The organism is Haemophilus sp. CCUG 66565 (assembly GCF_001679495.1).
Classification (GTDB): domain Bacteria; phylum Pseudomonadota; class Gammaproteobacteria; order Enterobacterales; family Pasteurellaceae; genus Haemophilus; species Haemophilus haemolyticus_K.
Window position 1 is genome coordinate 1 of sequence record NZ_LZOX01000002.1, and the last position, 115,343, is coordinate 115,343.

A 115,343-nucleotide genomic window follows, 5' to 3' on the forward strand; every position below is an offset into this window, starting at 1 on the left:
CTTTGTCAGTTGCAGTTTGTGCTGAACCTGCTGCTTCAGCCGCTTTATCAGATGCAGTCTTAGCTGAGCCCGCTGCCGCTGTTGCTGAGGTTGCCGCTTCGCCCGCCTTCGTATTAGCAATATCACGAGCCGCTTCTGCCGCCACTTTCGCTTTGTCTGCTTCTGTCGCTGAGTTCGCTGCATTACCCGCAGCTGCTTCTGCACGTGCAACAGATTGATTGATCTCGTTAAGTTTAGTAGTTACAGTTTTTGCTGCGTTTTTAGCCTCTATAATTGAGTTCTTAGAATCAGCATTTAATTTGTAAGTTACTGCATTATTTTCATATGCAACATCTAATCCATCGCCAGCTTTGAAATCAAGCGTATTATTAACATTATTAACTGCTGATGTGCCTTTGTTACTCATTGTTTTAATGTCATTGCCATTTACTTTGAACTTATATTCCGTTTTAGCAATTTCATCAGCTGCTTTAATTACATGATAAAGTTGTGAACCAGTAATTACATCACTCGATGTATCAGAGATCTCACCAGCCCCAACATTTTGGATCTGGCGTTTAATAGTGTTATTACCAAAACTTACAGTGCCATTATCGGTTGCGGCAACGCCTGTAGATAAGGTTGCGTCACCAATTTTGAGGCCACTTACTGTATGTTTAGCCGATGTACTTGAAGATTCACCAATAGCAATATCGCCAGATTTATTAGCAACTGCACTTTTACCTAAGGCAATACCAGAATTTGCACCAGAGGCAACATTAGCACGGTCACCAATGCTAATCCCTGTAACAGCCTCTGTTTTAGCACTATTACCTAAAGTAATAGAATAACTTGCAGCTGCTTTCGCTTGTGCACCATTACCAATTACAATAGCTTGAGTTGCACCACTTTCCGATTTTGCTTGATTATCTTTTGCATCATCGCCCAAGCCACCAATTACAATAGATCTTGAGGCACCGGCTGTCGCTTCCGGGCCAATTGCAACTGTTCTATCCCCATCTGCTTTTGCGTAAGCACCAATGGCGACAACCCTTTCCATCGTTGCGCTTGCATTTTGACCAATAACAACAGAATTTTCTTTTGCTGCAGTAACATTTGTACCAATAGCAACGGTATTTTCTTTTGTTGCAGTAACACTTGTACCAATAGCAACTGTATTTGTACCGCTTACCTTTGTTGCGTTACCTAAAGCAATTGAACTTTCAGCGCTCGCTTTCGTACCCTGACCTAAAGCAATGGAATTTCTGCGTTCAACTGTTGCACCATTACCAATAGCAATTGCATTCACTGCGCCATTACCAACACCTGTATCTATTGCAGTAATATTGGTGTCGTTACCAATCGCAATTGCACCGCTTGCAGCTGTAATTTTGCTATTATTACCAATCGCAATAGCATTTGCAGAACCCACATTGTATGACAGATTACGAAGAATAGTACTGCCTGCACCAAAAGCAATTGCGCCAGCTGAACCCTCAACTTGAGCAAGCTTACCAATGGCAATTCCATTAATTGATTCACTAAATTGGCTTCCCCAATAGTTATTAACGTTTGCTCCAGTACCAATCGCAATAGAATCTTTAGCAAAAGCATTTGCATAGACACCCGAAGCTATAGAGCGATCTGCTTGTGCCCCACTTGCTTCGGCATATTTACCATTATTGTCTTTTGTTTGACCATCCGATGCATTGGTGATGCTACTATTATTTCGTCCTTCATAATTGAATGTTGCTTTAGTACCATCAGCTTTTAATAACGCTTCATCTCTAGTATTTCCATTGGAATTAACATGCGAATATCCCATGATATCTACTTTATCAGCTTTAACTTCATTGAATGTCTCTAATGCTGTTTTTACACTTGTAGCTGTTGCAACTGTATTTGTTGCAACTGTATTTGTTGGATTATTGGCTGCTACAGCTGTAATGCGTTCGTTATTTTTAGTTACACTAATATCACTGGTATTTACGCCAATGTTAACGGTACTTTTATTCGTGGAGTCTAAAGTCGTTGATACGTTTACATAATTACCGTTTGCTTTAAAAATAACCGTGTGATCGTTATTCACGCGACCTGTTACTGTATCTTTATTGTCTGAGTTGTGACCAATATTCCAACCGGTATAATTTCTTACATAGTAAAGTTGTGATCCATTTACAGCATCGAAACTATCGGCTGACATACGGCCTGCAGCCACGTTTTGGATTTGGCGATACATTTTGTTATCGCCATTTTTTCCTCCTATAGAGAGGATGGAAACTGTTGTTTTATCTTTTGATTCATTAAGAGGAGTTATAGTGCTTTCTGTTACATTAAATTTATTATTTGTATTAGAATTAGATTTTATAGTCATTGCATCTACTTTATTTAATGCAACATTGTTGATTGCTCTACCTGCGTTAATAATAGCATTGAGATTTGTTTCATTGTTTTGTCGATTATAATTTGTTACAGCGGTAGTATATGTATTTTCAAGAGCTGACGTATTTATATTGTCAGCTTGACCTTGCCCCTTCGGGTTAATTCGTGAATATGATCCAAGATAAACGGCATCATCATAGCCATTGTACTTTCCACCACTTCCCGAGTCAGTACCGATGGAAACAACATTACGACCAATTGCTTGCATTCCTGCACCAATAGCTATTGTTCCCATACCTTGTGAACCACCTTTTCTGTTACTATTGGAGCCTATAGCGATAGAATTCCAACCAGATGCGGTAAGGTTATCATTACCGATAGCAAGTTGCTTACCTCCTACTGAGGCTGGTTCGTTGCCCTCTTCATCTTTTCGTCCCGCTTGTGCATAGCCAAAAGCGAATGAGGCTGATGCTTTATCATAAACTCCAACAGCATATTTACCATTTCCGTTTTGTCTAAGCACTTCGCCTTTACCAGCGTGAAAAGTTGTGTTTCCATCAATATTTGCTAAAGCCATCGCTTCGTTTGTGAATCCCAAGCAAAGGGATAGTAATGATAGTTTTAATGTCGATTTAATTGTTATAGATTTAGATTGATGACTAGTAGAAGTAGAAGATGCTTTTACAGCACCTTTTGCCAATTCTGATACAACTTCTAAACGTTGAGTGGTTTTGTTCCAAATAATTTTAAAAATGTTGTTCATGGGGTAGTCTTAAGTTATTAAAATTTATAGAAATTTCTTTTGTGGGTTACTGAATTATTTTTATTTTGTTTTAATAAGGCTAAATTTAAAACAAAATTGGCGCATTCTGTCATAAAAGTAAGAATAAGAATATTGTTTTTTTGTAAAGAATTGTAAAGGATTACATGATGAATAAAGGGAAGATGTTGTGAGTGTTTATCATTAAAATGATTTGATGTATTACGTGCTAAAAAATATAGATTTTTTCTTGACAAGGTATTGTAAGCTCATTAAAATTCGCGCCCTATTCCTTGTGATACAAAGTTTATTCCTCCTTAGTTCAGTCGGTAGAACGGTGGACTGTTAATCCATATGTCGCTGGTTCAAGTCCAGCAGGAGGAGCCAATTTTTCTTTTGGTTTAGAGTTTGTTTGTCTCCTTTTACAAATTCTAAATTAGCAACCAAAAGATTTTGAGCCCATCATGTTGATGGGCTTTATTTTTAACTTCAAAATAGGATTTTGCTTCCGCCAGTTGAGATGGTTGTGCCGTATAACAAACTCAAGGCAAAAAATAGCATTATTCCACCTGCGATTAATTTCACGATACTTTCGCTTTTTCCTTTCGTATGTTCTGAACTATACCAACGCCCTAAGTGAATCGCGGTATTTCGCGCATAACGTACAATTCCTGCGAAGGCTGACAGCATAAGTCCTGTGCCGAAAGACATGGCCAATACAGCTAAAATTCCCCAGCCATAAAGATCAAGCATATAAGCTAAAAATAAAACGAAAATTGCACCGCTACATGGTCGCATGCCAATTGTTAGAATCACGAGAAATTGTGATTTTAGATTAGTTGCTTGTGCAGTTTGCGTAGGGCTTGGCAAATGTTGGTGTCCACAGCTACAAGTGTTTGGTTGAAAAGTGCGGTTATTTTTCACCGCACTTTTTTCGTATAGGGGGAGGGGATTTAGGGATTTAATGGCTAATTTAGATTTTTTACGATAGGCACGTAAGCCTTGCCAAATCCAATAACAGCCGAGAAATATCAATAATAGCAAGGCAGATCGTTCTAACCAAAGCTGACTTAATTTGAAATAACGTGATGATAGATTAAGTACCACAACGAGCAATGTGGTTGCTGTAATCGCGACAATGCCTTGCATTAAGGAAGAAAGTAAACTCAAGATAGTGCTTTGTTTTAATTGACTTTCATGAGTAGAAAGATAGCTGGCGATAATAAATTTGCCGTGTCCTGGCCCTAGGGCATGGAGTACGCCGTAAACAAAGCTGGCCAAAATAAGCGTGACGCCTGCCTTGATGCTATTATTTTGAATTTGATGTAAATTTTCCGAAATAAGTTGATTAAAATCTTTTTGCCATGCAGCAATATGTAAGAAAAACCAAGGGGAAAAATAGCCAAGTAAGGCAAGTGCAATCACTAATAACACGAGCCCAGTTTTATTTTTTTTCATTTCTACTCACATTGAATTATTATTTTTTGCGCGAACATTACGCCTAAGGAATCATCTTCGTTCTTTTGGGATTTATCAAGTGAAGATGCGTAGGCTTGGATTTTTTCATCCACATTAGGTTCAATTAATTTTCCTTGGCAATTTTTCGGAAGTGCGGAAAAATCTACCGCACTTTTTGAGGCGTAAGTCATCGCCACATAATAAGTGGGATCGTAAGTTTGTAAGCTAAATGCGTTTTTTTCTAACTTTTGAGAATGTGCGAGAGGAACATCAAAATAATATTGTAGCTGTAATCCTTGGATTTTTACCCCGTAATTTTTGGGGTGTGAAGAATATTTGATTTTGTTGTTTTGAGCGTCATATAGATAGCTAAAATAATGTTCACTCACAATATTTCCCATGACATCATCGATGAGTTTTTGCTGATCATTTTTTGTTTTAGCCTGTTTCATATCATAAATAACTGCGGACGAACTTGGTTCATCCAGAGTCCATTTCATTGATAAGCCGGTGAGTTGATTATTTTCTATGATAGGCGTGGTTTGCATATCTATAAATGCATGGGGGTGAGCTAAAACACTGCAACTAAAGAATAGACCGAGTAATAATGAATACGTTTTCACAAAAAATCCTAATTATTTTGAACGCTAGCATTAGAAGTTGTTTATTCTACACGCAAAAACGAATTTTTCTGTCAAAAATGTTGATGTAAATCAAAAAAACTCTCAATAGCATTTCCCTCGTCTCTGAATATTCAGTAACATAGCTCCCGTCAAGTGATTGCTTGATATTCATAAAGTTCCTAAATAAAATAATCATAAATATAGCTAAACTACTTTCCTGCCACCCGTTTCGGGTGGTTTTTTTTATCTATTATTTGCCTATTGTTAGGCAAATAAAGAAACTTCAAGTAAAATGACAGCACTTTTTTATTAGATAAAGGATAAATATGTCAACTCAATTTGTATATACGATGCATCGTGTCGGTAAAGTAGTGCCGCCGAAGCGTCATATTTTGAAAGATATTTCTTTAAGCTTTTTCCCTGGCGCTAAGATCGGGGTTTTAGGTTTAAATGGTGCGGGTAAATCAACCCTTTTACGCATCATGGCGGGCGTAGATAAAGAATTTGAAGGGGAAGCTCGTCCACAGCCAGGAATCAAAATCGGTTATCTTCCGCAAGAACCAAAATTAGAACCGCAACAAACTGTTCGTGAAGCAGTGGAAGAAGCGGTTTCTGACGTGAAAAATGCACTGACTCGTTTAGATGAAGTGTATGCGCTTTATGCGGATCCAGATGCGGATTTTGATAAATTAGCGGCAGAACAAGCCAATCTTGAAGCCATTATTCAAGCGCATGATGGGCATAATTTAGATAACCAATTAGAGCGCGCCGCTGATGCGTTACGTTTACCTGATTGGGATGCCAAAATCGAACATTTATCTGGTGGTGAGCGTCGCCGTGTAGCACTTTGTCGCTTATTACTCGAAAAACCAGACATGCTCTTATTAGACGAGCCAACCAACCACTTGGATGCGGAATCTGTGGCATGGTTAGAGCGATTCTTACATGATTATGAAGGCACTGTTGTGGCAATTACCCACGACCGTTATTTCTTAGATAACGTAGCGGGCTGGATCTTAGAGCTTGACCGTGGCGAGGGTATTCCTTGGGAAGGCAACTATTCTTCTTGGTTAGAGCAAAAAGAGAAACGCTTAGAGCAAGAACAAGCAGCTGAAAATGCGCGTCAAAAATCCATTGCGAAAGAGTTGGAATGGGTGCGTCAAAATCCAAAAGGCCGTCAAGCGAAAAGCAAAGCACGTATGGCGCGCTTTGATGAGTTGAACTCTGGCGAATATCAAAAACGAAATGAGACTAACGAACTCTTTATTCCACCTGGTCCACGCTTAGGTGATAAAGTGATTGAAGTGCAAAACTTAACCAAATCTTATGGCGACCGCACTTTAATTGATGATTTATCTTTTAGTATTCCAAAAGGTGCAATCGTAGGGATTATCGGGGCAAATGGTGCAGGTAAATCAACCTTATTCCGTATGCTTTCTGGACAGGAACAGCCAGATAACGGCACAATTACGATGGGTGAAACCGTGGTGTTAGCCTCTGTTGATCAGTTCCGTGACTCAATGGATGATAAGAAAACCGTGTGGGAAGAGGTCTCTAACGGCCAAGATATTCTGACTATCGGCAACTTTGAAATTCCAAGCCGCGCTTATGTAGGGCGTTTCAACTTTAAAGGTGTAGATCAACAAAAACGAGTGGGCGAATTATCGGGTGGTGAACGTGGTCGTTTACACTTAGCTAAACTTCTACAACGTGGTGGAAACGTGCTGTTATTGGACGAACCAACCAATGATTTAGACGTTGAAACCTTGCGTGCCTTAGAAAATGCAATTTTAGAATTCCCAGGCTGTGCAATGGTGATTTCCCATGACCGTTGGTTCTTAGACCGTATCGCAACGCATATTTTAGATTACGGTGATGAAGGCAAAGTGACATTCTACGAAGGTAACTTCTCAGACTACGAAGAGTGGAAAAAGAAAACCTTAGGCGATGCAGCGACTCAGCCGCATCGTATTAAATATAAACGTATTGCGAAGTAATTTATATTGAGAAAGTGCGGTTGATGTTGACCGCACTTTTCTTACTTTTTTGGGAGTGATTATGCTAGTTTATTTACATATTTTTTTCGCCTTTTTAAGTTTTGCCTTGTTGGTGATTCGTGGAGCAATGCAGCTTACTGGCAAAAACTGGCGTTCGATAAAATTATTAAAAATTTTACCGCACTTATCAGATACCTTGTTGATTGTTTCTGGTGTCGTCATTTTATATCTCTTTGCTTTTGGTATTGAATGGTGGTTGATAGCTAAATTCGCATTACTGATTTTGTATATCGTGTTTGCTGCAAAATTTTTCAGTAAAAAAGTTTCTCAACCCAAAAGTATTTTCTTTTGGCTTGCTTGCGTAAGTTTTATTGGTGCGATCTTAATTGCCTATTTAAAATAAAAGATGCCATTTCGCCAGCTTCAAATTTTAATCAGAAAAACTTTGCCGCTTGTGCCTGATAACGTATTCATTATTGGTGAAAGCGGCGTTGCTTTTTCTAAAGCAACGAATTTGCTCGGACAAGAATTTGAACATATTTTATTTGATGGACGAAATGGCATTCATCTTGAAGCGCTAGCTATTGCCGCTGGAACACTGAAAATAGGCGGTACACTTTGTTTAGTGTTATCTGATTGGGAAAATTTATCTTTGCAACTTGATCAAGATAGTTTACGTTGGAATGGAAATCAGTCAACAATCGCCACGCCTAATTTTATTGATCATTTCAAACAGTGCATTGAACGCTATCATTTCCCCATTTTGAGAGAGGAAAGTGCGGTTGAATTTCCTACGGTTTTTTATTCTAACGAACTTCATAAAAATGCTACGTTAGCGCAACAACAAATTATCGAGAATATTTTACAGGCCGATCAGGATATTTATTTTCTAACCGCCAAGCGGGGAAGAGGAAAATCCGCATTATTGGGGATGCTCGCTAATCAAATTCAAGCGCCAGTTTATCTCACCGCACCGAATAAAAGTGCGGTGTATTCGGTTATTGAATTTTCAGAACGAGAGATAGAATTTATCGCCCCAGATGAACTGACTATTCGGTTACAAAATGAACCAGATTTTAGTCAATCCGCTTGGTTGCTCGTAGATGAAGCAGCGATGATCCCATTGCCGTTATTGCAAGAATATTCTCAATATTTTCAACATATTGTCTTCAGCACAACAATTCATAGCTACGAAGGAACGGGACGTGGTTTCGAATTAAAATTTAAACGAAAAATTCACCGTACTTTTCAGCATTTTGAGCTTAAACAGCCTCTACGTTGGCAAGAAAATGATCCGTTAGAACATTTTATTGATGATCTTTTGTTACTAAATGCTGAAGATGAGTTTCAGCAATTTCCTTTTCGACCTCATCTCCCTTATCAAATTCGAGAAGTGCAAAAACCTCATCATATTGCAGATTTTTATGGCTTAATGACATTGGCGCATTATCGAACGTCGCCACTTGATCTTCGCCGTTTACTTGATGGGGAAAATCAACGTTTTTATTTTGCCGAATATCAACAGAATTTGCTCGGTGCCATTTGGGCATTAGAAGAAGGAAATATGACAGATGATGAGTTGATTATTCAAATTCAACAAGGCAAACGCCGCCCGAAGGGGAATCTTGTTCCACAGGCATTATGTTTCCATGAAAATTTATCCTACGCCTGTAAATTACGATCTTTACGTATTTCTCGTATCGCGGTTCAGCCAAATTGGCAAAAACAGGGTATTGGTCAAAATCTAATGAAATTTATGGAAAATTCAGAAGTTGATTTTCTTTCGGTGAGTTTTGGCTACACCGACGAACTGGCAAAATTTTGGCAAAAGTGCGGTTTTGTTTTGGTACATTTAGGTGAGCACCAAGAAGCGAGTAGTGGTTGTTATTCAGCGATTGCCCTTAAAGGTATTTCTAAAGATGGATTGGCTTTAGTTGAGACTGCGTACAAACAATTTCAGCGTAATATCCCTTTATCTTTTCATCCGCTATCCATAAATTTTCAGCAAAATCAGCTTGATTGGCAGCTTGATGAGTTAGATTGGGTGAGCTTAAAAAACTTCGCTAATTTCCACCGCACTTTATTTTCGAGCATTCCTGTGATAAGGCGTTTATTAAAATTAGCGGGCAAAGAAAATTTTCCATTAATTTCTGCTTATTTAACAAAAAAACAACTTCCTATTAACAAGAGAAAAGGCGTAGAATGCCTACGTTTAGAAATTAAACAATATTTAGAACGAGGAACTTTATGACAGAACAAATTGAGAAACCAAAAGGCTGGTTTAAACGTGCACTTGAAAAATATGATAATTTCATTAAAGAATGGGGATTAGATCAACCTAATTGTAGCTGCGTGCCTATGTCAGCGAAAGAAAATGAAAATGGTAATTTGAAGAAAACAGAAGATAAATTTAATCAGTAAATACCTTTTTATATACGGCGAACCACCTGAAATGATTAGTTATTTTTTATATGTGCTACTTTCTTTATATATTAAAATTGATATATAATAAATTATATATCGATAATCATAGGAGATGATTCATGAAAAAATTAACTAAAATTTCAACCGCACTTTTAATCGCTGGATTAGGCTTTTCTTTTGCAGCATCTGCTAAAGTGACTGTATTTGCAGCGGCTTCAATGACAGATGCTTTACAACAAGTCGCAAAAGATTACGCAAAACAAAACCCGAAAAATGAAGTAGTGTTTTCTTTCGCTTCTTCTTCAACTTTAGCAAAACAAGTTGAAGAAGGCGCGCCAGCAGATATTTTTGTCTCTGCAAGCAATAAATGGATGAAATATCTTTCTGAAAAAGATTTAACCGTGAAAGAAACTGAAAAAGTGTTAGTGGGCAATGATTTAGTCTTAATCGCACCAGCAAAAAGTGCGGTAAATTCTGTGGATATTGCAAAAGGCGAATGGATTAATACATTAAAAGATAGTTATTTATCTGTTGGCGATCCTGCGCACGTACCAGCGGGTCAATACGCAGAAGAAGCATTAACTAAATTAAATTTATGGGATAAAGTGCAAGATCGTTTAGCGCGTGCAAAAGATGTGCGTGGTGCATTAGCTTTAGTGGAACGTGCAGAAGCACCTTACGGTATTGTATACAGCACTGATGCAAAAATTAGCCAACAAGTTAAAACGGTTGCAGTGTTCCCTGCGGATAGCCATAAACCAGTTGTTTACCCCGTTTCTATTTTGAAAGATCATGATAATACGGATGCTCGTGACTTCTTAAAATATTTAGAATCAGATGCTGCGAAGAAAGTGCTTGTAGGGTATGGTTTCTCTGCAAAATAAGATAGAATCTTAATAGTCATGAAGGGCGGATATTTCTGCCCTTTTGTTATTATAGAGCACCTTACCTCTCATCAATATGGGATATTCCCATAAACAAGGGATTTAAAGAGAGGCTATTCAGATAAGGATTCATTTTGCTTACCCAATTTTTTTCATTTTTCAATCTGACTCCAATAGAAATCTCAGCGATTAATTTAAGCCTGAGTGTCGCCGTCAGTTCTATGCTTTGGAGTTTGCCTTTAGCCATTTTTGTTGCGTGGCTTTTAGCGCGCAAAAACTTCTATGGCAAATCCCTGATTACTGGCGTAATTCATTTGCCTTTAGTGTTGCCTCCTGTAGTTATCGGTTATCTATTGCTTGTGGCAATGGGACGAAATGGTTTCATTGGCAAGTATTTATATCAATGGTTTGGCTTATCTTTTGGTTTTAGTTGGAAGGGGGCGGTGCTTTCCTCAGCAGTGGTTGCCTTTCCATTGGTTGTTCGTGCGATTCGACTTTCTTTAGAAAATATTGATATTAAATTGGAGCAAGCGGCGCAAACACTCGGTGCTTCCGCTTGGCGTGTATTTTTTACAATAACCTTGCCACTTTCTTTACCTGGGGTTTTAGCTGGACTCGTTCTTGGTTTTGCACGATCATTAGGAGAATTTGGCGCGACCATTACGTTTGTATCGAATATTGCAGGCGAAACTCAAACGATTCCACTTGCGATGTATTCTTTTATTCAAACACCGGGAGCGGAAGAACAAACTGCTCGCTTATGTTTATTTGCTATCATTCTTTCATTGATTTCTTTGCTATTGTCAGAGTGGTTGAGCAAGCGAATGCAGAAAAAATTAGGACAAGGAAATGTTGCAGATTAATGTGAAAAAACAGCTCGGGCAACTTGCCTTGCAAGCGAATATACAAGTGCCAGATCAAGGCGTAACCGCAATTTTCGGTTTGTCTGGTTCAGGCAAAACATCGCTAATTAATCTCGTGAGTGGTTTGATACAACCAGACGAAGGATTCATCCGTTTAAATGACCGCACTTTAGTGGATATGGAAACCCAAGAATCATTGCCGACTCATTTGCGTAAAATTGGCTATGTGTTCCAAGATGCGCGTTTATTTCCTCACTACACCGTGAAAGGTAATTTGCGCTATGGCATGAAAAATGTCTCGCAAGATGATTTTAATTATATTGTCGATCTTCTCGGGATTACTCACTTATTAAAGCGTTATCCGCTTACGCTTTCTGGCGGAGAGAAACAACGTGTGGCAATCGGGCGGGCGCTGCTGACTGATCCTGATATTTTACTGATGGACGAACCACTTTCTGCCCTTGATGTTCCCCGTAAACGCGAGCTAATGCAATATTTGGAATGTCTTTCTAAAGAAATTAATATCCCGATTTTATATGTTACACATAGCTTAGACGAACTGTTACGTTTAGCTGATCGGGTCGTACTGATGGAAAACGGCATCGTGAAAGCCTATGACAGCGTAGAAAAAATCTGGAATAGTGCTATTTTTGCCCCTTGGAAAGGAGAAAGCGAACAGAGTAGTGTACTTGCCTTGCCCGTTCATTTGCATAATCCTCCTTATAAAATGACCGCACTTTTCTTAGGCGAACAAGCACTTTGGATTCATCTAGTGCCCGCGAATGTAGGCGAGCGAGTGCGAGTTTGTATTTATAGTTCAGATGTTTCTATCACTCTGCAAAAGCCAGAACAAACAAGTATTCGTAATATTTTACGTGGCCAAGTTGCACAAATTGAGATACAAGATTCTCGAGTGGATATTGCGGTGCTGGTGGATGGACATAAGATTTGGGCAAGTATCAGTAAATGGGCGCAAAATGAACTGCGTTTTGCTGTTGGGCAAGATGTTTATGTTCAAATTAAAGCGGTGTCAGTGATGTGAATATTGCGTTTTATTGATTGTTAAATGTTATTGATAACGGTGAATAATCGATATATTCACCGTTTTTCAAATTAATACGCTCCTCGGTATTCTTGGATAACCGCACTTTTTAAAAGTGCGGTTATTTTCATGCCTATTTTATTTAACCTGATTAATCAAAAATTGGGTTAATAAAGAAACAGGACGGCCAGTTGCGCCTTTATTTGCTCCTTGTAGCCAAGCTGTACCGGCGATGTCCAAATGTGCCCAGCGATATTTTTTCGTGAAGTTAGACAAAAATGCACCCGCTGTAATTGCGCCACCCCAGCGACCGCCAATATTGGCAAGATCGGCGAAAGGTGATTTCAGTTGCTCTTGATATTCTTCGCTTAATGGTAAACGCCACGCTTTGTCAGCGGTTTCTGTTGCCGCTTGGAGTAATGCATTGGCAAGATCGTTATCTGTAGAAACTAAGCCACTATTGTGTTGGCCAAGGGCAACCACACAAGCCCCGGTCAAGGTTGCAACATCAATAACAAGCTCAGGTTCAAAACGCTCAACATAAGTAAGGGCATCACAAAGGACTAAGCGGCCTTCTGCATCGGTGTTGAGCACTTCTACGGTTAAACCGTTCATGGTAGTGAGAATATCGCCTGGGCGATAAGCATTGCCATCAGGCAAATTTTCACAACCGGCTAAAACACCAATAACGTTTAATGGCAAGTTCAACTCTGCAATGGCTTTCATTGTGCCGAAGATAGAGGCTGCACCACACATGTCATATTTCATTTCATCCATGTCAGCGGCCGGTTTAAGTGAAATACCGCCTGCATCAAAGGTTAATCCTTTGCCTACAAGTACAATGGGTTTGGCATTTTTATCTGGTGCATTATTGAATGTCAAAATAGACATATAAGCACGGTTTTCAGAGCCTTTTGAGACGGCAAGATAAGCGTTCATTCCAAGTTTTGACATTTCTTCTTCATCCACAACTTTCAATGAAAGTGCGGTAGAATTTTCTGCTAAATTTTTTGCTTGTTCAGCAAGATAAGCGGGGTTACAGATATTTGGTGGCATATTTGCGATGTCGCGAGCTTCTTTTATACCTGAGCTAATCGCACTGGCATGAGCAATGGCTTGTTGTGCTTGATCACAATCCGTATTAAAGATGAAAGATTCAAAAACAGAGGCTTCTGCTTTTTGAGATTTGAAATGATCAAATTGATAATTGGTGTGTTCAATCGTTTCAATGGCAAAGCGGATATTCCAATAAAGATCGCGATCTTTTAATTCAATTTCAGTTAAATAAGAAACGATTTCATGCGCGTTGGTTTCTTTTAAGGTTTTTAATACAGCTTGGATGATTTGTTTATATTGACGCTCGGAGAGTTCTCCTTTTTTGCCACAGCCAACGATTAACACGCGTTTGGCAGCAAGACCTTGAAGATCTCGAAGTAAAATAGTTTGGGCTAATTTGCCAGTTAGCTCACCTGATTTTACTAAGTCGTTTAAATAGCCTTGGGTTAATTGATTGATTTCATGGAAACTTTTTGAAAATTCATTGTTCTCATATACGCCTAAAACAATGCAATCACTGGCTTGAGAAAGTGCGGTGTTTTTTGCTTGATATTTCATTTGATGTCCTTAAATTTCTGTTTAATTCAGCGAAAATAAGGTATCATACGCGACCGATTTTATCCAGTTTTCCCCCATTCTAGATTTAGAAAAACAAACGAAATAAGATGATTTTAATTCGATATTTAACGAAAGAAGTATTTAAGAGCCAAGTCGCCATTTTGTTCATTTTATTGCTGATATTTTTCTCTCAGCAGTTAGTGCGCGTACTGGGATCTGCGGCTAATGGTAAAGTACCAGCTGATTTGGTATTTTCCTTGCTTGGGCTTGGTATGCCTGCTATGGCGCAATTAATGTTGCCATTATGTTTGTTTATTGCGATTTTACTCACTTTTGGTCGTCTCTACGCTGAAAGTGAAATAACGGTGATGCGTGCTTGTGGTGTCGGACAGCGTGTTTTAGTGCGTGTGGCATTAATGCTTTCATTGATTACTGCGGGACTTGCTGCTTATAACGTCTTGTGGCTTTCGCCTTGGTCAATTCAAAAACAAGCGGCAATCGTAGAAGATGCTAAGGCGAATCCAACAATGGGTGCGCTTTCTTCTGGTCAGTTCATGTCAACAAATAACAATAATTTTGTTTTATTTATTGATAGTATCAAGGGAAATCAAATTAATGACGTGTATTTGTTCCAAACTGCGCCAAAAGGGCAAACGAAACCATCTGTCGTGACTGCTGAAAAAGGCGAATTAAAATCACTGCCAAATGGCGATCAAATTCTGAATTTACAAAATACGCAACGAGTTGAAGGCACATCTGTTTTGCCTGATTTCCGCATTACGCATTTTGATGAATATCAAGCCTATTTAGGTCATCAGGAAACAGAAAATACGAATGATGAAGTCGCAGAATTAACATTGTCTCAACTTGTCGGTTTAGATTCTCCTTCGGCGAAATCTGAATTGCATTGGCGTATTACATTAATCTTGGCGGTTCCACTCATGGCGTTAATTGCTGTGCCATTAAGTCGTGTAAATCCTCGACAAGGTCGATTTGCCAAAATTTTACCCGCACTTTTACTTTATTTAATTTATTTCTTATTACAAAGTTCCTTTAAATCTGCGGGGGCAGCAGGAAAATTAGATGCTGCTATTTTTATGCCTCTTGTGAATATTGGCTTTTTGTTGCTTGGTATCGTGTTAAATGGTTGGGATAGCGCTGTGATGTATAAATTCCGCCATTTATTCAGTAGAAAAGGATAAGCAAAATGATGAATACCCTCGATCGTTATATTGGAAAAAGTATTCTTGGATCAATTTTTGCCACTTTGCTTACATTGGTTGGGCTCTCTGCCATTATCAAATTTGTGGAACAATTTCGTAGCGTGGGTAAAGGTACTTATGATATTTGGCAAGCAGTAGCTTTTACTGGCTTAACTATTCCAAAAGATATTGAAACTTTCTTTCCTATGGCAGCATTGCTTGGTGCGCTAATGGCTTTAGGTAATCTTGCGAGTCGAAGTGAACTCGTTGTGATGCAAGCCGCTGGATTTTCTCGTTTTAAAATTGGTATGGCAGTGATGAAAACCGCATTACCATTAGTGTTGTTAACCATGGTGATTGGTGAGTGGGGAATTCCGCAAACAGAACAGTTCGCACGTGATATGCGTGCTCGAGCGCTTTCTGGTGGTTCAATGCTTTCCATGAAAAATGGGGTTTGGGCAAAAGATGGTAATAATTTTGTATTTGTTCGACGTGTGACGGATGACGCAAAATTAAACGATATTTATATTTATACTTTTGATCAGGATCGTAATTTGACGGAGTTGAAACATGCTAACCAAGCAAGTTATTCGGAAGATGAAAGTAAATGGACTTTACGTCAAGTGAATCATTCTATGATTAGCAAAGATGAAATCACGACAAGTAATCGCTTATCGGAAAAATGGGAAACAAATTTAACGCCAGATAAATTAGGCGCTGTTTCTTTACGTCCTACATCACTGTCTATTTCAGGTTTGTATAATTACATTTCATTTTTACGTGAAACAGGCCAAGATGTGAGTCGCTTTGAACTCACATTCTGGCGGAAAATTTTTCAACCTGTGTCTGTTGGTGTGATGATGTTATTGGCATTATCTTTTATTTTTGGATCACTACGCAGTGTGACGGCGGGGGCAAGGATTGTAACGGGCATCTGTTTTGGCTTTTTGTTCTATGTTGTAAATGAAATTTTTGGGCAAATGAGCGTTGTTTATAACATGCCTGCTGTTTTTGGTGCGCTAATGCCAAGTTTACTATTTATCGTGATGATTTGGTGGTTGCTGAGTCGGAAACGGGATTAATCCAGATTATTCAAATAATTGCGTGTTCAGTAATGGCACGCAATATTTTTATGTGTTGTTTTCAAATGGAAGAAGTTAAAAAATCAATGAAAATTGGCTTAGTATTAGAAGGTGGGGCGATGCGAGGCATGTACACCGCGGGTGTACTAGATACCTTCTTAGATAAAGATTTTGGGGTTGATGGTATCATTTCTGTTTCTGCAGGTGCATTGTTTGGGGTTAATTATCCTTCTCGGCAAAAAGGGCGGGCAATTCGTTACAACAAGAAATTTATATCAGATAAGCGTTATATCAGTTTTAAAAGTTTGGTGAGCACAGGCAATATCGTGAATAAAGATTTTGCTTTTTATGAAGTACCTTTCAAATATGATGTGTTTGATAATAAAACCTTTAAAGAATCAGATATAGATTTTTATGTGGCTGTAACTAATTTACAAACTGCACAAGCAGAATATGTCAAATTAATAGATCCTTTGGCTCAAATGGAGGTGTTGCGTGCTACCTCCGCTATGCCTTATGTTTCTCGTCCTGTTGAGATAGACGGGATTCCTTATTTGGATGGTGCTATTGCGGATTCTATTCCTGTTGAACAAATGCAGAAGTTAGGATACGATAAAATCATTGTCATTCTTACCCGTACTTTAGAGTATAGAAAATCTAAGCCAATGGCTTGGATTGCCAAATGGTTTTATCGACGTTATCCACATTTTGCAGATGCCGTAAATCAGCGTTATGCCATGTATAATCAACAAGTTGAAAATGTGATTAAGCTAGCAGAAAAAGGCGATATTTTTGTTATTCGACCTTCTGTTGATTTGAAGATTAAGCGTATTGAAAAAGATCCCAATAAATTGCAGGCAATGTATGAGTTGGGTATAAAAGATATGCAATTACAGTGGAAAAATTTATTGGACTATTTAAATCGATAATAAAAAATGGATTAAACCTTTTACCGTTTAATCCATTTTTTATTTATTGCGGTAACGCGCCACTTCCCCAAGTTTGTACTTCTTCTGGACGTTTTATCTGGAGCAAGAAACGTTTGTTTGGTTGTGCCTGTGGCTGAATTTCTTTTTCTGCTGGTGTAGAGAAAGAAATACCACCTTTTAGCAACTGTTGAACACTTCCTGTGTTAAATGCCGCACCTTTCCAGCCTAAGGTGAAGTCATAACCTGATGCAATCCAAAACTCTGTATTTTGTCGAACAAGATGACTATATTTCGGTATGATTGCAATATGCACTAAGACGCGATCACCAAGGCTGTTAAGCTCAAATTTTTTCACGGTACCCACTTCTACGCCTCGATAAAGAATTGGTGAACCTTCACTTAAATTCATTGCATCACGTGTTTCTAAAATAAATGGCGTACCATTACTAAATTTATTACGTTGTGGAGCTGTTTGAGCTAAATTGAATTGTGTTTTTGGTTTACCATTCCCAATTTCAATATCGATATAAGGTTGTAATAAGCTATCAAGGTTATCAATTCCACCTGCTGAAATTTGTGGTGAGATAATCGTAAAGTTAGAACCTTCTTTTGCAATCATATTCATATAATTTGGGTTTATTAACGCTTTTGCAGTGATGCGTTTAGATTTTGCATCAAGCTGAATACTGTCAATTTGCCCCACATCTAAACCCAAATAGCGCAGACTCATCCCTTTACTCAGATTGGTTGCATCATCTGCTGTTAAGGTGATGGCAAGCCCGATGGATTTTGCATAACTTTCATTCGCGTAAAGTGTTCGATTATTGCCCGAACCACTATTATCAAAGCTAATCGCACCTTTTAATGAACGAGCAAGTGGTGTCGCTTGAATGCTAATTCCTTTAGGTGTGATATCAATTTTTGCCGCACTTTCTACCCAAAATCGGCTTTTATCTGTCAACAAATGTTGATAGGCGGGATAAATATAAACCTCTACATCAAAGCTATTAGTTTTAGGTTTAATATTTAAAATTTTCCCCACTTCAAATTGACGATATAGTACGAGAGATCCTTTATCAATGCTTGGTAATGTTTGGGTGTGTAAGGTTATCGTTGGCGTAAGAATATTTCCTATAATCCCATGTTCAGCATTACTAATATTTTGATAAAGCGGATAGCTATTTTTAGCTTTTCCCAGACCTTGTTTTGTTAGTACTCGTACGCCACCTTGTAACCATTTTTCTGGTGTAGCGGACTCAAAACGCAATCCGTCTAATCCAAGGCTGATATCAAAGTTAGTTGCTGCGACAAATTGTGTGTTTTCGTGAATTAAATTACGATATTCGGATGCAATTGCTGCCTTAAATTGCACACCATTTACATCCACTTTTTGTGAAACAATTTGTCCGATTGGCATGTTGTTATAAAACACATTTTGCCCTTCACTTACACCATAATTTTCTGGTGCAGTGAGTGTTAAAACTAATGTATTAGGTGTATTGAGTAATAACTCATTTTCTTTAATGACATCAAATTGATGCTTAGTTTCACCATCTCCAGCAATGACATCAAAATATTCGCCACGAAAGAATTTTTTTGGATCTGCTAAATTACCAAGATCCGTTTTTTTATTACGAAGTACGATTTTGCTATTCGCTTTAAATAAGGAGGCTTGGTTTGGATCTATCAATAAACTGCCTTCTAAAATTTCATCGTTATTTTCAACCGCACTTATTTTAGAAAGAATCCCGATAGGATTGTCTTGAGAATAAACTTCGGTCTGTCCTGCAACTAGACCCGCAGATGCAGGGATATTTACGTTGACTTCAATCCCACGTTTTGCTGCTTTTAAATTGGTATAGAGCGTGAAATGGCTATTTTCATCTGCTTTTGGGCTGTCAGCTGGAGAGTCAAAAGAAACGGCACCTTGTACAACCGAATTTAAACTTTCTACATTTAGATTTAAGCCTGACGGGCTAATGTTAGCGTTAATGCCACTGATGTTCCAAAAACGTGAATCTTTTTTCACAAACTGTGCATAGGCTTTATCAATCACCACATCTATTTGCACTTTATTGTCTTTATTAATGCGGTAATCGTAAATTTTTCCTACAGGTAATTTTTTAAAATAGACAGATGCACCGATAGAAATTGAGCCTAAATCATCAGAAATTAAGTGAATCAATAAATCTCCAGGCGAAACTTGGGCAATTGGGCCCTGTTCTTCCGCAATAAATTCGTTTTCGTGATCGCCATCACCTGGTTGAAGAGTGATGTAATTGCCTGATACGAGAGAATCTAAACCTGAAATTCCTGCAAGTGAAACATTTGGTTGAACAAGCCAGAATTTTGTATTTTTACGCAAAATACTTGACGCTTCAGGATTGATATTGGCAACAACTTCCACTTTTTGCATGTTATCTGTGAAATTTACTTTTTTCACCACACCAATTTGCAAACCTTGGTAGCGAACTTGTGTTTTATCCGCAACGATACCAGAACCATTGGTGAAGGTAATCGTGATGCTTGTGCCACGCTCCTTAACAATTTGGAAGAATAAAATTGCCCCAATACATAATGCAATAAAGGGAAGTAACCAAAATGGAGAAATACGACGAGTTTTTCGTACTGCCGCTGTCATTTCTGTATGTTGATCTTTCATTGAAGAACTATTTTTCTCTGTCATAAATTTTCCAAATTAATCGACTATCAAATTGTGAGGTTGAAATCATGCTGCAAAATACGGCAGCGCCGAAGTAAAATGCGCCAGGACCAACGGTAAAATTAATAATTTCACCGCGTGTTACTAGAGACATCATTAAGGCTAATACAAATAAATCGAGCATAGACCAGCGCCCAACGAAATGCACAATATGCAATAAACGTATTTGCCATTTAATAGAGTGTCGCCATTTAAAATGAACACAACTTAGTAAATAAAGTAAAATTGCAGCTTTACTGATTGGGACAAAAATACTCGCAAAGAATACCACGAAAGCAACAAAATAACTGCCCATATTCACAAAAGAAATAACTCCGGATATTAATGTATCTTCAGAGAGCGAACCTGTTAAATAAATGCCTGATATGGGTAATAAATTTGCAGGGAAAAGCATAATAATCCCAGCAATTAAACTTGCCCAAGTGCGTTGTAACTTAATATTATCTGAAATATGAACAGGCGATAAACAGCGCGGACATCGTGGGTTGTTCTTTTTATCGTAATGAATCCCATTTTTTGAAAATGTATAGTTACAAGCATCACATAATTCAATGTTGTTTGCATCATAAGCTGGTTCATTTTCTGGATAAAACTCTTTCCATAATGCTTTAAGGTTTAATTTGATAAAAAGTAAGGTTGTCAAAAGTGCGGTGAAAATAAAGGGAATTAAATAAACATTAATTTCCAGTGTTGCATATTCACGTACTTTGAACATCGTTACGCCTAGCGCAACTAAATAAACATCAAACATAACCCAAGGTTTTATATAACCTAAAAAAAGCAAAACACTACGTGGTTTAATATGCAAAATTTTTGCAATCCAGAGCATGATGACTAAAATTGCAAAGGTAATTGGCATCACAACGGCACAGATAAACACCATAAAGGCAGTGTATTCATAGCCTGCCACTGACATTTTCCAAATACCTTCCCAAATAGATGCATCAATTTTGACACCTAATAAATGAAGACTTAATAGGGGATAACTCAAGGCAAATGGCATCAAAATAAGGATCGATAAAGCAACCATAGCGCAACGATGAACAGACCAACGCCCACCTGTCGCTAAATGATGATGGCAACGTGGACATTCAGCTTGTTCATCTTTATTTAATATTAAAGGTGTTTCTACGCTAGCATCACATTCTTCGCATTTTATAATTTGAAATGATTTTTGTGTTAGGTTTGATTCTTGCACGAAAGATTATCTTTTATTCGGTTGTTAAAAACGGAGCATTTTAGCCTTGTTTAAGTATATATGGGAAGTGATCTTGACTATTTTTGCGCGAAATTTATTCACAATGTTTTGATTTATTGTAAATTTTGTAAAAAGTGCGATAAACTAAGTCGGTTTATATTTACCCTAGGATAACTAACATGACTGATTCTCAATCTGGCGTTCAGACCACTGATTCGCAAGTAAATTCACAAAAATTAGCCAATACCAAAGATATTATTGCGTATTTAGCTGAAAAATTCCCTCTTTGCTTTATTTTAGAAGGCGAAGCAAAACCATTAAAAATTGGTTTGTTCCAAGATTTAGCGGAAGCATTAGAAGATGATGAGCGTGTAAGCAAAACTCAGTTGCGTCAGGCTCTTCGTCAATACACATCAAATTGGCGTTATTTGCATGGCTGTCGCGAAGGTGCTGTGCGCGTAGATTTACAAGGTAATCCAGCCGGAGTATTAGAAGCGGAACATGTAGCCCATGCAGCTCAACAGCTTGCAGATGCTAAAGCTCGTGTTGCTGAAAAACGTAAAGCAGAGGCTGCAGCGAAAAAAGCCCAACAAAAACAACGCCCACGTAAACCTGCAAATAAAAATGCTAAACACTTCAATAAGCCGTCATTAAGTGCGGTTGATTTTTCACAAATTTCTGTTGGTTCTGTGGTGAAAGTGAAAGCTGGCGATCATGCGAAAAAAGCAACAGTAGTGGAAGTGCTAAAAGATTCAGCACGTGTTGAGCTTGAAAACGGTTTGGTTATGAGCGTAGCTGCAGATCGTTTATTTGCATAATGATTTAATTCTACTCGGGAAAGGTTATGAGATCTAATATTTCAAAAAATGTGATTACTAGCGCATTGTTATCGGCATTGTTAATCGGCTCTGTGCCTGCTTTGGCTGTGCAGCCTAAATTAAAACTGAGCGATATTACTATTCCAACAGCAAGCGAAGAGAATCAGTTGGCGACTAAGCGTGCAACGACTCGATTAACCCAATCGCATTATCGAAAGATCTCATTGGATGATGCTTTTTCTGAGAAGATTTTTGATCGTTATATTAAAAATATTGATTTTAGCCATAACACCTTTTTGCAATCTGATGTAGATGAACTTCGTCAAAAATATGATGATAAGTTAGATGATCAGTTGAATCAAGGTGATCTTTCTGCTGCTTTTGATATTTATAATGTAATGATGAAGCGTCGTTATGAACGTTATGCTTATGCGTTGTCTTTATTAGATAAAGAGCCTAATTTGAATGGCCAGGATCAAATTGAAATTGATCGTGAAAAAGCAGCATTTCCAAAAAACGAAGAGGAAGCCAATAAACTTTGGGAAGAACGAGTAAAAAATGACGTTATCAATCTTAAATTAAAAGATAAAAAATGGCCAGAAATTAAGTCAAAACTCACCAAACGTTATAATTTGGCCATTCGACGTTTAACTCAAACTAAGGCAGATGACATTCTTCAAACTTATTTAAATGCATTTGCTCGCGAAATTGATCCGCATACAAGTTATCTTGCACCAAGAACAGCGAAAAGTTTTAATGAAAGCATGAATCTTTCTCTTGAGGGGATTGGGGCAACTTTACAATCAGAAGATGATGAAACAAGCATCAAATCGCTTGTTCCTGGCGCACCAGCTGAAAAAAGCAAAAAATTACATCCTGGAGATAAAATTATTGGTGTGGGGCAAGCAACAGGTGAGATTGAAGATATCGTTGGCTGGCGTTTAGAAGATATTGTTGAGAAAATTAAGGGTAAAAAAGGCACAAAAGTGCGTTTGGAAATTGAACCGTCTAAAGGTGGAAAATCCCGTATTATTACTTTAGTACGTGATAAAGTTCGTATTGAAGATCAAGCTGCAAAATTAACCATGAATAAAATTGATGGTAAAAATATTGCAGTGATTAAAATTCCTGGTTTTTATATCGGTTTAACAAGTGATGTAAAAAAATTACTTACTAATATAGAAAATCAGAAGGCGGATGCTTTAATTGTTGATTTGCGTGAGAACGGTGGTGGTGCATTAACAGAGGCTGTTGCATTAAGTGGTCTGTTTATTACAGATGGACCTGTAGTTCAGGTAAGAGATGCTTATCAGCGTATTCGGGTACATGAAGATGATGATTCAGCACAGCAATATAAAGGGCCTTTATTGGTGATGATTAATCGTTATAGTGCATCAGCATCTGAGATTTTTGCTGCCGCAATGCAAGATTACAATCGTGGTATTATCATTGGTCAGAATACTTTTGGTAAAGGTACGGTTCAGCAAAGTCGCTCATTAAATTTTACCTATGATTTAGATCAAACACCATTAGGTTTATTACAGTATACGATTCAAAAGTTCTATCGTATTAATGGTGGTTCAACTCAGTTAAAAGGCGTTGCTGCAGATATTAATTTCCCTGAAATTATCGATGCCAAAGAGTACGGCGAAGATAAGGAAGATAATGCATTGCCATGGGATAAAATTCCATCTGCAACTTATACTGAAGTTGGCAATGCTCGCAAAGATGTTGATGTATTAAATAAAAAGCATCTTGAGCGTATTGCTAAAGATCCTGAATTTATTGCATTGAATGAAGATTTAAAAATTCGTAATGAGCGCCGTGATCGCAAATTCTTATCATTGAATTATCAAACGCGTAAAGCTGAAAATGATAAGGATGATGCAAGACGTTTAAAAGATATTAATGAGCGTTTTAAACGAGAAGGTAAAAAAGCATTAAATGATATTGATGATTTACCGAAAGATTATGAAGCGCCAGATTTCTTCTTAAAAGAAGCAGAAAAAATGGCTGCGGATTTTGTTATGTTGAATTCAACTGAGCAAGATGTTAGCAAAGAAACTCAGAAACCAACAGAAACAGTAGATGAGAAAAAATAAAATTATTTTAACCGCACTTTGTTTTAGAACTTAAATAAAGTGCGGTTGTTTTAGGGAATGTTTAAGGAATGGCTATGTTTAAAAGCACTGCAAAGCTCTCAGTATTTGCGTTGTCATTGTCAATGATGACTTCAGGATGCGCTTTAGCAGATTTTGTAAAAAATGGACAATCGGCGCAACTTCATGGCGTTGATGTTTCGCATTTATCTCCAGAAGAAAAACAAAAGCTTGAAGAGGAAATTAAATTAGATCAAGCTCGCTTAGCCCAGGAAAAGCAAGCGATTTTAGAAATGTCGCTAACCCATGAAATAGGAGAGCATGCTTTACAGTTTAAGCCTTTGTTAGCTCGTTTATATGCAGAACGTAAATATACACCATTATGGAAAGATAATGCTGCGGCTCGCCAATTATTACAGGGTTATGCCGCGATGGTGGCTAGCGGTATTTCTAAACGTTCAGCAAAATCCTTAGAATCCTTTGAGTTGATCGAACAACAAGGCGGGTTAGCTTATGATGTTTTATTGAGCGATATATTGCTAGATTATTTGTATTATACTCAAAATGTAGGCGCGCAAGCTCAACGTTGGTTGTATTCATCTAGTGCTTATCAAGTTCAACAACCTTCAGATGAGCATATTCAGCGTTGGTTAAGTGCGGTAGAAAATGGTCAACTTTTAGGTTTTGTACAAAGTTTATCGGGTGATAATCACTTATATCATCAAACTGTTAAAGCGTTATCATCAATGGTATCTGCATCAGGCTTATCAGAGGTTGGGCAGAAACTTGCAATTAATGCACAGCGTTTGCGAGTAATTCCTGATTTTCATAATGGCATCTTTGTAAATATTCCAAGTTATAAATTGCAGTATTATCGCGATGGTAATTTAACTTTGGAATCTCGTGTTATTGTTGGTAAGGATGAACGCCGTACACCGGTGATGTATAGTAAATTAAGTAGTGTTGTTGTGAATCCACCTTGGAATGCGCCCGTTCGCTTAATTAATGAAGATTTATTGCCAAAAATGAAAGCAGATCCAAGTTATATTGCAGCTCATAATTATTCTATTTTGGATAGTGCCGGAAATGTGGTTGATCCTTATTCGATAAATTGGGCATCTATTGGTAATAAATTCCCTTATCGAGTTCGACAAGCCGCTGGCGATAGTGCACTGGGTAATTATAAATTTAATATGCCAAGCTCAGATGCCATTTATTTGCATGACACGCCAAATCATGGACTGTTTAGCCGTAAAGATCGCGCATTAAGTTCTGGTTGTGTGCGTGTTGAAAAATCAGATCAACTTGCTAGCATTTTATTGAAGGAAGCAGGCTGGTCTGATGAACGTAAAAAGAATGTTTTAGAGAGTAAAAAAACGGTTTCTGCCCCAATTCGTTCAGAAAACCCAGTATTTATATACTATGTGACGTCTTGGGTTGAGAATGGAAAAATCCAGGCATTACCAGATATTTATAAATATGATGGATTGATGAATTTCAGTGGAATTAACTGGAATGTCGTCAAAAAATATCTCTGATAATCCATCAAAAAATAGAAAGGAGAGAGGATGAACAAGATTGATAAACAGAAACGTAAATGGCTCTCGCTCGGTGGTATTGTTTTAGGCGCATCAGTTTTACCAAATTCTGTATTAGCAATGGTTTCAACACCTAAGCCTCGTATTTTGACGTTCCGTAACATTAATACGGGAGAGCGATTAAGTGGAGAGTTTTCTGCTCAAAAAGGTTTCGCTAGTGCCACATTAAAAAAATTAGATCATTTTATGCGCGATAAACGAACAAACCAAGTTTGTAAAATGGATCCAAATCTGTTCCACAAGTTTTATAACATTCAAAGTAATTTAGGGTTACGTAATGCTGAAATTGAAGTAATTTGTGGGTATCGTTCTGCTGCAACTAATGCAATGCGTCATCGTCAAAGTAGCGGAGTAGCAAGTAATAGTTATCATATTAAAGGTAAGGCCATTGATTTTCGTATTGCAGGTGTGCCTTTGGCTAAAGTAAAAGCTGCTGCAGAAAATCTGAGTAATGGTGGAGTAGGATATTATCCGACAAGTAATTTTATTCATGTGGATACTGGCCCAGTTAGAATCTGGAAAGGGGTATAAAATAAATTTAAAATTGACCGCACTTTTGTGCGGTTTTTCATTGGAAAATACTATGCTATTTGACAGTCATCTTCATTTGGATCAACTCTCTGATGATAATATTCAGAAAACACTTGGTGATTCAAAAATTACAGGTATGCTTGCAGTAAGTACGAATCTAAAAAGTGCTAAAAAACTATTGAATTTAAAACAGGATTATCCCGAGAAACTTTATATTGCAGCTGGTTTTCATCCTGAGCAGCTATTGCTGAATTTAGAAGAGCAAGAAGAATTATTTCAATGGATTGATGAACATCATTCTTTAATTTCTGCGATTGGCGAGGTGGGGTTGCCACATTATTCTAAACGTGAAAATTCAAATTTGGATTACGCATCTTATATTGAATTACTAGAGCGATTTATTCTTATAGCGAAAAAATGGGATTTGCCGTTAAATTTACATATTGTGCATAATGATGTGGATATTGCGCTTGAATTACTGCAAAAACATAATATCCAACGAGCCCATTTTCATTGGTTTAAGACAGATGAAAAATCTTTTCAGAAATTTTTATCTACACCATATTTTGCGAGTCTAACACCTGATATTTTATGGAATCATAAAACGCAATATGTTGCTCAATATTTGTCGTTAAACCGTTTGATGATTGAAACGGATAGTCCCTGGCCACACGAAGGATTTGAAAGTGCGGTAATTTCTGAGCAATTATTTGCCGTAGTAAAGAAAGTAGCTGAATTAAAATCTTTGCCGTTAGATTATGTTCAAGAGCAAATGCTTTTGAACACTCAACAATTTTATCGATTATAAGGAGCAAACATGAATATCGAAATTATCCCAGTCACCGCATTTCAACAAAACTGTTCTTTGATTTGGGATGACGAGAAAAATGCAGCAATTATTGACCCAGGTGGCGAAGCCGAACGCCTAATTCAACGTATTGAAGAACTGGATTTAAATCTCAAAGTGATTTTACTTACCCATGGTCATTTAGATCATGTTGGCGCAGCCATGCAGTTGAAACAACATTTTGGCGTCAAAATTTGGGGCTCTCATGAAGAAGATAAATTTTTATTTGAGAGTTTGCCAGAACAAGCGCAACGCTTTGGTTTACCAAATATTGAAGCCTTTTTACCTGATCGTTGGTTTAATCAAGAAGGTGAAATTTTAAAATTAGATGGCTTTAATTTTGAGATTTTACATTTACCAGGGCACACACCTGGACATATCGGTTTTATTGAACATGAGAAAAAGGTGGCATTTACAGGCGATGTATTATTTCAAGGTGGAATTGGTCGTACCGATTTCCCTCGTGGCGATTATGAAACATTGATTTCTTCAATTCGAACAAAACTATTACCGTTGAATGATGATCTGATTATTATTGCTGGGCATGGGCCTTATACAACTATTGGCCGAGAAAAACAGACAAACCCATTTTTAAATCGTTAAAAGTGCGGTGAATTTTTTATGGTATTTTGAACTAATTGCCAGAGAGGGAGTCTTAAGCGTGCCTTTGGCAAATTTTATAATAGGAGTTTATATGAAATCTTTAAAATCTCTTTTAAGTGTTACCGCACTTACCCTTGCTATTTCAGGTTCTGCATTAGCAAATGAAAATCCATTGGCTACATTAAAAGATGTGGCTAAAGATAATGTTAAAACAACCGTTTCAGAAAATGTGAAATCAGTAAAAGATTCTGCGTCAGCTGCGAAAGGAAATGTTTTAGAAAAAGTTTCTTCAACAAAAGAAAAAGCAACTGAAGGCGTTTCTTCTGTGAAAGAAAAAATGGCTGCTGCGAAAGAAAAAGTTGATTCAGTAAAAGAGAAAGTAAAATCATTAAAAGATTCTTCATCAGAAGATAGTCACAAAGCTTTAAAACACAAAGCAGCGGAGAAAGTGAAAGAAACGAAAGAAAAAGCCGCAGAAAAAATGAATAGTGCAAAAGATCAAGTTAAGTCTATTGCTGATTCAGCTAAGATCGATATTAACAAAGCGGATGCTAAAACATTACAACAGCTTTCTGGTATCGGTGAGAAAAAAGCGCAAGCAATCATCGATTATCGTAATAAGGTTGGCAAAATTAAAGATATGGCAGAATTGTCAAAAATTGATGGTTTAGGTTCAACCACCATTGAAAAAATAGCACCATTCTTAAGTTTTTAAGCAGATATTACTAGACTAAATTATAAAAGGCGGATTTTCCGCCTTTTTCGTTATATGAGTATTTTATAGAAATCTACTAGACTAAATATTTGAATTGGCTAATAAATCTATAACAATTTCGATTTTGGGGATTATTTCTAATGAAATCCTATGTATAATGAAAAAACAAGTGAGACATTACTGATAATTAAGAGGTAATTATGCAGCAAAACAAGGCATTTGATGATTGGTTAGCTAGCACAGCATTAGGCGGTGCAAATCAATCTTATATAGAAGAACTTTATGAAAGCTATTTGAGTGATCCGCAGTCGGTGGAGGAAAGTTGGCGAACCACTTTTGATTCTTTACCAAAAATAACCGCACTTGAACAGCCTCATACACCAGTACGAGATTATTTTCGTCGTTTGGCGCGAGAAAATCATAATGAAGCAGTGACAGTGATAGATCCTGCTGCTGGTGCAAAATTGGTGAAAGTTCTACAATTTATCAATGCCTATCGTTTTCGTGGCCATTTAGAGGCTAATCTCGATCCCCTCAATTATTATCGTTGGAAAGTATCTTCCGTCCCTGAATTAGATTATCGTCATCATGGTTTTACTGAACAAGATCTCAACGAAACCTTCAATATTAATCATTACGTTTACAAACGCGATACCATTAAGCTTGGTGAGTTAGCTCAAATGTTGAAAGAGACTTATTGCGGCTCAATTGGCTTAGAGTTTATGCATGTGCAAGATATGGCACAGAAAACTTGGCTCCAGAGCAAAATGGAATGCGTGTTAGATAAACCGCTTTTTACATCTGAAGAACGTGTTAATTTTCTTCGTGAACTGACGGCTGCAGATGGTTTAGAACGTTATCTCGGTGCAAAATTCCCGGGGGCGAAACGCTTTTCCTTAGAAGGAAGTGATGCGTTTATTCCATTGATGAAAGAAATTATCCGTCATGCTAGTCGTCAAGGGGTAAATGATGTGGTAATGGGAATGGCACACCGTGGGCGTTTGAATATGCTCGTGAATGTATTAGGTAAAAAACCTGAGGATTTATTTGATGAATTTGCGGGTAAACATTCGAGTGAACGTACGGGAGATGTGAAATACCATCAAGGTTTTTCTTCTGATTTCGCAGTGGATGATAATCGAGTTCACTTAACTTTGGCATTTAACCCATCTCATTTGGAAATTGTAAGCCCAGTAGTGGTGGGCTCTGTACGTTCAAGACAGACTCGCATTAATGATACAACGCGTAGTCAAGTTTTAGCGATTACAGTACATGGTGATTCCGCTGTAGCAGGGCAGGGCGTTGTTCAAGAAACATTGAATATGTCAAATGCTCGGGGTTACAGTGTGGGCGGCACGATTCGTATTGTGATTAATAACCAAATTGGTTTTACGACATCTAATCCGAATGACACGCGTTCTACAGAGTATTGCACCGATATTGCGAAAATGATTCAAGCGCCGATTATTCACGTTAATGGTGATGATCCTGAAGCGGTTGCTTTTGCTGCGCGTATGGCGGTGGAATATCGTAATTTATTCAAACGAGATATTTTTATTGATTTGATTTCTTATCGACGTCATGGTCATAACGAAGCTGATGAGCCATTAGCTACTCAGCCAATGATGTATAGCATCATCAAAAAACATCCTACACCTCGTAAAGTTTATGCAGATCGCTTAGTTGCAGAAGGCGTGATGACTGAAGAACAAGTCACCGAGATGGCGAATGATTATCGCGATGCGCTAGATAATGGTGATCGAGTCGTATCAGAATGGCGAGAAATGGATACGGCAAAAATGGATTGGTTGCAATATCTCAACTATGATTGGACTGCTCCGTATGAAAGCAAGTTTTCACAGGAACGTTTTTTAACACTTGCTAAACGTGTGTGTGAATATCCAGAAAGTTTACGTGCGCATCCTCGTGTAGAAAAAATCTATAATGATCGTAAAGCTATGTATCAAGGCGAAAAATTGCTAGACTGGGGTATGGCTGAAACCATGGCTTATGCAACCTTACTTGACGAAGGTGTTAATGTCCGTTTATCAGGTGAAGATGCGGGGCGGGGAACCTTTTTCCATCGTCATGCCGTTGTGCATAATCAAAATGATGGTACGGGGTATGTACCATTAACACATTTGCATGCTAATCAAGGTCGTTTTGAAGTATGGGATTCTGTACTTTCAGAAGAGTCCGTACTTGCTTTTGAATATGGTTATGCAACAACAGATCCAAAAACGTTAACCATTTGGGAAGCGCAATTTGGCGATTTTGCTAATGGTGCACAAATTGTTATCGACCAATTTATTAGCTCCGGTGAACAAAAATGGGGCAGAATGTGTGGTTTAGTTATGTTATTGCCTCATGGCTATGAGGGACAAGGGCCAGAACATTCTTCTGCTCGTCTTGAACGTTATTTACAACTTTGTGCTGAACAAAATATGCAAGTCTGTGTGCCATCAACGCCAGCACAGGTGTACCATATGTTGCGCCGTCAATCTTTACGTAAAATGCGCCGTCCATTGATTGCCATTTCTCCAAAATCTTTGTTACGCCATCCATTGGCTGTATCCAGTTTAGATGAGTTGATTAATGGAGCTTTCCAAACGGTAATTGGAGAAATTGACGAGCTTGATCCTAAAGATGTAAAACGTGTAGTAATGTGTTCAGGTAAAGTTTATTACGATTTACTTGAACAACGTCGCGCCAATAATCAGAAAAATGTGGCGATTATTCGTATTGAGCAGCTTTATCCATTCCCACATGAGGATGTGAAGAAAGCACTTGCACCTTATGGGCATGTCACGGATTATGTATGGTGCCAAGAAGAACCTCTTAACCAAGGGGCTTGGTATTGCAGCAAACATAATTTTGAATCAGCAATTCCAGAATCCGTTAAACTCAAATATGCAGGGCGTCCAGCTTCGGCTTCACCTGCTGTGGGTTATATGTCGCTTCACACTAAACAGCAAAAGCAGTTAGTGGAAGATGCGTTAACCCTATAAAGTGCGGTTAAAAATTAAGATATTTTTATAAATTTACAGGTGTACTTGTTGCATCGTGGATAAAAAGTAAAAGAGTAATTCTGTGCAATAAGTTGCACTTTAAGAGATAAGGAAAATAAAATGACTATTGAAATTCTTGTTCCAGACCTACCTGAATCAGTTGCGGATGCAACCGTTGCTACTTGGCATAAAAAAGTAGGCGATACTGTGAAACGTGATGAAGTTATTGTAGAAATTGAAACGGATAAAGTCGTGCTAGAAGTACCCGCACTTTCTGATGGTGTACTGGCAGAAGTTGTTCAAGCTGAGGGCGAAACTGTGGTGAGTAAACAGCTGCTAGGAAAAATTTCTACGGCTCAAGAAGGGGATGTCAGTTCCGCGACGTTAAAAGCAACGAATGAACCTACACCATCTGATCGTCAACATGCAGCGATTGAAAATAGTCATAATCATAATGCGGATCAAGGCCCTGCGATTCGCCGTTTATTGGCAGAACATGATTTACAAGCAGATCAAATTCAAGGTTCGGGTGTTGGCGCTCGTTTAACACGTGAAGATATTGAACGTGAAATCGCAAAACGACAAGCACTGCAAGCGAAACAAGAAGTTGCCACTGAGCAAAATACAATTAGTACGGTAGCTTATAGTGCACGTTCTGAAAAACGTGTGCCAATGACCCGTTTGCGTAAACGTATTGCTGAACGTTTACTTGAAGCCAAAAATAGTACAGCAATGCTTACTACTTTCAATGAAGTGGATATGCAGCCGATAATGACTTTGCGTAAAACCTACGGCGAAAAATTTGAAAAACAGCATGGTGTTCGTTTAGGATTTATGTCTTTTTATATCAAAGCGGTTGTGGAAGCATTAAAACGTTATCCTGAGGTTAATGCTTCTATTGATGGTGATGATGTTGTTTACCATAACTATTTTGATATTAGTATTGCGGTTTCCACTCCACGTGGATTAGTCACCCCAGTGCTTCGCGATTGCGATAAGCTCAGTATGGCAGAGATCGAAAAACAAATTAAAGCATTAGCTGAAAAAGGTCGTGATGGCAAATTGACTGTAGAAGATCTTACTGGGGGTAATTTTACTATCACAAATGGCGGTGTATTTGGTTCTCTTATGTCCACTCCAATTATTAATCCACCACAAAGTGCGATTTTAGGAATGCATGCAATTAAAGAACGTCCTATTGCGCTTAATGGTCAAGTTGTGATTCGTCCGATGATGTACCTTGCTTTATCTTACGATCATCGCTTAATTGATGGCCGTGAATCTGTTGGTTTCTTGGTAACGATTAAAGAATTATTGGAAGACCCAACAAGATTATTATTGGAAATTTAGTTTTTATAAAAACGTTAAATACAGATATGCGTTATACTTTATTTAAATTCAACTTTGGTTGTATGAAATTTTGGTGTGACGCATATTTTTTGCGTTTTTATGATAGAATGCCTATCCAAAAATATTTATTTTCTTAACCGCACTTTGTGAGCAATATTTATGACTACACAACTTGATTTAATAAAATCTTCTATCAAATCAATTCCTAACTATCCAAAAGAAGGGATTATCTTTCGTGACATTACCAGCCTTTTAGAAGTTCCAGCAGCTTTTAAAGCAACGGTTGATCTTATTGTGGAACAATATCGCGACAAAGGAATCACCAAAGTGCTTGGAACTGAATCTCGTGGTTTTATTTTTGGCGCACCCGTTGCCTTAGCACTAGGTTTACCTTTCGAATTAGTACGTAAACCTAAAAAATTACCACGTGAAACCATTTCTCAATCTTATCAATTAGAATATGGTCAAGATACTTTGGAAATGCACGTTGATGCAATTTCAGAAGGTGATAATGTTTTAATCATTGATGATTTATTAGCAACAGGTGGCACCGTTGAAGCAACGGTAAAATTAGTGCAACGTTTAGGTGGAGTGGTAAAACACGCTGCATTTGTGATTAATTTACCTGAATTAGGTGGCGAAAAACGCTTAAATAATTTGGGTATTGATTGCTATACACTCGTCAATTTTGAAGGTCATTAATTAAGGATTCGATGAGCTATCAAGTCTTAGCCAGAAAGTGGCGACCAAAAACATTTGCTGATGTCGTTGGGCAAGAACACATTATCACGGCATTAGCAAATGGATTAAAAGATAATCGACTACATCACGCTTACCTCTTTTCAGGCACCCGTGGTGTAGGGAAAACCTCTATTGCCCGATTATTTGCAAAAGGATTAAATTGCGTACATGGTGTAACCGCAACACCCTGCGGTGAATGTGAAAATTGTAAAGCGATTGAGCAAGGCAATTTCATTGATTTAATCGAAATTGATGCGGCATCACGCACAAAAGTTGAAGACACGCGCGAATTATTGGATAACGTGCAATATAAACCTGTTGTCGGAAGATTTAAGGTTTACTTAATCGATGAAGTCCATATGCTATCTCGTCATTCATTTAATGCATTGCTCAAGACGTTGGAAGAACCACCAGAATATGTAAAATTCTTACTTGCGACAACGGATCCACAAAAATTACCTGTAACTATTCTTTCTCGATGTTTACAATTTCATCTCAAAGCATTAGATGAAACCCAAATCTCCCAGCATCTTGCCCATATTCTGACGCAAGAAAATATTCCTTTTGAAGAGCCTGCATTAATTAAACTTGCAAAAGCGGCGCAAGGAAGTATTCGTGATAGCTTAAGTTTAACCGATCAAGCCATTGCTATGGGTGACCGACAAGTTACGAATAATGTTGTAAGCAATATGTTAGGGTTGCTTGATGATAACTGTTCTATTGACATTTTGTACGCTTTACACCAGGGTAATGGTGAACTATTAATGCGAACACTGCAAAAAGTTGCAGATGCGGCAGGTGATTGGGATAAATTACTTGGTGAATGTGCAGAAAAATTACATCAAATTGCACTCATGCAACTTCTTCCACAAAAATCTTCAGATGACAATGAACATTTTTCATTTTTAGCCAAACATATCTCTCCAGAAGATGTTCAGTTTTTTTATCAAGTGATTGTTTCTGGTAGAAAAGACTTATCAAATGCGCCAAACCGTCGAATTGGCACAGAAATGACATTATTGAGGGCATTGGCATTCCACCCAAAGTTCCTTACGGCAGTACAAAAGGCTAACACTACAATTATTCCACCGCCATCAACTCCAAGTGCGGTTGAAAATGCAGGTAATTATGTCAATGTGCCAGTACTGTCGCAAAGTATCAAATCAGCTTATTCTCAAGCAAAATCAAATAAAACAGGCATTCCAAATTTGGCAAGTTTTTCAGCTTTAGATGAGCTTGAACATTTAACACAACTCGAAAACCAAGAACGTCAAGAACACAAAGCCGAATCATTAGCTGCAGTAAGTGAGACTTTACATCACATCCAAGAACTAGACGAAGAAAAATCGAATAAAAAAATGACCGCACTTCCTGTGCGCGAAATGTCTGCACCAAAATTAAAAAATGAAAAACTTTCCTCTTTTTCTCCTCAAATAGCTAGTATGGCTAAAGACGTAGCTATTGTTGAAAATTCTATGGAGGATAATGCCGAAATAATGCAGGAAGAACGGGAGATTTTAGATGCAGAGACTTATCGTTGGGAATGGAGTAATCCAGAGCTTGCTAAAGCCGATACAGGCGTTCGTCCTTCCGATATAAAACAGGCTATTTTGAAAGATATTACGCCTGAATTACGTTTAAAAATCATTACCCAAACTCAACAACAAGATGAGTGGGCTGATATAGTGGAACGTTCAGGGGTAACCGGATTTAGCAAAGAATTAGCGTTAAATTGTTTCTTGCAAAGTAAAACTGATGATGAAATCAATCTTGGATTACATTCAGAAAAATCCCATCTACGCCAAGAGAGAAGTATCAAGCATTTAACTGAAGCATTGAGTAAACTTCAAGGCAAGGCTATTCATGTAAAAATTAACATTGATGACAGCTCTGTCACCACGCCGATGGAATATCGCCGTAATATTTATCAAACCTTACGGGAGCAAGCGAGAGCCGCACTTCAACAAGACAATAAAATTCTACTTTTACAGAAAGAGTTTGATGCTAAACTAGACGTAGAGAGTATTCGTCCAGTTTAGCTATAGCTTGATCTTTATTTATTCAGAACGCATTATCCACGTACAGTATAGTCCCCCTCACAAACCCATTTATAACTTGTTAATGCTTCTAATCCCATTGGGCCACGAGCGTGAAGTTTTTGGGTACTCACGGCAACTTCTGCACCTAATCCAAATTGTCCGCCATCAGTAAATCGTGTGCTTGCATTCACATAAACGGCAGCAGCATCGACCCGATTGATAAATTGACGTGCGAGGTTTTGTGAGGAAGTTAAAATACTTTCAGAATGTTGTGTACCATATTGGCGAATATGCTCAATAGCGGCATGAATATCTTCTACAACAACGACATTCAAATCCAATGATCCCCATTCTTCGCGTAATTCTTTTTCAGTCACTTCGCGGACATTCGCACCCGCTTGTTTCAATATATTAAGTGCGGTGGATTTTGCATGATATTTTACATTTTTGGATGCGAGGTGAGAGACGAGTTTGGGTAAAAATTCTTCAGCAATAGAATGTTGAACTAACAATGTCTCTAATGTGTTACAGGTGCTTGGGCGTTGTGTTTTGGCGTTATCAATAACAAAAATCGCTTTATTTTGATCCGCACTTTCTTCAACGAAAGTATGGCAAACACCCACGCCACCTACAATAACAGGAATAGTCGAATGTTGTTTACACAATTCATGTAAACCCGCACCACCACGAGGAATAATCATATCCACATAGCGATCTAGTTTTAATAATTGCATAACGAGTTCACGATTTGGATCGGTAATGGCTTGCACTGCAAATTTTGGTAAGCCAGCTTGCTCCAAAGCATTTTGTACAACTTTAATTAAAATCTTGTTAGAAAACTGTGTTTCTTTACCGCCGCGTAAAATCACTGCATTACCCGTTTTAAGGCAAAGACTTGCCACATCAATGGTCACATTTGGGCGAGCTTCATAAATTGTGCCAATAACACCGAGCGGAGTGCGTACGCGTTCGATTTTAAGTCCGCTATCCAATGTACCGCCGTCTATGATTTTTCCCACAGGATCTGCAAGAGAAATAACGTGGCGTACATCATTAGCAATGCCTTGCAAACGTTCTTGCGTGAGCAGTAGGCGATCAATCAAAGAATCTGATAATCCATTTTGTTTAGCAAGTTCAATATCTTTTGCGTTTTCAGCTAAGATAAGCGGTGCTTGTTGTTCGAGTTGTTCTGCAATAATGGATAATGCACGATTTTTTTCAGCAGTGGTGAGTTGAGCCAAGATAAATGCCGCATCTTTGGCTTGTTTACCCATTTGTTCTAACATAGTTATTTCCTTTATTGTATTTATTTCTTTTTATTTGGCAGCTTATCTTGTTCTTCCGATGTGAGTTCTTGGTAATTAAACACTGGTAACCCACATTCGAAATGAATAGCTAAAAGGCGTAAAGTAAAGCTGCTAATAAGTGTGAGTAACACGGCAAGTGTATGTTCTACTTGAAGTGTGCTTAATGCGTAATAAGTCAGTGTGGCAAATAGCGCAATGCTGGCGTAAAGTTCTTTTTGGAACACGAGAGGAATTCGATTGCATAGCATATCGCGTAGAACCCCGCCAAAGGCACCTGTAATACAGCCTGCAATACTTACAATGGTGAGGCTATGTCCCATATCCATTGCAATTTGTGCACCAATAATGGAATACACCACTAAACCCATCGCATCGAGCACCAAGAAAATAGTGCGGAAATAGCGCATAAAATGATTGATGAATGGCGCGACATATACGGTAATCACCGCTGCACTTGCCACCATTAAAAAATATTCTGGATGCTTAACCCAGCCGAGAGGGTAATGTCCGAGTAGTACATCACGCACAGAGCCGCCACCAATGGCAGTAACGGATGCGATAATTATCACGCCAAAAATATCCATTTTTTCACGACCAGCCGCAAGTGCACCAGTCATTCCTTCAGCGGTGATACCGATGATATATAAAATACTAAGTAACATTCATGTACCTAAGTGCGGTTATAATTGGTTTCATTCTACTTTAAAATTTAATGAATTTTTAGCATAATGGCGCATTATTTTTTCAGACGTCAAAATTATGTCAGAACAATCTTCTAAATATATCGCGGCATTGCTTGCGGTATTATCGATCTCAATGGTGCTTGGCATCGATCTATTTATTTTTTCTTTGCAACCTGAAAAGCAAACAATGCCTCATTTAGGTGTAGGCGTGTTGGTTGCGCAGCTAATTTCGTTGTTGGTGTTTTATCGCGGCGAAATTTGCCCAGGACAACGTGGTCGTTTAATCAAAGTGAATCTGACTTTTGCTATTTATTGGGCGGTGTGGTTGCTGATAAGCCTATTACAGAATAATCACACGCTTACTAACGTGATGAGCGTATGTGGTCTTTCTGTCGTGTATTTTATTTGGAAACAACCAAAAACTGAAAAAATCCGTAACAGTTTTTTATTGATGGCTGCATTAATTGCGGGTTTAGGTTGCTTGAGTTATTTAATGATTTTTACCGTGCTTCCTGCAAGCGATTTTGCGGAATATAACCCGTTTGCGCAGATTTTATCTGGCGTGATTTTGGCAAATCTTGCGCTTGTTATTGCACGAAATCGTTTACAAGGTTTTATTGCATTGTTGCCCTTATCCATGATTATATTGCTGGCCTTAAATGCTTTAGCAATGTTCTTATTTTTACTTTTAAATGGCATGGAAAGTGCGGTTAATTCTGACAGTATTTTCGCTTACATCATTTATTTTATTTGCCATTTTGTGATTGCGGCTATTCTGATTCTGCATAGTTTCCAAAAGTGGAAATTATCTGCCAATAGTTTATTTATCCTATTATTTATTGCGGTTTGCTTGCCGTTATGGATGGTCTTCGCTTAATGGAAAAGCAAAATAATATTGCCTCTTTGATGTTGGTGGTAGGCTGTATTTTATTTGGCTTAGGTAGCTTGATTGTTAAGTTTGTGCCTGTCGGTGCTTATGCAATTGCTTTTTGGCGATTATTAATTGCATCGGGCATTTTCTATTTTTTAATGAAACTAAAACGCCAACCTTTTCCCAAAAGTAAAAAAGCCTTATTTTTCGCCGCACTTTCCGGGGTATTCTTAGCGTTTGATCTTGCCTTTTGGCATGAAAGTATTTATGCCGTAGGTCCAGGCATTTCAACCTTATTAAATAGCTTGCAAATTTTTTGTTTAGCTGCCATTGGTTTTGTCTTTTTTGCCGAACGTCAAAGCAAACTACAAATACTCAGCTTGTTTTTAGCCGTGCTTGGCGTAGCGTTAATTTCTGTCGAAGAATTACAGCATAATATTAACGGAATTTATGGCATTGTGATTGGTTTAATTTCAGCGGTAATGTTGGCTGGTTCTATGGTGATGGTGAAAAAAGTTCATCAAGAAGAGCCAATGGCATTATTTCCGTTGATGTTAATGATCAGTTTGAGTGGTGCCTTAGCGCTATTTATCCCCTCTTTAATTTTCAATTCAAACAATCTTTATCCAACAACATGGCAGGATTGGGGATTAGTCGTCATTTACGGTGTAGTAATGCAGTGCATTGCTTGGGGCATGATTGCTTATTCAATCCCTTTGCTTTCGCTAAGTGTTACAGGATTATTGTTACTCACGGAGCCAGTAGCTGCATTGTTGATTGATTATTTCTATTTGGATAAAGTGATTAATCTTTGTCAATGGCTTGGTGCATTGCTCACTTTATTTGCGATTTATTTAGGCTCAAAACGTTAGAAATTAATGTTCCCTCACTAACATTGAGGGAACTATGATGAATTGTGAGCTATTTACCCACAGATTTTTTAAGATTTCGGCTGGTTAGAAAGTAATACGCCAATACGGAAATCGCAACACATGCCCCCATAGTAAAGAGCATTGGTGCGGCAGTATCCATTTTCATTGACGCGACTAAACTTCCCATAATTGCGCCCACTGCAAAACGTACGCTGCCAATCAAAGAATTTGCAGTTCCCGCCATTTGAGGACATCTTTCTAAAGCTGATGCCATTGCATTTGAGGAAATCACAGGGTTTGGACCGACGAAAAAGGCAACGCCAATTGCCATTGGCCAAAATCCGAGATCTAAAAGTGCGGTTAAAATTAGCCACATTCCAGAAAGAAATTGAATTGTGAGGGCTATCCGTAACATTGTTTCTGCGCCCACTTTAGTGACAAATCGGCTATTCAAAAAGGAGGCAAAGATCATCGTAACGATATTCATCATGAAGAAGTAACCGAACTGATCAACGGGAACTCCATAAATGCCGATATAGACAATTGATCCTGCAGTAACAAAAGCAAACAACCCACCAAATCCAAAAGAGGCGGCAAACATGTAGCCGAGCACTTCTTTTTGCTTCCAAAGTAGAAGGAAATTGCGAGCAATAATATTTAAGCGCAGAGGAATACGATTTTCTTTTTTATGGGTTTCTGGAATGATGAAAAAGACTAATGCTGCGGCTAATAATCCCACAAGCGAAATAACGTAAAAAATCGCGTGCCAGTGGAAAAATTTAACGATATAACCACCAATGATTGGCGCAACTAAAGGTGCAAGCATAAATACTAACGTGATGGTGGACATCACTTTGGATAGTTGATCTTTACTAAATAAATCACGCAATAATGCGCCAGAAAGTACAACAGGTGCGGCACCAAAGAAACCTTGCACAAAACGAAGTGCGGTGAAATTTCCGACTGAATTTATTTCGGTGAGTACTAAAGCTGTGAGCGCGCCTACAATGACACCGAGCAAAATGATCGGTTTTCGTCCAAAACTATCACCAAAAGGCCCCCAGAAAAGCTGACCAAACGCCATGCCATAAGCAAAAGAGGTGAGCGTGTGTTGTACTTGTTCTGGACTCACGCCGAGATCTTTCGCAATTTCTAAGAAAGACGGCAAATACATATCTACGCCAAAAGGCGGTAGCATGGAGAGAATACCGAGTGTAAGAATAAAGATAAAAGTAGATTTTTGTTGACTCATCTTATTTCACCAAACTTTCGATTTCACTTTGAGTCAATGGGCGGTATTCGCCTTCTTCTAAGGATTCATCCAACACGACATCACCAATTTTCCAGCGATGTAATCCAACGACTTTATTCCCAAGTGCGGCAAACATACGTTTTACTTGATGATAGCGACCTTCGGAAATCGTCAGATTCACATTGTAATCATCTAAGATTTCTAATTTTGCTGGTTTAGTGGGTTCTTTTTCTCCACGTAATAAAATACCTTCCGCACAAGCCGCTGCATAATTTTCTTCTACAGGATCAGCTAAAGTTACCAAATAGGTTTTTTCACAATGATGCTTTGGCGAAGTAATACGATGTGACCATTGTCCGTCATCGGTAAGCAATACGAGACCTGTTGTATCTACATCTAAGCGACCCGCGCTATGTAATTTGCCCGCTAAAGGGTAATCAAAAAATTGATAAATTGTTGGATAGTCGCCGTCATCATTAGAACAAACACGGCATTGTGGTTTATTCAACATAAAATACTGACCTTCTTCAACCCAAGTTAATAATTGATCTTCAAAATAAATTTTGTCTTCTTGTGAAATTTGTACTGAACCACTTTTGACAATTTCGTCATTAATTTTTACCGCACTTTGGCGGATTGCTTTTGTTGCCTGAGAACGAGTTAATCCCGTATTTTCAGCAATAAATTTATCTAATCTCATTATGTTTTCTCTTGTTAAAATTCGCTAGGCATTGTACAGTTTTTTGCTTTTAGAACGAAACAAAAAAGGCTGCAATGCAGCCTTTATCTATTAAGCTTGGTTAAACCACTTCACGTAATCGAATTGATCGTAATATTTTTTCCCATTCCAGCCAGAAAACTCAAAAATATCGCCCACCTGATTTTGCTTCTCGAATCCTTTTATATAATAAGCCGATTTAAAAGCTGGATAGGGGTTGTGAGTAAAAATCACTTTATTTTTGAAAGGGAGTTGATCAAAAAGTTGAATCTCTTTTTCGGTCATCCCGTCTCGATCTGTCATCATAATAAAAAGATTGTCTAAACTCATTCGTGACGTGCGAAGTTGCCATTTTTCACTGGCTTCTTGCTCACTGTGATAGTGCATAAAATGAATTTCAAGATCGGCAAGTTTTCCCAATGGATAACTTTTTTCTGTTTGTACAAATGTAAGAGGTTGAGTGAGGTAGAAATCCATATTTTGTAAATAACGCAAAAAATCCTGTGGCGAGAGATAGAGGTTCACAAATGGCGAATTAAACGGCTGGTGCAAATCATGTAAGATAAAAGCCCCCACGCAATTGGCAGAAATGACAGTCATGCCTTGGTTAGTCAATTTACGTTGTAATGAACGATTGATAAAAAATCTTTGACATTTATTCACCGCACTTTTAAGTTTTTGAAATGGATTCATTTTATTATCCTCTATGATTCTCTTGTGAAAATCCTACCTTTTTTGCTGAAAAATGAAAAGTCTAGCTAATGTCTCGCATCAAAAAATTTTGTAATGATTTTGTGAAAATTTGCAGTCTGTCACAATTTTTTGAATAAAAAACCGCTATAATCGACGTAATATTTCAATCCTGTTTCAATAAAATGGAGCATTTATTATGAGTGAACAATTACGTCAAGCAGCCTTGGATTTCCACGAGTTTCCAATTCCTGGAAAAATCGAAGTTACCCCAACAAAATCATTAGCAACACAACGCGATCTGGCTTTAGCTTATTCACCGGGTGTGGCTGAGCCTTGTTTAGAAATTGAAAAAGATCCTGCAGCCTCTTACAAATATACGGCGCGTGGAAATTTGGTCGCTGTTATTTCTAATGGTACAGCGGTACTTGGTCTTGGTAATATTGGCGCGCTTGCGGGCAAACCTGTAATGGAAGGGAAGGGCGTATTGTTCAAAAAATTCGCTGGTATCAACGTATTTGATATTGAAGTGAATGAACATGATCCCGATAAACTTGTCGATATTATTGCCTCGTTAGAGCCGACTTTCGGTGGGATCAATTTAGAAGATATTAAAGCACCAGAATGTTTCTATATTGAACAAAAATTGCGTGAGAGAATGAATATTCCTGTATTCCATGATGACCAACATGGTACGGCGATCATCAGTGCTGCCGCGATCATCAATTCTCTTCGTATTGTAGGTAAAAAAATTGAAGATGTTCGACTTGTTGCGTCTGGTGCGGGAGCTGCATCTATCGCGTGCTTGAACTTATTGCTTTCTTTAGGTATGAAACGTGAAAATATCACGGTTTGCGACTCGAAAGGCGTGGTATATAAAGGTCGTGATGACAAAATGGATCAAACCAAAAAAGATTATGCAATTGAAGATAATGGCTGGCGTAAACTTGGCGATGCGATTCCAAATGCAGATATTTTCTTAGGTTGTTCCGCAGCTGGTGCGCTTACACAAGATATGGTGAAAACCATGGCTGCGCATCCAATTATTCTTGCTTTAGCTAACCCAAATCCTGAAATTACCCCGCCAGAAGCGAAAGCGGTTCGTCCTGATGCGATTGTATGTACAGGCCGATCTGATTATCCAAACCAAGTAAATAACGTGCTTTGTTTCCCATTCATTTTCCGTGGCGCATTAGATGTGGGAGCAACCACTATTAATGAAGAAATGAAACGTGCGGCAGTTTATGCCATCGCCGACCTTGCATTAGAAGAGCAAAATGAAGTTGTAACTTCTGCTTACGGTGGTGAAGGCGCGACATTTGGTGCAGATTATGTGATTCCTCGTCCATTCGATCCTCGCTTAATTGTGCGTATCGCACCCGCGGTAGCAAAAGCCGCAATGGAATCTGGTGTGGCAACTCGTCCAATTCAAAATTGGGATGCTTATGTTGAAAAACTAACTCAGTTTGTTTACAAAACGAGCTTGTTTATGCGTCCTATTTTCAGCCAAGCAAAAGCGGAAAAACAACGCATTATTTTAGCAGAAGGGGAAGAAAATAAAGCATTACATGCCACCCAAGAAGTGATTTCAATGGGCTTGGCAAATCCAATTTTAATTGGTCGCCGCAGTGTGATTGAAGAAAAAATTAAAAAACTTGGTTTACGTTTAACCGCTGGTGTAGATTTTGAAATTGTAGATAACGAAGATAATCCTCGCTATGAAGAATGTTGGAAACATTACTACGAGCTTACGAAACGTAAAGGCATTACACCTGCAATCGCAAAACGTGTCGTGCGTTCTAATACAACTGTACTTGCATCTACTTTAGTGAGTCTGGGCTATGCTGATGGCTTGGTATGTGGTTTATTTGGTTCTTATGGTAAACATTTAGCATCTATTAAGGATATTATTGGGTTAAAAGATGGAGTTAAAGTTGCGGCTGCGTTAAATAGTCTTGTATTACCAACAGGAAATGTATTTTTAACCGATACTCATGTAAATACTAACCCAACAGCGGAAGAACTTGCAGAGATTACGTTAATGGCAGCAGAAGAAATTCATCGTTTTGGTATTGAACCTGCTATTGCATTACTTTCTCATTCTAACTTTGGCTCATCGAATTCATTGGGGGCGCCAAAAATGCGCGAAGTATTGTATATGGTCAATGAGCGCAATCCACACTTAATGATTGATGGTGAAATGCGTGGCGATTTAGCAATGAATGAAGCACACAGAAGAGAAGTCATGCCTGATAGTCCATTAAAAGGAAGTGCAAATTTATTGGTGTTCCCTGATTTGAGCTCATCACGTATTAGTTATAGCTTATTACGCGGCACCACTACGGCAATTACCGTTGGCCCAATCTTAATGGGTATGAATAAATCTGCGCATATTCTTAATCCGAGTGCATCCGTTCGCCGAATTATTAATATGGTAGCGTATGCGGCAGTAAAGGCTCAGCAAGAGTAATGGATAAATGAAATATAAATTAGGCCCCGTTATTAATTGCGGGGCCTTTTATATGAAGTGATTCTAGATTCCAAATATTTTATAAATCAAAATCGCCAAAATCCTTGGTATCTACTTTGGAATCAATTTGACCAACAAGGTAAGAACTTACTTCCACTTCTTGTGGCGCCACTTGCACATTGTCAGAAACCAACCATGCGTTAATCCATGGAATTGGGTTAGAACGCGCACCAAATGGTAATGGAAGACCAACAGCTTGCATACGGATATTCGTGATGTATTCCACGTATTGCACCAAAATATCTTTGTTCAAACCAATCATTGATCCGTCTTTGAACAAATAATCAGCCCAGTCTTTTTCTTGTTCCGCAGCGGCTAAGAATAAATCATAGGCTTCTTGTTTGCATTCTTCTGCAATTTCTGCCATTTCAGGATCGTCTTGGCCTGCAGCCATGATATTTAAAATGTGCTGTGTACCAGTTAAATGTAGGGCTTCATCACGTGCGATAAATTTAATGATTTTCGCATTACCTTCCATTAATTGACGTTCTGCAAAGGCAAAGGAGCACGCGAAAGACACATAGAAACGAATGGCTTCAAGCGCGTTCACGCTCATCAAGCAAAGGTAAAGTTGTTTTTTCAAATTACGCAATGTGACGACACATTCTTTGCCATCTACGGTGTAAGTGCCTTCGCCGTACAGGCTATAAAGTTGGCTATCACGGATTAAATCGTCGTAGTAAGAAGAAATATCACGTGCACGTTTGATGATTTCTTCGTTGGTTACGATATCATCGAACACAATAGAGGGATCGTTCACAATGTTACGAATAATGTGTGTGTAAGAGCGAGAGTGGATGGTTTCAGAGAAGGTCCAAGTCTCGATCCAAGTTTCTAATTCAGGAATCGACACCAACGGCAACAACGCCACGTTCGGGCTGCGGCCTTGAATAGAATCTAACAAGGTTTGATATTTTAAGTTGCTGATGAAAATGTGTTTTTCATGCTCAGGCAACGCCGCATAGTCGATACGGTCTTGCGACACATCCACTTCTTCCGGACGCCAGAAGAAAGAAAGTTGTTTTTCAATGAGTTTTTCAAACGTCTCATATTTTTGTTGATCGTAACGCGCAACGTTAACGTTTTGACCAAAGAACATCGGTTCTTTTAATTGGTCGTTTTTGTTTTGTGAGAAAGTGGTGTATGCCATTTTTTGTCTCCATATCGTAGGGTGGGCTTTAGCCCACCATTTTAATAAGAAAGTTTTGGTGGGCTAAAGCCCACCCTACAAGAATAGAAAGCAATGTCTAATTTAAATCTTACACGCCCCACCAGCACAGCCATCATCAAGATCTTCTTGAGCATCTTCAGCGCCATCTCGAGTGTTTTGATAGTAAAGAGTTTTTAGACCATATTTATAAGCGGTTAAAAGATCTTTTAACAACACTTTCATTGGTACTTTACCGTCTTCAAAACGTTTTGGATCGTAGTTGGTGTTGGCGGAGATCGCTTGGTCTACGAATTTTTGCATAATACCGACTAAATGTAAGTAGCCGTCATTGCTTGGGATATCCCAAAGTAATTCGTAGTTGTCGCTTAAGTTTTCGTACTCAGGTACAACTTGTTTTAGGATGCCATCTTTTGAGGCTTTAATACTTACATGACCACGCGGTGGCTCAATACCATTAGTCGCATTTGAAATTTGTGATGAGGTTTCTGATGGCATTAAGGCGGTTAATGTTGAGTTACGTAAACCAAATTCTTGAATATCTTTACGCAAACTTTCCCAATCATAATGTAATGGCTCTTGTGTTAAGGCATCTAAATCTTTCTTATAGGTATCAATAGGTAAAATACCTTTTGCATAAGTGGTTTCATTGAAGTATTCGCAAGCACCTTGCTCTTTTGCTAAGTTCATAGAGGCTTTCAATAAATAATATTGAATGGCTTCAAAAGTGCGGTGAGTTAAATTGTTAGCTGAACCATCAGAATAACGAACACCATTTTTCGCAAGGTAATAAGCATAGTTAATGACACCGATACCTAATGCTCGACGAGCAAGTGAACTACGTTTTGCCGCCACAACAGGGTAATCTTGATAATCTAATAATGCATCAAGTGAACGCACAGCAAGATCGGCAAGTTCTTCTAATTCATCTAAGCTTTCAATTTTACCTAAGTTAAATGCAGAAAGTGTACAAAGTGCGATTTCTCCATTTTCATCATTAATGTGCTGAAGTGGCTTCGTTGGTAACGCGATTTCTAAACATAAGTTAGATTGGCGAACTGGTGCCACTTGCGGATCAAACGGCGAGTGAGTATTACAGTGGTCTACGTTTTGAATATAGATACGGCCTGTTGATGCACGTTCTTGCATTAATAAAGAGAAAATCTCAACGGCTTTGACAGTACGTTTGCGGATAGTTGGATCTTGTTCGTATTTTACGTAAAGTTCTTCAAATTTGTCTTGATCCGCAAAGAATGCTTCATAAAGTCCAGGTACATCTGATGGACTGAATAAAGTAATCTCGCCGCCTTTAATTAAGCGTTGATACATTAATTTGTTTAATTGGACGCCATAATCCATATGACGAACACGGTTGTCTTCTACACCACGGTTATTTTTTAACACAAGTAAGCTTTCTGCTTCTAAGTGCCAAATTGGGTAATAAAGTGTCGCAGCACCGCCACGAACGCCACCCTGTGAGCAAGATTTCACTGCAGTTTGGAAATATTTATAGAATGGAATACAACCCGTATGGAATGCTTCACCGCCACGAATCTCACTGCCTAGTGCACGAATTGCACCTGCATTAATACCAATCCCCGCACGTTGTGAAACATATTTCACAATAGCTGATGCCGTTGCATTGATTGAATCTAAGCTGTCATCACATTCAATTAATACGCAAGAGCTGAATTGACGAGTTGGTGTACGCACTCCCGCCATAATTGGCGTTGGTAATGAGATTTTGAAGGTGGATGTTGCATCGTAGAAACGTTTTACATAATCCAAACGCGTTTCTTTTGGATATTTAGAGAATAAACTAGCTGCAACGAGTAAATAGAGGAATTGTGCTGATTCGTAGATTTCACCCGTCACACGGTTTTGAACTAAATACTTACCTTCTAATTGTTTTACGGCAGCATAAGAGAACGTCATATCACGCCAATGGTCGATGAAATTGTCCATTTCATCCCATTCTTCTCGGGTATAATCATCCAATAAGGCATGATCGTATTTTCCCATGCGCACTAATTTTTTGACCTGATCGTATAAACGAGGGGGATCAAAATGACCGTAGGCTTTTTTACGTAAATGGAAAATCGCTAAGCGAGCAGCTAAAAATTGATAATCAGGCGTATCTTTGCTGATTAAATCTGCGGCTGCTTTAATAATGGTTTCGTGAATGTCTGAAGTACGAATGCCTTCATAAAATTGAATGTGTGAGCGAAGCTCAACTTGGGAAACAGATACATTGTCTAGACCTTCTGCTGCCCATGTAATAACACGGTGGATTTTATCAAGGTTGATTTGTTCCTGCGTGCCATCACGCTTGGTTACCATTAAGCTTTTATTCATTGTACGACCCTTGTTATTATGCGATGTTAAACACAAGATATAGTGTTTTTAATAAAAACACGCACAAGGTAATGTGTTTTTTGATTGAGATCAAGCAATAAATTTTTTGCTTGAATTATTGACAATAGGTAACTATTTAAAAATAAATGTTTTTTTCGAAAGAGCAAAAATTAAATTTTTTACTTGTAAAAATGAGAAAAGTGCGATTGAAATTCGTTGAATTTTTACCGCACTTTGACGATTAGTTGAGATATTTGAAAACTTTAATTACTTTTTGCACGCCACTGATTTTACTTGCAATATCTGCGGCAGCATCAGCTTGGGCATGAGTCACTGTACCGAGTAGGAAAACTTCGCCATTTTCGCTAATAACTTTAACATCGGTTGCTTTAACTCGACCATCGACTAACATTTTTGATTTAACTTGAGTAGTAATCCAACTGTCTTTGCTGATTTGTGCAAAAGAGATTTTCGGGCCAACAGTCAGCTCGTTATAAATGTCATTGACACCTTCAACGCCTTTTGCAAGATCTGCGGCTGTTTCTTTTACACCACTATTGGGAACTTGACCGATTAAAAGTACTCGACCATTGTAAGACACTGCATTTACACGACCTTCAGTTTTGATTTGAGCATCTTTTTCAACGGCATTTTCTACTTTGAATTCGAGTGTTTCGTCATCTACTTGTGTGCCAGCTGTTCTAGGATCTGTACCTACTTTAGCTGCTGCTGCGCCACCACCTAGAGCGGCAACGATACAGCCTTGTAAAAGGAATGTTGTGCTAAGCACGATAGCCAGTTTTTTTAACGGGGATAATGTCATAATTAACTCCTTTTGAGATTAAATTACTGCTAGTTTGAAATTGATTTATTGTGCTGTCAAGCACCTGGGAACAACGTATGGTCAACTAATTCACAAAGGGCATTGATAACAAAAAGATGGTTTTCTAAGACCCGACTTTCTTTGGTTGCTGGAATCGATATTTCTAAATCACTATCAGCTAAAATTCCTTGAATTGCATCGTTATTAGAGCCAGTGAGTGCAATGACATTAATTTCTTTATTTACTGCATGAGAAATAGTGTTTAGCACAATTTTCTCTGTTCCTAAAGGTGCAAAAGCGATAAGTAAGTCACCCGGTTTGGCAACGGCATTAAATTGGTGACAATACAATTCTTCAGGAGAGTGTTCAAAAACAAGAGAAGAACCCACCGCACTTTCTAAACTCAAGAGCACAGAGGGAAAACTTGGTCTTGCCAAATCGTATCGATTAAGTAAGTTAGATACGAGAAACTGTGCATTGGCATAAGAGCGTGACACACCACAAGCGATCACTTTATTGCCACCTAGCAAACATTGCATCACCATTTGGGTAGCGTTAGCAATATTTTCTGAAAGCATACTAGACGTAGCAATTTGAATTTGAATACTTTCGCTATAAATATCTTTTACTTTTTGTAACATTATAAAAAGCCATTAATCGAGAAAATTAGGAATCCATTGAATATCTTGGGGCGTTTTGCCAAAGGCGATTAAATCAAAACGACAATCGGCATCTTCTAAGCTCATATTTTGTTTTGCAAGCCATAAGTTTGCCGCATCTAACCATTTTTGTTGTTTTTGCCAATCTACGCTTTCTATTGCCGAGCCAAAGGCATGATTAGAACGCTGGCGAACTTCAACAAAAACGATGGTTCCTTTGTCATTCATAATAAGATCAAGTTCACCACATTTGAAATTTTGATTAGCCGCAATAAATTTTAAGCCTTTTGATTCTAAAAAAAGGCGAGCTTGATGCTCAAAGCTCGCCCCTTGTTGACGTTTTAAAGAAAACATTAGTTTGCGACCGGTACAATTGCACCATTTTGATATTGATACCAAGTCATATCGCGTTCAACATTACAATTTGTATCCGCACTTAAAATACCAGTTAAACCACTTAAGCGATATCCTGGTACTTGGCGCAATTCATTAAATTGATTGATGAGTAACCAAGCATCTGCACCCATTGCATATAAACGCATTAATTGATATTCACCGCCAGTTGTTTTAGCGAGTTTTTGATATTGTGGTGAATTGGTTTCTTTAAAAAATGGAATATCACTAAATTGAACACCATTCATTTGAGCGACAAACTCAGGATTGCTGCTTGTGGTATTGGAGCTTGAGCGTGAGCTCGCATAAATACGTAAATTTGGTGCACTATTCGTTAAATAGCCTTTCATTTCGACCAGTTCATCTGGATTGGCGACCACATAAAGTGCGGTTGTATTTTCACCATTTTGTTGTAAAAAGTAGGTAACATCAGCAGGTAGATTATAATAACGAACATTCGCATCGACACCAGCAAGTTGTTGCCAACGTACGTTAAAGGCATTGCCTACGCGTTGCCCTAAATCATTTTGAGGCATGGCGACGAGTGGACTACGAATTCCATCATTCCACATTTTATTTGCCGCTGATTCTGCTTCATCTTCTGGTGAAAGTCCATAATAGCAAAGTTGAGCAATTGCACGAGAATTTGGTGTAGCATTTAATGCAAGCACATCCATACCTTGAATTTGTGCTGGATCCGCTAAAATCACATCAAGATTTTGTTTTAGTAATGGACCCACTAACGTTTTAATACCTGCTTGTTTTGCCTGCGCAATGATATCTTGTACAGAATTCATTGAGGTATCAAATACTTGCACTGGAATGGTTGAGTTACCTTTCGCATCGTTGAAACCCGATTGAATGGTGGTACCAAGAATTTGTCCGTCTCCACTTAATGGCAATAATAAACCAATTTGTGACACATTCGTTTGTTGGAAATTCAGCAATGTAAGCAATTCTTTAGGGAACAACGTTGCGGCTGCATGATTTGGATAAGCATTTTTCCAACTTTGTAATGCTTGGCTTAATTGAACGGGTTGACGAATATAATCATTGTAGGTTTTAATTAAGGTTAACCAACCACCTAAAGCTGCGTTGCCTTCATCTGAAGCATTATTGATTACGCCAGTATTTGCTGAACGTAACAATGCCCAAGTTTTATCAACATTATCTTGACGACGTTGTACATCTGTTAAATTTTCATCAATTTTTATCCGCGCTTTGACGGCCTCAATGATATCTTTTTGGTTCTCTGCAACAACCGCTAAGGTCTCGTAATAACGAGATTTTTGTGACGGGCTTAATTTATTTAAATCCAATGCACGTAATTGATTTTGCGCGACTTCATTGGCATTTTTTGCAGCAGAAATTCTCGCTTCAATTAATGCACGATCTAATTTTTGCGCGTCATTTAATTCACCTAACTCACTTAATAAAGCTTCAGATTGTTCAACTTTATTTTCACTGATTAATACGCGAGCCGCGAGCAATTTATAGGTTTGTTGATCTTCAAGTTCTTGTGCTTGTCCTAATTTATTCATATAAAATTCAGAACTTGCATTCGCATCTTGTTGTAAAGTTTGCGTAAAACTGCTGCCAAGTAGATTTGAACAGCCAGCTAAGGCCATTGACAATAAAATTGGCATTAAACGTTTTTTAAAACGTCCGCCTTGTAATAGAATAGACATTCTTGCTCCATCATGAACAGACAATAGTTGTGGCAGATCTTACTTATCTCATAACTTAAAAGCAAACAAAAATGACTGATTTAACCGGAATTTTATACATTGTTGCCACTCCGATTGGCAATTTACAGGATATTACCCAGCGTGCTTTAGATACTTTTGCTCAAGTGGATTTAATTGCAGCAGAAGATACTCGTCATAGTGGCCTTTTATTAAGCCATTATGGTATCAAAAAGCCCTTTTTTGCTTTGCATGATCACAATGAACAAGAAAAAGCACATATTTTGGTGGAGAAACTCAAGCAAGGTAGCCATATTGCTTTGATTTCTGATGCAGGAACGCCATTAATTAGTGATCCTGGTTTTCATTTAGTTCGTCAATGCCGTGAAGCAGGCATTCGTGTTGTTCCTTTGCCGGGAGCCTGTGCGGCAATTACCGCACTTTGCGCATCGGGGATTGCTTCTGATAGATTTTGTTTTGAAGGTTTTTTACCTGCTAAAAGTAAAGCCCGCAAAGATAAATTAGAAAATATCGCAGAAGAAGACCGCACTTTGATTTTTTATGAATCCACTCACCGTATTTTAGATACGCTAGAAGATATGCAATCGGTGCTAGGGGAAGAACGATATATTGTGTTAGCTCGTGAAATTACTAAAACTTGGGAAACGATTACGGGTAATACGATTAAAAATTTACGAGAATGGCTTTTAGAAGATCCCAATCGTACAAAAGGCGAGATGGTTTTGATTGTGGAAGGCAAACCAAAGTCTGACAATAACGATGAAATCTCTCCACAAGCGGTGAAGGCGCTTGAATTAATTGCAGAGGAATTACCGCTAAAAAAAGCGGCTGCTATTGTTGCTGAGTTGTATGGTTATAAGAAGAATGCTTTGTATCAATTTGGATTAGCGCATTTGGAAAAATAACCTCAAAATCAACCGCACTTTATTCATCCAATTTTAATCTGTGCTATTGCACTAAACGGACACAAGCTCTTACAAGATATTTACTTTTAGACTGGAAAATATATGTTAAACCAAGTTTCAAATACATTACTGACACCAAGTAATCTTTCAACTAAAGCATTGCTCAATATTTTCGATGTGATGTCGCATCGCAATATTGATTATGCTGATCTGTATTTTCAACTTAGCCAAGATGAAAGTTGGGTATTGGAAGATGGCATTATAAAAGAAGGCGGTTTTCATATTGATCGTGGTGTTGGCGTGCGGGCAGTTTCTGGTGAGAAAACAGGCTTTGCTTATGCCGATCAAATTAATCTTGCTTCTTTGCAGCAATGTGCGGAGGCGGTAAAGGGAATTGCGCAAGTCAAACAGGGGAATTTGATTTCCCCATCCGCTTTTAATGTTGTAAATCCTATTGCTCGTTATGCGGCGATTAATCCTTTGGAAAGTCTGACTAAAGAGAAAAAAATTGAGCTATTACATTTGGTTGATCGTACAGCACGCGCAGAAGATCATCGCGTAACCCGCGTATCAGCAAGTCTTAGTTCCGTTTATGAAGAAGTATTAGTCATGGCGACGGATGGTACGCTAGCTGCAGATATTCGTCCTTTAGTTCGCTTATCTATTTCTGTGTTAGTAGAGGAAAATGGCAAACGTGAACGAGGCAGTTGTGGTTCTGGTGGGCGTTTTGGTTTAGATTGGTTCTTTGAAGTGATTGATGGCGATATTAGAGCAGTGCGATTTGCGAAAGAAGCGGTTCGTCAAGCTTTAGTAAATCTTAGCGCAGTTGCAGCACCAGCTGGATTAATGCCAGTTGTATTAGGTGCTGGTTGGCCTGGCGTGTTGTTACACGAGGCGGTAGGGCACGGTTTAGAAGGGGATTTTAACCGTAAAGAAAGTTCACTTTTCACAGGCAAGATTGGTGAACAAGTGACTTCACCGTTATGTACAATTGTAGATGATGGCACGATTGAAAATCGTCGAGGTTCATTAACTATTGATGATGAAGGTGTACCAAGTCAATGCAATGTACTCATCAAAGATGGGATCTTGCAAGGTTATATGCAAGATAAAATGAATGCCCGTTTGATGGGCGTGGCGCCAACGGGGAATGGCCGTCGCGAGTCTTATGCCCATTTACCGATGCCTAGAATGACTAACACCTATATGCTTGCAGGCCAAAGTCAGTTTGATGATTTGATTGCTTCTGTAGAACAGGGAATTTATGCACCGCACTTCGGTGGGGGACAGGTGGATATTACGTCTGGTAAATTTGTATTTTCCACTTCAGAAGCTTATTTAATTGAAAAAGGAAAAATCACCAAACCAGTGAAGGGCGCAACTTTAATTGGCAGCGGCATTGAAGTGATGCAAAAGATTTCTATGGTTGCAGATAAATCAGAACTTGATTTAGGTATCGGGGTTTGTGGTAAAGAAGGGCAAAGTGTGCCAGTCGGTGTTGGACAGCCCGCACTAAAAATTGATGAAATTACCGTTGGTGGTACAAATTAAACCAAAATTGCGCAAAAGATCACAAAAATCCCATTAAAATTGGATTTTTACTGGCAATTTTATTCAAATTTTGATAGTCTCGGGCAGAATTATATTTTTATATCTTTTAATTATTTTAAATTATGTTGAAAAGAATTTTAGTTATTATCGGTTTAGCGACCCTCGCAACCGCCTGTTCTAATGGGCCTCGAACGGCAAATCACCAAGTTATTTCAGAAAGTGATGATGCTCAATTAACCGGTTTGATTAGTAATTTAGAAAAAGGTAATCGTTCAGGGATTTTCCACAAAGTGAGAACAAACCGTTCATCAGCTTTAATGGGGGATAAGGCTTTAGCTGGTGTGTATAATGAATGGGTGGGAACCGCTTATCGTATGGGCGGTACAACCAAACGTGGTATTGATTGTTCTGCATTTATGCAAACAACTTTTTCTGAAGCATTTGGCATTGAGTTGCCTCGTTCGACAGCTGAACAACGTTATTTAGGTAAACAAATTAGTAAATCAGAGTTGAAAAAAGGCGATTTAGTATTCTTCCGTAAAAATAACCATGTCGGTGTTTATATTGGTAATAACCACTTTATGCATGCAAGTACAAGTCAGGGAGTGACTATTAGTTCTCTTGATGAAGATTATTGGGCGAGAGTTTATACACAATCTCGTCGTATTATGTAGTATAGAAAGAAATGAATATTTAGTTCATTTTTTACATAATAGTATTTATATTTAATAAAATAATAAAGGCGAATGTAAATAAAGTATTTACATTCGCCATTTTCATTATTCTGCAAATGGATCACGTAAAATCATGGTTTCTACACGATCAGGACCTGTTGAAAGAATATCAATTGGTACGCCAGTTACTTCTTCAATACGTTTAATATAGTTAATGCAGTTTTGTGGCAATTTATTTACATCTGTGATGCGGAAAGTATTTTCTTTCCAACCTGGTAATGTTTCATAAATAGGTTCTACACCTTCCCAATCTTTCGCTGCTAATGGCGCATATTCAACGATTTCACCATTTGGCATTTTGTATGCAACACAGATTTTTATTTCATCAAAACCATCTAATACGTCAAGTTTGGTCATACAGAAGCCAGAAATAGAGTTAAGTTGAATTGCACGGCGAATGGCGACGGCATCGAACCAACCGCAACGACGTGGACGGCCTGTTACCGCGCCAAATTCATTACCTTTACGCGCAATTTCAGCACCCACATCATCAAATAATTCAGTTGTGAATGGGCCACCCCCTACACGAGTACAGTAAGCTTTGATGATACCAAGTACATAGTCTAAGTTACGCGGGCCAAAACCAGAACCTGTTGCAACACCACCAGCTGTTGTATTTGAACTGGTTACATACGGATAAGTACCGTGGTCGATATCCAACATAGTACCTTGTGCACCTTCAAATAAAATGTGCTCACCATTTTTGCGTGCAGTATCAAGAATTGTAGTGATGTCTGCCACCATACCAGTGATTACATCGGCAATTGCCATTACATCATCTAAGGTTTTTTGATAATCGACAGGCTCAACTTTGTAATAGTTCACCAATTGGAAATTATAGTATTCAAGGATATTTTTGAGTTTTTCGGCAAAGGCTTCTTTATCAAATAAATCGCCTACGCGTAAACCACGACGAGCCACTTTATCTTCATAAGCTGGCCCAATACCACGACCAGTTGTACCGATAGCTTTTTTGCCAAGTGCAGCTTCACGGGCGTGATCCATAGCCACATGATAAGGCAAGATTAAAGGACAAGCTTCAGAAATTAATAAACGTTCACGAACTTTAATACCACGGCTTTCAAGTTCGCCCATTTCTTTCATTAATGCTTCAGGTGAAACCACAACGCCATTACCAATTAAGCAAGTTACGTTTGGATGTAACATACCAGATGGAATTAAACGCAACACAGTTTTTTCTCCATTAATGATAAGTGTGTGCCCTGCGTTGTGACCGCCTTGGTAACGAACTACGTATTTTACGCGATCCGTCAGAAGATCGACGATTTTCCCTTTACCTTCATCGCCCCATTGAGCGCCTAAGATAACAACACTTTTTCCCATAATTTCCGCCTTTTATTCGGTTAAATTAGTCAAATGAACAGCTGTTTACTTTACTCTTTTTCTGCTTTAATCTCAATGATATAAAAGAAAAAGTGCGGTGATTTTTCACCGCACTTTGGGGTTAGACTTTATTCAAATAAGGATTTGTGTAATGAACGAACGACTTCGTCAGCATGTTCACTTTGCACGAGCATACAAATATTATTGGTGCTTGCACCATAGCTAATCATTCTTACATTATAAGGCTCAAGAGTATCAAAAATTCCTTTTGCTACACCTGTTGCAGTATGTAAATTATTGCCGATTAATGCAACTAATGATAATCCAGTATCGACTTTCACTGAACAATATTGACGAAGTTCATCTAACAATTCGGTTGAAAGTAATTCTGCCCCTGAAGATGCGGAGCCTGTTTTATCCAATGTCAATGCAACGCTCACTTCTGATGTGGTGATAGTATCCACAGAAATTTTGTGTTTAGCCAAAATGTTAAATACATTCGCTAAGAAACCTTGTGCATGCAGCATACTTAAGCTGGAAAGCGTAAGTAAGGTTTGATCTCGGCGTAGCGCAATTGCACGGAAAGTTGGACGTGGTTGAGGATCGCGAGTGACCCAAGTTCCGCCCGCTTCAGGGGCTTTGCTTGAACCTACATAAACGGGGATATTGCTGCGTACTGCAGGGAGTAATGTGGCTGGATGTAGCACTTTTGCGCCAAAGGTTGCCATTTCAGCTGCTTCAGCAAAGCTCATTGTGTCGATACGTTGTGCAGCTGGAACAATGCGTGGATCGGTTGTGTAAATACCAGCAACATCAGTCCAAATTAAAACGTCTTTTGCATTTAATACTTCGGCTAACAAGGCAGCAGAGTAGTCGCTACCGCCACGGCCTAATGTGGTTGTTTTACCGCTTGGTTCACGTCCGATAAAACCTTGGGTGATGACTAATTCGCCGCGGTCTATTAATGGTTTTAAAATGCTATCACTGTTTGATTGAGTTTGTTCATCATTTGGTGCAGCTTTACCAAAATGGTTATTGGTTGCAACAATCGTACGGACATCAACCCAAGTGCCCGATGCGTTTTGTTCACGTAAAATCTCAATAAAGATTTGAGTTGACATCATTTCTCCGTGACTGATGAGTTCATCAGTTAATGCGGGAGAGGTTGCAAGGCTAGCTGCTTCGGAAAGTGCGGTAATATTTTCAAGATATTTTTCAATAATCGGACGAACTCGGCTGTCGTCTTTTAATTCATTCAAAATATTCTCTTGAATTTGACGGATTTCACCAATTAATTTTTCACGTTCTGTCGCTTCTACACCATTTGCTAAAGCGACTAATAAATTCGTCACGCCAGCTGATGCAGAAAGCACGATTACGCGTGTATTTGGATCAGCGATGACAATTTTGGCGCAAGCTGTCATTGCGGCGTGGTTGGCTACAGATGTTCCGCCAAATTTGGCGACTGAGAGATGGGACATAAGATGCTCCTGAGATGTTGTGATTTTTTAGAATAGTTGGTATAGAAATAACGATTTAGGCATTTTTTGTCAAATAGATTTTATTGACAAATGAAAAAATGCCATTTTTTTAATCATAATATAAATAAAATTTATATATGAATGTGAAAAATAAAAAATTGGAGACACAGAATAGGAATGCTTACAATGCAAACTGCAAACGTGTAAAAAACAAGTAAAGTGTTTTTTTAATAATCAAATAAACATATAAACACAAATTTTTTCAAAAAAGTATTTGACGAGGTCTCTTAAAATCAGCATAATACGCCCCGCAAAGCCGATATGGTTAGGCAAATTAAGGTAATGGCTACATAGCTCAGTTGGTTAGAGCACAACACTCATAATGTTGGGGTCGCAAGTTCGAATCTCGCTGTAGCCACCAGATTTGCGGGACTGGCGAAATTGGTAGACGCACCAGATTTAGGTTCTGGCGCCGAGAGGTGTGTGGGTTCAAGTCCCTCGTCCCGCACCATTTATCGCTTTGTAAGTCAAATAGTAGTTGGGGTATCGCCAAGCGGTAAGGCACCGGGTTTTGATCTCGGCATCCCTAGGTTCGAATCCTAGTACCCCAGCCATGCTATCAAATAAATCTTCTTTATATCTAATCAAAGATTTCTCTGTTGGGGTATCGCCAAGCGGTAAGGCACCGGGTTTTGATCTCGGCATCCCTAGGTTCGAATCCTAGTACCCCAGCCATATTTCCTGTATTATTACTATTTGATATTGTTTACTAAGCTAAACAAATAATTTATTTTTAGAAATTTAGTAAGTAAGATAGTCATAAAATAGATTATATTGTTATCTAGATCAGTTGTATTCAAGCTCATCTGATGTTGAAAATAATATGGGAGGATGTCCTCCCCCCATTTATATTAAGATTAAGAAATAAAAAGGATTTGATGAAAGATCTCTTAATTTTCTTTAAATTCTTCCATCATTTCTTGCGCTTTTTTCACCATTTTCTCTGAACCGACAAATAATGGGATTCGTTCATGAAGTGCAGTTGGTTTTATATCTAAAATTCTACGATAACCATCACTCGCAATTCCTCCTGCTTGTTCGGCTAAGAAGGCTATAGGATTACCTTCATAAAGTAGGCGTAACTTACCATTCGGGTAATTAGTTGCACTTGGGTAAATATAAATTCCACCTTTAAGTAAGTTGCGATGGAAATCAGCAACAAGCGATCCAATGTAGCGAGATGCATAAGGACGGTTAGTGGTTCTGTCTTCTTCTTGACAATATTTGATATATTTTTTTACACCTTGAGGAAATTTCAAATATTGTCCCTCATTAATAGAATAAATACGTCCATCTTTTGGCATTTGCATATTTTCGTGAGAAAGACAAAATGTGCCGATTGATGGATCATAGGTAAATCCGTTAACTCCGTTACCAGTGGTATATACTAACATTGTTGATGAACCATAAACAATATAACCAGCAGCAACTTGTTTATTTCCAGGTTGCAAGAAATCTTCTAATGTTACTGGTGTACCAATTGGTGAAACTCTACGATAAATAGAGAAAATTGTTCCGACAGATACATTTACATCAATATTAGATGAACCATCAAGAGGATCTGTCAATATAATATATTTTGCATTGCGACCACGTTCTGTATCGAAAGCGATAAAGCTTTCTTCTTCCTCTGATGCAAATCCCGCGACTTCTTCTCGTGCCATTAAGGCTGCTCTCATTGTATTGTGTGCAAATAAATCTAGCTTCATTTGGCTTTCACCTTGCACATTTTCTATACCTGATTGTCCAAGGATATTAGTTAGGCCCGCTTTATTGATATCACGATGGATAATTTTAGCAAGTAATCGTATTGACGATAAAATTCCACTTAACTCCCCTTTTGCATTAGGGTATTCAGCTTGCCGTTCTACAATAAATTCACTTAATGTTTTCATAATTTTCCTTTAGTCTTTAATTATGACTTAATTATAGAAAAATAGTGAAAATAATGCTAATGAAAGAGTGTAAAAATGTGATCAAGATCACATATTAGTAACATTTAATCAAACAGGCTATAATGGTCAATCAATCATTATAGATATATTTAATCTACAATTAGTCAATTTTTCAATAATAAAATTTATTACTATAATGGGTACTGCATTTTTATAGTCTATGAATTTTTATTTATTTCATCTTAAGATTTCAATAGAATGGTAAAAATATAACGAGAACATAATATTGATTAATGTAAGAAGGATATATATGTCAGAAGAAATTCTACCTAGTGTTAATCGTTTAGAACAAGAAATCTCAGCTAAAAATTATGAACTAGCTTGTTTAGAACTTATAAAAATTTTAACTAAACTTGATTGTAATTTTGGTGGAATTGAAGGAATACAATTCGATTATCCAAAACAGCTTTCTGATTTATCGGAAAAACATTTGACGTATTTTTGTACACGCGTTGCAAATGCAGTAACTAATTTATTTATAGATCCTGATTTACATATTTCAGAAAGTGGAGCACTGCGTTTTATTACTTTACAACGTTGGTTGACAATGATTTTTTCAACCTCCCCTTATGTTAATGCAGATCATATTTTAAGAACTTATAATATTAATCCTGATCCTAAAGGTGATATGTGTTTAAAGACTGATTTTTCGTCATTCGCAAAATTCTGTATTTTATATTTGCCAGAATCAAATATTAATGTAGATTTAAATGCACTCTGGGAAATTAACAAAGCGCTTTGTGCTTCACTTTGTTTTGCATTGCAATCACCTCGTTTTATTGGAACAAGTACGGCATTTAATAAGAGAGCTGCTATTTTACAGTGGTTTCCTGAAAAATTAGCAGAGTTTGAGAATTTAGATGAATTACCTTCGGGTATTTCTCATGATGTTTATATGCATTGTAGTTATGATTTTGCAAGTAATAAACACTATGTAAAGCGAGCTTTAAATAAAGTGATTCGGGGACATTTATTAGCTCAGGGGTGGGAAGATCGTAAGATAATTTCTTTGGGGCGTTATAATGATAAGCCAGTAATGATTGTATTACTAGAGCATTTTAATTCAGCTCATTCAATTTACCGTACTCATTCAACTTCAATGATTGCCGCTCGTGAACGATTTTATTTAATTGGCATCGGGAGAAAAGAGGTTGATAAAGCTGGGCGTGATGTATTTGATGAGTTTTTTCAACTTGAAGGGAATAGTATTCTAAAGAATCTTGAGTTTATTAGTCGGACATGTGAAGAATATGGTGCGGCAGTGTTTTATATGCCAAGTATTGGGATGGATTTAATCACCATTTTTGCAAGTAATACACGTCTTGCTCCAATTCAAGCGATTGCGCTAGGGCACCCTGCAACTACATATTCTGATTTTATTGAATATGTAATTGTAGAGGATGATTATGTGGGATCGGAAGATTGTTTTAGTGAAACCTTAATACGTTTACCAAAAGATTCATTACCTTATGTACCATCAGCATTAGCGCCAGAAAAAGTAGACTATTTACTTAGAGAAGATCCAGAGATTGTCAATATTGGTATTGCTGCAACGACAATGAAAATGAACCCTAAATTTCTTGAGACTCTACGAGAGATTCGGGATAGAGCTAAAGTAAAAATACATTTTCACTTTGCTTTAGGTCAATCTTTAGGTATCACCCATCCCTATGTTAAGTGGTTTATTGAGAGCTATTTAGGGGATAGTGCAACAGCTTATGCTCATGCGCCTTATCATCAATATCTCAATATTTTAGGTCAATGCGATATGATGTTAAATCCATTTCCATTTGGCAATACCAATGGCATCATTGATATGGTTACTTTGGGCTTAGTAGGCGTTTGTAAAACTGGTATAGAAGTACATGAGCATATTGATGAAGGTTTATTTAAACGTTTAGGTTTATCTGAATGGCTTATAGCTAAAACTATAGATGAATACATTGATTGTGCTGTTAGTCTTGCAGAAAATCATAGAGAACGACTTAAATTACGTCAACACATTATCGAAAATAATAGATTGAATACACTTTTTATAGGCGATCCAAGTCCTTTGGGGAGAGTACTATTAGAGAGAGTAAATGAATTAAAATTGTAATTATTAATCTGCACTTTAAAAATCTGATTATCTATCAGTAATTAGAGTGCAGATTATTTATATATTAAAAAACTAACGCCATGCTTTAAATTGATTAATTAACCCATTGGTTGAACTGTCATGACTTGCTACTTTTTCAGAATTTGTTAATTCAGGAAGAATTCTGTTTGCAAGTTGTTTGCCTAATTCTACACCCCATTGATCGAAGCTAAAGATATTAAAAATCACACCTTGTACGAAGATTTTGTGTTCATACATAGCAATTAATGCCCCCAAGGTAAATGGTGTGATTTTTTGAACGAGAATCGAATTAGTTGGCTTATTACCCGTGAATACTTTAAATGGAACAATATTTTTTACATCGTCTAAAGATTTACCCGCTTTTACAAATTCAGCCTCGACTTCCTCTTTTGTTTTTCCGAATGCTAATGCTTCTGTTTGTGCGAAGAAGTTAGAAAGCAATTTATTGTGATGATCTGCCAATGGGTTATGGCTTTGAGCCGGTGCGATAAAATCACAAGGAATTAAAGTGGTGCCTTGGTGAATTAATTGATAGAACGCATGTTGTCCGTTTGTACCTGGTTCTCCCCAAATAATCGGACCCGTTTGGTAATTATTAATAACATTGCCATCACGATCCACATATTTACCATTTGATTCCATATTACCTTGTTGGAAATAAGCCGCAAAGCGATGTAAATATTGATCATAAGGCAAGATCGCTTCTGTTTGTGCACCAAGGAAATTGGTATTCCATAAACCAACTAATGCTAAAGTGGTTGGAATATTTTTTTCAATTGGAGTAGAGCGGAAATGTTTATCCATTTCATGCGCGCCATTCAATAACTCTTCAAAGTTTTCAAAGCCAATTGATAGTGCAATTGAAAGACCAATAGCCGACCATAAAGAGTAACGACCGCCAACCCAATCCCAAAATTCAAACATGTTATTGGTATCAATACCAAATTTTTCTACATCTTTAGCATTGGTTGATAATGCTGCAAAATGTTTTGCAACCGCACTTTCATCTTTCGCTGCTTTCAGTAACCAATCACGTGCACTTTGCGCATTTGTCATGGTTTCTTGAGTGGTAAAAGTTTTCGATGCCACTAAGAAAAGCGTTGTTTCTGGATTGACTTTTTTTAAGGTCTCTGCAATGTGTGTGCCATCGACATTTGAAACAAAGTGCATATTTAGGTGATTTTTATATGGGCGAAGCGCTTCGGTTACCATATAAGGGCCTAAGTCAGAGCCACCAATACCAATATTCACTACATCAGTAATCGCTTTGCCTGTATAGCCTTTCCATTCGCCAGAAATAATACGCTGACAGAAATCTTTCATTTTAGCTAACACTGCATTGACTTCAGGCATAACATCTTTACCATCAACAAGCACTGGAGTATTAGGGCGATTGCGAAGTGCGGTATGTAGTACAGCCCGATTTTCAGTACGATTGATTTTTTCACCAGTAAACATGGCTTCTTTTGCGCTATCAAGAGCGCATTCTTGAGCAAGTTGGCGAAGAAGTGAAAGGGTGGTTTGGTTGATGTTATTTTTGGAAAAATCTACAAGAATTTGGTTATTGAATGTTAAAGAATAATCGTCAAAACGATTTTTTTCTTGTTTAAATAAATCTTGGATGGAGGTGTTTGACAATTCAGCTTTATGTGCTTCGAGAGATTTCCACGTATGGGTGTTAGTCGGGTTAATGTTTTTCATGGTATTTCCTTTCATTAAAAATAATCAAAATTTTAACTGCACTTTCTGGGATTTTTATTAGAGAGGGAGTGAATCCCTCTTTTCAGAAAATGCAGTGATTAACAGATTAATCAACATATTCAGTTATAACACGCGGCGTTAATTTTGTAATTAACTCATAGCTTAAAATTCCTGTGAATTTAGCTACGGTTTCAATAGGTAATTCCTTACCCCATAGAATTACTTCGTCACCTACCTGATCTTGGCTATCAGGTCCTAAATCAACGGTTAACATATCCATTGAAACCCTTCCAACGATAGGCACGATACGACCATTCAAATAAACAGGCGTGCCTTCAGGCACATCTCGAGGATATCCATCGCCATAGCCAATAGCCACAACGCCGATTTTTGTATCATGTGAACTAGTCCAAATGCCACCATATCCAACTGGCTCACCTTGTTTATGGTTGCGAACAGCAATCAATGATGAAGTTAAATTCATCACTGGCGTTAAACCAAACTCAGCACCGACGGTATCAGTTGGTGAAATGCCATACATAATAATACCAGGGCGGATACATTCCAGATGAGATTCAGGCCAGAAAAGAATGCCGCCTGACGCAGCAATAGTACGTTCACCTTGTTTATCTTTTGTGGCGGATAAAAAGCGCTTGATTTGAAGTTGCGTATAATTGGATTCTAATTCATCAGCGCGGCTAAAATGGCTGACAAAGCCTAAGTGCGGTTGAATATATGGAAGTTTTTTAAGTTCATTATAGAAAAAATCCACTTCATCTAATGCAACACCTAAACGATGCATGCCTGTGTCTATTTTTAACCAAACTTTAATTGGGCTTGGTAAATTCGCACGTTTTAGTGCTTCCAATTGTTCACGATTATGTACGATAGTTTCGATATTATTGACCGCTAAGACGGGCAAATCTTGTTCATTAAAAAAGCCTTCAAGCAATAAAATTGGTTTAGTAATGCCGTTGGAGCGTAATGCCAAAGCCTCTTCTAAACGAGCCACGCCAAAGCAATCTACATTTTGTTCTAAAGTTGATGCGACAAACACAACACCGTGACCATAGGCGTTTGCTTTAACCACAGCGATGATTTTACTATTTGGTGCTTTTTGTTTAATTATTTTTAAATTTTGTTTTAAGGCGTGCGAGCTAATTTTCGCTGTCGCCGGTTTTACATTCATTGTTATTCCTTAATAATCATCATGATATTCACGTTGTTCGGCGAGATTGTCGAAGCGTGAGAATTGTCCATTAAATTTTAACCGCACTCGACCAATCGGGCCGTTACGCTGTTTACCGATAATAATTTCTGCAACACCTTTATCTTCCGAGTTATCGTTATAGACTTCATCTCGGTAAATAAACATAATCAAGTCAGCATCTTGTTCTATGGAGCCTGATTCACGTAAATCTGAGTTTACAGGGCGTTTATCCGCACGTTGTTCTAAAGTACGATTTAACTGAGAAAGGGCGACCACTGGCACTTGTAATTCTTTGGCTAGCGCCTTGAGGGAGCGAGAAATTTCTGCGATTTCTAGTGTTCGGTTATCTGAAAATGCGGGTGCGCGCATTAATTGCAAATAATCCACCATAATCATACTTAATCCACCATTTTCACGATAAACTCGGCGTGCGCGAGAACGAACATCGGTAGGCGTTAGGCCTGAAGAGTCATCGATATAAAGATTATTTTTTTGCTTGAACATCCCAACTACGCTGGCAATTTTGTTCCACTCGATCTCATCTAAATTTTGACCTGTTCGAATTTTAGTTTGATCAACGCGAGCAAGCGATGCGATCATACGCATCATAATTTGTTCTGCTGGCATTTCCAAACTAAATACTAAAACAGGTTTTTCACTTGCCATTGCGGCATTTTCGCAAAGGTTCATAGCGAAAGTAGTTTTACCCATTGACGGACGTGCCGCAACGATAATTAAGTCAGAAGGCTGTAAACCTGCCGTTTTTTTATCAAGATCGGTGAAACCAGTCGTAATGCCTGTTACGCCTGAATGATTTTCAAGTTTGCTCAAAATATCGATTTTTTCAATAGTACTTTCCAGCACATTGATCACATTTTGTGGGCCCTCGCTAGAAGTTGTCCGTTTTTCTGCAATCGCAAAGACTTCACGCTCAGCCTCATCAAGAATTAACTTGATGTCTTGTCCTTTGGGAGAATAGCTATTTTCAGCAATTCGATTTCCTACCGAAATAAGTTCTCGTAATATGGCTTTTTCTCTCACAATATCCGCATAAGCCAAAATATTAATGGCATTCGGCGTATTATTGGAAAGCTCTGCTAGATAGGCAAATCCCCCCACTTCATCGCTTACACCACGGCTTCTTAAGGCTTGATCTAGCGTAATTAAATCAATAGGCGATTGATTACGCATGAGATGTTCCATTTCTGTAAAAATTAGACGATGCTGAAAAGTATAAAAATCGTCAGCAATCACACGTTCAGCAATGCCGTCCCAATGTTGATTGCTCAGCATGATGCCACCCAATACGGCTTGTTCAGCCTCAAGTGAGTGTGGTGGAATACTTATTTGTGCCGTTTTTTTGTCAGAAGATTTGATTTGAGGTTGTGATGCCATAGGACTTATTTCGATACTAGAATGTCATCTATGATACCGCAAATATCTATTAGGTTTAAGTGAAAAGTGCGGTAGAAAAAGGAAATAAAAAACGGTGGAAAAATCCACCGCTCTTTCATTTTAATGTATCTAGATTGTTGATTATTCAACAATTAATGTACGACATACGTTGGTTTGTGTCGCACCTTGACCACCGTGAGTAACAAGCACTAAATCACCAGTAGATAAGTAACCTTTTTCTTTTAATGATTGAAGTGCTACTTTTGCACTGGTTTCTGTGCGGCTATCTTCACCATGGTAAACTGGAGTTACGCCACGGTATAGTGCACAAAGGTTTAAAGTTTCTTGATTACGAGATAAAGCAAAGATCGGTAAGCCAGAGCTAATGCGTGACATTAATAATGGAGTACGGCCTGTGCTAGTTAAAGTGACAATTGCTGCAACACCTTTCATGTGGTTTGCTGCATACATTGCAGACATTGCAACAGATTCTTCAATGGTTTCGAACTCTTTATCCATACGGTGACGAGAAACGTTAATGCTTGGCATTTTTTCTGCACCTAAACATACGCCGGCCATTGCTGCTACTGTTTCAGAAGGGTATTGACCAGCCGCTGTTTCTGCAGAAAGCATAACTGCATCAGTACCATCTAATACTGCGTTTGCAACATCCATCACTTCAGCACGAGTTGGCATTGGATTGCTAATCATTGACTCCATCATTTGAGTCGCTGTAATTACCGCACGGTTTAATTGACGTGAACGACGGATTAATTTTTTCTGTACGCCGACTAATTCAGGATCGCCGATTTCTACACCTAAGTCACCACGAGCAACCATGATTACATCAGATGCTAAAATGATATCGTCCATCGCTTCATCAGTAGATACTGTCTCTGCACGTTCAACTTTAGCAACGATTTTTGCATTTAAACCAGCTTGTTGTGCAAGTTCACGCGCATAATTTAGGTCAGCACTTGAACGAGGGAAAGAAACAGCTAAGAAATCAACGCCAATGCGTGCAGCGGTAATAATGTCTGCTTTATCTTTTTCTGTTAATGCATCAGCAGATAAGCCACCGCCTAATTTGTTGATACCTTTATTATTTGATAATGGACCACCAACAGTAACTTCAGTAAAAACTTTTGCCCCATCAGTTGATAATACTTTTAATTGAACACGGCCGTCATCTAATAAAAGAATGTCGCCAGGAACAACATCTTGTGGAAGGGTTTTATAGTCTAGACCAACAGATTCTTGTGTGCCTTCACCTTTTGGTAACTCTGCATCAAGAATGAATTTATCACCAATGTTTAAGAAAATTTTACCGTCTTTAAAGGTAGAAACACGAATTTTAGGACCTTGTAAATCACCTAAGATTGCCACAGTTTTACCTAATTTTTTCGCAATAGAACGTACACGCTCAGCACGTTCAATATGGTCATCAGGTGTACCGTGAGAGAAGTTCATACGAACTACGTTTGCACCCGCTGCGATAATTTTTTCAAGATTGTTATCACGGTCAGTTGATGGGCCCATAGTACATACAATCTTCGTTCTTCTTAGTCTTCTAGACATTATTTACTCCGTCAATAATTACAAAATTTTAAAGATACTATTTTTACTTGGCTATATATTAGCCAGATGAAAAAATTGGTGCGCATTATACGCTTAAAAATTAGGGAAATCAAAAACGGCTCGGTTATTTAAGGCAATACTGTTTATTTTTTTGTCAGTTATATCGGATTTTAAGAAAAATACTTGTTTTCAGATTAAAAATATTTATAATTCCTAGCACTTTATGCAGTGCGACTATAGCTCAGTTGGTTAGAGCACCACCTTGACATGGTGGGGGTCACTGGTTCGAGTCCAGCTAGTCGCACCATCTAACCCTTTCATAACCCCGCGAAACTAATCGCGGGGTTTTGTTTTATTCAGGTTTTACAAGGGTTTATAGCACTTTCACCCCTCATATCTAATCGTCTTTAATTGTTTTTAATCGCTGTTTTTAGTAACAAGTTTAGTAACAAGATGCTAAACTTTAAAAAGCTTGTTACTAAAACTAAGGAAAAATGATGCCTCGTGTTACTAAACCCCTTACAAATACTGAAGTTGATAAGGCTAAACCAAAGGCTAAGGAATACAATTTAACTGATGGTAAAGGTCTTTTTTTACGCATAAAACCAACAGGAGCTAAGGCGTGGATTTTTAACTATTACCACCCAATCACGAACAAGAGAACATCTTTTACTATTGGTACTTATCCTTCTATAAGTCTTTCATTGGCTCGTCAAAAGCGTGAAGAATGGCTTTCTCTGATAGCTCAAAAAATCGATCCTCAAGAACATGAAAAAGAACAAGAGAGAATCGCTAGAGGAGAGAATGAAAATACCTTCTTTAAAGTCGCGTTGCTTTGGAAGGAAAAGAGAAGTAGGGAAGTTGAGCCTTTAACTATGGAAAAGAATTGGGCCAGGCTAGAAAAATATATCTTTAATCAGATTGGTAACTATTCTATTGATGATATTACCTCTCCTTTACTGATTAAAACGGTTAAACCTCTATATGAAAAAGGGTTTAATGATACGTTGCATCGACTGTTGAATTTATCTAATCAAATTTTGAATTATGCAGTAACGCTAGGATTAATGCCTTTTAATTCTTGTATAAAAGCTGCAGATGCTTATCACAAAGAGCCGCAAAAGAATCATCCCGCAATTAAACCAGAGGAATTGCCGAAACTATTACATGATTTTAGAAACTCAAATAGGGATTATTTAACTAAGATGCTATTCCTTTGGCAATTGCTTTCAATGGTGCGTCCAGCAGAGGCTGTTTCTGTTGAATGGTCTGAAATTGATTTTGATAAGAAGTTATGGACTATTCCAGCAATCAAAATGAAAAAAACAAGACAGGGGCAATTTCCTCATGTTGTTCCGCTTTCTTCTTTAATGTTAAAAATTTTGGAAGAGTTAAAGCCTATTACTGGAGATAATAAATTTGTTTTTTCTCATTATAGCAAGCCAAATCATTCCGCTAGTAAAGAACTAATAGCTAATGCATTGAGAAAGATAGGTTATAAAGGGATTCAAGATGCTCACGGATTGAGATCGATAGCTAGAACATTTTTGGAGAATCAGGCTGTTGATTTTCGTCTTGCCGAAAGTTGTCTCGCTCATCGTGTCGGAGATAAAACAAGCCAAGCATATAATCGTTATGATTATGTAGAACTCCGCCGCCCAGTGATGCAATTATGGAGTAATTTTGTAGAGTGTTGTCAAAAAAATAAAAAAAAGTTTTATTTTTTGATTTTTTGCCTCCACTATCCATTTTTTTAAATTTTATTGTTTTAAATCATATAGTTGGGTGAGTGGATACTTGAAAATCAGTGTGTCTCCACGTGTCCATCTCTCCACTATTTCCCCTCTTTAATTAACCAAAAAGAGGGCTTTCGCCCTCAATTTTATTATTTTTGTAAATATTCATTAAAAAACTCATCAAAGTTTTTGAAGTGAACATTTGTTTTAAATACTCCACCTGTGGACTTTTTACTCTTGAAATCAATCGGGTTTCTATTTTGAATCAACCCTTGTTTGATTGCACTCGTAAAGTTGTTATAACTTATCGGGTATTCATGGTTTATCGCATCGACAAATTCTAAATAAGCAGGATAAAGGTGAGTTCTAAAACGACTGCGCATCTTTGCGTTACCGATCCCAAGCCCATTTTCTTCTTCTGTAGTGTAGAGATGACTGCAAAATAAAGTGATATGGTCGGAATTGATTTTAATCTTTAACGCCTCATCACTTTTTTGTTGCTGCTCTAGAAGTTGCTTTGCCTCTAATGGATGCTTAAAGGAGTGGATTATCTTGTAAATGATAGCACTGATTTCACTTGCTATTTTGTCCATCAAATCAGGATCTCTATCTTTTTCTGGGATGATTTTATCAAAAGAAAAAATAACTCTCCGTCTCTCTATCGCACCAGTTCTATCAGTAAATTTTGTTGGCTCATTGTTCACTACCAAGATAACCGCGGGAATGACGGTGGTAAATCTAGATATATATTTTTTATCTATTCGAACATCATCGCCACCTGTTACTCGTTTTAATCCAGAACCTTTTCCGCCATATGCTTGTTGTTCAGAACAAATTAATAATAGTTTATCCTCGAATCCATCCATTTCTTTAGGGTCTTCAAAATCTTCTAAAGATGCAGCACTAATATTTTGTTCACCAACTAACATTTTAGCTAATTTAGCAAATACTGATTTCCCACTTCCGCCATGCCCTGTAACTTCTAAATACATTTGCCAGTTATAACGATTGGTGAGAATCATATAGAACGCGGCCAAAATTGCATTTTGTTTTGATTGGTTACCATCGCTTACCCAGTCAAGCCACTTATCAAAATTGGGCGTTGGTTGTCTCTTATTAATATAATCATGAGGAATATGCGATAAAAGCCAGTTTTCTTTAGAATGCTCTGAAAACTCTAACGTTTTTCTATCAAGAACCCCATTCTTAAAGGCTAATAAACCTTGTTTTGGTGAACCTAGTATCGTAGATTGAATCTTCAACGTCTTTACTGTTAATTCAATTGAATTAGCGTTATATCTAAGATTGTTTTCTTCAAAAAAACGAACTGCACCACTGATTAAATTTCCCTCATCGTATCGATCCCAACTTATGCCATTATAAGTTAGCGTTTCTTTTGTGAGCGGTATATACCCAAAATCAAAGCCTAGATATTTAGAAAGTGCGCGTGCTTTTTTATCTGCCCAATCGCTATCTTTCACTTTCTCTGGCGGTACTAATTTCTCTGCGAGATCTGCAGTATCTTTATCATTGCGTAAGCGTTGAATATAACCACTTAAATCTTCTTTAGTCTGCGCTGCAGCATCAAGAAGTTTGACTTCTATCGCATCAGAGTTTTTAGCTAAGTTTTGACAAATAGCCGTTATTTCAGCTTGTGCTAGTTCACCATATTGAACAAGTTTTACTGATCGTTGATCTTCTTTTACTATGCGGATAGAAGAAATATTCTCTAATTGTTTTTCAGCAAGAATAACTGGTTTTATATTTCTATCTAATCCGTGAATTAAAGAACATAACAAGAGCCATTCTTCACCCTTTCCGTTATCCCATGCTTGCCAGGCTTTACGCCCAGCAAGAATAAAAATATCGGAGTAAGGTTCATGAACTTGATCCGCAAGGTGCGGTGCATTAATTAATCGTGCCATGATTTATTCCTGTAATTTTTGTTTTTCCATGTTTTCAACTTGTAACTGCTCAATCTGTTTTATCACTTCACCGAACTTATGGATTAAGTAGTCATTAGCTTGATTAAAGTTTCTGATTGTTTCTTGGTTATTTGAGCTAAGTTTTGCACCTTGCGTCTTAACCATTTCATTAAATAACTTTCCGCCTGTTTTTAATCTCACCACTAAATCAGTAAGTTCATCTCTAAACTTTATTTTGTGATGGAAGTCATCAGGATAGACTTCTAAACATTTACGGTTGCTATCTAAAATAAACTTGAATTGGCGTGTGAGCTGGGCGAATTTAAAGGCTAATGGATTAGCGTAGAGTTTCCCTTGATATTTGTTTTTAATCTCGCTACCTGCGTTTCCTTGCAGATTTTTAACCAGTCCAGAATTGGGCTTGTTGGTGTTAGCAGAATGCAGATTTGCATTGCGGTTATCTTTCCATTGTTGAAGTTGTTGCATTGGGTTACTTGGTTTCATGTTGTGCCACCTTTCTAATTGTTGCTGCTTTCTTGATTTGTTCGATTGATACCGCCAGACCTTTGTAGTGTCCAGAGTGTAGATAATCTTCTGCAAAGGCTAAGAATTGTTTAATACGTTTGTAAGATTTCTCTAACTGCTCTGGTGTCGGTGTATATGGCGCTTTGAATGCTTTGATTTTTTTAGCTTTCATTGTCTTCCCCTTTCAAAATCGTGATCACTTCTAACACTCGACCGCAAATATCAGCTTGTCCTATTTCGTGCTTACATCTAATTTTTGCCTGTAACGCCTCTCTAAGCGTGCCATATTCGCCCGCTATGAATTGGTCGCCATCGTCATAAACAAAGATTAATTGATAGGGTAGGTTCGGTTTAATCATCATTTCTTTCAATCTCCCCATCTAAGCCACCAGCAAGATAATATTCGCTTAAGCTAGCGGTTTCTCTTAACGCATTGAGTAGATAGGCATTTGCCTTGATTAATCCCCCGATATGTTTCACGTTATCGTTACTCATTGCCTCGCGTGTAAAATCCTGCTCTGTGTCGGCAAGATTGCCTAAGGTTTGCATTAAGTCGCCTAAGTGCATCAATCCATATTCGATAGATTCACATAACATTTCAGATTCATTGCACAAGTCTGTTAATTTTTCCTTGCTTATTGGTACAGGGATTTGCTTGTAGTTGTTAATGTCATTAAATTCCGCTATCTCTTGTAGTGCAGATAAAATTGATTGATTAAACATTTGCGCCCCCTTGTGCTGCAGATACAGAAAGGGTAGGAAGTACCGCTAAAGTGCGGTTGTTTTTGAATGGGTTTTGATTAATTCTGCCAACGAATAACAAGGTGTCGCCATCGGTAAAACGTGAGCGTGCTTGTTGTTCATTATCGGCAAGAAGTCTGATTTTGATTTGAGGTGCGCGAATAAGCGCAAAAATGAATTGATACATTTGCGTAGATTCCAGTAAAAGATTTTCAGAATCTACCGCTAGACTTCTCACGGTCGGGCGGTAGAGCATAACAGGGTGAGAAACTGCCTTTACTGGAAAACAGCCAACCACTAAGGGTTGCCCATTACGCTCTACCATTGGGAGAATGATCGGATTTAGATTGAAAACAAAATCCGCATATTCTTTAGGTGTGCGAATGTCACGAACAAAAAAAGCACGGTTTAATGGCGTGCTATCGTTCGCCAGTAAATAAATCAGCTTCTCACGGCTGGCAATCACTTTTTCTGATTGCGAGAAAATAATGCCAAATTTCACCGCACTTTGTAAAGTAGGGTTTTGTAAATGTTTATTGAAAATATTTCTAATTTGATTAGAATATTTATGAATTAAGTTCATTTTCATTTCCTGTTTGAATTTAATTGGTTGTTTCAAATACGTTTCTATTTACGCCATAGTTTCTTTTTTCCTCACTATGGCGTTTTTTCTATTAAGCACGTGCAGCCTTCTGTTCTTCAATCCATTGATTCACTTCTTCTAAATCCCAGCGGACAAAGTTTTGTGAAAAGCGGATCGGTTGAGGAAATTTTTTAGCTTTTACAAGCAAGTTGAGTTTGGTGCGGCCAAAGCCAACAATATGGCAAGCGGTTTCACCAGAGATTAGTTTTTGGTTTGGATTTAAATTTAGATTCATAAGAAAATACCTATCGTTTGTTTAACACTGTGGAATAGCGTCCTATTCCGTTGAGTTGTTCGAACGATAGGTATTTTAGGAAGGAAGATTTGATAAACTGGAAATTTCCAGATTTTTCCAGAATTTTCCGGATTTAGGGATAATTAGTTATCTAATTCAACTGAACTTACCCAGCTTTTTAATGTTTTCCCTCTAGGAAGATGCTTGGTTAGCCCTTTTGATTCAAAATCTCTTTGTATTACGCCATCTTTGCCTTTATAGCTATCATTTGGATCGTAAACGTGTGGGCGTGGATTCTCGGCGACTTCTGCACCATATTTGATTTGGAGTAGAGCCTTAATAAATTCATTTTTCTTATTTTCTGATGCAGTTGATTTTTTTACTTTACTATTCTTTTCTATCTGTTTTTGTAATTCTTCAATTTGTTTATTCTTGTCTCTAATTTGATTTTTTAATTTTTGAGTTTCTTCTTGCTGTTCATAGCTATCATCAATTACGGAAAATAATTTTAAAAATTCAATCATATCCTCGTGAATAATGTAAACATCTTCTAAATACAGTTCTGTTCTGTTTTCGCATATAGGTAAATGAAGATAAAGCCCAGAAAAGGTGTTTACATAAATATCAGGAAATTCGTCTATATAACCACACTCCATCAATTCTATTGTGTTTTATGGTTCAAATACCTCTTTAGAAAGAGGAAAGTAGCCATTAAAAACAAGATTTCTAAAACGGTCTAGTTCTCCAGTATAAAGCTTTATTTCATCATTTTCTGAAAAATATTCAGGGAGGTAGTAACAATCATTTAATATAATATCAATACTAAAATAAATATGGTTTAGTTTTATTTGATAAATATTAAAATCTTCATTATGTTCTATTTTTGATTTTGTGTCCTTTTGGTTGAATTGTAAAAATATTTCTTCATTTCGAATATTTAGCGTTTTATTATGTGGAATTTCTCGCTTATTTACTCTATCTATTTTATTTATTCTGCCATCAAGATGAATTGAGGCTTGCAAATCACCTGACTGAATATATTCTAACAAATCGTATTCTGAAATATTGATATTGTAATTTAACGATATATATTTAACTGCATCGATAATTGAATATGCCTTTTTAGGTAAGAATTTTTGACTAACCATAAACGCCCCTTTCGCATTTGTCCTTATTGGTAGGAGCGCACCAACAAGATAAGGTTTCTTGCTTTCGGGAGCTACCCTAGATGCGCTTTATTTGATTAATTATTCCTTTACTTTAAATGGATAGTGATATTGCCTAATCGAGTTTCTTTTCCGTCATTTCCAATATGCGTTATCGTTCCGCTAATGAACGGTTTATTTTCCTCTTGTTTTTGTAAAATCCGTTGAATGATAGGGCGCTGTAATTCTTGTTCCGCCCAGCCGGATAATGTTTCGTCTTGTTCTAGCGGTTTTGGTTTTTCTTTTATCTTGTATATTAGATAACAAAAGAAGGTGATCGCACCTATTAGAAAAGCCAGTAAAGGCCATTTTAATATTGGCCAAAAGATGAAAACCAACAAGCCAACAAAAAGCAATATGGCTAAAAATAACAAAAAATCTAAAGCAGAAAATACAAATGAACCAAATGCGGATAAAACGGATTTAATCATACTTTTCCCCTTGTTTCTCTGTTTATTTCTTGTTCTATTTTATCAAAGTTTAGATGCGTTAAGCTACGGCTATTTTTTGTTCATCAGAAAAGTTTTATAATAGTCTCGCTTTGAATTTAGAAATATTTTCAAAGTCTTCTAAACGTGAGCGGCTTACTTTTTCGGAAGTTTGCCGCAAACTTTAAGGAGCTGCGATCTACAAGTGCCTAATCGCGTCCTGCATGTAAGTTTTTAGACAAAATAGCCCAACATTGTGAAATGTCGGGCTTTTCTATTATTTGAACGCTTTTTTTAATTCTTCTTCTGCAACCTCTTTTGCAATTCTTAGAGCCTGTGCCTCACCAGATTTAAAGCCTTTTTCCATATAATGGCGACCTTTCATTTTTACTGTGCCATATTCAACCATCCACCAGTAAAACGGATCTGATTTATCTTTTGTATTTTCCCCAATTTTTGCCATTCTACGGCCGTTTGTTCGCATAACTCGAATTGCAGTGATACCGCTTAGGCCATCTTTGGCTACCCTTGTTTTATGTCGAACGTTGTTTTTAATTGTTCCTTTTTGTCGGAAATTAGTGCTACTTTTCAATGTTGGAACATTCGGCTTGATTGTTTTTTCAATCGATTTGGCCGCGCTATTTAGTCCTTTTCTAATTGCTTTTGCAGCGACTTTGTTTATATCCTTGTTTAGTTTTTTTAAGTTTTGCTCAAGTTCTCTTAAGCCTTTTATTTGAACAGCCATAGTTTCCCTCTGTAGTTATAAATCAATACCATTAAATTGTTCTAGTGCGTGTTTGTGTTCATCTGAAAGCTCGAAAATCAAATCGCCATATTCAAGTTGATAAGTGCCGAATGACATTAGAAAGGCTACGGCTGGGTCGATTTTGTTTGCGGCTTTCTTCTTGTTTGGTTTAATGTTGGCGTTGGCATCAGTTTCCATCACCACATTGGATAACGCCCAGGTAAGCACTGGATCGCCATGATGTTCTATCATCTGTCTATTAATTAGCACTTCTGCACTTTTTGCCACCGGGCTAAATCGTTGATAGGTTTGCGGGAAGGGCTCAACCTCAAGCCCTGCCGCTTGTAATTGTGTGCGTAGGTGAGTTGCATTCCATACGTCAAAGCCAATCATCTTAATATTGAAACGTTGTGCATCTTTCAAAATATCATCTCTGATTTTGTCATAATCGATACAGTCGCCCTCTGTTGCAATCAGCCAGCCACTACGCACCCAGTTTCGATACATTGCACGATTTTTATTTGCTACGTTATTAAGTTGAAATTCGGGGATATAATGCCGAGTAACCAACCGCACTTTATTCCCTTGTGGAAAGGTATAGCAAAGGCTGGTTAAGTCATTGGTGCTGGATAAATCCAGTCCTAAATAGCAATCTTGGTGAAGTAAATCGCTTTCGGTGTACTGCCGTTCACATTGCGCCCAGTTTCCTTCGCCGAGCCACGGGGTTGTACCTTGACATCATACATTAAATCGCTTGGTAAGCATTTCCACCCATTCGGAAGGAATCCCCCTCGCTTTTTTAATCGTGTTCTCAAAATCAAGGTAGGGAATGGATTTACCAATATTGGGATTGGCTTTTATCCAGTTCTCTTGTTTGTCGATTTCGTTTTCTTCGTCTAGTTCAAAAATCAATACGAACAAGCTATCGTTCTGCTCATTCCCTTCAAGGATTTGAGCGCAATAATCATAATGCTGTTTACAAGCCGAAATCACGTTACTTCCCGCGGTTGTTATGGCAAAGAGCAAACCTTCTGGGCGTGCGCCTTGTCCTAATTCTAATGCGCTATAGACGCTGTTGTCCGTGTGTAGGTGATATTCATCCACAATGGCGAGACTTGGGTTCGTTCCTTCAATGGTTGAAGATTTAGCAGCCAATGGGCGCATGATACTGTTATTTTTAGGGTTGATGAGTTTGTGCTGTTGAATGTTGAGCCGTTTTTTCAGTAAAGGCGAAAGTAAGCACATTTGACGCGCATCATCAAAAACGATTCGGGCTTGGTCTCGGCTCACGGCTGCCGTGTAAATATCTTGTTGGCCGCCTTCCATCACCAAAAACCAATTGGCTAAAACAGCGGCTACCGTTGATTTGGCGTTTTTTCTTGCCACTTGAACGTAAGCAGAGCGATATTTTCTTAATCCTGTATCTTTTCGTTTAAAGCCGAGAATGTTAGCAAAGAGAAAAACTTGCCAATCTGAAAGAATAATCGGCTCACCGCGCAAGTGTCCTTTAACGTGTGGGCATAGTTTCGAGAAAGCGATAAATTTTTCTACCGCACTTTGATCAAAGAAATAATCGGGGTTGTTTAAATCGTTAAAATAACGCGCTACGGCTTGTTTTATCTTCTTACAAGCCACTATTTCACCTGATTGAATTTTCTCTGCGTATTCGTGCCAGATTGCCATATTTAGCCTACATTGTGAGGATTTCATCAATCATATCGGTTGAATCAACTTCAACAGGATTTTTTCTACGGCTAACAGGATCAAAGCCTAACAGTGAGGACATTTTCACCATCACTTTTTCTGCATCAGCTTTCGCGGATAATGCGGGATTTCTTGACTGTGTGCCTTGGCTATTGACGATTGAAAAGCCATTTTTGTGAATATCTTCAACGGCTGCACGGAAAAGAGAATAGTTCACGCAATATAACTCAAGGTGAATTAAATCGGCATCTTGAATATCGCCACGTTCAAGAAGTTGAGGGATGCGCTCTTTCCATACTGATTTAGCAATCGGATCTAAAAAACTTGGCGGGGTGTGTAAATTCTTCTTTTTAGCTGTCATTGTGTTTCCTTATTTTCAAAAAAATTTCCTTGCATAAAAATTAAAGGGGGCGGGCGGTTCTTTAGGCTTGCCACTTTCTTTCAAAAACTCCCCCCACCTGTTCAAATCGTCTTTTGTTCAAAATTTATACCAATCCAAATTTGGATTGGTTAGCTCAGTTGTTACCATATGACTACAACTCAACCGTGTACATATGCCCATACTTCAATTGTTTCGATATAGAAACGGTTTACTTCTTCGCACCAAATCCGCGTTGGTCTATCACTCGTGTTTTATAGCTATGGCAATCACGGCATAAAGATTGATGGTTAGATTCAACCCAAAATAGCGGGTCTGCTTGTCCGTTCTCAACTCGCTTGATATGGTCTATCACTGTAGCGGGCGTGTAGATACCTTTTTCTAAGCACATCACGCAAAGAGGGTGATGCTTTAAGTATTGCTCGCGGTATTTGCTCCACTTGTGATCGTAACCTCGTGCGCTGCTGTTTGGGCGGTTGTCCTTTGGCTTATGCTCTTCACATCTGCCCGACTTCACTTTATTTCTACACCCTGGATAACTACAACGTCTTAACGGTTGATAAGGCATATCGGTTACTAAATCCTTAGTAAGCGCAAGGCTCTCTATAGACTTCCCATAATGCGGAAATCGTCATGGGTGCTTGTTTAAGATTGGCTAAATCTGTTATAGCCTCACGGTTTGTGTAAAGGTAGGCAATATACATTAAGCAGCCGACTTTAATTGATGGCGTAAACGGAACGGTATTTTCTGTTTCTTCATCACCAAAGGTTTTGCCTATATGCTTTTGGCATACTTCCAATGTAGCGACCTTATAGGTTTCGAGTAACGCATCATCTAAATCATGATCGAGATTTAAATGTTGCTTAATTTCTTCTAGTTCAATTTGTGCCATTGCCTAATAACTCCTTACAGATTAGTTGAAGTTCACGGTGAGATTCCTTGCTGTCTATGATATTGGTTATCTCAAGCAGCCTTGTGCCATACTTCACTCGCATAGTGCGATCGACTTCTATCCCATAACGAACCCTAACCCTTACAATGTTCTCCCCTAGAGGCACTGCCCCAGAGAAGAACTCTCTACCTTGTAATGGCTCAACTGCAGCTCGAACATTAGAGATAGTTCTCCATTTACTCACAATGCCGCCATAGTCGTTCTGTTCGTTTACTTGCTTTTGTAAACCAATCACCTTGTTATACTTGCCAGCCTTAAGCATCACTGCCATTGCTTGCCCCCTGTTCTTGTTCATCACCGCGTTTAACTTCTACGGTTTGCTTCCAAGCCTGGCTAAATTCATCTCCACCTCCATAAGGCGGTAAACCTTCACGGCGGCGAACTTCATTTGGAGACATTACACCCGCTTTGATTGCCACATCATAGCTACTGAAACGTTCGCTTTGACTGGTGCGCAATAAGTCGCTTGTATCAAATTCGATTAAGTAACGTTTCTTGCTGTTGCTGCCTAAATCAATCATCAAGGCATCTTTGAGTTGTTGTTCAAAGTTAGTAAGCCAGGGGCGTAAGGTTTGAGAAAGAAATGCGCGGCTTGCCTCACTGAAATTCGCATAGCTACTATTAGAATAATCTTGTAAGAAAATCGGGCTAATATTGTAGATTCGGGCTATATCAGAAATTGTGAATGTGCGACTGGCTAACCATTCTGCATCTTGGTTTGTCATGCCTAATTGTTTATATTCCATTGAGCCTTCAAGAATAGGCGTTTTACCCGCATTCTTTGCCCCCTTGTAACGCTCAAGAGCTTTGACGGCTTTCTGAGCTTTTGCATCATCTAACCATTCTGCCGTTGAGATAAGCCCGCTTGCCATCAATCCGTTTTTCATAATGGCTGCGCCATGGCGTTGTTGAGCTAAACCTAATCCGACCGTTTCACGGCAAACTGTTATCGGAGAACGCCCCATAAATCCATCAATAGAACTATGGCGTAAATGTAAAATCTCATCTTGAAGATAGTTTTTTGTTACCCCGTTTAAGTCTGTGATTTGATAAATATATTCACCCGTTACTTTACGGAAGATATTTACCGCACTTGGTTGATAGGGAGTAAGGCTTATTGGTTCGCCTTTGTTATTCCACTCAATCACGGCATAAGCGTTACCATTTAGCAAACAATGGCGCATCATCGTATTTTTGAATTGATACGGTGTTTGGCTGCGGTTTGGCATTTCATTGAGAAGATATTCAACAGGATGACGATAGATCCTTTCTCGGCCATCTTCTTTTAGTGCGTATAGATAACAAGGCATTGATGCGACCGCCTCTGAAATGACGGTAACGGCATTCATCACGGCAGGTAACGATTCTGCAGTTTGTGGACTGACAAATTCGCCCGCACCTGTATTGTTTACGCCCATGTAAGATAAAAGCTCTTCGATTGAGGTTGGCTCGCTACGTTGCTCTTTTCGTCTAAAAGGATTCCACATATTAAGCCTCCATCACATCAAGCCACTGTTTCAAAAGTGCGGTAGAGTGTTTCTGTGTTTTTTCTTTGGCAGCGACCATCGAACGCTTAGCAATTTCTACGCTACTTTCAGGATAGGCGGGAATGCTTGTTACGGTAATTTCAAAGAGTTCGGCTTTTTGTACGGTTCGTTGGCAAGGCTCTACATCAAAATTCCATGTTTCTTCTTTAGCCCAAAAGCCGAAAGACATTCCGCTAATATCGCCGCGTTCAACACTTACCAACAAATCACGCCCTAAGGTGGTATCAGGTGGTGTTAATTCAAAACGCAAGCCGATTGAATCTTCTTCTAGTTTTAATGTTCCCGCACTAGTGCGACCGAGTAACTTGGTGTAGTCGTGTTCAAAGAGTGCGCGAACATCTTCGCCACTGGCTAAACTTTCACTGAATGCTTTAGGCGCAAAGGATTCTACAAAATCACAGTAAAGCACTTGTGAAGGGCTGTTCCATTTGACCGCATAACCAACGAGCTTTTGATTCTCTTCATCCGTTGAAATTGTTGCAGAGCGGATTTCAAATTCTTTCTTCATTTTTCACCTATTAAGCAAAAAAAGGGGCTTATGCCCCTCTATGATTTATGCCGTTGTCTCAATCACTTTAATTGCGTTGGAATCTACCACTCCACCACCCAAATATTTATCGGTGTGGACTTTATAGAATCCTGGCTCGGTTAAGTTGTCTGGTCGAGTTCGTACGCCTGTTTCATGATCGACAATGAAGTAACCTCGTTTGAAATCACCAAAGGCAATAACTGCTTGATTTGCACCACCTGTCGGCATTGTCTCTAAGAAGTAAACTGGACGGCCTAATAATGTAGCGGGCGCATCGGTTGTTAAACCATCGCGCCAAATGTAATCGCCATTTTTGTTTTTGAGTTTTTGTAATGCTGCTGCAATGGTTGATGACATCACCCATACGGCATTTTTGCGGTATTTACTGTGAAGGGTATAGAACGCATCGATTAAAGTGTCTGCCTCAATTTTTGCCGCACCCGCTACTTCAATTTTTTGAAGTTTGCCGAATGGGCGCACTTTATCGTTTTCAGTTGTGCGTTCGTAGGTCAATAAACCTTTTGATTTTTTGTTACCATCACCAGAGGTTAAATCTACTTCTTCTGTTTCAGTGAAGGTCTCCGTGATTTCATCAGTGAGCCAACCTAAAACATCAATGCTGGAGAAGTCCAAAATTTCTTGAGTAGTTTTTGGATAAGCATAGATTGAATTTAATGCAATGGTTACTTCGTGCAGTTTCGGGGTTGCTGTGCCGTTGCGTGCTGCGCCTTCTGTGCCATGTTCAACGGTTGCACCACCAGCAGATACTAATTTTTTGTATTCTTTCGCACCGATAGGCAAGCGAACGACATTACAAAGCTGGCGCATGACGCTATCATCAGTTAAGCGTTTCATGACCTCTTTGTCTAATTGCGGGATAACTGAATAACCGCCATCTTCACCGTTAGCCGTAGTTAAATTGCGAAGTTCACCGGTTTTAATGTAATGGCGCAATTCATCATTTGAAAATTGTTTCGTGCTGCGAGTTTCTAATGGGTTAGATTGCGCACCAAGATTACGTTCTTCATCTGCTACGGTTTCGTATTTACTGATTTCATCACTCAACTGTTTCACTAAATCTTTCAATTTATCAAAATCTACTGATTCAGCTTCATCCAATGAACGATTTTCTTTTTCTGCTTTATCAAGCATTGCACGCATTTCTGCGACTTTTTCTGCCTTTTGTTGGCGTAACTCGATTAATTTTTTAAGCATAATTTGTCCTTATTCATCATAGTTAATATCAAATTGAAGAACTGATGAAATCCATGCAGCTTGTTCTTCATCATAGTTATAGTCATAACTCTTTAATGAAATATTAAGAACAGATTTTAATTCGCTGTTATAAATAGTATTTCGAATTAACTCTGCAATATTATCTAATTCATCTTCGCCAGAGTGAGGTTTTAAATAAATAGCAATATTGAGTGTTGCATTTAATTCACTATCACAAAGGCAAGTTTGATCTAAACTAATATCTTCTAAATAAACAGAAATAGCAGGACATTGTTCAGAAGGATTTAACCCAAGGATGCGGCCGCTATAAAAACGTTTAACTTGGCTTGAAAGAGCAGGTTTTAATCTTTCAATTACTTCATCTCTAATTTTTTCATGTATAAGCATTTTTTACCCTTATTTGTTCTTAATTAAGAGGGCTTATAAAAAGCCCATAGAACAATATATATACAAAAAATATAAAGTAAATACCTTAAATTTCAATAGTTTAGATACAATTAGATACGTTGAGTGAAATATTTTATTCAGTGATTTTTTTAGGTGATTTTGGGTTTGAAAAGATAATTTAAGATAGGAAGTTATCTATTTTTTATAAGTGGAGACAGGTGGAGACTAGTGGAGACTTTAAAAAATAGTGTCCACTTTTATAAATATATAATAAATAAGGTTTTTTTTAATATTTTTTAATAGAAGTGGAGAGGTGGAGACATTTTTATAATAAAAATATTATTTTTTAAGTTAAGCTATGTTATCGTATTGGAAATGAATAGAAAATTTGCAATGAAAAGTTTTTTAGTAACAAGTTTAGTAACAAGATTTTTTGTTGTTTTAAATAATTCTTATAAATCAATGTATTGAAATTATGTTCGAGTCCAGCTAGTGCACCATCTAACCCTTTCATAACCCCGCGAAACTAATCGTGGGGTTTTGTTTTATCTAGGTTTTATAAGTGGTATAAGAGAACAATAAATTGTTTCTATATAAAAACGGCTAAAAACATTTCTATTTTTAGCCGCACTTTTTTTAATTTTCTTCTTTATTTTCTTTAAATAAGCCTGATGCGCCCTCGGAATAATCTCTTGGCTGCTCATTTTGAGATTTATCTATTGCAGTAATTAACTGTTGGGTGAATAAACCTTTTTGATCTTTTTCGCCCAGTAAATTATTCGAGGAGGTTGCATAGTGGCGATAAAGTTTTTGATAATCGCTAATGAGGGTTTTGAATAACTCAGCACTTTCTGCAAAATGTTTTTCGATTTGCGCTTTTTGTGTGTCAAGTTGGGTTTTAACTGTTTTTAATTCAGCTTCTGTTTCAGCTTGATGTTTTACGGAGGCTTTGGTTAAATGCACAATAATGTAACCAATAAATAATCCAACAAGAAAAGCGATACCAATCGCTACCCAAATTTCATTGGTCCAATTTTCCATAATATTCCCCTGTTTATTTGGCTTAAAAACTAACAAGTTGCAATAATAACAATTTCAACTTTCCAACGAGAATCCGCTAATTTAGCTTCGACTGTCGCTCGACTTGGTGGGCTAACATGATCGACCCATTCATCCCAGGCTTGATTTAATTTTGCATAATCTTGCATATCTGCCAAGAAAATTTGCGCGGTTAAAATGTTGCTTTTATTGGAGCCAATTTCTGCTAACAATTTATCAATTAAACCTAATACTTCTTTGGTTTGTTCGTAGGCATTTTGCTCGATGGTTAATTCTGGAACTTGCCCTGCAAAATAGGCGAGGTTGTTATGAATTGAAACTTCACTTAAACGTGCACTCGGTAAAATGCGTTGAATTGTCATAGGATTCTCCTTTAGGGGTATTTTCTTCTATTCTAAATAGCGTTTACCACTTTGTAAAATTCTCTTTACTAGGCTAGAATACCCGATAATTATTCTCAATTATTTAATCATTATGAAACTGCTTATCTCTAATCAGCATGGCGCTATTGTTATGGCATTGGTGCCTTTTATTTACGGCATGTTACTTGCTAACCCTGTATGGGCGCACGTATTTTTATTATTAGGATGGTTTTCGCTTTATTTGATGACTTATCCTTTTTTGAATTTATTTAAAGGTAAAAATCTTGAGTTATACAAAAAATGGTCTGTGATTTATTTTGTTGCCGCTGTGATTTTTGCGATTCCCGCGTTAATTTATAATTGGCAAGTACTGTATTTTATGTTTGCCATGCTGCCGTTTGTCGCGGTGAACATTTATTTCACCAAGAAAAAAGATGAGCGTAACTTATGGAATGACTTGGCGGGGATCTTAATTTTTGCTCTAGCTGGAATGGGATCTTATTATTTTTCTGACCGCACTTTTGATGAAAAAATACTTTGGGTGGCGATTTATCCAACATTATTTTTTATTGGAACAACGCTTTATGTGAAATCCATGATGCGTGAACGAAAAAATCCACGTTATTTTTGGGCGTCAGTGATTTTTCACTTATTATGTGTGATAATTTTTGTGATTTCACAACAATTTATTTTAGCATTAGCTTTTGTTCCCGGATTAGTGCGAGCGGTTTATCTGCCCACTAAAAAGCTTTCTGTTATGCAAGTTGGACTAACAGAATTTGCGATTACTGCTGTGTTTTTTATTTTACTTTTAATAGCAACTTTATAAATGAAACTGAAGTTATTTTTTCATACAGTATTACTTTCTTGTAGCTTGCCTATTTGGGCGATGAAAACTGTTGATGTTACAGCGAGTTCGAAAATGGATGATCAAGCAAGAATGAATTTGGCACAAGACTTGGCCAATAAACAGCAATGGATCTCTGTTTTCGATATTATGTATCCGATGGCGTTGGAAGGAAATATCACCGCTCAAAGCAATCTAGGCATGTTATATAACCTTGGGCGTGGCACGGTGAGAGACTATGAAAAGGCTTATTGGTGGTTTAGCGAAGCGGCAGAGAAGGGCAGCGTGAAAGGGCTAAATAACCTTGGTGTTATGTATCTACGTGGCGATTACGTCAAACAAAATACAGAGCAAGCCATTAAGCTTTTTGAACGCACAGCTCGAGCTAAAGATACGGATGGAATGATGATGCTAAGTAATATTTATCGCTCACAAAACCAACCTGAAAAATCATTGGAATGGCTGAAGAAAGCCGCTGAATTAGGCAATAAGGAAGCAAAACAGCGTTTATCTAGTCAGCCATAATCTAAAAGTGCGGTTATTTTAATCGCACAAATTTCACGCCACTATGTTGCAATAGCAATTTCATTGGATCTTCATCATTCGAGACTGTTTTTTCACGTAATTCAATTAATTTCATCCGCAAATGGGCGAGTTCGTGAATTCGTGTTGCCACCTCTTTAATATGTTTGTCTAACACACGATTTATTTCTTCTGCTTGTTGTTTTGAGGCATTTTCTAAATTGAGTAGGCTTTTTATTTCACTTAATGAAATATCTAAATTTCGGCAGTTACAAATAAATGATAGGCGTTGCAAGTGTTCTTCATTATATTGCCGAAAATTGCCTGAAGTGCGTTTTGGGGGCGGGATTAAACCTTGTTGTTCATAATAACGAATGGTTTCTACGGTACAGCCTAGGGCTTTAGCAAGTGCTCCAATTTTCATCAATTTCCTTAAAAAATGACTTGACTCTAAAGTTACTTCATATTTTATCATGCGTTCAGATTTTCTTAAACAAAAACAAACAAGGAGTATCCAAAATGGAATTAAAAAAAATCGCAGTGGGATTAACCGCACTTTTAGGTATGTCTGTTGCTAACGCACACAATGTTTGGCTTGAACCTGCTTCAGCCCAAGGTGAATACGTGGTGAAATTTGGACATGAACAAACTGAAACCTATCCAGAATCTAAACTTAAATCTATTCAAGCTTTAAATGCGCAAGGAAAATTAACTGCCGTTGATTACCAATTCAGAAATGGCGAAGCCTATCTTATGCCTAAATCAGATTTAGTATTTGTTCATTTCGATAATGGTGTATGGTCAAAATTACCAAGCGGTAAATACGTTGAAAAAACAAAACGTGAAGAACCAACAGCAGAGTTTAGTACCAATCCTGTTAAATTTGGTAAAGCGATTTTGAAATGGGATGCTGAATCTTTCAAATCTCATCAACAAGCTTACGAATTGATTCCTCAAGAAAAAGCACAGGCGAACAAACCACTTTCTATCCTTGTTTTACATAACGGTAAACCAGTTCAAGGCATTAAAGTGGGCGTGAGTGAAGATGCACCGTTCAATTTAACTAATGAAAAAGGTATTGCTCAATTTACGCCAGTTAAAGGCTTCAACAAAGTATGGGCAGAGTTTGAGGAAAAAGTAACAAATAATGCTGATTACGATCGTCGCTCTGTAGAATATATGTTAACTTTTGATGCGCAATAATATGGATTTGGGATGAAGAAAATTGTTTTTTTAACCGCACTTTTTGCGGCTTGCTATCTCCCGAATGCTTATGCCCATGCGCTTTATGTGTTTGCCCAATATGATGGGCAAACACTCTCTGGCAAATCCTATTATTCTGATATGACCCCTGCGGCTGAAACTTATTTAGAAGTTTTCCGCTCAGGTGTTTCTGATCCCGTTTTAACTGGAAAAACTGACCGCCAAGGCGCATTTAAGCTTTCTATTGCTGATGTGCCACATACAACCTTAAAAGTTGTGGTGGAAGGCGAGGAAGGACACCGTGCGTCAGTTGTTGCCGCTCATACATCTGCCGAAAATCAAAGCGGTGCAGATTTAATGCTGCTTCGTGAAGATATTGCGCATTTAAAAGATAAAATTTATTTGCATGATATTTTAGGCGGAATCGGTTATATCGTTGGTATTGCTGGACTCATTGCTTTACGTAATGTGCGTAAAATTAAACAAGGACGTATTTAATGCATTTATCTGAAGGCGTGTTACATACGCCTATTTTATTAGCTGGCGCAGTGCTTGCTGTTGCAGGCATTGCTGTGGGGTTGCGCCGTTTAGAATCAGAACGTTTACCGCTCACTGCACTTTTTGCGGCTGCATTTTTTGTGGCAGGAACCATTCATGTGCCCGTAGGAATTGGTAGCGTTCATTTAATTTTAAATGGCATGGCTGGTTTATTCCTTGGGTGGGCTGTATTTCCTGCGTTTCTTATCGCACTTTTATTGCAAGTTATCTTCTTTTCTTTTGGTGGATTTGCAGTGTTAGGCGTCAATCTTTGTGTGATGGCGACGCCAGCGGTGATCGCTCATTATCTTTTCCGTTCTCGTTTACAACCTCACATGGCTTTAAAAGATCGCTTATTAGTCGGTATTGGATCTGGCGTAATTGGCGTTGGCGGGGCAGGTGCGCTTGCTTCTTTTGTGCTGATGTTAGATGGTGGAAAAAGTTATCTGAATCTTGTTTGGCTCTTGCTAGTCTCTCATATTCCGGTATTTATTTTGGATAGTATTATCAGCGTAGGGGTGATTACCTTGCTTGGTAAAATGTATCCTGAAGTCATGAATCGTACCGAGAATGTCTCTTAATGAAAATTCATCACTTATTTCAACCGCACTTTAGGTTGATTTATCTGTTTATCTGGGGGTTAATCATTAGTGGATTGAGTGATCTCACTTGGCTTATCCCCCTTAATGCGCTTGCAGTTTTTCTCTTTTTTATTTCACTGCAGTTTAGTCAAAAATCTTTTTTGCCCTATCTTAAACGTTGGTTCGCTTTAATCATTTTTATTGCTTTAATGTGGGCGACATTAAGTTGGAAAATTGGAGAAAATGGCATTGAACTCAATTTTCAAGGTATAGAATTAGCAGAAAAGTTAAGTTTACGGACTCATTTATTGCTGATTTCTCTTTGGCTTTTTTTGTGGAATATTAATGATGCGGTGCTTGTTCAAGCCATTGGTAAATTGCCTTTGCCAGAAAAATTAATTCAACTTTTTGTACTGACCGTACGTTACATTGCACTGCTTGGCGAATTGCGTCAAAAAATGGATATTGCTATGCGCGCTCGTGGATTTCGTCCTGGTCTTAATCGCCGAACCCTTTATGTGACCGCTCAAAGTGTCGCTTTATTATTGATTCATGCCCTGTTGAAAGCTGAAACGGCGCAAATGGCGTTAAAATGTCGTGGTTTTCAGTTTGGCAAAAAGAGAGAAAAATAACATGTTAGCTGTAAATAATCTTTATATAGAACGCAATGGTAGAGCGATTATTCAAGATTTGAGTTTTACCTTAGAAGGACAAAAACGTCTTTTCGTACAAGGGGAAATTGGCTCAGGAAAAACCACTTTACTGCTTGCTTTGTTGGGATTTGTTCCCGTAACCAAAGGTGAAATTCAATTATTTGGCCAAGTTTGTCGTGAAGAAAAAGATTTCGCACCGTTTCGAGGCACTATTGGTATTTGTTTTCAAAATGCCGATGATCAACTTTTTGGCCCAACAGTGTTGGATGATATTGCCTTTGGACCATTAAATCAAAATGTGCCCAGAGAGCAGGCGTATCATATCGCAGAGCAGCAATTAGAACGTCTTGGTATCACACGTTTAAAAGATCGTATGGTACATACCTTATCTGGCGGTGAGAAAAATTTCACCGCACTTGCAGGTGTTTTAGCGATGCAGCCAAAAATTTTATTATTAGATGAACCCACCAATGGATTAGATCGAAAAAATACTGAAAAATTGACCGCACTTTTGCGTGAACTTTCCTTACCCATTTTGATTTCATCCCATCATCATGGATTTATTAACGAATTAGCCACAGAAATTATCAGTTTATGATCTTCATCAAAAAGCCGAATTTTGATTGTGCTATGCTTGTTGCAAATTTGTTGACAACGCTAAGGGCTTTGAGTGTTTTAAACATTATTTCTGTTAAAAGTCAGTTTGAAACCTCAGCCCAAATAAGCACATTAAAACGGAGGATTTATGTGTACAACCTGTGGCTGCGGACATCCAGAGCAAGTCCGTATTGGTGAATTGCCTCATACTCATGATGATCAAGGAAGTCATCAATCAGGTACGCCAAACTTTTCACATTCAACATTTCATTTCAATAAACCAGTCGATGCAGACGACACACAAAAACGTTTGTTAAAAATCGAACAAGATGTTCTCGGAAAAAATAATCAACTAGCGGATCACAACCGAGCATTCTTTGCTAAACAACATATTTTAGCCTTGAATCTTGTATCGAGTCCGGGTTCAGGTAAAACCACCCTTTTAACGACGACGCTAAATGCCCTCAAAAAAGACCGCACTTGTTATGTAATCGAAGGCGATCAACAAACTGAAAATGATGCAGATCGTATTCGTGCTACTGGCGTGCCGGCTATTCAAGTAAATACAGGCAAAGGTTGTCATTTAGATGCGCAGATGATTAGCGAAGCAATGGTGAAATTAAGACCTCAAGCTGACAGCATTATGTTTATCGAAAATGTGGGAAATTTAGTTTGTCCATCTGAATTTGATCTTGGTGAAAAAGCGAAAGTGGTGATTTTATCAGTGACAGAAGGCGAAGATAAACCACTTAAATATCCTCACATGTTTGCCGCATCCAGTTTAATGATTTTAAATAAAGTGGATTTATTACCTCATTTGAAATTTGATGTAGAACAGTGCATTGCCAATGCGAAACGTGTGAATCCCAATATTGAAGTGATTCAACTTTCCGCTACCACTGAACAAGGTCTTAGCGAGTGGTTAAATTGGCTAGAACAACAACGTAAACAAGGATAATCAATGCGATTTGTTGATGAATTTCGCGATCCTGAACTTGCCCGTAGTTTAGTGGCGCAACTTGAAAAATTGATGGAAAAAATGCCGCACTTTACGGCGCAGAATCCATTGTATTTAATGGAAGTGTGTGGCGGGCATACTCATACGATTTTTAAATTTGGGTTGGATCGGCTATTGCCAAAAAGTATCGAATTTATTCATGGCCCGGGTTGCCCTGTCTGTGTGCTTCCGATGGGGCGTATTGATGTCTGTATTGAAATTGCGCTGAAACCTGATGTCATTTTCTGTACTTTTGGTGATGCAATGCGGGTGAAAGGCCGCAAAGGTTCGCTTTTAGAAGCAAAAGCGAAAGGCGCAGATGTTCGCATTGTGTATTCACCTTTGGATGCATTGAATATTGCACAAAATAATCCGAATAAAAAAGTCGTCTTTTTTTCCTTAGGATTTGAAACGACAATGCCGAGCACGGCAGTAACGCTTCAGCAAGCCAAAAAACTAGGAACAAAAAATTTCTGGATTGTTTGCCAAAACATCACGATTATTCCAACGTTACATAGCTTGCTAGCACAAGATCAAGTCAAAATTGATGGTTTTCTTGCGCCAGGGCATGTGAGTATGGTGATTGGTTCATCGCCTTATCAAGGGATTGTCGATAAATATCACAAACCTTTCGTGATTACCGGTTTTGAACCTTTGGATATTTTGCAGGCGATTGTGATGTTAGTGCAGCAATTTGTTGATGGTCGTTGTGAAATCGAAAATCAATATAAACGAATTGTTGATGATCACGGAAATGCTTTAGCCCAACGTTCAATGCAAGAAGTATTCCAGCTTAAAGCAAGCAGTGAATGGCGTGGCTTAGGGGAAATTGAACAATCCGGTGTGGAATTGACGGAAGCTTATCGTGAATTTGATGCCGAAATTTATTTCCAAAGCCAAGCACAGCAGGTGGCGGATGATCCTAATTCTCGTTGTGGCGATGTCTTGACTGGGCGTTGTAAACCATCTGATTGCCCATTATTTGGCACAGGTTGTAATCCTGATAATGCTTATGGCGCATTAATGGTTTCTTCCGAAGGCGCATGTGCAGCCTATTATCAATATCGGAGAGAATAAAATGAGCGAATTTATCACTATGGCGCACGGCAATGGTGGTGCTGCCATGCAAAAATTGATTCAAGATTATTTTGTTGAAGCCTTTGCTAATCCTATTTTGGCGCAAGGGGAAGATCAGGCAAGAATTCCATTAACCGAATTAGCAAAGCAAGGCGAAACACTGTCATTTAGTACAGATAGTTTTGTCATTGATCCCATTTTTTTCCCTGGTGGTAATATAGGAAAATTAGCAGTGTGCGGCACGGCAAATGATGTGGCTGTGTGCGGGGCGATACCAAAATATTTATCCTGTGGCTTTATTTTGGAAGAAGGATTGCCACTTGCGGATCTTAAAGCAATTATTCAATCAATGGCTGAAACCGCAAAAGCAGCAGGCATTCAGGTTGTTACTGGCGATACAAAAGTGGTACAGAAAGGGGCAGTGGATAAGATTTTTATCAATACCAGTGGAATTGGTGTTATTCCTCAAAATTTGGATTGGGGTGTTCATAAAATTCAAGCAGGCGATAAAATCATTGTTAGCGGCACCATTGGGGATCATGGCGCAACAATCTTAAATTTACGTGAAAAACTGGGTATCCAAACGGATCTTCACAGTGATTGCGCCGTGCTTTATCCATTGATTGAAAATTTACGTGAAGTATATGGCGTGAAAGCAGTTCGAGATGCGACCCGTGGGGGAGTCAATGCTGTTTTGCATGAATTTGCACAGGCGCAACAGCTAGGCATGAACATTGATGAACAAGCCTTACCAATTCGCCAAGAAGTGCGCGGAATTTGTGAATTACTTGGTCTTGAAGCATTAAACTTCGCTAATGAAGGAAAGCTTGTTATCGTTGCTTCAGCTGAAAAAACACCAGAAATTTTGACCGCACTTCGTCGTCATCCATTAGGTGAAAATGCGGCTGTAATTGGTGAAGTGACAACCGATAAAAAAGTGCGTTTAGTGGGCATTTTTGGACAAAGTCGATTGTTAGATTTACCAACAAATGAACCATTGCCACGAATTTGTTAATGATTAGATAAAATCAATACTTTAGAAAAATTAAATAGGTGAAGTGATTGCTCAACTTAGCAAAAATACCCTAGAACAGCTAGAGTAGTTTATCCATGACTGACGATTTTTCCCCAAATGGTACAGAAGGCTACCGCACTATAGAGACTACAATGGTTGGTGTAGGTGCTGATTATAATGGGGGATACAGCCCTTTCTGGGCTTTATTTTCTTGCGGTAAATCGTGCTTTTACTGGCATACGCAATGCAATTCGCTCACGGTTTAATGCTAAAGCATTTTCTGTGGGCGAATAATTTTGCCAAAGATTAGGATCATCTGGTAGCTCCTCTGCCCAAAAATATTGTACATTGAAACCACGAGCAAGACACTCTTCATGCAATAGGTTGTAACGTTGCTTTAAAAACGCAAGTTTATTAAAGAAAAATCGTACATGTCCTTCGCCTAATTTATAATCTTCAGGCTGCCCTTTTAAGCTAAATTTTCCTTTCGCAACAGCATTTGGAATCCGTGTTAGCTCTCTATGTTCCGCTAATAGATGCTGATCGCAAAGTTCAGCAGGAGGAACAAGGTTAATTCTGGTCATAAAATCTCTCTTTATTATTTCATATCCATATCCCATCGAGTAACGAATATGAGTGATTCCGCTAATAATGTACTAGGTAATAACAAGGTAGCAGTTACTAAAACTAAGGTGAGTAGAAAAACTAAATTATTGCTTTTATTGAAAACTTAGAAGAGGAAAAACAAAGGGGTGGTGGAGCTGGGGGGAGTTGAACCCCCGTCCGAAATTACTCTACCTTCAGCACTACACGTTTAGTCTAGTCTTTAATTTCACTTAAGCATGCGGACAGACACGCTAAACTTAAGCTAGTTTGATTCAATTTAGTGTTTCGATCCTCAAACGGTGGCTTCCACACGATCTCGTTTTGGTTTGACTCCGCGTTATCCCCGTCTTACGAGCGGAAGCTGGGGCGCGAAGGCTAAATGCAGGTTATTAAGCTGCTAAAGCGTATTGTTCGTCGTTTGCGACTATTTTTTTGCGGTTTATTTACGAGGCCTACCGCACCTCGACGTGCACCTTGGGCTTCGCTAATCCCGTCGAATCCAGAATCAGCCCCAAAATTGTGGACTAGTCTAACAAAAAACAAGCAGAAGAAAAAGGGCGGTATTTATTAAATGCGTGTGTTAGGGTAAAATTTCGGCGTTTTTTATAGGAGAAAATAATGTCATTTTTTAAATATTTAGTGCTGGCTTTGTTTGTAGCTAGTTGTTCAATTTCTTCTGCAATTGCAAAAGAAAATGCTTCAAAGGAAAAACCTAAAAGTGTAGAAAAAACTGCAACTGCAGAAAAAAGCTACCCTAAGTATGTTAACTATACTATTTCTATTGATGTTGGCGATAGAGATATTGTTGTAGGTGAGGATGGTCAAGCGCTTTCTCGCTTTAAATATACCATTACGAATAAAAGTGAATTCCCGATTCAAAATATTCAATGGATGAGTGTGTATGTGCATAATCGTCAAGTTGTGCATAGCCAAGATATGCAAATAGAATTAGAAAATACCTTATTGCCAGGTAAGACACTAACAATCAATTTACAAATTCCATTTACTCAAATTGATGAAAAATACCGTTCAATTTTTATGAATACACAAGAACCTATTCATGTTTATAAAATTGAACGTTCAGTCATGTTTAAAGATAAGAAAGTCGTTTCTGATAATTAAATATGTATGCTTGAACAGTAATTAAAGTGTGGTTATACTAAATAAAATTTAACTGCACTTTTTTTTTATGTTACAAGATAAAAAAATTATTCACATTGATATGGATTGTTTTTACGCATCAATTGAGATTCGTGAAAATCCTAATTTGCAGGGAAGGCCTGTTGCTGTAGGTGGTTCTTCTCGTCAACGTGGCGTATTAACAACTTGTAATTATGAGGCGAGAAAATTTGGTTTGCATAGTGCAATGCCAACGGCTCAAGCCATAAAAAAGTGTCCTAATCTCATTCTCGTGCCCGTGAATATGGCGTTGTATAAACAAGTTTCGGCACAAATTCATCAAATCTTCCAGCGTTACACTGATATTATTGAACCACTTTCTTTAGATGAAGCTTATTTAGATGTCACGCACTGTCAAAAATGTTCTGGCTCAGCTACTTGGATCGCACAAGAAATCCGCCAAGCAATTTTTGATGAGTTGAATTTAACTGCCTCCGCAGGTGTGGCGCCTTTAAAATTTCTTGCTAAAATCGCTTCGGATATGAATAAACCTAATGGGCAATTTGTGATTAAGCCTAATGAAGTCGAGGAATTTATTAAAACCTTATCTTTAAATAAAATCCCTGGTGTGGGTAAAGTGACATCACAACGATTACTCGATATGGGATTAGAAACTTGTGCTGACATTCAAACCTTTGATCAAATCGTCTTATTAAATCAATTTGGTAAAGCGGGTAAACGTATTTGGGATTTTAGCCACGGCATTGATGATCGTGAAGTACAAGCTCATCGTGAACGTAAATCAGTTGGCGTAGAACAAACTTTGCTTGAAAACATTCACACAATTGAGCAAGCTTCAGCCTTATTGAATAATCTTTATCAAGAGCTAATTCATCGTCTTGAGCGTGTTAGCCGTAATATACCGTTATCTGCATTTCGTAAAATCGGCATAAAGCTTAAATTTGAAGATTTTCAAGTAACTACTTTAGAGAAAACGGGGTTGTCACTTTCTTTGAAAAGTTTTCAACAATTACTTCCTCAAATTTTTATGCGAGCAAAAGGGCGATCGATTCGTTTAATTGGGCTACATGTCAATTTACCTGAAGAAAATAAACAAGAACAAATGAGCCTCTGGTGATATAATCTCGCGGTTTTTTAGGAGTCGATACCATGGAACATAAATTAGAAGATATTATTGCAATTTTTAATCAATGTTTTGAAGAGGAATACAACACTCGCTTAGTCAAAGGCGGTGAAGAACCCATTTATTTACCCGCAAATGATGACGTGCCTTATAACGCGATTTATTTTGCGCGAGGATTTTACAGCAGTGCCTTGCACGAAATCGCCCATTGGTTAGTGGCAGGCAAAGAACGTCGTAAACTAGAAGATTTTGGTTATTGGTATGAGCCAGATGGACGTTCTGAAGAACGCCAGCGTGATTTTGAAAAAGTGGAAGTTAAACCGCAAGCATTAGAATGGATTTTGGCAACGGCGGCAGGTTTTCGTTATTTTGCCAGTGCGGATAATTTGAATGGCAATCCAGGCGATACACAGCCTTTTAAACAAGCCGTGTATGAACAAGTGAAAATCTATGCGGAAAAAGGTTTACCAAAACGAGCTGAAACGTTACGCCATGCCCTTGCTATTTTTTATGGCACAGAAGATTGTATTGATTTAAGTAAATTTGATGTAACACGTATTTAAAAAGCGGCGATTTTTAACCGCACTTTTGACACTGTCAATTTTCCCTAAAATCGGCTAGAATACGCCGATTTTATTTTCGGTGACTTACAAATGATGAAAGATTCCATTATTGCAAAATTAGAAAGTTTAAAAGAACGTTATGAAGAGCTAGAAGCCTTATTGGGCGATGTTTCTGTAATTAGTGATCAGGATAAATTCCGTGCATATTCTAAAGAATATTCTCAACTTGAAGAAGTGGTGAAATGTTTTAATCGCTGGACGCAATTAAATCAAAATATTGAAGAAGCTGAAATATTGCTCGACGATCCTGAAATGAAAGAAATGGCGCAAATGGAAATCGAAGAATCCAAAGCGGAAATTGAAGAAGTGGAACAACAACTTCAAATTCTTTTACTGCCGAAAGATCCTAATGATGAATATAACTGCTATTTAGAAATCCGTGCGGGAACAGGCGGTGATGAAGCGGGTATTTTTGCCGGTGATTTATTCCGCATGTATAGCCGTTATGCTGAAAGTAAACGCTGGCGTGTAGAAATGCTAAGTGCTAACGAAAGTGAGCAAGGCGGTTATAAAGAGGTGATTGTTAAAGTCACTGGCGAAGGTGTGTATGGTCAGTTGAAGTTTGAGTCTGGCGGTCATCGTGTGCAACGTGTACCAAAAACTGAATCACAAGGGCGTATTCATACCTCTGCTTGTACAGTTGCCGTGATGCCGGAATTACCGGAATCGGAAATGCCAGAAATTAATCCTGCAGATTTACGTATTGATACTTATCGCTCATCAGGCGCTGGTGGTCAGCACGTAAATACAACAGATTCTGCGGTGCGTATTACACATATTCCAACAGGTATTGTTGTGGAATGTCAGGATGAGCGTTCACAGCACAAAAATAAAGCGAAAGCAATGTCAGTATTAGCGTCACGTATTGTTCAAGCAGAGCAAGAACGCCAAGCTGCAGAACAAACAGATATGCGCCGTAACTTATTAGGCTCGGGCGATCGTTCTGATAAAATTCGTACATATAATTATCCGCAAGGTCGAGTCACAGATCACCGTATCAATCTCACTATTTACCGTTTGGATGAAGTGATGAATGGTAAAATTGATGAACTGATTCAGCCGATTATTACCGAATATCAAGCGGATCAGTTGGCGGCATTGTCTGAACAGAATTAATGATAGGGGCATCTGATTTCAGATGTCCTTTTTAACTTTACAGGGAAATAAAATGATCATTGAAAATCAAAAAGATGCTGAATTTTCTTCTGCTTTCAAGCCTTCTCAACCTGCTCAAGCGAGCCGTTTTAAACGTTGGCTTGCAAGTATGATTAATGGGCTTGTGCTTTGGGTGATGGTTGGTCTCGGTTTTGCATTGGGTGATTTTGCCGGTGTAGTGGGGACGATTGTATATGCTGGTTTTCAGTTATATTTCATGAAAACTTATGGTCAAACAATGGCAAAACGCTGGTTAGGTTTGCGTGTATTTAATTATCATACTAATCAACCTGTTGAATTTGGTAAATACATAGGTCGTGAGATTATTGATATTTTATTGGCGTGGACGAGTTTCTTATTAATTATTAGCGGTATTGTTGCACTCGTGCGCGATGATCGTCGTTCTTTAACTGATTTATTGGCTGGCACAATTGTGTTAAAAGACGAAAAATAATGAATTATAAAGAATGGCTGGCACAAGCGATTGCGGATTTGGCACAAAAAAATCCCACTGAAAATAGTAAAATTGATGCGCTTGTGCTTCTTCAACATGCTACTGGCAAATCGCGTACGCAAATCCTTGCTTTTGATGATACCGAGATTGATGAAAAAGTGCGGTTAAAATTGACCGCACTTTTAGATCGTCGTCTAAAAGGCGAACCTATCGCTTATATTCTTGGTGAAAAAGAATTTTGGTCGTTGCCGTTAAATGTCTCAAAAGGCACCTTAATTCCAAGACCAGATACTGAAATTTTAGTGGAAAAGGCATTACAAATTGCTTTAGAAAAATTACAAGAAAATCCACCGCACTTTCGTATTCTTGATCTTGGCACCGGTACAGGCGCTATCGCGTTAGCATTAGCCTCGGAGCTTTCCTCTATTTGTCAAAAACAGCCGATTTCATTAGAAATCATTGGTGTTGATCTTATTCCTGATGTTGTGGCGTTAGCTCAATTTAATGCAGAAAGAAATAAGTTAAATGTGCAATTTTTGCAGAGTCGTTGGTTTGAAAATATAACAGGGCAGTTTGATCTTATTGTTAGTAATCCGCCTTATATTGATGCTCAAGATGAACATTTACGTCAAGGTGATGTGCGTTTTGAACCCCTTTCTGCATTAGTTGCCAATGATGCGGGGTATGCTGATTTACGTCATATTATTGAATTAGCACCGAGTTATTTGAATTCTAATGGCGTATTATTACTTGAGCATGGATGGCAACAAGGCGAAAAAGTGCGGTCAATTTTCCAAGAAAATCATTGGGAAATGGTTGAAACCGTGCGTGATTATGGCGACAATGAGCGCGTCACTTTAGGTTTTTGGAAGAAGTAATGAAATATTATCGACGTGCGTTATACGATCAATTTGTGCATTTTTATAATACCATCTCAGATGATGGCACATCAGAAGCGCAACTTCGGGGAAAAATCGGTGGGTTTGTGCGTCGAGCGCGTAAAGAAATTTCGCCAGATTGGCCGAAAGAAGAGCAGATTCATCAGTTACTACAGCTATTTTATGGTGATTGGGGCTTTCATTGTGATTCAGAAGAGTATTTCTACGCGCGTAATTTATATTTGCCTTATGTGTTGGAGCACCGCCAAGGAATGCCAGTGACGCTTGGGGCAATTGTGCTTTATTTAGCCGAGGTATTGGATTTGCCGATTTACCCGGTAAATTTCCCAACACAGCTCATTTTACGTGCCGAAGTAAGAGATGAAGTGGCTTTTATTGATCCTTGGGATGGCACTTATATATCGCAAGAAAAATTACAGCAACTTTATGAAGGGGCATTTGGTTTTGGTGTGCAAATTCAAGCTGAAGAACTTGATAGAGCCGATCTTTCTTTGCTTTATTCTCGTTTTGAGCAACTGGCGAAGAATTCGCTCATCCGCGAAGAGCATAACGACATGGCATACCGTTATATTGAGAATTTACTGATTGGCAATGATGAAGATCCTTATCATATCCGCGATCGCGGTTTAGTTTTAGCTCAGATGGGTGCCTATCCTTCAGCATTGAAAGATTTAGAATTTTTTGTGGAACGTTGTCCGGAAGACCCAACTGCGGCTTTAATCCGAACTCAACTTTTAGAACTTAAGGGCGAGATTGATAAAGATACTTTTCCCCTCCATTGATTTAAGGAAAATTTATGCAAAATAAAATTGTAAAAATTGGCAATATTGATGTTGCAAATGACAAACCTTTCGTGCTTTTTGGCGGAATGAACGTTCTTGAAAGCCGAGATATGGCAATGCAAGTGTGCGAAGCCTATGTGAAAGTGACGGAAAAATTGGGCGTGCCTTATGTGTTCAAGGCTTCTTTTGACAAAGCGAATCGATCATCTATTCATTCTTACCGTGGCCCAGGTATGGAAGAAGGATTAAAAATTTTCCAAGAATTAAAAGATACATTCGGTGTAAAAATTATTACCGATGTACACGAAATCTATCAATGTCAGCCTGTTGCAGATGTTGTCGATATTATTCAACTTCCCGCCTTTTTGGCGCGTCAAACAGATCTCGTTGAAGCGATGGCAAAAACAGGCGCAGTGATTAATGTGAAAAAACCACAATTTTTAAGCCCTGGTCAAATGGGTAATATTGTGGAAAAAATCGAAGAATGTGGTAACGATAAAATCATTCTTTGTGATCGTGGTACAAACTTTGGATACGATAATTTAATTGTGGATATGCTTGGCTTCAGCGTCATGAAAAAAGCATCTAAGGGTAGCCCAGTTATTTTTGATGTAACCCATTCACTTCAATGCCGTGATCCATTTGGGGCTGCATCAGGTGGCCGTCGCGCACAAGTGACCGAACTCGCGCGTTCTGGTTTAGCGGTAGGAATTGCAGGTTTATTCTTAGAAGCGCATCCAAATCCAAATCAAGCGAAATGTGATGGACCTTCTGCATTGCCTCTTTCTGCTCTTGAAGGTTTTGTATCTCAAATGAAAGCGATTGATGATTTAGTAAAATCTTTCCCAGAATTGGATACTTCAATCTAAGAAAATATTTAAGCAAAAGTGCGGTTAATTTTGACCGCACTTTGATTTGCACCCCAAAACCTGGACACCTATTTTGAGGTGCAGATTATGTCCTACTCTTATTAATTTCGTTTGAAAATTATCAAATTGGTCACCGAACAGGATTATGGTATCCGTGAGGTGGCTAAACTTCATAAAATTTCCCACGTTCTCGTCATTTATTGGCTAAAAGCATTTCGGGAAAGAGGGCTTGATGGCGTAAAATCGCCTCATACAACCCTTCAACCACCGAAAATAGTGAAGTCAAAGATGAAAAAGAAAGACATTGAAATTCCAGAAACTACAGACTTTTCACCTAAAGCGTTTAAAAAGTTACAACGAGAGCTCGTCTTGGCTCGTGCGGAGATTGCTTATCTAAAGGAGTTGGAGGCGCTCGACCGTCAAAAACAACGACAGAAAAAAGAAAAATCATTAAAAGATTAAAGCCAAACCACGCGTTAAATGATTGACTTCATGTGGCTAAAATGCCTCGCTCAAGCTTTTTTGAAAGTTTTTTTGCAATATTAAAATCAGAGTGCTTTTATTCTCGTACTTATCATTCAATTGCTGAATTACAGACTGAAATTGAAGAATATTTAAGTTAACTAACCTGTCCAACTTTTTTTGGGGGGCAGATCGCTTTTTCCGCTAATTTTTACTTTATCCAACAGCGCTGTATAATGTCACGCATTTGAATATAAACGATATGAGGCGGAAGCTCATGATTAAAATCGATACCTTACCGCAATTTTTGCGTAACAAAGTGGCGGAAAACGATGCCTTTGGTCTTGTGGAAGGGCTGTGCCAATTATTACGTAATAGCCCTACAGAAAAAATTTCTCCAACCTTGCATTTGTTTAAGTTTATCTTAAAGAACGATAAAGAATTAGGCTGTTCTGTTTCGAAATTATTATGTGGTTGGTTATGTGGTTTACGTCTTTACCCGTTGTTTATTAGTAGCGGTATTCTTACACGTGGCGGTTTTGGACAGGAAATGAAAACGCGTATTTATGAGCGTTTTAACCCCTCTTTTAAAGATATTAATGATTTACGTGATATTTTTTATTTATTGTTTAGCGATAAAAATGATGCACGCTGGATTGATGCCGTCCCATTAAAAACGTGGCGAGGCGTATTTGGCGTTTTAACCCGTTATACAGAACAAAAAGATCGGGAACGTTTAAAAAATCATATTGAAAGTGAAGGATTATTTGCCATTGAGATGCTTTCAATTTGGATTGCGGCTGAAGATATGGATCCTGAGCTGATGCGAATGGAGCCCTCTCTGTTGAATGCTGATTCCCCTTTTGTGGCATTGCACCATGAAGTGGTGAATTGGTTACAGGCTCGCCGCCAATCAACCGTTTTTGATGATAGCCATTTACAGGTAATGTTTAGCCAATGTAAAAAATTGGTTGAGCGTTTGCAAAAACGTGGAGCAGTGGTGGGTTCTTCTTTAAATACGGCTTATTTATTGGAGCGTCTTTCTCAGACCTTAGAACGATTAGAAACCTTGATGGCGATTTTTGTTTCAAATCGCTATTTACCACGCCGAATATTGTTATTAACCGGTTGTTTTGCCCGTGCAGCAGCAGAGCGACATAGTATTTCTCGACTATGGAAACAAAGCTCCGGATTAATGGCTCGTAGTGTTACACAGAATGCAGGTGATCATGGTGAGCATTATATTACTCGAGATAAAAAAGAGTATTGGGCAATGTTTTATTCTGCCGCAGGTGGTGGCGTATTAATTGCACTGATGGCGTTATTTAAAACCTATCTAGGCAGCATCATTGATGATAAAGTCTGGAAGGGCGTTGCAGAAGGCTTGAATTACGGCTTAGGTTTCATGGTGATCTTTATGTTGCATTTCACGGTGGCAACCAAACAGCCAGCCATGACAGCCGCTCGCTTTGCTGAAGCAGTTGAAAAAACGCCTCAAGGTAAAACCGTCAATATGAAATTAGCCCAATTATTAGTGGATGTATTTCGCTCTCAAAGTATTGCGGTGCTAGGTAATGTACTTATTGCGATGGGATTGGCTGCATTGATTGCGTTTGGTTACCAATATAAAACAGGTGAGCTGTTGATGAATGCTGATCAAATCGCTTATCAGTTGCATAGCATTGATCCTTTTGCGGGAACTTTATGGTTTGCAGCCATTGCGGGTGTATGGTTATTCTGTTCAGGGATTATTTCGGGTTATTTTGATAACCGCAGCAATTATTTGAATATGCGTATGCGTTTAACCCAACATCCGTTATTGAAAAAATTAATGTCTGAGAAATCTCGCGTTAAATTTGCTAATTATATGCATGAGAATTATGGCTCTCTTATCGGTAACCTTTGCTTTGGTATGTTGCTTGGGATTACAGGTGTGGTAGGTTACTTAATGCACCTTCCGTTAGATATTCGTCATGTGGCATTTTCATCTGCGAATGTAGGCTATATTGCAGTGAGCGGACAATTTACCTATTCATTGCTTTTACAATGCATTGGTTTTGTATTGTTGATTGGTTTAGTTAATTTAATTGTCAGTTTTTCATTAACGCTTTGGGTTGCATTGCGTTCTTTGAATGCAGAAATTGATAGCTGGTGGCCAATTTGGTATGAAGTTTGTCAAATTGTGAAAAAACGTCCATTAAGCTTATTTCTTCCTGTTCAATTAGATAAATAATCGGCTTAAGTGATCAGCACCCCACTCTCTGACTTATCACTCAATCGCTGAATTACAGGCTGAAATTGAAGAATATTTAGTGTATTACAACCAAAAACGAATTAAACTTGCTTTCAAAGGATTGAGCCCAGAGCAATACCGAGCTCAATATTTAAGTTAACTAATCTGTCCAACTTTTGGGGGGCAGATCACTTTGTATATAAAAGTAGAAATGATGAATATCGTCTTTTTAGATAGTACGGCTATCCCTAAACATATCCCTATTCCTCGTCCAAGTTTTGCGCATACTTGGACTGAATATGAGCATACTTCTTCTGCCGAAACGATTGAACGAGCGAAAGATGCTGATATTGTTATTACGAGCAAAGTCATTTTTGATCGAAAAACGTTAAAACAATTACCTAAGTTAAAGTTGATTGCGATTACTGCAACTGGTACAAATAATGTTGATCTTGTGGCTGCAGAAGAAATGGGCATCGCTGTGCGCAATGTGACAGGTTATTCCAGCACAACGGTGCCAGAACATGTCATGGGATTAATTTTCGCTTTAAAACATAGCTTGGCAGGTTGGTTACGCGATCAATCGGAAGCAAAATGGTCGGAAAGTAAACAATTTTGTTATTTTGATTACCCAATTACAGATGTGCGTGGTTCAACATTAGGCGTATTTGGTAAAGGTTGCTTAGGGTCAGAAGTGGGACGTTTGGCTAATGCCGTGGGAATGAAGGTGCTTTATGCAGAACACAAAGATGCCACTGTTTGCCGTGAAGGTTATACACCCTTTGATGAAGTATTAAAACAAGCGGATATTGTGACGTTGCATTGCCCATTAACTGAAACAACCAAGAATTTAATGAATGCAGAAGCCTTATCCAAAATGAAAAAAGGGGCATTTTTGATTAATACAGGGCGTGGGCCTTTGATTGATGAACTTGCCTTAGTTGATGCGTTAAAAACGGGGCATTTAGGCGGAGCAGCTTTGGATGTAATGGTAAAAGAGCCACCAGAAAAAGATAATCCGTTAATTTTAGCTGCAAAAACTATGCCTAATTTAATTATCACACCTCATATTGCTTGGGCGAGTGATAGTGCGGTAACCACGCTAACGAAAAAAGTGGCGCAAAATATTGAAGATTTTGTTCAACAATTAAATCAAAAATAATGAATTTACCTATTTCTTTATACGTCGCCTTGCGATATTGGCGTGCAAAAAGCGCTGATCGTTTTGGGCGATTAGTGACTAATCTTGCAAGCCTGGGGATTGTGCTAGGTGTGATGGCATTGATCATCGTGCTTTCTGTGATGAATGGATTAGAAGGTTACCAAAAACAACAGGTGTTATCTTCCATTCCTCATGCGATTGTGAGTGAAGAACAGCCTATTTCTACAGAAAAAACATTAGAAAATTTACCGCACTTTGTCCAAAAAGCGGTGCCGATCAATACAACAAATGTGATTTATCAAACGACAAAGGGCGTGAGTGCAGGACAAATCATTGGTATTCAATCATTTTCTGATGATCCTTTGGTTGAATCTTTTGATCAGACTAAATTTAATGAAATTTTACCTGCCGGTGAATTTAAATTGGTCATTGGTGATCAACTTGCGCAAAAACTGGGAGTGAATGTTGGGGATAAAATCCGTTTGATGATTACGGAAAATAGCCAATATACACCATTCGGTCGGGTGCCAATGCAGCGTTTATTTACTGTTAGCGATATTTATTATGATTATGGCGAAGCATCTAGTTATGAAGCCTTCGCTAATATTACAGATATTGGTCGCTTAATGCGTATTCAACCGCAGCAAGCGCAGGGCTATCGTTTATTTCTGAATGATCCGTTCCAAATTACAGAACTCCCACAACATTTCCCAACACAAAAAATCACGGATTGGCGTGTACAAAAAGGTGAGTTTTTCCAAGCGGTGAGAATGGAAAAAAATATGATGGGATTGCTGATTAGTTTGATTATTGTCGTGGCGATTTCCAATATCGTGACCTCATTAAGTTTAATGGTGGTGGATAAACAAGGGGAAATTGCGATCTTGCAAACTCAGGGCTTAACAAAATCCCAAGTTCGTTCAGTGTTTATTTATCAAGGATTACTGGTGGGATTTGTTGGCACATTGCTCGGTGCTATTTTGGGTGTTTTAGTCACGTTGAATTTAACAGACATTGTAAGTGCGGTAAATCCACAAGGTGTTTTTTTACCGACAGAATTATCCTTTGTTCAAATGATTTTTGTCATTGGATTTTCTTTGTTGCTTTCTTTACTTTCTACACTTTATCCCGCTTATCGAGCTGCGAAAGTAGAACCTGCCGCTGCCTTGCGATACGAATAAGTTTTTTAATGGTAAATGAATGATGGATGAACAATCACTTTTAGCTTTTGATACACAACATATTTGGCATCCTTATTCTTCAGTTTCTTCTGATATGCCGCTTTATGCGGTAGAACGTGCTGATGGCGTGATGATAACCTTAAAAGATGGCCGTCGTTTGATTGATGGCATGTCTTCTTGGTGGGCGGCGTTGCATGGTTATAATCATCCTCGTTTAAATGCGGCTGCACAGAATCAGTTGGCAAAAATGAGCCATATTATGTTTGGCGGTTTTACCCATGAACCCGCGGTGGAATTAGCCCAATTATTGGTACAAATTTTGCCAAATGGATTAGATAAGATCTTTTTTGCTGATAGTGGTTCTGTTGCTGTGGAAGTAGCGATGAAAATGGCTATTCAATATCAGCACGCTAAAGGGGAAGTACAAAGGCAAAAATTCGCCACTATTCGTTCTGGTTATCATGGTGATACTTGGAATGCGATGTCGGTGTGTGATCCAACCACAGGTATGCATCATTTATTTCATCATAGCCTGCCCGTACAATATTTTCTTCCTCAACCCAATATTCCATTTAATGAATCTTGGAATGATTGTGTGATTGAACCTTTAGCTGATTTACTTAAGAAAAAAGGTCGCGAAATCGCCGCACTTATTTTAGAGCCTATCGTGCAAGGTGCGGGCGGTATGTATTTTTATTCGCCAACTTATTTGGTGAAAGCGCAAGCGCTTTGTAAACAATATGGTGTATTGCTAATTTTTGATGAAATTGCTACAGGTTTTGGGCGCACAGGGAAATTATTTGCTGCCGAGCATGCTGGGATTTCGCCAGATATTATGTGTATCGGTAAAGCCTTAACCGGTGGTTATTTAACTTTATCGGCAACCATTACGACCACTGAAATTGCGCAAACTATTTGTCGCGGTGAGGCTAAATGCTTTATGCACGGGCCAACTTTTATGGCAAACCCGTTGGCTTGTGCAATTGCGACAGAATCTATCTGTTTATTGTTGGAAAGCCCTTGGCAGCAAAATATTCAGCGAATTGAATCTTCCTTAAAACAACAGCTTTCACCTTTAGCTGAAAAAGATTATGTAAAAGAAGTTCGCGTATTAGGGGCAATTGGGGTGGTTGAAATGAAAAGTGCGGTAAATATGAAAACTTTAGTTCCACGTTTTGTGGAACAAGGTGTTTGGATTCGACCTTTCGGTAAACTGGTTTATGTGATGCCACCATTTGTGATTAAAGATGATGAACTTCATAAATTAACGGAAGGCATGATTCTGGCTTTAACGCAGGAATATGAACATTAGGATAAAAAATGGATGCTTTTAAACAGCAACTGGAACAGCTTAGCGCGCAAAATCAATATCGTTCAATTCCAGACTTAGTTCATCAAGGACGATATATTACGCGAGAAAATCGCAAAATGCTGAATATGTCATCTAATGATTATTTAGGTTTGGCATCGAATGAAAACTTGCGCCAGTCTTTTTTACAGCAATATGGCGATAATTTCCCTTCTTTTACCAGTTCTTCGTCTCGTTTATTAACGGGAAATTTTCCTATTTATACCGATCTCGAGCAGCTAATTGCTCAACGTTTCCAACGAGAAAGCGCTTTATTATTTAACAGTGGCTATCACGCCAATCTTGGTATTTTACCGGCTTTGACCACAACAAAAAGTTTAATTTTGGCAGATAAATTAGTGCATGCGAGCATAATTGATGGCATTCGTTTAAGCCAATGTGAGTTCTTTCGTTATCGTCATAATGATTATGAACATCTAAAGAGTCTGCTCGAAAAAAATGCCGGAAAATTTGACCGCACTTTTATTGTGACAGAGTCCGTTTTTAGTATGGATGGCGATGTAGCTGATTTGAAGTATCTTGTTCAATTAAAAAAACAGTTTCCAGATACTTATCTTTATGTGGATGAAGCCCATGCAATAGGCGTTTACGGTAAAAACGGATTAGGTATTGCCGAACGAGCTAATGCGATAGCTGATATAGATTTGTTGGTTGGCACTTTTGGCAAGGCCTTAGCTTCAATGGGGGCTTATGTCGTCTGTGATAAAATATTAAAAGAGTGCTTGATTAATCAAATGCGTCCATTGATTTTTTCAACCGCGCTTCCGCCGTTTAATGTAGCTTGGACTCATTTTATTTTTGAACGATTACTACAATTTTCAAAAGAAAGAACGCATCTTGAGCAGTTAAGTGCATTTTTACGCCAAGAAGTGGAGCATAGAACGCAAATAATGCCAAGCCAAACTTGCATCGTTCCCTATATTTTAGGTGAGAACGAAGCAACCCTTGCCAAGGCGAAAGATCTGCAAGAGCAAGGTTATTATTGCTTGCCGATTAGACCACCGACAGTACCAAAAGGTACATCCAGAATACGATTGTCTTTGACGGCAGATATGACAATGGATGAAGTAAAACAGTTTGTGGCATGCTTATAAGGAAATAATGTGAAAACGAAATTTTATGATCATCAAGGTGAGCATTTAATAGTTTATTTTGCTGGCTGGGGAACACCTCTTGATGCTGTGGCTCATTTGATTTTGCCAACAGATCATGATTTATTAATTTGCTATGATTATCAAGATTTGAAGTTAGATTTTGATTTTTCTGCCTATCAGCAAATTCGTGTAGTGGCATGGTCAATGGGTGTTTGGGTGGCGGAGCGAGTATTACAAGGAATCACCTTACAATCTGCCACAGCAGTGAATGGCACAGGTTTACCTTGTGATGATAGCTTTGGTATTCCCTATGCTATTTTTAAAGGCACGTTAGATAATCTCACAGAAAATACTCGTTCAAAGTTTGAACGTAGAATTTGTGGTGACAAAATATCTTTTGAACGTTATCAACAATTTTTTGCACGACCATTTAACAAAATTCATCAAGAACTCACCGTACTTTTTGCGATGATTCAGCAGGATAAGCGCACAGATCTTATTCACTGGACAAATGCATGGGTTAGTTCTCGCGATAAAATTTTTACGCCAGCTAATCAGCACCAATATTGGGTATCGCGTTGTGCGGTTCAGGAAATAGAGGGTGAACATTATGTGTTTTCAAGATTTACCCACTGGTCGGCATTATGGAATCATTAACTTCCGTAAATAAATCGCGTATTCAACAAGCTTTCCAAAAAGCCTTAAATAGCTATGATGAACATGCGTTAATTCAACAAAAAATGAATAATAAGTTAATGATGCATTTGCAAGACTATTTACCGAATGGGTCATTAGATAGTGTATTGGAACTCGGTTGCGGGTCTGGTATGTTGAGTTCATTGTTGCAAAAACAGATTTCAGCCAATTATTGGTTATTTAATGATTTGTGCGATGTGCGCTCTCTACTCGCTGAAAAGCTGATTCAACCTTTTGATTTTTCTTGTGGCGATGCGGAAAACTTTCCTTTTAAACGACGATTTGACTTGATTGCAAGTGCATCAGCAGTGCAGTGGTTCCATCATCCTGAGAATTTTATTTCCCATTGTAAAACAGGATTGAAACCTAACGGTTTATTGGCGATGACGAGCTTTGGTGAAGATAATTTAAAAGAGATTCGCCAAATGACGAATGTGGGGTTAAGTTATCCGAATTTATCTCAATGGCAAAATTGGTTAGCCAATGATTTTGAGCTTTTATGGTGTGACGATTTTAATGTAATACTAGACTTTGATACACCATTAGATGTACTCAAACATCTGAAATATACCGGTGTAACAGCGACTAACCAGAAAAATTGGACGAGAAAAAATCTTAACAAATTTATTGATGATTACTTACAGGCTTTTAGGTTGCCATCGGGTAAAGTGCGGTTAACTTATCATCCATTGTTTTTTATCGCACGTTATTCTCATGCTGGAAATCAGTAAGGACTATTTATGGGTAAGGTTATTTTTGTATCGGGCATTGATACCGATGTAGGTAAAACAGTTGCAACAGGCATTTATGCTAAAAAGTTGATGGAACAAGGCTTTTCCGTTATTACACAAAAAATGATTCAAACAGGCTGTAAAAATATTGCTGATGATTTGCTTGTACATCGAAAGATTCAAGGGATTGATTTGACGGAAGAAGATTTACAAGGCGATACCTGCCCTTATCTTTTTGAATATCCTTGTTCTCCTCATTTAGCGGCAAAGCTCGAAGGGCGAGAAATTAATGAAAAAATTATTGAAAAATCCACCGCACTTTTGGCAGAAAAATATGATTATGTATTGTTGGAGGGAGCGGGAGGATTAATGGTGCCTTATTGTGACGATGCGACGACGTTAGATTATATCCAGTCAAACAATTACCCTTTGATTTTAGTGACATCGGGAAAATTAGGTAGTATTAACCACACATTATTAAGTTTAGAGGCCTGTCGTTCTCATGGGGTGTCAGTGTTAAGCGTAATGTATAACGGTTATCCAGAATATGATCCTATCATTAGTCAAGAGACACAGGGCTATCTAAAACGTTATCTTAAAAAATATTTTCCTGAAACGGGATTTGAATGCTTTGGGCGCATTGAAATTTAAGCTCAGAGAAAAGTGTGATAGACTCGCGCCAGTTTTTAATGAGATGATCTGCCGCTAAAGTGCGGTTAAAACGAGTAAAAAATGAATAATTATTTATTAAAATGCGAAAACATCAATAAATTTTATCAAGAGGGGGAAAATCAAACGCAAGTATTAAAAGGCGTTTCTTTTTCTATGGAACCCGCTGAGTTGGTTGCGATTGTGGGAAGTTCTGGTTCAGGGAAAAGTACGTTATTGCACACTTTAGGAGGACTTGATCAGCCAAGTAGTGGGGAAGTGTTTATTAATGGACAATCCTTGCAAAAAGCATCGGCTGATGAATTAGCTGCTTTGCGTAATCGTTATTTAGGATTTGTGTATCAATTCCATCATTTAATGGCGGATTTTACTGCACTTGAAAATGTGATGATGCCGATGTTGATTGGTCATCAAAATAAAACAGAAGCGAAAGATCGTGCCGAAAAAATGTTAAGTGCGGTGGGATTAAGCCATAGAATTACGCATCGTCCATCTGCGCTTTCTGGTGGGGAACGTCAGCGTGTGGCGATTGCACGAGCTTTGGTGAATAATCCATCGTTAGTTTTAGCGGATGAACCGACAGGTAACTTGGATCATAAAACCACAGAAAGTATTTTTGAACTCATTCAACAACTTAATCAAGAACAAAATATTGCCTTTTTATTAGTCACTCACGATATGGGGCTTGCTGAAAAATTATCACGCCGTTTAGTGATGCAAGATGGTATTTTGAAGGAAGGTGTGTGATGAATACGCCGTTTTTTATTAGTTGGCGTTATCAACGTGGCAAGCAGAAAAATCCTTTGGTTGCATTAATTGCAAAATTTTCAGCTATCGGTATTGCGCTGGGTGTTGCCGTTTTAATTGTTGGCTTAAGTGCGATGAATGGTTTTGAGCGTGAGCTTAACCAACGAATTCTTGCAGTGGTTCCCCACGCAGAGATTTTATCAGCGCCCAATGCGATGGAGCCAACCATTCATCATTGGCAAAATTTGGAAAAACGCTTACAACAAAATGCCCAAATTAAAGGTATTTCCCCTTTTGTTAGTTTTACTGCATTGGTAGAAAATGGCTCAAAACTGAAAGTAGTTCAGGTGAAGGGCATTGAAAAACAAGCAGAAGAACGAGTGAGCTCTCTTGGTAATTTCGTACAAGAGCAAGGCTGGGATAAATTTGGTAAAGAAGGCGGATTAGTCTTGGGATCGGGGATTGCTAGAGAACTTGATGTAAAAGCGGGTGATTGGGTTACTTTACTTATTTCTCAGCAAAACGGCGATGAACAACTTGCTCAACCAACTCGTGAACGAGTGCAAGTCACTGCAATTTTACGTTTAGATGGACAACTTGATTATAGTTATGCTTTATTACCGCTTGCTCAAGCACAAGAATTTTTAACTTATAAACCTGATCAAATAACAGGTGTTGAATTGAAATTAGATGATCCTTTTTCTGTGAAAAATTTGGATTTATCTATGCTTAACTACTATCCGCAGATGCTTTATATTCAAAACTGGATTGGTAAATTTGGTTATATGTATCGCGATATTCAACTTATTCGAACAGTGATGTACATCGCCATGGTGCTCGTGATTGGGGTAGCATGTTTTAATATCGTTTCTACGCTGATTATGGCGGTAAAAGATAAGCAGGGTGATATTGCCATTATGCGTACGCTTGGAGCGAATAATGCTTTCATTAAACGTATTTTTATTTGGTATGGCTTACAGGCTGGAATGAAAGGTTGCTTAATTGGTATTGTGTTAGGCATTATACTTGCATTAAATCTTACAATCTTTATTCAAGGCATTGAGTGGGTTATTGGTAAGAAATTGTTATCGGGCGATGTGTATTTTGTCGATTTTTTGCCAAGCGAGTTACATTGGTTGGATGTTTTGATGGTTTTAGTTGCAGCGCTTGCATTGAGTTTAATTGCTAGTCTTTATCCAGCAAGTAGGGCCGCTAAATTACAACCAGCCCAAGTATTAAGTAGCCATTAATTTTGTGAATACCGCATGAAAGTGCGGTATTTTTAATATTGTAAGAATCTGCTTTTAATGACTTATATGAAATTTATTTCTTAAAACCACAAAGAAAATTCATATACATCTAGATGGCTAAAACTTCAATCGCTAGATATTCTTTGTTAGAATCGACCGCATTTCATTTAAAATTTAATTATAGGAAAGCATCATGAGCAAATTATTTCCAAATGCCAAAACTCGAACTCAAGCCCCTTATCGTTTTGATATTGTAGGAAGCTTTTTACGCCCAGAAAAATTAAAACAAGCACGCCATCAATGTAGCTGTGGCGACATTTCTTGTGCTGACTTAACTCAAGTAGAAGATAGTGAAATTTCAAAATTAGTTGAGCATCAAAAGTCAGTGGGATTATCTGCTGTAACAGATGGGGAGTTTCGTCGAACTTTCTGGCATCTTGACTTCTTAGCCGCTTTAGATGGTGTAAAAGAAGTGGATGTAGAAAAATTTTCGGTACAATTTAAGCATCATAGTGTCCGCCCAAAAACTTTACGTATTGTTGATAAAATTGATTTTTCTGAGAATCATCCATTCATAGCACATTATCGTGCTTTACAAAAAATTTCAGGTGAAACAGAAGTAAAATTAACCATTCCTTCTCCTTCCATGTTGCATTTAATTTGTACAGTACGTGAAACAGATTATCATCCTATTGCGCGTTATCAAGATAATAATCAATTATTACTTGATGATATTGCTGATGCTTATATTAAAGCAATGAATATCTTCTATGCTGCAGGCTGTCGCAATTTGCAATTGGATGATACAAGTTGGGGTGAGTTTTGTGCTGAAGATAAACGCAAGGCCTATACAGAGCGAGGTTTAGATCTTGATCAAATCGCAAAAGATTATGTCTATATGATTAATAAAATTGTTGCGGCTAAACCAGCTGATCTAGCCATTACAATGCATATTTGTCGAGGTAATTTCCGTTCTACTTGGTTCTCTGCTGGTGGTTATGAACCTATAGCAGAAATCTTATTTGGTCACTGTAATGTAGATGGTTTCTTCTTAGAATATGATAGTGATCGTGCGGGTGATTTTAAACCGTTACGTTTTATTAAAAATCAGCAAGTTGTTCTAGGATTAGTGACATCAAAATCAGGTGACTTAGAGAATCGTGATGAAATTATTGCACGCATTAAGGAAGCAACACAATATGTCGATATTAATCAGCTTTGTTTAAGCCCTCAATGTGGTTTTGCTTCTACAGAAGAAGGCAATATTTTAACTGAAGAACAACAATGGAAAAAACTAGAGTTTATCCGTGACATTGCTGAAGAGGTCTGGGGAAAATAAATATATTTATTTCCAATGTTATATAAAAATAGCCGCATAAAGTGCGGCTATTTTTTTACTTGTTTTAAATATTCTAAAAAATTACTTAAAACCTGTTCTATATCAAGAAAACCATAAAATTAATAAGACTATTTTTCTTATTTAGTCGTATTATATTACTCGGAATGATTAATTCATTCTGGTTATCTACAATAAGGACATTATTATGGCAATTAAAAAAGTGATTACTGTCTGTCCGTATTGCGCTTCAGGTTGTAAGATCAATCTATTGGTTGAAAACAACAAAATTGTGGGTGCTGAAGGTGCAAACGGTAAAACAAACGAACGGGAGCTTTGCCTGAAAGGATATTATGGCTGGGATTTTGTGCATGATACAAAAATCCTCACTCCTCGCCTAACTCAACCGATGATTCGCTACAAACGTGGCGAGCCGTTCACGCCAGTGAGCTGGGAAGAAGCAATTTCCTATTCTGCAAAACGTTTAAAAGAAATTAGAGAAAAATATGGCAATGAGTCAATTATGGTAACGGGTTCTTCTCGTGGACCTGGTAACGAAGTGAATTTCGTTATGCAAAAATTTGCTCGTGCGGTATTAGGCAATAACAACATTGACTGTTGTGCACGTGTCTGACATGGCCCATCTGTAGCAGGTCTGCTCAAATCAGTGGGTAATGGCGCGATGTCCAACTCAATCGTTGAGATTGAAGACACTAAATGCGTATTTATCTTTGGCTATAATGCCTCAACATCTCACCCTATTGTAGCGCGTCGTATTAACCACGCTAAAGCAAAAGGGGCGAAGATTATTGTTTGTGACCCTCGTAAAATTGAAACCGCTCGTATTGCTGACATTTATGCGCCACTTGCCAATGGTAGTAACGTCGCATTTTTGAATGCAATGATGAACGTGATTCTTGAAGAAGGGTTACAAGATCAAAAATTTATTGATGAACATACCGAAAATTTCGATGCGTTCTATGAAACTATAAAAGCTTATACACCTGAATCAACTCAACATATCACTGGCGTTGAGCCTGAAATGTTGAGAGAAATTGCCCGCACTTATGCGAAAGCAGAAACTGCGACAATCCTCTGGGGTATGGGAGTATGTCAGTTCCGCCAAGGTGTGGAAACTGTGCGTGCGTTGGCAAGTTTAGCAATGCTGACGGGTAATCTTGGTAAACCAAATGTTGGTGTAAACCCTGTGCGTGGTCAAAATAACGTACAAGGCGCATGTGACATGGGGGCTTTATATAATACTTTACCTGGTTATCAAAGCTATGCGGATCCAGAAATCAACGCTAAATTTGCGAAAGCATGGGGCGTACCGTCTATTCCAACCAAACCAGGTGTACCATTGAGTGAAGTGCCACATGCTGTGGCAGAAGGTAAACTCAAAGCATTCTATATTATGGGTGAAGATACTTTACAAACTGAACCTGATTTGAATGCAATGAAACAAACCTTTAAAGATCTTGAGTTTATTATTGTTCAAGATATCTTTATGACTCAAACTGCAGCGGAAGCAGATGTGCTTTTACCGGCAACATCTTGTGCTGAACATGAAGGTGTTTATAGTGCGGCTGACCGTGGTTTCCAACGTTTCTATAAAGCGGTAGATCCTGTTGGTGATGTGAAAGACGACTGGGAAATCATTAGTCTTATGGCACAAGCTTTGGGTTATCCAATGCATTACAACAATACCAAAGAAATTTGGGATGAGTTGCGTGAGCTTTGCCCAATTTATAAAGGTGCGACTTACGAAAAAATGGAAGGCTTGGGTTATATTCAATGGCCATGTACAGATGAAGGTCCTGAAGATCAAGGCACTACATACTTGTATGAAGGTCAAATCTTCGACCGTCCAAATGGTAAAGCAGAGTTCTTTGCTTGCGACTGGGAACCACCAATGGAAGAAGTCTCTGAAGAATATCCATTAGTGCTTTCTACCGTGCGCGAAGTTGGTCACTATTCTTGCCGTTCAATGACGGGTAACTGCCGTGCACTTGCTGCGTTGGCTGATGAGCCAGGATTTGTTCAAATGAACGATCAAGATGCGAAAGCTTTAGGCATTAAGAATAATGAGCTTGTTTGGATTTCTTCATCTCGTGGTAAAGTGATATCTCGTGCTGATGTAAGTTCTCGTACTAACAAAGGTGCGTGTTATATGACTTACCAATGGTGGATCGGAAAATGTAACGAACTCACCGCTGAACATTTAAATCCGGGATCTCGTACTCCGGAATATAAATACAGCGCAGTGCGTATCGAAAAAATTGAAGATCAACGTTGGGCTGAGCACTATGTTGTCACTGAATATACTAAGCTCAAATCTCGTTTAAAAGAAACCGCACTTGTGGCTTAATAATATTTATCATGATGAGGACAGGCTTTATGCCTGTCCTTTTTTATGTCTAATGAAATATGATGTAGGTAAGAATATTAGAAATGTAAAAAGAGTGGTTTATTCAAAGGCAATTTCTTTAATACGTAACTCATCACCGCTTTGTCGTTGCAAATGTATGCTGCCACAATTTGGACAAGAATCATGATGAGCTTGTATCTCAACTAATTTTTGACATTGCCAACACCAGGCTTGCGCTGCAATAGGAATGAGATGAAGTTTACAGCCTTCAGCAGCCGTACCTTGAAAGGTTATATCAAAACAAAATTCTAATGCATCAGGTTCTACACAAGAGAGCGCGCCAATTTCTAGCCAAAGATCCGTAACTTTTTTTATATCGTGACTCTTGCATTGTTGTTCTACTATTTCCAGCATATTTTGACAAAGAGACAATTCGTGCATAATTTTTCCTTTTGTTT

The 115,343-nt window shown here is 38.2% G+C and carries 110 protein-coding genes, 6 tRNA genes, 1 other RNA gene and 1 pseudogene; 68 read left to right on the forward strand and 50 right to left on the reverse strand.

Translation table 11 applies throughout. The features are described from left to right. The coding region (locus tag A9501_RS01355; RefSeq protein WP_257006469.1) for an ESPR-type extended signal peptide-containing protein at positions 1 to 3,124 on the reverse strand (3,124 nt) is incomplete at its 3' end. A gap of 308 nt (positions 3,125 to 3,432) precedes the next feature. On the opposite strand from A9501_RS01355, the gene A9501_RS01360 reads away from it, so the two are divergent. Beyond that, positions 3,433 to 3,508 (forward strand) — tRNA-Asn (locus A9501_RS01360). Positions 3,509 to 3,610: 102 nt separating this feature from the next. Here A9501_RS01360 and zevB read toward each other — a convergent pair. Beyond that, entirely contained in the window at positions 3,611 to 4,579 is a 969-nt protein-coding gene (zevB, locus tag A9501_RS01365; RefSeq protein WP_065264631.1) for a zinc transporter permease subunit ZevB, read from the reverse strand. Between the two features lie 2 nt (positions 4,580 to 4,581). Further along, complete coding sequence (gene zevA / locus A9501_RS01370) at positions 4,582 to 5,202, reverse strand: zinc transporter binding subunit ZevA (RefSeq protein ID WP_065264632.1); 621 nt, start codon at positions 5,200 to 5,202, stop codon at positions 4,582 to 4,584. A 326-nt stretch (positions 5,203 to 5,528) separates the two neighbouring features. Here zevA and ettA point away from each other — a divergent pair, with 326 nt between their 5' ends. The 7 genes from ettA to modC all read left to right on the forward strand — a co-directional run bounded on the left by ettA (position 5,529) and on the right by modC (position 12,412). Beyond that, a complete protein-coding gene (gene ettA, locus A9501_RS01375; RefSeq protein ID WP_065264633.1) occupies positions 5,529 to 7,199 on the forward strand; it encodes an energy-dependent translational throttle protein EttA in 1,671 nt (556 codons plus the stop codon). 61 nt (positions 7,200 to 7,260) lie between these two features. After that, positions 7,261 to 7,602, forward strand: a complete 342-nt coding sequence (locus A9501_RS01380; RefSeq protein ID WP_065264634.1) for a SirB2 family protein — start codon at positions 7,261 to 7,263, stop codon at positions 7,600 to 7,602. 3 nt (positions 7,603 to 7,605) lie between these two features. Beyond that, a complete protein-coding gene (locus tag A9501_RS01385) occupies positions 7,606 to 9,450 on the forward strand; it encodes a tRNA(Met) cytidine acetyltransferase TmcA (RefSeq protein ID WP_065264635.1) in 1,845 nt (614 codons plus the stop codon). Further along, positions 9,447 to 9,620, forward strand: a complete 174-nt coding sequence (locus A9501_RS09645) for a DUF5363 family protein (protein ID WP_164994204.1) — start codon at positions 9,447 to 9,449, stop codon at positions 9,618 to 9,620. Before A9501_RS01385 ends, A9501_RS09645 begins: the two co-directional genes overlap by 4 nt. Positions 9,621 to 9,742: 122 nt before the next feature. Next, positions 9,743 to 10,507: a molybdate ABC transporter substrate-binding protein gene (gene modA / locus A9501_RS01390; protein WP_065264636.1), complete on the forward strand. Its 765-nt coding sequence runs from the start codon at positions 9,743 to 9,745 to the stop codon at positions 10,505 to 10,507. Positions 10,508 to 10,641: 134 nt separating this feature from the next. After that, positions 10,642 to 11,370, forward strand: coding sequence for a molybdate ABC transporter permease subunit (gene modB, locus A9501_RS01395; RefSeq protein WP_065264637.1), 729 nt, complete (start codon positions 10,642 to 10,644; stop codon positions 11,368 to 11,370). Further along, positions 11,357 to 12,412, forward strand: coding sequence for a molybdenum ABC transporter ATP-binding protein ModC (modC, locus tag A9501_RS01400; protein WP_065264638.1), 1,056 nt, complete (start codon positions 11,357 to 11,359; stop codon positions 12,410 to 12,412). Before modB ends, modC begins: the two co-directional genes overlap by 14 nt. A 138-nt stretch (positions 12,413 to 12,550) precedes the next feature. Here modC and A9501_RS01405 read toward each other — a convergent pair whose 3' ends face one another. Beyond that, the gene (locus A9501_RS01405) at positions 12,551 to 14,026 is read right to left on the reverse strand and encodes a leucyl aminopeptidase (protein ID WP_065264639.1); all 1,476 of its coding nucleotides are present in this window, start codon (positions 14,024 to 14,026) and stop codon (positions 12,551 to 12,553) included. Positions 14,027 to 14,133: 107 nt separating this feature from the next. On the opposite strand from A9501_RS01405, the gene lptF reads away from it, so the two are divergent. The 3 genes from lptF to A9501_RS01420 all read left to right on the forward strand — a co-directional run bounded on the left by lptF (position 14,134) and on the right by A9501_RS01420 (position 17,239). After that, positions 14,134 to 15,228, forward strand: a complete 1,095-nt coding sequence (gene lptF / locus A9501_RS01410; protein ID WP_065264640.1) for an LPS export ABC transporter permease LptF — start codon at positions 14,134 to 14,136, stop codon at positions 15,226 to 15,228. A gap of 5 nt (positions 15,229 to 15,233) precedes the next feature. Continuing rightward, the gene (gene lptG, locus A9501_RS01415; RefSeq protein ID WP_065264641.1) at positions 15,234 to 16,310 is read left to right on the forward strand and encodes an LPS export ABC transporter permease LptG; all 1,077 of its coding nucleotides are present in this window, start codon (positions 15,234 to 15,236) and stop codon (positions 16,308 to 16,310) included. An 86-nt stretch (positions 16,311 to 16,396) separates the two neighbouring features. Next, the gene (locus A9501_RS01420; RefSeq protein ID WP_065264861.1) at positions 16,397 to 17,239 is read left to right on the forward strand and encodes a patatin-like phospholipase family protein; all 843 of its coding nucleotides are present in this window, start codon (positions 16,397 to 16,399) and stop codon (positions 17,237 to 17,239) included. Positions 17,240 to 17,282: 43 nt separating this feature from the next. On the opposite strand, the gene A9501_RS01425 is transcribed toward A9501_RS01420, so the two are convergent. Next, positions 17,283 to 19,925 (reverse strand): PqiB family protein, encoded by a 2,643-nt coding sequence (locus tag A9501_RS01425; RefSeq protein ID WP_065264642.1) that lies wholly within the window; start codon positions 19,923 to 19,925, stop codon positions 17,283 to 17,285. Then, positions 19,909 to 21,159 (reverse strand): PqiA/YebS family transporter subunit, encoded by a 1,251-nt coding sequence (locus A9501_RS01430; RefSeq protein ID WP_065264643.1) that lies wholly within the window; start codon positions 21,157 to 21,159, stop codon positions 19,909 to 19,911. Before A9501_RS01430 ends, A9501_RS01425 begins: the two co-directional genes overlap by 17 nt. Before the next feature lie 179 nt (positions 21,160 to 21,338). Here A9501_RS01430 and proQ point away from each other — a divergent pair, with 179 nt between their 5' ends. The 11 genes from proQ (at position 21,339) to dnaX (ending at position 35,508) form a co-directional block, all read left to right on the forward strand. Then, positions 21,339 to 21,977: an RNA chaperone ProQ gene (gene proQ, locus A9501_RS01435; protein WP_065264644.1), complete on the forward strand. Its 639-nt coding sequence runs from the start codon at positions 21,339 to 21,341 to the stop codon at positions 21,975 to 21,977. 26 nt (positions 21,978 to 22,003) lie between these two features. Further along, positions 22,004 to 24,079 (forward strand): carboxy terminal-processing peptidase, encoded by a 2,076-nt coding sequence (gene prc, locus A9501_RS01440; protein WP_065264645.1) that lies wholly within the window; start codon positions 22,004 to 22,006, stop codon positions 24,077 to 24,079. A gap of 68 nt (positions 24,080 to 24,147) precedes the next feature. Further along, positions 24,148 to 25,614, forward strand: coding sequence for a L,D-transpeptidase family protein (locus A9501_RS01445; RefSeq protein WP_065264646.1), 1,467 nt, complete (start codon positions 24,148 to 24,150; stop codon positions 25,612 to 25,614). 30 nt (positions 25,615 to 25,644) lie between these two features. After that, positions 25,645 to 26,205, forward strand: a complete 561-nt coding sequence (locus tag A9501_RS01450; protein ID WP_065264647.1) for a YcbK family protein — start codon at positions 25,645 to 25,647, stop codon at positions 26,203 to 26,205. Between the two features lie 52 nt (positions 26,206 to 26,257). Further along, complete coding sequence (locus tag A9501_RS01455; protein WP_065264648.1) at positions 26,258 to 27,013, forward strand: TatD family hydrolase; 756 nt, start codon at positions 26,258 to 26,260, stop codon at positions 27,011 to 27,013. A gap of 9 nt (positions 27,014 to 27,022) precedes the next feature. Continuing rightward, positions 27,023 to 27,655, forward strand: a complete 633-nt coding sequence (locus tag A9501_RS01460) for an MBL fold metallo-hydrolase (RefSeq protein ID WP_065264649.1) — start codon at positions 27,023 to 27,025, stop codon at positions 27,653 to 27,655. Between the two features lie 91 nt (positions 27,656 to 27,746). Beyond that, a complete protein-coding gene (locus A9501_RS01465; RefSeq protein ID WP_065264650.1) occupies positions 27,747 to 28,370 on the forward strand; it encodes a ComEA family DNA-binding protein in 624 nt (207 codons plus the stop codon). A gap of 200 nt (positions 28,371 to 28,570) precedes the next feature. Next, a complete protein-coding gene (gene sucA / locus A9501_RS01470; protein WP_065264651.1) occupies positions 28,571 to 31,378 on the forward strand; it encodes a 2-oxoglutarate dehydrogenase E1 component in 2,808 nt (935 codons plus the stop codon). Positions 31,379 to 31,498: 120 nt separating this feature from the next. Next, the gene (gene odhB / locus A9501_RS01475) at positions 31,499 to 32,728 is read left to right on the forward strand and encodes a 2-oxoglutarate dehydrogenase complex dihydrolipoyllysine-residue succinyltransferase (protein WP_065264652.1); all 1,230 of its coding nucleotides are present in this window, start codon (positions 31,499 to 31,501) and stop codon (positions 32,726 to 32,728) included. Positions 32,729 to 32,887: 159 nt separating this feature from the next. Further along, positions 32,888 to 33,430: an adenine phosphoribosyltransferase gene (apt, locus tag A9501_RS01480; RefSeq protein WP_065264653.1), complete on the forward strand. Its 543-nt coding sequence runs from the start codon at positions 32,888 to 32,890 to the stop codon at positions 33,428 to 33,430. An 11-nt stretch (positions 33,431 to 33,441) separates the two neighbouring features. Beyond that, on the forward strand, positions 33,442 to 35,508 hold the full coding sequence (gene dnaX, locus A9501_RS01485; RefSeq protein ID WP_065264654.1) for a DNA polymerase III subunit gamma/tau: 2,067 nt from the start codon (positions 33,442 to 33,444) through the stop codon (positions 35,506 to 35,508). Between the two features lie 32 nt (positions 35,509 to 35,540). Here dnaX and proA read toward each other — a convergent pair whose 3' ends face one another. Both proA and A9501_RS01495 read right to left on the reverse strand, forming a co-directional pair. Then, a complete protein-coding gene (gene proA, locus A9501_RS01490; RefSeq protein ID WP_065264655.1) occupies positions 35,541 to 36,794 on the reverse strand; it encodes a glutamate-5-semialdehyde dehydrogenase in 1,254 nt (417 codons plus the stop codon). 20 nt (positions 36,795 to 36,814) lie between these two features. Further along, positions 36,815 to 37,477 carry a trimeric intracellular cation channel family protein gene (locus A9501_RS01495; protein WP_065264656.1) on the reverse strand — a complete coding sequence of 221 codons (663 nt, stop codon included), beginning with the start codon at positions 37,475 to 37,477 and terminating at the stop codon, positions 36,815 to 36,817. Positions 37,478 to 37,574: 97 nt separating this feature from the next. Here A9501_RS01495 and A9501_RS01500 point away from each other — a divergent pair, with 97 nt between their 5' ends. Together A9501_RS01500 and A9501_RS01505 are read left to right on the forward strand one after the other, a co-directional pair. Then, on the forward strand, positions 37,575 to 38,375 hold the full coding sequence (locus A9501_RS01500) for a hypothetical protein (protein ID WP_065264657.1): 801 nt from the start codon (positions 37,575 to 37,577) through the stop codon (positions 38,373 to 38,375). Further along, a complete protein-coding gene (locus A9501_RS01505; protein WP_373554064.1) occupies positions 38,357 to 39,241 on the forward strand; it encodes a DMT family transporter in 885 nt (294 codons plus the stop codon). Before A9501_RS01500 ends, A9501_RS01505 begins: the two co-directional genes overlap by 19 nt. A gap of 49 nt (positions 39,242 to 39,290) precedes the next feature. Here the strand turns inward: A9501_RS01505 and A9501_RS01510 are convergent, their stop codons facing one another. From A9501_RS01510 to A9501_RS01520, 3 genes are all read right to left on the reverse strand, one after another. After that, positions 39,291 to 40,493: a Bcr/CflA family multidrug efflux MFS transporter gene (locus tag A9501_RS01510; RefSeq protein ID WP_065264659.1), complete on the reverse strand. Its 1,203-nt coding sequence runs from the start codon at positions 40,491 to 40,493 to the stop codon at positions 39,291 to 39,293. Position 40,494: 1 nt separating this feature from the next. Then, positions 40,495 to 41,193: a 16S rRNA pseudouridine(516) synthase RsuA gene (gene rsuA, locus A9501_RS01515; RefSeq protein WP_065264660.1), complete on the reverse strand. Its 699-nt coding sequence runs from the start codon at positions 41,191 to 41,193 to the stop codon at positions 40,495 to 40,497. Between the two features lie 90 nt (positions 41,194 to 41,283). Next, the gene (locus A9501_RS01520) at positions 41,284 to 41,904 is read right to left on the reverse strand and encodes a DUF1919 domain-containing protein (RefSeq protein WP_065264661.1); all 621 of its coding nucleotides are present in this window, start codon (positions 41,902 to 41,904) and stop codon (positions 41,284 to 41,286) included. A 196-nt stretch (positions 41,905 to 42,100) separates the two neighbouring features. Here A9501_RS01520 and A9501_RS01525 point away from each other — a divergent pair, with 196 nt between their 5' ends. Continuing rightward, positions 42,101 to 44,371 carry an NADP-dependent malic enzyme gene (locus A9501_RS01525; protein WP_065264662.1) on the forward strand — a complete coding sequence of 757 codons (2,271 nt, stop codon included), beginning with the start codon at positions 42,101 to 42,103 and terminating at the stop codon, positions 44,369 to 44,371. Between the two features lie 79 nt (positions 44,372 to 44,450). On the opposite strand, the gene nrdB is transcribed toward A9501_RS01525, so the two are convergent. The 6 genes from nrdB to A9501_RS01555 form a co-directional block, all read right to left on the reverse strand. Then, positions 44,451 to 45,581: a class Ia ribonucleoside-diphosphate reductase subunit beta gene (gene nrdB, locus A9501_RS01530; protein WP_065264663.1), complete on the reverse strand. Its 1,131-nt coding sequence runs from the start codon at positions 45,579 to 45,581 to the stop codon at positions 44,451 to 44,453. Positions 45,582 to 45,683: 102 nt separating this feature from the next. Next, complete coding sequence (gene nrdA / locus A9501_RS01535; RefSeq protein ID WP_065264664.1) at positions 45,684 to 47,954, reverse strand: class 1a ribonucleoside-diphosphate reductase subunit alpha; 2,271 nt, start codon at positions 47,952 to 47,954, stop codon at positions 45,684 to 45,686. Positions 47,955 to 48,195: 241 nt separating this feature from the next. After that, positions 48,196 to 48,777, reverse strand: coding sequence for a division/outer membrane stress-associated lipid-binding lipoprotein (dolP, locus tag A9501_RS01540; RefSeq protein ID WP_065264665.1), 582 nt, complete (start codon positions 48,775 to 48,777; stop codon positions 48,196 to 48,198). A gap of 56 nt (positions 48,778 to 48,833) precedes the next feature. Continuing rightward, positions 48,834 to 49,418: a D-sedoheptulose-7-phosphate isomerase gene (locus tag A9501_RS01545; RefSeq protein ID WP_065264666.1), complete on the reverse strand. Its 585-nt coding sequence runs from the start codon at positions 49,416 to 49,418 to the stop codon at positions 48,834 to 48,836. Positions 49,419 to 49,430: 12 nt separating this feature from the next. Continuing rightward, positions 49,431 to 49,790, reverse strand: coding sequence for a YraN family protein (locus A9501_RS01550; RefSeq protein ID WP_065264667.1), 360 nt, complete (start codon positions 49,788 to 49,790; stop codon positions 49,431 to 49,433). After that, positions 49,790 to 51,517, reverse strand: coding sequence for a penicillin-binding protein activator (locus A9501_RS01555; protein WP_065264668.1), 1,728 nt, complete (start codon positions 51,515 to 51,517; stop codon positions 49,790 to 49,792). Before A9501_RS01555 ends, A9501_RS01550 begins: the two co-directional genes overlap by 1 nt. Before the next feature lie 71 nt (positions 51,518 to 51,588). Here A9501_RS01555 and rsmI point away from each other — a divergent pair, with 71 nt between their 5' ends. From rsmI to A9501_RS01570, 3 genes are all read left to right on the forward strand, one after another. After that, positions 51,589 to 52,440, forward strand: a complete 852-nt coding sequence (rsmI, locus tag A9501_RS01560) for a 16S rRNA (cytidine(1402)-2'-O)-methyltransferase (RefSeq protein WP_065246736.1) — start codon at positions 51,589 to 51,591, stop codon at positions 52,438 to 52,440. A 102-nt stretch (positions 52,441 to 52,542) separates the two neighbouring features. Next, positions 52,543 to 53,991, forward strand: a complete 1,449-nt coding sequence (tldD, locus tag A9501_RS01565; protein ID WP_065264669.1) for a metalloprotease TldD — start codon at positions 52,543 to 52,545, stop codon at positions 53,989 to 53,991. Between the two features lie 122 nt (positions 53,992 to 54,113). After that, the gene (locus A9501_RS01570) at positions 54,114 to 54,665 is read left to right on the forward strand and encodes an NlpC/P60 family protein (RefSeq protein WP_065264670.1); all 552 of its coding nucleotides are present in this window, start codon (positions 54,114 to 54,116) and stop codon (positions 54,663 to 54,665) included. Between the two features lie 105 nt (positions 54,666 to 54,770). Here the strand turns inward: A9501_RS01570 and purA are convergent, their stop codons facing one another. Beyond that, positions 54,771 to 56,069: an adenylosuccinate synthase gene (gene purA / locus A9501_RS01575; protein ID WP_065264671.1), complete on the reverse strand. Its 1,299-nt coding sequence runs from the start codon at positions 56,067 to 56,069 to the stop codon at positions 54,771 to 54,773. Positions 56,070 to 56,197: 128 nt separating this feature from the next. After that, positions 56,198 to 57,550 (reverse strand): lysine-sensitive aspartokinase 3, encoded by a 1,353-nt coding sequence (lysC, locus tag A9501_RS01580; protein WP_065264672.1) that lies wholly within the window; start codon positions 57,548 to 57,550, stop codon positions 56,198 to 56,200. Positions 57,551 to 57,894: 344 nt separating this feature from the next. Between lysC and A9501_RS01585 the strand changes: the two genes are divergently transcribed. From A9501_RS01585 to A9501_RS01600, 4 genes are all read left to right on the forward strand, one after another. After that, positions 57,895 to 57,971: transfer RNA gene (locus A9501_RS01585), tRNA-Met, on the forward strand. Between the two features lie 5 nt (positions 57,972 to 57,976). Further along, positions 57,977 to 58,061 (forward strand) — tRNA-Leu (locus A9501_RS01590). 28 nt (positions 58,062 to 58,089) lie between these two features. After that, a tRNA-Gln gene (locus A9501_RS01595) sits at positions 58,090 to 58,164 on the forward strand. Between the two features lie 46 nt (positions 58,165 to 58,210). Further along, positions 58,211 to 58,285: transfer RNA gene (locus tag A9501_RS01600), tRNA-Gln, on the forward strand. A 215-nt stretch (positions 58,286 to 58,500) separates the two neighbouring features. Here the strand turns inward: A9501_RS01600 and fbp are convergent. Continuing rightward, positions 58,501 to 59,505 (reverse strand): class 1 fructose-bisphosphatase, encoded by a 1,005-nt coding sequence (gene fbp, locus A9501_RS01605; RefSeq protein WP_048954010.1) that lies wholly within the window; start codon positions 59,503 to 59,505, stop codon positions 58,501 to 58,503. 310 nt (positions 59,506 to 59,815) lie between these two features. On the opposite strand from fbp, the gene A9501_RS01610 reads away from it, so the two are divergent. Continuing rightward, positions 59,816 to 61,663, forward strand: coding sequence for a UDP-glucose:protein N-beta-glucosyltransferase (locus tag A9501_RS01610; protein WP_065264673.1), 1,848 nt, complete (start codon positions 59,816 to 59,818; stop codon positions 61,661 to 61,663). A gap of 72 nt (positions 61,664 to 61,735) precedes the next feature. Here the strand turns inward: A9501_RS01610 and pgi are convergent, their stop codons facing one another. The 4 genes from pgi to pyk all read right to left on the reverse strand — a co-directional run bounded on the left by pgi (position 61,736) and on the right by pyk (position 67,568). Continuing rightward, a complete protein-coding gene (pgi, locus tag A9501_RS01615; RefSeq protein WP_065264674.1) occupies positions 61,736 to 63,385 on the reverse strand; it encodes a glucose-6-phosphate isomerase in 1,650 nt (549 codons plus the stop codon). Positions 63,386 to 63,491: 106 nt separating this feature from the next. Further along, positions 63,492 to 64,574, reverse strand: coding sequence for an alanine racemase (gene alr, locus A9501_RS01620; protein ID WP_065264675.1), 1,083 nt, complete (start codon positions 64,572 to 64,574; stop codon positions 63,492 to 63,494). 9 nt (positions 64,575 to 64,583) lie between these two features. Continuing rightward, entirely contained in the window at positions 64,584 to 65,999 is a 1,416-nt protein-coding gene (locus tag A9501_RS01625; protein WP_257006477.1) for a replicative DNA helicase, read from the reverse strand. Positions 66,000 to 66,131: 132 nt separating this feature from the next. Next, entirely contained in the window at positions 66,132 to 67,568 is a 1,437-nt protein-coding gene (gene pyk / locus A9501_RS01630) for a pyruvate kinase (protein ID WP_065264676.1), read from the reverse strand. Positions 67,569 to 67,798: 230 nt separating this feature from the next. On the opposite strand from pyk, the gene A9501_RS01635 reads away from it, so the two are divergent. Together A9501_RS01635 and A9501_RS01640 are read left to right on the forward strand one after the other, a co-directional pair. Then, positions 67,799 to 67,875, forward strand: a tRNA-Val gene (locus tag A9501_RS01635). Positions 67,876 to 68,065: 190 nt separating this feature from the next. Next, on the forward strand, positions 68,066 to 69,325 hold the full coding sequence (locus A9501_RS01640) for an integrase arm-type DNA-binding domain-containing protein (protein WP_065264677.1): 1,260 nt from the start codon (positions 68,066 to 68,068) through the stop codon (positions 69,323 to 69,325). A 128-nt stretch (positions 69,326 to 69,453) separates the two neighbouring features. On the opposite strand, the gene A9501_RS01645 is transcribed toward A9501_RS01640, so the two are convergent. From A9501_RS01645 to A9501_RS01740, 22 genes and pseudogenes are all read right to left on the reverse strand, one after another. After that, positions 69,454 to 71,229 carry a DNA primase family protein gene (locus A9501_RS01645; protein WP_065264678.1) on the reverse strand — a complete coding sequence of 592 codons (1,776 nt, stop codon included), beginning with the start codon at positions 71,227 to 71,229 and terminating at the stop codon, positions 69,454 to 69,456. Positions 71,230 to 71,232: 3 nt separating this feature from the next. Next, complete coding sequence (locus tag A9501_RS01650) at positions 71,233 to 71,733, reverse strand: hypothetical protein (RefSeq protein ID WP_065264679.1); 501 nt, start codon at positions 71,731 to 71,733, stop codon at positions 71,233 to 71,235. Continuing rightward, positions 71,720 to 71,926: a hypothetical protein gene (locus A9501_RS01655; RefSeq protein ID WP_065264680.1), complete on the reverse strand. Its 207-nt coding sequence runs from the start codon at positions 71,924 to 71,926 to the stop codon at positions 71,720 to 71,722. Before A9501_RS01655 ends, A9501_RS01650 begins: the two co-directional genes overlap by 14 nt. Then, complete coding sequence (locus A9501_RS01660) at positions 71,916 to 72,116, reverse strand: hypothetical protein (protein WP_065264681.1); 201 nt, start codon at positions 72,114 to 72,116, stop codon at positions 71,916 to 71,918. Before A9501_RS01660 ends, A9501_RS01655 begins: the two co-directional genes overlap by 11 nt. Next, positions 72,106 to 72,477, reverse strand: coding sequence for a hypothetical protein (locus A9501_RS01665; RefSeq protein WP_005656483.1), 372 nt, complete (start codon positions 72,475 to 72,477; stop codon positions 72,106 to 72,108). Before A9501_RS01665 ends, A9501_RS01660 begins: the two co-directional genes overlap by 11 nt. Beyond that, the gene (locus A9501_RS01670; protein WP_065264682.1) at positions 72,470 to 73,078 is read right to left on the reverse strand and encodes a host cell division inhibitor Icd-like protein; all 609 of its coding nucleotides are present in this window, start codon (positions 73,076 to 73,078) and stop codon (positions 72,470 to 72,472) included. Before A9501_RS01670 ends, A9501_RS01665 begins: the two co-directional genes overlap by 8 nt. A 91-nt stretch (positions 73,079 to 73,169) precedes the next feature. Further along, positions 73,170 to 73,373: a helix-turn-helix transcriptional regulator gene (locus tag A9501_RS01675; RefSeq protein ID WP_049362943.1), complete on the reverse strand. Its 204-nt coding sequence runs from the start codon at positions 73,371 to 73,373 to the stop codon at positions 73,170 to 73,172. 143 nt (positions 73,374 to 73,516) lie between these two features. Then, positions 73,517 to 73,897, reverse strand: a complete 381-nt coding sequence (locus tag A9501_RS09785) for a hypothetical protein (protein ID WP_257006470.1) — start codon at positions 73,895 to 73,897, stop codon at positions 73,517 to 73,519. A 147-nt stretch (positions 73,898 to 74,044) separates the two neighbouring features. After that, positions 74,045 to 74,521: a hypothetical protein gene (locus A9501_RS09790; protein ID WP_257006471.1), complete on the reverse strand. Its 477-nt coding sequence runs from the start codon at positions 74,519 to 74,521 to the stop codon at positions 74,045 to 74,047. 107 nt (positions 74,522 to 74,628) lie between these two features. Beyond that, a complete protein-coding gene (locus A9501_RS01685) occupies positions 74,629 to 75,009 on the reverse strand; it encodes a hypothetical protein (RefSeq protein ID WP_065264683.1) in 381 nt (126 codons plus the stop codon). A gap of 274 nt (positions 75,010 to 75,283) precedes the next feature. Continuing rightward, positions 75,284 to 75,751 (reverse strand): HK97-gp10 family putative phage morphogenesis protein, encoded by a 468-nt coding sequence (locus tag A9501_RS01690; RefSeq protein ID WP_065264684.1) that lies wholly within the window; start codon positions 75,749 to 75,751, stop codon positions 75,284 to 75,286. Between the two features lie 15 nt (positions 75,752 to 75,766). Next, a pseudogene (locus A9501_RS01695) lies at positions 75,767 to 77,434 on the reverse strand (terminase large subunit). Between the two features lie 7 nt (positions 77,435 to 77,441). Then, positions 77,442 to 77,816, reverse strand: a complete 375-nt coding sequence (locus A9501_RS01700) for a phage terminase small subunit P27 family (protein ID WP_005626376.1) — start codon at positions 77,814 to 77,816, stop codon at positions 77,442 to 77,444. A 229-nt stretch (positions 77,817 to 78,045) separates the two neighbouring features. Beyond that, positions 78,046 to 78,402 carry an HNH endonuclease signature motif containing protein gene (locus A9501_RS09465; RefSeq protein ID WP_083071873.1) on the reverse strand — a complete coding sequence of 119 codons (357 nt, stop codon included), beginning with the start codon at positions 78,400 to 78,402 and terminating at the stop codon, positions 78,046 to 78,048. A gap of 16 nt (positions 78,403 to 78,418) precedes the next feature. Beyond that, positions 78,419 to 78,727, reverse strand: a complete 309-nt coding sequence (locus A9501_RS01705; protein ID WP_005633852.1) for a head-tail connector protein — start codon at positions 78,725 to 78,727, stop codon at positions 78,419 to 78,421. Then, positions 78,714 to 79,058: a phage head closure protein gene (locus A9501_RS01710; RefSeq protein ID WP_065264685.1), complete on the reverse strand. Its 345-nt coding sequence runs from the start codon at positions 79,056 to 79,058 to the stop codon at positions 78,714 to 78,716. The genes A9501_RS01705 and A9501_RS01710 overlap by 14 nt, the downstream gene beginning before the upstream one ends. After that, positions 79,042 to 80,274, reverse strand: a complete 1,233-nt coding sequence (locus A9501_RS01715; protein ID WP_065264686.1) for a phage portal protein — start codon at positions 80,272 to 80,274, stop codon at positions 79,042 to 79,044. The genes A9501_RS01710 and A9501_RS01715 overlap by 17 nt, the downstream gene beginning before the upstream one ends. A gap of 1 nt (position 80,275) precedes the next feature. Continuing rightward, complete coding sequence (locus A9501_RS01720) at positions 80,276 to 80,842, reverse strand: HK97 family phage prohead protease (protein WP_065264687.1); 567 nt, start codon at positions 80,840 to 80,842, stop codon at positions 80,276 to 80,278. 45 nt (positions 80,843 to 80,887) lie between these two features. Further along, positions 80,888 to 82,078, reverse strand: coding sequence for a phage major capsid protein (locus A9501_RS01725; protein WP_065264688.1), 1,191 nt, complete (start codon positions 82,076 to 82,078; stop codon positions 80,888 to 80,890). A gap of 9 nt (positions 82,079 to 82,087) precedes the next feature. Next, the gene (gene gpU, locus A9501_RS01730) at positions 82,088 to 82,486 is read right to left on the reverse strand and encodes a phage tail terminator protein (protein ID WP_065264689.1); all 399 of its coding nucleotides are present in this window, start codon (positions 82,484 to 82,486) and stop codon (positions 82,088 to 82,090) included. 636 nt (positions 82,487 to 83,122) lie between these two features. Continuing rightward, entirely contained in the window at positions 83,123 to 83,527 is a 405-nt protein-coding gene (locus A9501_RS01735) for a YhcB family protein (protein ID WP_065264690.1), read from the reverse strand. A 29-nt stretch (positions 83,528 to 83,556) separates the two neighbouring features. Continuing rightward, positions 83,557 to 83,907: a RidA family protein gene (locus A9501_RS01740; RefSeq protein ID WP_065264691.1), complete on the reverse strand. Its 351-nt coding sequence runs from the start codon at positions 83,905 to 83,907 to the stop codon at positions 83,557 to 83,559. A 112-nt stretch (positions 83,908 to 84,019) separates the two neighbouring features. Between A9501_RS01740 and A9501_RS01745 the strand changes: the two genes are divergently transcribed. Both A9501_RS01745 and A9501_RS01750 read left to right on the forward strand, forming a co-directional pair. Next, positions 84,020 to 84,736 (forward strand): YwiC-like family protein, encoded by a 717-nt coding sequence (locus tag A9501_RS01745; protein ID WP_065264692.1) that lies wholly within the window; start codon positions 84,020 to 84,022, stop codon positions 84,734 to 84,736. Continuing rightward, positions 84,737 to 85,279: a tetratricopeptide repeat protein gene (locus A9501_RS01750; protein ID WP_065264693.1), complete on the forward strand. Its 543-nt coding sequence runs from the start codon at positions 84,737 to 84,739 to the stop codon at positions 85,277 to 85,279. 13 nt (positions 85,280 to 85,292) lie between these two features. On the opposite strand, the gene A9501_RS01755 is transcribed toward A9501_RS01750, so the two are convergent. Further along, entirely contained in the window at positions 85,293 to 85,700 is a 408-nt protein-coding gene (locus tag A9501_RS01755; protein ID WP_005633867.1) for a Cd(II)/Pb(II)-responsive transcriptional regulator, read from the reverse strand. 95 nt (positions 85,701 to 85,795) lie between these two features. On the opposite strand from A9501_RS01755, the gene A9501_RS01760 reads away from it, so the two are divergent. From A9501_RS01760 to hypE, 8 genes are all read left to right on the forward strand, one after another. Further along, positions 85,796 to 86,479 (forward strand): DUF4198 domain-containing protein, encoded by a 684-nt coding sequence (locus A9501_RS01760; protein WP_065264694.1) that lies wholly within the window; start codon positions 85,796 to 85,798, stop codon positions 86,477 to 86,479. A gap of 12 nt (positions 86,480 to 86,491) precedes the next feature. Further along, a complete protein-coding gene (locus A9501_RS01765) occupies positions 86,492 to 86,977 on the forward strand; it encodes a hypothetical protein (protein ID WP_065264695.1) in 486 nt (161 codons plus the stop codon). Beyond that, a complete protein-coding gene (gene cbiM / locus A9501_RS01770; RefSeq protein ID WP_005638017.1) occupies positions 86,977 to 87,597 on the forward strand; it encodes a cobalt transporter CbiM in 621 nt (206 codons plus the stop codon). The genes A9501_RS01765 and cbiM overlap by 1 nt, the downstream gene beginning before the upstream one ends. Further along, positions 87,597 to 88,229, forward strand: coding sequence for an energy-coupling factor transporter transmembrane component T family protein (locus A9501_RS01775; RefSeq protein ID WP_065264696.1), 633 nt, complete (start codon positions 87,597 to 87,599; stop codon positions 88,227 to 88,229). Before cbiM ends, A9501_RS01775 begins: the two co-directional genes overlap by 1 nt. 1 nt (position 88,230) lies before the next feature. Then, entirely contained in the window at positions 88,231 to 88,848 is a 618-nt protein-coding gene (locus tag A9501_RS01780) for an energy-coupling factor ABC transporter ATP-binding protein (protein ID WP_065264697.1), read from the forward strand. A 147-nt stretch (positions 88,849 to 88,995) separates the two neighbouring features. Beyond that, positions 88,996 to 89,805, forward strand: coding sequence for a hydrogenase nickel incorporation protein HypB (gene hypB / locus A9501_RS01785; RefSeq protein WP_083071874.1), 810 nt, complete (start codon positions 88,996 to 88,998; stop codon positions 89,803 to 89,805). A 3-nt stretch (positions 89,806 to 89,808) separates the two neighbouring features. Further along, the gene (hypD, locus tag A9501_RS01790; protein WP_005644830.1) at positions 89,809 to 90,921 is read left to right on the forward strand and encodes a hydrogenase formation protein HypD; all 1,113 of its coding nucleotides are present in this window, start codon (positions 89,809 to 89,811) and stop codon (positions 90,919 to 90,921) included. A gap of 1 nt (position 90,922) precedes the next feature. Continuing rightward, on the forward strand, positions 90,923 to 91,936 hold the full coding sequence (gene hypE / locus A9501_RS01795; RefSeq protein ID WP_065264698.1) for a hydrogenase expression/formation protein HypE: 1,014 nt from the start codon (positions 90,923 to 90,925) through the stop codon (positions 91,934 to 91,936). A gap of 203 nt (positions 91,937 to 92,139) precedes the next feature. On the opposite strand, the gene A9501_RS01800 is transcribed toward hypE, so the two are convergent. After that, complete coding sequence (locus A9501_RS01800) at positions 92,140 to 92,520, reverse strand: pyrimidine dimer DNA glycosylase/endonuclease V (protein ID WP_065264699.1); 381 nt, start codon at positions 92,518 to 92,520, stop codon at positions 92,140 to 92,142. Positions 92,521 to 92,689: 169 nt separating this feature from the next. Then, positions 92,690 to 93,055: a transfer-messenger RNA gene (ssrA, locus tag A9501_RS01805) on the reverse strand. 105 nt (positions 93,056 to 93,160) lie between these two features. Here ssrA and A9501_RS01810 point away from each other — a divergent pair. The 23 genes from A9501_RS01810 to fdhF all read left to right on the forward strand — a co-directional run bounded on the left by A9501_RS01810 (position 93,161) and on the right by fdhF (position 114,885). Next, on the forward strand, positions 93,161 to 93,664 hold the full coding sequence (locus A9501_RS01810) for a hypothetical protein (protein WP_065264700.1): 504 nt from the start codon (positions 93,161 to 93,163) through the stop codon (positions 93,662 to 93,664). A gap of 67 nt (positions 93,665 to 93,731) precedes the next feature. Continuing rightward, entirely contained in the window at positions 93,732 to 94,799 is a 1,068-nt protein-coding gene (gene dinB / locus A9501_RS01815) for a DNA polymerase IV (RefSeq protein ID WP_065264701.1), read from the forward strand. Positions 94,800 to 94,831: 32 nt separating this feature from the next. Continuing rightward, on the forward strand, positions 94,832 to 95,368 hold the full coding sequence (locus A9501_RS01820) for an elongation factor P hydroxylase (protein ID WP_065264702.1): 537 nt from the start codon (positions 94,832 to 94,834) through the stop codon (positions 95,366 to 95,368). A gap of 93 nt (positions 95,369 to 95,461) precedes the next feature. Beyond that, positions 95,462 to 96,544 (forward strand): peptide chain release factor 1, encoded by a 1,083-nt coding sequence (gene prfA / locus A9501_RS01825; protein ID WP_032803489.1) that lies wholly within the window; start codon positions 95,462 to 95,464, stop codon positions 96,542 to 96,544. 52 nt (positions 96,545 to 96,596) lie between these two features. Further along, positions 96,597 to 97,037 (forward strand): RDD family protein, encoded by a 441-nt coding sequence (locus A9501_RS01830; protein WP_065264703.1) that lies wholly within the window; start codon positions 96,597 to 96,599, stop codon positions 97,035 to 97,037. Continuing rightward, entirely contained in the window at positions 97,037 to 97,915 is an 879-nt protein-coding gene (gene prmC, locus A9501_RS01835) for a peptide chain release factor N(5)-glutamine methyltransferase (protein WP_065264704.1), read from the forward strand. Before A9501_RS01830 ends, prmC begins: the two co-directional genes overlap by 1 nt. Continuing rightward, on the forward strand, positions 97,915 to 98,718 hold the full coding sequence (locus A9501_RS01840) for a SirB1 family protein (RefSeq protein WP_065264705.1): 804 nt from the start codon (positions 97,915 to 97,917) through the stop codon (positions 98,716 to 98,718). The genes prmC and A9501_RS01840 overlap by 1 nt, the downstream gene beginning before the upstream one ends. A gap of 14 nt (positions 98,719 to 98,732) precedes the next feature. Further along, entirely contained in the window at positions 98,733 to 99,587 is an 855-nt protein-coding gene (kdsA, locus tag A9501_RS01845) for a 3-deoxy-8-phosphooctulonate synthase (protein ID WP_005629022.1), read from the forward strand. A 111-nt stretch (positions 99,588 to 99,698) separates the two neighbouring features. Then, a complete protein-coding gene (locus tag A9501_RS01850) occupies positions 99,699 to 100,049 on the forward strand; it encodes a transposase (protein WP_257006472.1) in 351 nt (116 codons plus the stop codon). 41 nt (positions 100,050 to 100,090) lie between these two features. Beyond that, positions 100,091 to 100,210 (forward strand): IS3 family transposase, encoded by a 120-nt coding sequence (locus tag A9501_RS09875; protein ID WP_083071876.1) that lies wholly within the window; start codon positions 100,091 to 100,093, stop codon positions 100,208 to 100,210. 116 nt (positions 100,211 to 100,326) lie between these two features. After that, positions 100,327 to 102,282 carry a site-specific recombinase gene (locus tag A9501_RS01855; RefSeq protein ID WP_065264706.1) on the forward strand — a complete coding sequence of 652 codons (1,956 nt, stop codon included), beginning with the start codon at positions 100,327 to 100,329 and terminating at the stop codon, positions 102,280 to 102,282. 28 nt (positions 102,283 to 102,310) lie between these two features. After that, positions 102,311 to 102,442 (forward strand): IS3 family transposase, encoded by a 132-nt coding sequence (locus A9501_RS09880; protein ID WP_083071877.1) that lies wholly within the window; start codon positions 102,311 to 102,313, stop codon positions 102,440 to 102,442. Between the two features lie 54 nt (positions 102,443 to 102,496). Continuing rightward, positions 102,497 to 103,444, forward strand: a complete 948-nt coding sequence (locus tag A9501_RS01860; protein ID WP_065264707.1) for a 2-hydroxyacid dehydrogenase — start codon at positions 102,497 to 102,499, stop codon at positions 103,442 to 103,444. Continuing rightward, entirely contained in the window at positions 103,444 to 104,625 is a 1,182-nt protein-coding gene (locus tag A9501_RS01865) for a lipoprotein-releasing ABC transporter permease subunit (protein WP_065264708.1), read from the forward strand. Before A9501_RS01860 ends, A9501_RS01865 begins: the two co-directional genes overlap by 1 nt. Before the next feature lie 22 nt (positions 104,626 to 104,647). Further along, positions 104,648 to 105,937 carry an adenosylmethionine--8-amino-7-oxononanoate transaminase gene (bioA, locus tag A9501_RS01870; protein ID WP_065264862.1) on the forward strand — a complete coding sequence of 430 codons (1,290 nt, stop codon included), beginning with the start codon at positions 104,648 to 104,650 and terminating at the stop codon, positions 105,935 to 105,937. Positions 105,938 to 105,945: 8 nt separating this feature from the next. Continuing rightward, entirely contained in the window at positions 105,946 to 107,088 is a 1,143-nt protein-coding gene (gene bioF / locus A9501_RS01875) for an 8-amino-7-oxononanoate synthase (RefSeq protein WP_065264709.1), read from the forward strand. A 9-nt stretch (positions 107,089 to 107,097) separates the two neighbouring features. Beyond that, positions 107,098 to 107,745, forward strand: coding sequence for a DUF452 family protein (locus A9501_RS01880; protein ID WP_065264710.1), 648 nt, complete (start codon positions 107,098 to 107,100; stop codon positions 107,743 to 107,745). Beyond that, positions 107,733 to 108,515, forward strand: coding sequence for a malonyl-ACP O-methyltransferase BioC (bioC, locus tag A9501_RS01885; RefSeq protein ID WP_065264711.1), 783 nt, complete (start codon positions 107,733 to 107,735; stop codon positions 108,513 to 108,515). The genes A9501_RS01880 and bioC overlap by 13 nt, the downstream gene beginning before the upstream one ends. A 9-nt stretch (positions 108,516 to 108,524) precedes the next feature. After that, entirely contained in the window at positions 108,525 to 109,166 is a 642-nt protein-coding gene (gene bioD / locus A9501_RS01890; protein ID WP_065264712.1) for a dethiobiotin synthase, read from the forward strand. Between the two features lie 81 nt (positions 109,167 to 109,247). Further along, positions 109,248 to 109,931, forward strand: a complete 684-nt coding sequence (gene lolD, locus A9501_RS01895; protein ID WP_065264713.1) for a lipoprotein-releasing ABC transporter ATP-binding protein LolD — start codon at positions 109,248 to 109,250, stop codon at positions 109,929 to 109,931. Continuing rightward, positions 109,931 to 111,181: a lipoprotein-releasing ABC transporter permease subunit LolE gene (gene lolE / locus A9501_RS01900; protein WP_065264714.1), complete on the forward strand. Its 1,251-nt coding sequence runs from the start codon at positions 109,931 to 109,933 to the stop codon at positions 111,179 to 111,181. Before lolD ends, lolE begins: the two co-directional genes overlap by 1 nt. A 193-nt stretch (positions 111,182 to 111,374) precedes the next feature. Continuing rightward, positions 111,375 to 112,520: a 5-methyltetrahydropteroyltriglutamate--homocysteine S-methyltransferase gene (locus A9501_RS01905; RefSeq protein WP_065264715.1), complete on the forward strand. Its 1,146-nt coding sequence runs from the start codon at positions 111,375 to 111,377 to the stop codon at positions 112,518 to 112,520. 211 nt (positions 112,521 to 112,731) lie between these two features. Further along, complete coding sequence (gene fdhF, locus A9501_RS01915; RefSeq protein WP_083071885.1) at positions 112,732 to 114,885, forward strand: formate dehydrogenase subunit alpha; 2,154 nt, start codon at positions 112,732 to 112,734, stop codon at positions 114,883 to 114,885. Between the two features lie 99 nt (positions 114,886 to 114,984). On the opposite strand, the gene hypA is transcribed toward fdhF, so the two are convergent. Then, positions 114,985 to 115,326, reverse strand: a complete 342-nt coding sequence (gene hypA, locus A9501_RS01920; protein WP_005633520.1) for a hydrogenase maturation nickel metallochaperone HypA — start codon at positions 115,324 to 115,326, stop codon at positions 114,985 to 114,987. Between the last annotated feature and the right edge of the window lie 17 nt (positions 115,327 to 115,343).

What these genes read in the sequence shown, in the direction of transcription:
- zevB (WP_065264631.1), bottom strand. Translation starts at nt 4,579, where the DNA reads ATGAAAAAAAATAAAACTGGGCTCGTGTTATTAGTGATTGCACTTGCC.
- ettA (WP_065264633.1), top strand. Translation starts at nt 5,529, where the DNA reads ATGTCAACTCAATTTGTATATACGATGCATCGTGTCGGTAAAGTAGTG.
- A9501_RS01380 (WP_065264634.1), top strand. Translation starts at nt 7,261, where the DNA reads ATGCTAGTTTATTTACATATTTTTTTCGCCTTTTTAAGTTTTGCCTTG.
- A9501_RS01385 (WP_065264635.1), top strand. Translation starts at nt 7,606, where the DNA reads ATGCCATTTCGCCAGCTTCAAATTTTAATCAGAAAAACTTTGCCGCTT.
- A9501_RS09645 (WP_164994204.1), top strand. Translation starts at nt 9,447, where the DNA reads ATGACAGAACAAATTGAGAAACCAAAAGGCTGGTTTAAACGTGCACTT.
- modA (WP_065264636.1), top strand. Translation starts at nt 9,743, where the DNA reads ATGAAAAAATTAACTAAAATTTCAACCGCACTTTTAATCGCTGGATTA.
- modC (WP_065264638.1), top strand. Translation starts at nt 11,357, where the DNA reads ATGTTGCAGATTAATGTGAAAAAACAGCTCGGGCAACTTGCCTTGCAA.
- A9501_RS01405 (WP_065264639.1), bottom strand. Translation starts at nt 14,026, where the DNA reads ATGAAATATCAAGCAAAAAACACCGCACTTTCTCAAGCCAGTGATTGC.
- lptF (WP_065264640.1), top strand. Translation starts at nt 14,134, where the DNA reads ATGATTTTAATTCGATATTTAACGAAAGAAGTATTTAAGAGCCAAGTC.
- lptG (WP_065264641.1), top strand. Translation starts at nt 15,234, where the DNA reads ATGATGAATACCCTCGATCGTTATATTGGAAAAAGTATTCTTGGATCA.
- A9501_RS01420 (WP_065264861.1), top strand. Translation starts at nt 16,397, where the DNA reads ATGAAAATTGGCTTAGTATTAGAAGGTGGGGCGATGCGAGGCATGTAC.
- A9501_RS01425 (WP_065264642.1), bottom strand. Translation starts at nt 19,925, where the DNA reads ATGACAGAGAAAAATAGTTCTTCAATGAAAGATCAACATACAGAAATG.
- proQ (WP_065264644.1), top strand. Translation starts at nt 21,339, where the DNA reads ATGACTGATTCTCAATCTGGCGTTCAGACCACTGATTCGCAAGTAAAT.
- prc (WP_065264645.1), top strand. Translation starts at nt 22,004, where the DNA reads ATGAGATCTAATATTTCAAAAAATGTGATTACTAGCGCATTGTTATCG.
- A9501_RS01445 (WP_065264646.1), top strand. Translation starts at nt 24,148, where the DNA reads ATGGCTATGTTTAAAAGCACTGCAAAGCTCTCAGTATTTGCGTTGTCA.
- A9501_RS01450 (WP_065264647.1), top strand. Translation starts at nt 25,645, where the DNA reads ATGAACAAGATTGATAAACAGAAACGTAAATGGCTCTCGCTCGGTGGT.
- A9501_RS01455 (WP_065264648.1), top strand. Translation starts at nt 26,258, where the DNA reads ATGCTATTTGACAGTCATCTTCATTTGGATCAACTCTCTGATGATAAT.
- A9501_RS01460 (WP_065264649.1), top strand. Translation starts at nt 27,023, where the DNA reads ATGAATATCGAAATTATCCCAGTCACCGCATTTCAACAAAACTGTTCT.
- A9501_RS01465 (WP_065264650.1), top strand. Translation starts at nt 27,747, where the DNA reads ATGAAATCTTTAAAATCTCTTTTAAGTGTTACCGCACTTACCCTTGCT.
- sucA (WP_065264651.1), top strand. Translation starts at nt 28,571, where the DNA reads ATGCAGCAAAACAAGGCATTTGATGATTGGTTAGCTAGCACAGCATTA.
- odhB (WP_065264652.1), top strand. Translation starts at nt 31,499, where the DNA reads ATGACTATTGAAATTCTTGTTCCAGACCTACCTGAATCAGTTGCGGAT.
- apt (WP_065264653.1), top strand. Translation starts at nt 32,888, where the DNA reads ATGACTACACAACTTGATTTAATAAAATCTTCTATCAAATCAATTCCT.
- dnaX (WP_065264654.1), top strand. Translation starts at nt 33,442, where the DNA reads ATGAGCTATCAAGTCTTAGCCAGAAAGTGGCGACCAAAAACATTTGCT.
- proA (WP_065264655.1), bottom strand. Translation starts at nt 36,794, where the DNA reads ATGTTAGAACAAATGGGTAAACAAGCCAAAGATGCGGCATTTATCTTG.
- A9501_RS01495 (WP_065264656.1), bottom strand. Translation starts at nt 37,477, where the DNA reads ATGTTACTTAGTATTTTATATATCATCGGTATCACCGCTGAAGGAATG.
- A9501_RS01500 (WP_065264657.1), top strand. Translation starts at nt 37,575, where the DNA reads ATGTCAGAACAATCTTCTAAATATATCGCGGCATTGCTTGCGGTATTA.
- A9501_RS01505 (WP_373554064.1), top strand. Translation starts at nt 38,357, where the DNA reads ATGGATGGTCTTCGCTTAATGGAAAAGCAAAATAATATTGCCTCTTTG.
- A9501_RS01510 (WP_065264659.1), bottom strand. Translation starts at nt 40,493, where the DNA reads ATGAGTCAACAAAAATCTACTTTTATCTTTATTCTTACACTCGGTATT.
- rsuA (WP_065264660.1), bottom strand. Translation starts at nt 41,193, where the DNA reads ATGAGATTAGATAAATTTATTGCTGAAAATACGGGATTAACTCGTTCT.
- A9501_RS01520 (WP_065264661.1), bottom strand. Translation starts at nt 41,904, where the DNA reads ATGAATCCATTTCAAAAACTTAAAAGTGCGGTGAATAAATGTCAAAGA.
- A9501_RS01525 (WP_065264662.1), top strand. Translation starts at nt 42,101, where the DNA reads ATGAGTGAACAATTACGTCAAGCAGCCTTGGATTTCCACGAGTTTCCA.
- nrdB (WP_065264663.1), bottom strand. Translation starts at nt 45,581, where the DNA reads ATGGCATACACCACTTTCTCACAAAACAAAAACGACCAATTAAAAGAA.
- nrdA (WP_065264664.1), bottom strand. Translation starts at nt 47,954, where the DNA reads ATGAATAAAAGCTTAATGGTAACCAAGCGTGATGGCACGCAGGAACAA.
- dolP (WP_065264665.1), bottom strand. Translation starts at nt 48,777, where the DNA reads ATGACATTATCCCCGTTAAAAAAACTGGCTATCGTGCTTAGCACAACA.
- A9501_RS01545 (WP_065264666.1), bottom strand. Translation starts at nt 49,418, where the DNA reads ATGTTACAAAAAGTAAAAGATATTTATAGCGAAAGTATTCAAATTCAA.
- A9501_RS01550 (WP_065264667.1), bottom strand. Translation starts at nt 49,790, where the DNA reads ATGTTTTCTTTAAAACGTCAACAAGGGGCGAGCTTTGAGCATCAAGCT.
- A9501_RS01555 (WP_065264668.1), bottom strand. Translation starts at nt 51,517, where the DNA reads ATGTCTATTCTATTACAAGGCGGACGTTTTAAAAAACGTTTAATGCCA.
- rsmI (WP_065246736.1), top strand. Translation starts at nt 51,589, where the DNA reads ATGACTGATTTAACCGGAATTTTATACATTGTTGCCACTCCGATTGGC.
- tldD (WP_065264669.1), top strand. Translation starts at nt 52,543, where the DNA reads ATGTTAAACCAAGTTTCAAATACATTACTGACACCAAGTAATCTTTCA.
- A9501_RS01570 (WP_065264670.1), top strand. Translation starts at nt 54,114, where the DNA reads ATGTTGAAAAGAATTTTAGTTATTATCGGTTTAGCGACCCTCGCAACC.
- purA (WP_065264671.1), bottom strand. Translation starts at nt 56,069, where the DNA reads ATGGGAAAAAGTGTTGTTATCTTAGGCGCTCAATGGGGCGATGAAGGT.
- lysC (WP_065264672.1), bottom strand. Translation starts at nt 57,550, where the DNA reads ATGTCCCATCTCTCAGTCGCCAAATTTGGCGGAACATCTGTAGCCAAC.
- fbp (WP_048954010.1), bottom strand. Translation starts at nt 59,505, where the DNA reads ATGAAAACATTAAGTGAATTTATTGTAGAACGGCAAGCTGAATACCCT.
- A9501_RS01610 (WP_065264673.1), top strand. Translation starts at nt 59,816, where the DNA reads ATGTCAGAAGAAATTCTACCTAGTGTTAATCGTTTAGAACAAGAAATC.
- pgi (WP_065264674.1), bottom strand. Translation starts at nt 63,385, where the DNA reads ATGAAAAACATTAACCCGACTAACACCCATACGTGGAAATCTCTCGAA.
- alr (WP_065264675.1), bottom strand. Translation starts at nt 64,574, where the DNA reads ATGAATGTAAAACCGGCGACAGCGAAAATTAGCTCGCACGCCTTAAAA.
- pyk (WP_065264676.1), bottom strand. Translation starts at nt 67,568, where the DNA reads ATGTCTAGAAGACTAAGAAGAACGAAGATTGTATGTACTATGGGCCCA.
- A9501_RS01640 (WP_065264677.1), top strand. Translation starts at nt 68,066, where the DNA reads ATGCCTCGTGTTACTAAACCCCTTACAAATACTGAAGTTGATAAGGCT.
- A9501_RS01645 (WP_065264678.1), bottom strand. Translation starts at nt 71,229, where the DNA reads ATGGCACGATTAATTAATGCACCGCACCTTGCGGATCAAGTTCATGAA.
- A9501_RS01650 (WP_065264679.1), bottom strand. Translation starts at nt 71,733, where the DNA reads ATGAAACCAAGTAACCCAATGCAACAACTTCAACAATGGAAAGATAAC.
- A9501_RS01655 (WP_065264680.1), bottom strand. Translation starts at nt 71,926, where the DNA reads ATGAAAGCTAAAAAAATCAAAGCATTCAAAGCGCCATATACACCGACA.
- A9501_RS01660 (WP_065264681.1), bottom strand. Translation starts at nt 72,116, where the DNA reads ATGATGATTAAACCGAACCTACCCTATCAATTAATCTTTGTTTATGAC.
- A9501_RS01665 (WP_005656483.1), bottom strand. Translation starts at nt 72,477, where the DNA reads ATGTTTAATCAATCAATTTTATCTGCACTACAAGAGATAGCGGAATTT.
- A9501_RS01670 (WP_065264682.1), bottom strand. Translation starts at nt 73,078, where the DNA reads ATGAACTTAATTCATAAATATTCTAATCAAATTAGAAATATTTTCAAT.
- A9501_RS01675 (WP_049362943.1), bottom strand. Translation starts at nt 73,373, where the DNA reads ATGAATCTAAATTTAAATCCAAACCAAAAACTAATCTCTGGTGAAACC.
- A9501_RS09785 (WP_257006470.1), bottom strand. Translation starts at nt 73,897, where the DNA reads ATGATTGAATTTTTAAAATTATTTTCCGTAATTGATGATAGCTATGAA.
- A9501_RS09790 (WP_257006471.1), bottom strand. Translation starts at nt 74,521, where the DNA reads ATGGTTAGTCAAAAATTCTTACCTAAAAAGGCATATTCAATTATCGAT.
- A9501_RS01685 (WP_065264683.1), bottom strand. Translation starts at nt 75,009, where the DNA reads ATGATTAAATCCGTTTTATCCGCATTTGGTTCATTTGTATTTTCTGCT.
- A9501_RS01690 (WP_065264684.1), bottom strand. Translation starts at nt 75,751, where the DNA reads ATGGCTGTTCAAATAAAAGGCTTAAGAGAACTTGAGCAAAACTTAAAA.
- A9501_RS01700 (WP_005626376.1), bottom strand. Translation starts at nt 77,816, where the DNA reads ATGACAGCTAAAAAGAAGAATTTACACACCCCGCCAAGTTTTTTAGAT.
- A9501_RS09465 (WP_083071873.1), bottom strand. Translation starts at nt 78,402, where the DNA reads ATGCCTTATCAACCGTTAAGACGTTGTAGTTATCCAGGGTGTAGAAAT.
- A9501_RS01705 (WP_005633852.1), bottom strand. Translation starts at nt 78,727, where the DNA reads ATGGCACAAATTGAACTAGAAGAAATTAAGCAACATTTAAATCTCGAT.
- A9501_RS01710 (WP_065264685.1), bottom strand. Translation starts at nt 79,058, where the DNA reads ATGGCAGTGATGCTTAAGGCTGGCAAGTATAACAAGGTGATTGGTTTA.
- A9501_RS01715 (WP_065264686.1), bottom strand. Translation starts at nt 80,274, where the DNA reads ATGTGGAATCCTTTTAGACGAAAAGAGCAACGTAGCGAGCCAACCTCA.
- A9501_RS01720 (WP_065264687.1), bottom strand. Translation starts at nt 80,842, where the DNA reads ATGAAGAAAGAATTTGAAATCCGCTCTGCAACAATTTCAACGGATGAA.
- A9501_RS01725 (WP_065264688.1), bottom strand. Translation starts at nt 82,078, where the DNA reads ATGCTTAAAAAATTAATCGAGTTACGCCAACAAAAGGCAGAAAAAGTC.
- gpU (WP_065264689.1), bottom strand. Translation starts at nt 82,486, where the DNA reads ATGCTTATACATGAAAAAATTAGAGATGAAGTAATTGAAAGATTAAAA.
- A9501_RS01735 (WP_065264690.1), bottom strand. Translation starts at nt 83,527, where the DNA reads ATGGAAAATTGGACCAATGAAATTTGGGTAGCGATTGGTATCGCTTTT.
- A9501_RS01740 (WP_065264691.1), bottom strand. Translation starts at nt 83,907, where the DNA reads ATGACAATTCAACGCATTTTACCGAGTGCACGTTTAAGTGAAGTTTCA.
- A9501_RS01745 (WP_065264692.1), top strand. Translation starts at nt 84,020, where the DNA reads ATGAAACTGCTTATCTCTAATCAGCATGGCGCTATTGTTATGGCATTG.
- A9501_RS01750 (WP_065264693.1), top strand. Translation starts at nt 84,737, where the DNA reads ATGAAACTGAAGTTATTTTTTCATACAGTATTACTTTCTTGTAGCTTG.
- A9501_RS01755 (WP_005633867.1), bottom strand. Translation starts at nt 85,700, where the DNA reads ATGAAAATTGGAGCACTTGCTAAAGCCCTAGGCTGTACCGTAGAAACC.
- A9501_RS01760 (WP_065264694.1), top strand. Translation starts at nt 85,796, where the DNA reads ATGGAATTAAAAAAAATCGCAGTGGGATTAACCGCACTTTTAGGTATG.
- A9501_RS01765 (WP_065264695.1), top strand. Translation starts at nt 86,492, where the DNA reads ATGAAGAAAATTGTTTTTTTAACCGCACTTTTTGCGGCTTGCTATCTC.
- cbiM (WP_005638017.1), top strand. Translation starts at nt 86,977, where the DNA reads ATGCATTTATCTGAAGGCGTGTTACATACGCCTATTTTATTAGCTGGC.
- A9501_RS01775 (WP_065264696.1), top strand. Translation starts at nt 87,597, where the DNA reads ATGAAAATTCATCACTTATTTCAACCGCACTTTAGGTTGATTTATCTG.
- A9501_RS01780 (WP_065264697.1), top strand. Translation starts at nt 88,231, where the DNA reads ATGTTAGCTGTAAATAATCTTTATATAGAACGCAATGGTAGAGCGATT.
- hypB (WP_083071874.1), top strand. Translation starts at nt 88,996, where the DNA reads ATGTGTACAACCTGTGGCTGCGGACATCCAGAGCAAGTCCGTATTGGT.
- hypD (WP_005644830.1), top strand. Translation starts at nt 89,809, where the DNA reads ATGCGATTTGTTGATGAATTTCGCGATCCTGAACTTGCCCGTAGTTTA.
- hypE (WP_065264698.1), top strand. Translation starts at nt 90,923, where the DNA reads ATGAGCGAATTTATCACTATGGCGCACGGCAATGGTGGTGCTGCCATG.
- A9501_RS01800 (WP_065264699.1), bottom strand. Translation starts at nt 92,520, where the DNA reads ATGACCAGAATTAACCTTGTTCCTCCTGCTGAACTTTGCGATCAGCAT.
- A9501_RS01810 (WP_065264700.1), top strand. Translation starts at nt 93,161, where the DNA reads ATGTCATTTTTTAAATATTTAGTGCTGGCTTTGTTTGTAGCTAGTTGT.
- dinB (WP_065264701.1), top strand. Translation starts at nt 93,732, where the DNA reads ATGTTACAAGATAAAAAAATTATTCACATTGATATGGATTGTTTTTAC.
- A9501_RS01820 (WP_065264702.1), top strand. Translation starts at nt 94,832, where the DNA reads ATGGAACATAAATTAGAAGATATTATTGCAATTTTTAATCAATGTTTT.
- prfA (WP_032803489.1), top strand. Translation starts at nt 95,462, where the DNA reads ATGAAAGATTCCATTATTGCAAAATTAGAAAGTTTAAAAGAACGTTAT.
- A9501_RS01830 (WP_065264703.1), top strand. Translation starts at nt 96,597, where the DNA reads ATGATCATTGAAAATCAAAAAGATGCTGAATTTTCTTCTGCTTTCAAG.
- prmC (WP_065264704.1), top strand. Translation starts at nt 97,037, where the DNA reads ATGAATTATAAAGAATGGCTGGCACAAGCGATTGCGGATTTGGCACAA.
- A9501_RS01840 (WP_065264705.1), top strand. Translation starts at nt 97,915, where the DNA reads ATGAAATATTATCGACGTGCGTTATACGATCAATTTGTGCATTTTTAT.
- kdsA (WP_005629022.1), top strand. Translation starts at nt 98,733, where the DNA reads ATGCAAAATAAAATTGTAAAAATTGGCAATATTGATGTTGCAAATGAC.
- A9501_RS09875 (WP_083071876.1), top strand. Translation starts at nt 100,091, where the DNA reads ATGCCTCGCTCAAGCTTTTTTGAAAGTTTTTTTGCAATATTAAAATCA.
- A9501_RS01855 (WP_065264706.1), top strand. Translation starts at nt 100,327, where the DNA reads ATGATTAAAATCGATACCTTACCGCAATTTTTGCGTAACAAAGTGGCG.
- A9501_RS01860 (WP_065264707.1), top strand. Translation starts at nt 102,497, where the DNA reads ATGAATATCGTCTTTTTAGATAGTACGGCTATCCCTAAACATATCCCT.
- A9501_RS01865 (WP_065264708.1), top strand. Translation starts at nt 103,444, where the DNA reads ATGAATTTACCTATTTCTTTATACGTCGCCTTGCGATATTGGCGTGCA.
- bioA (WP_065264862.1), top strand. Translation starts at nt 104,648, where the DNA reads ATGGATGAACAATCACTTTTAGCTTTTGATACACAACATATTTGGCAT.
- bioF (WP_065264709.1), top strand. Translation starts at nt 105,946, where the DNA reads ATGGATGCTTTTAAACAGCAACTGGAACAGCTTAGCGCGCAAAATCAA.
- bioC (WP_065264711.1), top strand. Translation starts at nt 107,733, where the DNA reads ATGGAATCATTAACTTCCGTAAATAAATCGCGTATTCAACAAGCTTTC.
- bioD (WP_065264712.1), top strand. Translation starts at nt 108,525, where the DNA reads ATGGGTAAGGTTATTTTTGTATCGGGCATTGATACCGATGTAGGTAAA.
- lolD (WP_065264713.1), top strand. Translation starts at nt 109,248, where the DNA reads ATGAATAATTATTTATTAAAATGCGAAAACATCAATAAATTTTATCAA.
- lolE (WP_065264714.1), top strand. Translation starts at nt 109,931, where the DNA reads ATGAATACGCCGTTTTTTATTAGTTGGCGTTATCAACGTGGCAAGCAG.
- A9501_RS01905 (WP_065264715.1), top strand. Translation starts at nt 111,375, where the DNA reads ATGAGCAAATTATTTCCAAATGCCAAAACTCGAACTCAAGCCCCTTAT.
- hypA (WP_005633520.1), bottom strand. Translation starts at nt 115,326, where the DNA reads ATGCACGAATTGTCTCTTTGTCAAAATATGCTGGAAATAGTAGAACAA.